At 43.5% G+C, this 109,643-nt stretch carries 92 protein-coding genes, 2 tRNA genes, 3 pseudogenes and 1 riboswitch; of the genes and pseudogenes, 45 read left to right on the plus strand and 52 right to left on the minus strand.

Annotated elements, in window-relative coordinates:
- The 7 genes from NFR61_RS03945 to NFR61_RS03975 form a co-directional block, all read left to right on the plus strand.
- Positions 1 to 3,039, plus strand: a 3,039-nt coding sequence (locus tag NFR61_RS03945; protein WP_277613051.1) for a SusC/RagA family TonB-linked outer membrane protein, incomplete at its 5' end; no start/stop codon positions are given.
- Between the two features lie 26 nt (positions 3,040 to 3,065).
- Entirely contained in the window at positions 3,066 to 4,676 is a 1,611-nt protein-coding gene (locus NFR61_RS03950; RefSeq protein ID WP_251620834.1) for a RagB/SusD family nutrient uptake outer membrane protein, read from the plus strand.
- 152 nt (positions 4,677 to 4,828) lie between these two features.
- On the plus strand, positions 4,829 to 6,061 hold the full coding sequence (locus tag NFR61_RS03955) for an ROK family transcriptional regulator (RefSeq protein WP_251620835.1): 1,233 nt from the start codon (positions 4,829 to 4,831) through the stop codon (positions 6,059 to 6,061).
- Positions 6,062 to 6,099: 38 nt separating this feature from the next.
- On the plus strand, positions 6,100 to 8,040 hold the full coding sequence (gene nagB / locus NFR61_RS03960; protein ID WP_251620836.1) for a glucosamine-6-phosphate deaminase: 1,941 nt from the start codon (positions 6,100 to 6,102) through the stop codon (positions 8,038 to 8,040).
- A gap of 11 nt (positions 8,041 to 8,051) precedes the next feature.
- Positions 8,052 to 8,942, plus strand: coding sequence for a sugar phosphate nucleotidyltransferase (locus NFR61_RS03965; protein ID WP_251620837.1), 891 nt, complete (start codon positions 8,052 to 8,054; stop codon positions 8,940 to 8,942).
- An 82-nt stretch (positions 8,943 to 9,024) separates the two neighbouring features.
- A complete protein-coding gene (locus tag NFR61_RS03970) occupies positions 9,025 to 9,639 on the plus strand; it encodes an outer membrane beta-barrel protein (protein ID WP_251620838.1) in 615 nt (204 codons plus the stop codon).
- Positions 9,640 to 9,711: 72 nt separating this feature from the next.
- On the plus strand, positions 9,712 to 10,029 hold the full coding sequence (locus NFR61_RS03975) for a hypothetical protein (protein WP_251620839.1): 318 nt from the start codon (positions 9,712 to 9,714) through the stop codon (positions 10,027 to 10,029).
- 142 nt (positions 10,030 to 10,171) lie between these two features.
- Here the strand turns inward: NFR61_RS03975 and NFR61_RS03980 are convergent, their stop codons facing one another.
- The 6 genes from NFR61_RS03980 to NFR61_RS04005 all read right to left on the minus strand — a co-directional run bounded on the left by NFR61_RS03980 (position 10,172) and on the right by NFR61_RS04005 (position 16,253).
- The gene (locus NFR61_RS03980; protein WP_251620840.1) at positions 10,172 to 10,570 is read right to left on the minus strand and encodes a hypothetical protein; all 399 of its coding nucleotides are present in this window, start codon (positions 10,568 to 10,570) and stop codon (positions 10,172 to 10,174) included.
- A gap of 13 nt (positions 10,571 to 10,583) precedes the next feature.
- Positions 10,584 to 11,183, minus strand: coding sequence for a porin family protein (locus tag NFR61_RS03985; RefSeq protein WP_251620841.1), 600 nt, complete (start codon positions 11,181 to 11,183; stop codon positions 10,584 to 10,586).
- A gap of 32 nt (positions 11,184 to 11,215) precedes the next feature.
- Positions 11,216 to 12,715 (minus strand): caspase family protein, encoded by a 1,500-nt coding sequence (locus NFR61_RS03990; protein ID WP_251620842.1) that lies wholly within the window; start codon positions 12,713 to 12,715, stop codon positions 11,216 to 11,218.
- A gap of 2 nt (positions 12,716 to 12,717) precedes the next feature.
- Complete coding sequence (locus tag NFR61_RS03995) at positions 12,718 to 13,584, minus strand: DUF4384 domain-containing protein (protein WP_251620843.1); 867 nt, start codon at positions 13,582 to 13,584, stop codon at positions 12,718 to 12,720.
- A 4-nt stretch (positions 13,585 to 13,588) separates the two neighbouring features.
- Positions 13,589 to 14,263 (minus strand): hypothetical protein, encoded by a 675-nt coding sequence (locus NFR61_RS04000; protein WP_251620844.1) that lies wholly within the window; start codon positions 14,261 to 14,263, stop codon positions 13,589 to 13,591.
- A 568-nt stretch (positions 14,264 to 14,831) separates the two neighbouring features.
- Positions 14,832 to 16,253, minus strand: coding sequence for an alkaline phosphatase (locus NFR61_RS04005; RefSeq protein WP_251620845.1), 1,422 nt, complete (start codon positions 16,251 to 16,253; stop codon positions 14,832 to 14,834).
- A gap of 191 nt (positions 16,254 to 16,444) precedes the next feature.
- Here NFR61_RS04005 and NFR61_RS04010 point away from each other — a divergent pair, with 191 nt between their 5' ends.
- The 3 genes from NFR61_RS04010 to NFR61_RS04020 all read left to right on the plus strand — a co-directional run bounded on the left by NFR61_RS04010 (position 16,445) and on the right by NFR61_RS04020 (position 19,359).
- Positions 16,445 to 17,137 carry an iron-sulfur cluster assembly scaffold protein gene (locus NFR61_RS04010; RefSeq protein WP_251620846.1) on the plus strand — a complete coding sequence of 231 codons (693 nt, stop codon included), beginning with the start codon at positions 16,445 to 16,447 and terminating at the stop codon, positions 17,135 to 17,137.
- A gap of 17 nt (positions 17,138 to 17,154) precedes the next feature.
- Positions 17,155 to 18,153 carry a GGGtGRT protein gene (locus NFR61_RS04015; RefSeq protein WP_251620847.1) on the plus strand — a complete coding sequence of 333 codons (999 nt, stop codon included), beginning with the start codon at positions 17,155 to 17,157 and terminating at the stop codon, positions 18,151 to 18,153.
- A 171-nt stretch (positions 18,154 to 18,324) separates the two neighbouring features.
- Complete coding sequence (locus NFR61_RS04020; protein WP_251620849.1) at positions 18,325 to 19,359, plus strand: Fic family protein; 1,035 nt, start codon at positions 18,325 to 18,327, stop codon at positions 19,357 to 19,359.
- A 465-nt stretch (positions 19,360 to 19,824) separates the two neighbouring features.
- Here NFR61_RS04020 and NFR61_RS04025 read toward each other — a convergent pair whose 3' ends face one another.
- The 5 genes and pseudogenes from NFR61_RS04025 to NFR61_RS04045 all read right to left on the minus strand — a co-directional run bounded on the left by NFR61_RS04025 (position 19,825) and on the right by NFR61_RS04045 (position 26,901).
- A complete protein-coding gene (locus tag NFR61_RS04025) occupies positions 19,825 to 22,734 on the minus strand; it encodes a glycine-rich protein (protein WP_251620850.1) in 2,910 nt (969 codons plus the stop codon).
- A 434-nt stretch (positions 22,735 to 23,168) separates the two neighbouring features.
- Positions 23,169 to 23,423, minus strand: coding sequence for a GlsB/YeaQ/YmgE family stress response membrane protein (locus tag NFR61_RS04030; RefSeq protein WP_251620851.1), 255 nt, complete (start codon positions 23,421 to 23,423; stop codon positions 23,169 to 23,171).
- Between the two features lie 89 nt (positions 23,424 to 23,512).
- Positions 23,513 to 25,279, minus strand: a complete 1,767-nt coding sequence (ispG, locus tag NFR61_RS04035; RefSeq protein WP_251620852.1) for a (E)-4-hydroxy-3-methylbut-2-enyl-diphosphate synthase — start codon at positions 25,277 to 25,279, stop codon at positions 23,513 to 23,515.
- Between the two features lie 81 nt (positions 25,280 to 25,360).
- Positions 25,361 to 26,471 (minus strand): annotated as a pseudogene (locus NFR61_RS04040) (ATP-binding protein).
- Between the two features lie 208 nt (positions 26,472 to 26,679).
- Entirely contained in the window at positions 26,680 to 26,901 is a 222-nt protein-coding gene (locus NFR61_RS04045) for a hypothetical protein (RefSeq protein ID WP_251620854.1), read from the minus strand.
- Between the two features lie 28 nt (positions 26,902 to 26,929).
- Here NFR61_RS04045 and ybaK point away from each other — a divergent pair, with 28 nt between their 5' ends.
- Positions 26,930 to 27,409 (plus strand): Cys-tRNA(Pro) deacylase, encoded by a 480-nt coding sequence (ybaK, locus tag NFR61_RS04050; protein ID WP_251620856.1) that lies wholly within the window; start codon positions 26,930 to 26,932, stop codon positions 27,407 to 27,409.
- Between the two features lie 46 nt (positions 27,410 to 27,455).
- Here ybaK and NFR61_RS04055 read toward each other — a convergent pair.
- The 3 genes and pseudogenes from NFR61_RS04055 to NFR61_RS04065 form a co-directional block, all read right to left on the minus strand.
- Positions 27,456 to 28,123, minus strand: a pseudogene (locus tag NFR61_RS04055) (BRO-N domain-containing protein).
- 131 nt (positions 28,124 to 28,254) lie between these two features.
- Positions 28,255 to 28,866, minus strand: coding sequence for a hypothetical protein (locus NFR61_RS04060; protein WP_251620859.1), 612 nt, complete (start codon positions 28,864 to 28,866; stop codon positions 28,255 to 28,257).
- A gap of 30 nt (positions 28,867 to 28,896) precedes the next feature.
- The gene (locus NFR61_RS04065) at positions 28,897 to 32,532 is read right to left on the minus strand and encodes a BACON domain-containing protein (protein WP_251620861.1); all 3,636 of its coding nucleotides are present in this window, start codon (positions 32,530 to 32,532) and stop codon (positions 28,897 to 28,899) included.
- 437 nt (positions 32,533 to 32,969) lie between these two features.
- Between NFR61_RS04065 and cysS the strand changes: the two genes are divergently transcribed.
- From cysS to NFR61_RS04085, 4 genes are all read left to right on the plus strand, one after another.
- The gene (gene cysS / locus NFR61_RS04070; protein WP_251620863.1) at positions 32,970 to 34,442 is read left to right on the plus strand and encodes a cysteine--tRNA ligase; all 1,473 of its coding nucleotides are present in this window, start codon (positions 32,970 to 32,972) and stop codon (positions 34,440 to 34,442) included.
- A 13-nt stretch (positions 34,443 to 34,455) separates the two neighbouring features.
- Positions 34,456 to 35,580 (plus strand): glutaminyl-peptide cyclotransferase, encoded by a 1,125-nt coding sequence (locus tag NFR61_RS04075; protein ID WP_251620865.1) that lies wholly within the window; start codon positions 34,456 to 34,458, stop codon positions 35,578 to 35,580.
- On the plus strand, positions 35,576 to 36,241 hold the full coding sequence (ung, locus tag NFR61_RS04080) for a uracil-DNA glycosylase (protein WP_251621005.1): 666 nt from the start codon (positions 35,576 to 35,578) through the stop codon (positions 36,239 to 36,241). The genes NFR61_RS04075 and ung overlap by 5 nt, the downstream gene beginning before the upstream one ends.
- A 65-nt stretch (positions 36,242 to 36,306) precedes the next feature.
- Positions 36,307 to 37,302, plus strand: coding sequence for a class II fructose-bisphosphate aldolase (locus NFR61_RS04085; RefSeq protein ID WP_251620867.1), 996 nt, complete (start codon positions 36,307 to 36,309; stop codon positions 37,300 to 37,302).
- A 42-nt stretch (positions 37,303 to 37,344) separates the two neighbouring features.
- Here NFR61_RS04085 and NFR61_RS04090 read toward each other — a convergent pair whose 3' ends face one another.
- A complete protein-coding gene (locus NFR61_RS04090; RefSeq protein ID WP_251620869.1) occupies positions 37,345 to 38,793 on the minus strand; it encodes an arylsulfatase in 1,449 nt (482 codons plus the stop codon).
- 431 nt (positions 38,794 to 39,224) lie between these two features.
- Between NFR61_RS04090 and typA the strand changes: the two genes are divergently transcribed.
- Complete coding sequence (typA, locus tag NFR61_RS04095; RefSeq protein ID WP_251620871.1) at positions 39,225 to 41,048, plus strand: translational GTPase TypA; 1,824 nt, start codon at positions 39,225 to 39,227, stop codon at positions 41,046 to 41,048.
- Positions 41,049 to 41,116: 68 nt separating this feature from the next.
- Positions 41,117 to 41,312, plus strand: a riboswitch (cobalamin riboswitch).
- Positions 41,313 to 41,445: 133 nt separating this feature from the next.
- Here typA and NFR61_RS04100 read toward each other — a convergent pair.
- Positions 41,446 to 41,994 carry a YtfJ family protein gene (locus NFR61_RS04100; RefSeq protein ID WP_251620873.1) on the minus strand — a complete coding sequence of 183 codons (549 nt, stop codon included), beginning with the start codon at positions 41,992 to 41,994 and terminating at the stop codon, positions 41,446 to 41,448.
- A 60-nt stretch (positions 41,995 to 42,054) separates the two neighbouring features.
- On the opposite strand from NFR61_RS04100, the gene NFR61_RS04105 reads away from it, so the two are divergent.
- Genes NFR61_RS04105 through NFR61_RS04115 form a run of 3 tightly spaced genes read left to right on the plus strand, consistent with a single transcriptional unit; the run spans position 42,055 to position 45,623 of the window.
- Positions 42,055 to 43,263 carry a BamA/TamA family outer membrane protein gene (locus NFR61_RS04105; RefSeq protein WP_420910099.1) on the plus strand — a complete coding sequence of 403 codons (1,209 nt, stop codon included), beginning with the start codon at positions 42,055 to 42,057 and terminating at the stop codon, positions 43,261 to 43,263.
- Positions 43,250 to 44,953 (plus strand): phosphoethanolamine transferase family protein, encoded by a 1,704-nt coding sequence (locus tag NFR61_RS04110; protein WP_251620877.1) that lies wholly within the window; start codon positions 43,250 to 43,252, stop codon positions 44,951 to 44,953. Before NFR61_RS04105 ends, NFR61_RS04110 begins: the two co-directional genes overlap by 14 nt.
- A 10-nt stretch (positions 44,954 to 44,963) precedes the next feature.
- Complete coding sequence (locus tag NFR61_RS04115; RefSeq protein WP_251620879.1) at positions 44,964 to 45,623, plus strand: 4'-phosphopantetheinyl transferase family protein; 660 nt, start codon at positions 44,964 to 44,966, stop codon at positions 45,621 to 45,623.
- Here NFR61_RS04115 and NFR61_RS04120 read toward each other — a convergent pair.
- Entirely contained in the window at positions 45,602 to 46,609 is a 1,008-nt protein-coding gene (locus NFR61_RS04120; RefSeq protein ID WP_251620881.1) for an aspartate-semialdehyde dehydrogenase, read from the minus strand. The genes NFR61_RS04115 and NFR61_RS04120 overlap by 22 nt on opposite strands.
- A gap of 141 nt (positions 46,610 to 46,750) precedes the next feature.
- On the opposite strand from NFR61_RS04120, the gene NFR61_RS04125 reads away from it, so the two are divergent.
- Together NFR61_RS04125 and hflX are read left to right on the plus strand one after the other, a co-directional pair.
- Positions 46,751 to 47,434 carry an energy transducer TonB gene (locus NFR61_RS04125; protein ID WP_251620883.1) on the plus strand — a complete coding sequence of 228 codons (684 nt, stop codon included), beginning with the start codon at positions 46,751 to 46,753 and terminating at the stop codon, positions 47,432 to 47,434.
- A gap of 96 nt (positions 47,435 to 47,530) precedes the next feature.
- On the plus strand, positions 47,531 to 48,748 hold the full coding sequence (gene hflX, locus NFR61_RS04130) for a GTPase HflX (RefSeq protein WP_251620885.1): 1,218 nt from the start codon (positions 47,531 to 47,533) through the stop codon (positions 48,746 to 48,748).
- Positions 48,749 to 48,760: 12 nt separating this feature from the next.
- Here the strand turns inward: hflX and tyrS are convergent, their stop codons facing one another.
- Positions 48,761 to 50,050 (minus strand): tyrosine--tRNA ligase, encoded by a 1,290-nt coding sequence (gene tyrS / locus NFR61_RS04135; protein WP_251620887.1) that lies wholly within the window; start codon positions 50,048 to 50,050, stop codon positions 48,761 to 48,763.
- Between the two features lie 4 nt (positions 50,051 to 50,054).
- Positions 50,055 to 50,534, minus strand: a complete 480-nt coding sequence (locus NFR61_RS04140; protein ID WP_251620889.1) for a CvpA family protein — start codon at positions 50,532 to 50,534, stop codon at positions 50,055 to 50,057.
- Positions 50,535 to 50,663: 129 nt separating this feature from the next.
- Between NFR61_RS04140 and aspS the strand changes: the two genes are divergently transcribed.
- The 11 genes from aspS (at position 50,664) to NFR61_RS04195 (ending at position 61,947) form a co-directional block, all read left to right on the plus strand.
- Positions 50,664 to 52,406, plus strand: a complete 1,743-nt coding sequence (aspS, locus tag NFR61_RS04145) for an aspartate--tRNA ligase (RefSeq protein WP_251620892.1) — start codon at positions 50,664 to 50,666, stop codon at positions 52,404 to 52,406.
- 10 nt (positions 52,407 to 52,416) lie between these two features.
- A complete protein-coding gene (locus NFR61_RS04150; protein WP_251620893.1) occupies positions 52,417 to 53,535 on the plus strand; it encodes a DNA polymerase III subunit in 1,119 nt (372 codons plus the stop codon).
- Between the two features lie 28 nt (positions 53,536 to 53,563).
- Positions 53,564 to 54,733, plus strand: a complete 1,170-nt coding sequence (locus tag NFR61_RS04155; protein ID WP_251620894.1) for a PSP1 domain-containing protein — start codon at positions 53,564 to 53,566, stop codon at positions 54,731 to 54,733.
- A gap of 24 nt (positions 54,734 to 54,757) precedes the next feature.
- Entirely contained in the window at positions 54,758 to 55,576 is an 819-nt protein-coding gene (locus tag NFR61_RS04160) for a rhomboid family intramembrane serine protease (protein ID WP_251620895.1), read from the plus strand.
- Between the two features lie 19 nt (positions 55,577 to 55,595).
- Positions 55,596 to 56,516 (plus strand): rhomboid family intramembrane serine protease, encoded by a 921-nt coding sequence (locus NFR61_RS04165; RefSeq protein ID WP_251620896.1) that lies wholly within the window; start codon positions 55,596 to 55,598, stop codon positions 56,514 to 56,516.
- A gap of 9 nt (positions 56,517 to 56,525) precedes the next feature.
- Positions 56,526 to 57,587, plus strand: a complete 1,062-nt coding sequence (locus NFR61_RS04170; RefSeq protein WP_251620897.1) for an endonuclease/exonuclease/phosphatase family protein — start codon at positions 56,526 to 56,528, stop codon at positions 57,585 to 57,587.
- A 50-nt stretch (positions 57,588 to 57,637) separates the two neighbouring features.
- Positions 57,638 to 57,714: transfer RNA gene (locus NFR61_RS04175), tRNA-Ala, on the plus strand.
- A 71-nt stretch (positions 57,715 to 57,785) separates the two neighbouring features.
- Positions 57,786 to 58,847, plus strand: coding sequence for a lysylphosphatidylglycerol synthase transmembrane domain-containing protein (locus tag NFR61_RS04180; protein ID WP_277613052.1), 1,062 nt, complete (start codon positions 57,786 to 57,788; stop codon positions 58,845 to 58,847).
- 11 nt (positions 58,848 to 58,858) lie between these two features.
- Positions 58,859 to 59,179 (plus strand): hypothetical protein, encoded by a 321-nt coding sequence (locus tag NFR61_RS04185; protein WP_251620900.1) that lies wholly within the window; start codon positions 58,859 to 58,861, stop codon positions 59,177 to 59,179.
- Positions 59,180 to 59,195: 16 nt separating this feature from the next.
- A complete protein-coding gene (gene mutL / locus NFR61_RS04190; RefSeq protein ID WP_251620902.1) occupies positions 59,196 to 61,025 on the plus strand; it encodes a DNA mismatch repair endonuclease MutL in 1,830 nt (609 codons plus the stop codon).
- Between the two features lie 16 nt (positions 61,026 to 61,041).
- Positions 61,042 to 61,947, plus strand: coding sequence for an ATP-binding cassette domain-containing protein (locus NFR61_RS04195; protein WP_251620905.1), 906 nt, complete (start codon positions 61,042 to 61,044; stop codon positions 61,945 to 61,947).
- Here the strand turns inward: NFR61_RS04195 and NFR61_RS04200 are convergent.
- From NFR61_RS04200 to NFR61_RS04230, 7 genes are all read right to left on the minus strand, one after another.
- Positions 61,944 to 62,525 carry a hypothetical protein gene (locus NFR61_RS04200; protein ID WP_251620907.1) on the minus strand — a complete coding sequence of 194 codons (582 nt, stop codon included), beginning with the start codon at positions 62,523 to 62,525 and terminating at the stop codon, positions 61,944 to 61,946. The two genes, NFR61_RS04195 and NFR61_RS04200, sit on opposite strands and share 4 nt — an antisense overlap.
- 25 nt (positions 62,526 to 62,550) lie before the next feature.
- Entirely contained in the window at positions 62,551 to 62,985 is a 435-nt protein-coding gene (rpiB, locus tag NFR61_RS04205) for a ribose 5-phosphate isomerase B (RefSeq protein WP_251620909.1), read from the minus strand.
- 88 nt (positions 62,986 to 63,073) lie between these two features.
- Positions 63,074 to 63,763: a response regulator transcription factor RprY gene (gene rprY, locus NFR61_RS04210; RefSeq protein ID WP_251620911.1), complete on the minus strand. Its 690-nt coding sequence runs from the start codon at positions 63,761 to 63,763 to the stop codon at positions 63,074 to 63,076.
- 42 nt (positions 63,764 to 63,805) lie between these two features.
- The gene (locus tag NFR61_RS04215; protein ID WP_251620913.1) at positions 63,806 to 65,317 is read right to left on the minus strand and encodes a sensor histidine kinase; all 1,512 of its coding nucleotides are present in this window, start codon (positions 65,315 to 65,317) and stop codon (positions 63,806 to 63,808) included.
- A 59-nt stretch (positions 65,318 to 65,376) separates the two neighbouring features.
- Positions 65,377 to 66,405 carry a Holliday junction branch migration DNA helicase RuvB gene (ruvB, locus tag NFR61_RS04220; protein ID WP_251620916.1) on the minus strand — a complete coding sequence of 343 codons (1,029 nt, stop codon included), beginning with the start codon at positions 66,403 to 66,405 and terminating at the stop codon, positions 65,377 to 65,379.
- A gap of 104 nt (positions 66,406 to 66,509) precedes the next feature.
- Positions 66,510 to 67,472, minus strand: coding sequence for a DUF4435 domain-containing protein (locus NFR61_RS04225; RefSeq protein ID WP_251620918.1), 963 nt, complete (start codon positions 67,470 to 67,472; stop codon positions 66,510 to 66,512).
- A 22-nt stretch (positions 67,473 to 67,494) separates the two neighbouring features.
- Positions 67,495 to 68,337, minus strand: a complete 843-nt coding sequence (locus NFR61_RS04230) for an AAA family ATPase (protein ID WP_251620920.1) — start codon at positions 68,335 to 68,337, stop codon at positions 67,495 to 67,497.
- A gap of 95 nt (positions 68,338 to 68,432) precedes the next feature.
- Between NFR61_RS04230 and NFR61_RS04235 the strand changes: the two genes are divergently transcribed.
- Complete coding sequence (locus tag NFR61_RS04235) at positions 68,433 to 68,801, plus strand: DMT family protein (protein WP_251620922.1); 369 nt, start codon at positions 68,433 to 68,435, stop codon at positions 68,799 to 68,801.
- Between the two features lie 59 nt (positions 68,802 to 68,860).
- Here the strand turns inward: NFR61_RS04235 and NFR61_RS04240 are convergent, their stop codons facing one another.
- The 11 genes and pseudogenes from NFR61_RS04240 to bla form a co-directional block, all read right to left on the minus strand.
- Positions 68,861 to 69,823: a hypothetical protein gene (locus NFR61_RS04240; RefSeq protein WP_251620924.1), complete on the minus strand. Its 963-nt coding sequence runs from the start codon at positions 69,821 to 69,823 to the stop codon at positions 68,861 to 68,863.
- 2 nt (positions 69,824 to 69,825) lie between these two features.
- Positions 69,826 to 70,236: a hypothetical protein gene (locus NFR61_RS04245; protein WP_251620926.1), complete on the minus strand. Its 411-nt coding sequence runs from the start codon at positions 70,234 to 70,236 to the stop codon at positions 69,826 to 69,828.
- Between the two features lie 514 nt (positions 70,237 to 70,750).
- On the minus strand, positions 70,751 to 72,007 hold the full coding sequence (locus NFR61_RS04250; protein WP_251620928.1) for a phosphoglycerate kinase: 1,257 nt from the start codon (positions 72,005 to 72,007) through the stop codon (positions 70,751 to 70,753).
- 135 nt (positions 72,008 to 72,142) lie between these two features.
- Positions 72,143 to 72,466 (minus strand): DUF2149 domain-containing protein, encoded by a 324-nt coding sequence (locus NFR61_RS04255; RefSeq protein WP_251620930.1) that lies wholly within the window; start codon positions 72,464 to 72,466, stop codon positions 72,143 to 72,145.
- Entirely contained in the window at positions 72,463 to 73,065 is a 603-nt protein-coding gene (locus NFR61_RS04260; RefSeq protein ID WP_251620932.1) for a MotA/TolQ/ExbB proton channel family protein, read from the minus strand. The genes NFR61_RS04255 and NFR61_RS04260 overlap by 4 nt, the downstream gene beginning before the upstream one ends.
- A gap of 24 nt (positions 73,066 to 73,089) precedes the next feature.
- Positions 73,090 to 73,773, minus strand: a complete 684-nt coding sequence (locus tag NFR61_RS04265; protein ID WP_251620934.1) for a hypothetical protein — start codon at positions 73,771 to 73,773, stop codon at positions 73,090 to 73,092.
- A gap of 16 nt (positions 73,774 to 73,789) precedes the next feature.
- Entirely contained in the window at positions 73,790 to 78,112 is a 4,323-nt protein-coding gene (locus NFR61_RS04270; protein WP_251620936.1) for a cobaltochelatase subunit CobN, read from the minus strand.
- A 10-nt stretch (positions 78,113 to 78,122) separates the two neighbouring features.
- Entirely contained in the window at positions 78,123 to 79,700 is a 1,578-nt protein-coding gene (locus NFR61_RS04275) for a TonB-dependent receptor plug domain-containing protein (protein ID WP_251620938.1), read from the minus strand.
- A gap of 21 nt (positions 79,701 to 79,721) precedes the next feature.
- A pseudogene (locus tag NFR61_RS11220) lies at positions 79,722 to 80,357 on the minus strand (carboxypeptidase-like regulatory domain-containing protein); the annotation flags it as partial.
- The gene (locus NFR61_RS04285) at positions 80,354 to 80,974 is read right to left on the minus strand and encodes an HmuY family protein (protein WP_251620942.1); all 621 of its coding nucleotides are present in this window, start codon (positions 80,972 to 80,974) and stop codon (positions 80,354 to 80,356) included. The pseudogene NFR61_RS11220 and the gene NFR61_RS04285, both read right to left, overlap by 4 nt.
- Before the next feature lie 292 nt (positions 80,975 to 81,266).
- Positions 81,267 to 82,175 carry a class A beta-lactamase gene (gene bla / locus NFR61_RS04290; RefSeq protein ID WP_251620944.1) on the minus strand — a complete coding sequence of 303 codons (909 nt, stop codon included), beginning with the start codon at positions 82,173 to 82,175 and terminating at the stop codon, positions 81,267 to 81,269.
- Between the two features lie 224 nt (positions 82,176 to 82,399).
- Here bla and NFR61_RS04295 point away from each other — a divergent pair, with 224 nt between their 5' ends.
- Together NFR61_RS04295 and NFR61_RS04300 are read left to right on the plus strand one after the other, a co-directional pair.
- On the plus strand, positions 82,400 to 83,047 hold the full coding sequence (locus NFR61_RS04295) for a hypothetical protein (protein ID WP_251620946.1): 648 nt from the start codon (positions 82,400 to 82,402) through the stop codon (positions 83,045 to 83,047).
- Positions 83,048 to 83,058: 11 nt separating this feature from the next.
- Positions 83,059 to 83,493, plus strand: a complete 435-nt coding sequence (locus NFR61_RS04300) for a nucleoside deaminase (protein ID WP_251620948.1) — start codon at positions 83,059 to 83,061, stop codon at positions 83,491 to 83,493.
- Here NFR61_RS04300 and NFR61_RS04305 read toward each other — a convergent pair.
- On the minus strand, positions 83,477 to 84,703 hold the full coding sequence (locus NFR61_RS04305) for a 3-phosphoshikimate 1-carboxyvinyltransferase (RefSeq protein WP_251620952.1): 1,227 nt from the start codon (positions 84,701 to 84,703) through the stop codon (positions 83,477 to 83,479). The genes NFR61_RS04300 and NFR61_RS04305 overlap by 17 nt on opposite strands.
- 4 nt (positions 84,704 to 84,707) lie before the next feature.
- The gene (gene aroB / locus NFR61_RS04310; RefSeq protein ID WP_251620953.1) at positions 84,708 to 85,751 is read right to left on the minus strand and encodes a 3-dehydroquinate synthase; all 1,044 of its coding nucleotides are present in this window, start codon (positions 85,749 to 85,751) and stop codon (positions 84,708 to 84,710) included.
- A gap of 101 nt (positions 85,752 to 85,852) precedes the next feature.
- Here aroB and dprA point away from each other — a divergent pair, with 101 nt between their 5' ends.
- From dprA to NFR61_RS04360, 10 genes are all read left to right on the plus strand, one after another.
- Positions 85,853 to 86,968 (plus strand): DNA-processing protein DprA, encoded by a 1,116-nt coding sequence (gene dprA, locus NFR61_RS04315; RefSeq protein ID WP_251620955.1) that lies wholly within the window; start codon positions 85,853 to 85,855, stop codon positions 86,966 to 86,968.
- Positions 86,969 to 87,093: 125 nt separating this feature from the next.
- Entirely contained in the window at positions 87,094 to 88,428 is a 1,335-nt protein-coding gene (gene gdhA, locus NFR61_RS04320) for an NADP-specific glutamate dehydrogenase (RefSeq protein ID WP_251620957.1), read from the plus strand.
- An 80-nt stretch (positions 88,429 to 88,508) separates the two neighbouring features.
- The gene (locus NFR61_RS04325; RefSeq protein ID WP_251621006.1) at positions 88,509 to 89,267 is read left to right on the plus strand and encodes a TatD family hydrolase; all 759 of its coding nucleotides are present in this window, start codon (positions 88,509 to 88,511) and stop codon (positions 89,265 to 89,267) included.
- A gap of 18 nt (positions 89,268 to 89,285) precedes the next feature.
- On the plus strand, positions 89,286 to 90,326 hold the full coding sequence (locus tag NFR61_RS04330; RefSeq protein WP_251620959.1) for an asparaginase: 1,041 nt from the start codon (positions 89,286 to 89,288) through the stop codon (positions 90,324 to 90,326).
- Between the two features lie 127 nt (positions 90,327 to 90,453).
- The gene (locus NFR61_RS04335) at positions 90,454 to 91,251 is read left to right on the plus strand and encodes a MotA/TolQ/ExbB proton channel family protein (RefSeq protein ID WP_251620961.1); all 798 of its coding nucleotides are present in this window, start codon (positions 90,454 to 90,456) and stop codon (positions 91,249 to 91,251) included.
- A gap of 5 nt (positions 91,252 to 91,256) precedes the next feature.
- On the plus strand, positions 91,257 to 91,697 hold the full coding sequence (locus NFR61_RS04340; protein WP_251620963.1) for a hypothetical protein: 441 nt from the start codon (positions 91,257 to 91,259) through the stop codon (positions 91,695 to 91,697).
- A gap of 37 nt (positions 91,698 to 91,734) precedes the next feature.
- Positions 91,735 to 92,310, plus strand: a complete 576-nt coding sequence (locus NFR61_RS04345) for an ExbD/TolR family protein (RefSeq protein ID WP_251620965.1) — start codon at positions 91,735 to 91,737, stop codon at positions 92,308 to 92,310.
- Positions 92,310 to 92,780: an ExbD/TolR family protein gene (locus tag NFR61_RS04350; RefSeq protein WP_251620967.1), complete on the plus strand. Its 471-nt coding sequence runs from the start codon at positions 92,310 to 92,312 to the stop codon at positions 92,778 to 92,780. Before NFR61_RS04345 ends, NFR61_RS04350 begins: the two co-directional genes overlap by 1 nt.
- 75 nt (positions 92,781 to 92,855) lie before the next feature.
- Positions 92,856 to 92,927 (plus strand) — tRNA-Arg (locus tag NFR61_RS04355).
- Between the two features lie 257 nt (positions 92,928 to 93,184).
- Positions 93,185 to 94,435 carry a site-specific integrase gene (locus tag NFR61_RS04360; RefSeq protein WP_251620968.1) on the plus strand — a complete coding sequence of 417 codons (1,251 nt, stop codon included), beginning with the start codon at positions 93,185 to 93,187 and terminating at the stop codon, positions 94,433 to 94,435.
- Between the two features lie 184 nt (positions 94,436 to 94,619).
- Here the strand turns inward: NFR61_RS04360 and NFR61_RS04365 are convergent, their stop codons facing one another.
- The 13 genes from NFR61_RS04365 to NFR61_RS04425 all read right to left on the minus strand — a co-directional run bounded on the left by NFR61_RS04365 (position 94,620) and on the right by NFR61_RS04425 (position 109,057).
- Entirely contained in the window at positions 94,620 to 94,820 is a 201-nt protein-coding gene (locus tag NFR61_RS04365) for a Fic family protein (RefSeq protein WP_251620970.1), read from the minus strand.
- Positions 94,813 to 95,169 carry an ATP-binding protein gene (locus NFR61_RS04370; protein ID WP_251620972.1) on the minus strand — a complete coding sequence of 119 codons (357 nt, stop codon included), beginning with the start codon at positions 95,167 to 95,169 and terminating at the stop codon, positions 94,813 to 94,815. The genes NFR61_RS04365 and NFR61_RS04370 overlap by 8 nt, the downstream gene beginning before the upstream one ends.
- Positions 95,170 to 95,945: 776 nt before the next feature.
- On the minus strand, positions 95,946 to 96,815 hold the full coding sequence (fic, locus tag NFR61_RS04375; protein ID WP_251620974.1) for a protein adenylyltransferase Fic: 870 nt from the start codon (positions 96,813 to 96,815) through the stop codon (positions 95,946 to 95,948).
- Between the two features lie 163 nt (positions 96,816 to 96,978).
- Positions 96,979 to 98,064 (minus strand): hypothetical protein, encoded by a 1,086-nt coding sequence (locus tag NFR61_RS04380; RefSeq protein ID WP_251620976.1) that lies wholly within the window; start codon positions 98,062 to 98,064, stop codon positions 96,979 to 96,981.
- A 42-nt stretch (positions 98,065 to 98,106) separates the two neighbouring features.
- The gene (locus NFR61_RS04385; RefSeq protein ID WP_251620986.1) at positions 98,107 to 99,816 is read right to left on the minus strand and encodes a hypothetical protein; all 1,710 of its coding nucleotides are present in this window, start codon (positions 99,814 to 99,816) and stop codon (positions 98,107 to 98,109) included.
- Positions 99,809 to 100,780, minus strand: a complete 972-nt coding sequence (locus NFR61_RS04390; RefSeq protein ID WP_251620988.1) for a hypothetical protein — start codon at positions 100,778 to 100,780, stop codon at positions 99,809 to 99,811. The genes NFR61_RS04385 and NFR61_RS04390 overlap by 8 nt, the downstream gene beginning before the upstream one ends.
- Before the next feature lie 11 nt (positions 100,781 to 100,791).
- Complete coding sequence (locus NFR61_RS04395) at positions 100,792 to 101,430, minus strand: hypothetical protein (RefSeq protein ID WP_251620990.1); 639 nt, start codon at positions 101,428 to 101,430, stop codon at positions 100,792 to 100,794.
- Positions 101,423 to 104,506: an Eco57I restriction-modification methylase domain-containing protein gene (locus NFR61_RS04400; protein ID WP_251620992.1), complete on the minus strand. Its 3,084-nt coding sequence runs from the start codon at positions 104,504 to 104,506 to the stop codon at positions 101,423 to 101,425. The genes NFR61_RS04395 and NFR61_RS04400 overlap by 8 nt, the downstream gene beginning before the upstream one ends.
- Positions 104,507 to 104,520: 14 nt before the next feature.
- The gene (locus NFR61_RS04405; RefSeq protein ID WP_251620994.1) at positions 104,521 to 107,904 is read right to left on the minus strand and encodes a helicase-related protein; all 3,384 of its coding nucleotides are present in this window, start codon (positions 107,902 to 107,904) and stop codon (positions 104,521 to 104,523) included.
- A 13-nt stretch (positions 107,905 to 107,917) separates the two neighbouring features.
- A complete protein-coding gene (locus NFR61_RS04410) occupies positions 107,918 to 108,139 on the minus strand; it encodes a hypothetical protein (RefSeq protein WP_251620996.1) in 222 nt (73 codons plus the stop codon).
- Positions 108,136 to 108,624, minus strand: a complete 489-nt coding sequence (locus tag NFR61_RS04415) for a DUF3990 domain-containing protein (RefSeq protein ID WP_251620998.1) — start codon at positions 108,622 to 108,624, stop codon at positions 108,136 to 108,138. Before NFR61_RS04415 ends, NFR61_RS04410 begins: the two co-directional genes overlap by 4 nt.
- A complete protein-coding gene (locus NFR61_RS04420; RefSeq protein WP_251621000.1) occupies positions 108,621 to 108,845 on the minus strand; it encodes a DUF3791 domain-containing protein in 225 nt (74 codons plus the stop codon). Before NFR61_RS04420 ends, NFR61_RS04415 begins: the two co-directional genes overlap by 4 nt.
- Positions 108,846 to 108,847: 2 nt before the next feature.
- On the minus strand, positions 108,848 to 109,057 hold the full coding sequence (locus tag NFR61_RS04425; protein ID WP_251621002.1) for a helix-turn-helix transcriptional regulator: 210 nt from the start codon (positions 109,055 to 109,057) through the stop codon (positions 108,848 to 108,850).
- Positions 109,058 to 109,643 lie beyond the last annotated feature (586 nt).

Raw genomic sequence — 109,643 nt, forward strand, 5'->3', positions numbered from 1 at the left:
GGAGTGGCTACGGATGTCAACGGTAAATTCGCCCTTCGTGTGAATGACGATGATGTGCTGGTATTCAGCTTTATCGGTATGAAACCGTTGGAAGTAGCTGTAAAAGGCCAGACGAATCTTAACGTAGAACTGGAGTCTGCCAGCGAAGCGTTGGATGAAGTTGTGGTTGTTGCTTACGGCACGGCAAAGAAAGAATCTTTGACAGGTTCTATTTCCGTTGTTGACAGCAAAGAGATTGAAAAACGTTTGACGACGAGTGTAACAGGAGCATTGGAAGGTTCCGCACCGGGTGTACAGGTAAACAACACTTACGGAGAGCCGGGTTCTGCACCTTCAATTCGTATCCGTGGTTTCGGTACGTTGGTTTCCGGAGCTTCCGATCCGTTGTATGTAGTAGACGGTGTTCCTTTTGACGGCAATATCGCCGAATTGAATTCCAATGATATTGAGAGCATGTCTATTTTGAAAGATGCTGCTTCTTCTGCATTGTACGGTAACCGTGCCGCTAACGGTGTTGTTCTTATCACAACCAAGAGCGGTCGCGGAGCAAGCAAGCCTTCCGTTACTTTACAGATTAATCAAGGTATCTATAACAGAGGTATCCCCGAATATGACCGTTTGGGCGCCAATGAATGGATGGAAGAGGCTTGGAGAGCTATGCGCAACTATGCTTCAAGCAATTTAAATTTAGATGCTTCCCAAGCCGCAGCCTATGCAACTCAGAATGTTATCAAATCTTATGCCCGTCGGAATATCTATGACCGCGCAGACAACGATTTGTTCGATGCTAACGGTAATCTGATTGCCAGCATATTGCCGGGCTATACGGATTTGGACTGGAACGACGATATCGAACGCAACGGTTACCGTCAGGAATACAACTTGTCCGCCAGTTCATCCGGAGAGAAATTAAACGTTTATTCTTCTATCGGTTATCTGGATGAAAAAGGATATGTCAAATCAACAGGCTACAACCGTTTTTCTGGTCGTATCAACACCACGTATACTCCCAACAAATGGTTGAAGGCAGGATTGAATTTAAGCGGGTCTACAACCAAACGTAATTACAATAGTAATGCTTCTGGTAATATGTATGCCAATCCGTTCTATGTTACCCGTTACATGGCCCCGATTTATCCGTTGTTCATGCACAACGCTGACGGTTCTTACGATTTGGACGAATTCGGAAACAAACAATATGACGTGACTTCTGCCTATCTGGATAACCGTAACATCGCTTACGAATTGCGCAACGACAAACAGGAAAGCCGCCGGAATGTATTGAACGGACAAGCTTTCGTAACGTTGTCATTGCCTTACGGATTCGGAGTTACTGTAAAGGGAGACATGAGCAACAGCACATCCAACAACAAGAATTTCAACAATCCGAACATCGGTGACGGTGCTACCAACAACGGACGTCTGACCAGCTATGCTTACCAATATACCAACTATACCATGCAGGAGTTGATTAACTGGAATCACAGTTACGGCGTGCATAACATTGATGTGATGTTGGGACATGAAAACTACAGCTGGGAACGTAAATACACCTACGGAATGAATACAGGTATGGCTATTGAGGGAATCCTGACCATGGGTAACTTCCTGACGAACTCTTATTATTCCGGATATGATGACGAATACAAAACGGAATCTTTCCTGACCCGTCTCCGTTACAACTACGATGAACGCTACTTCCTCGAAGGTTCTTACCGTCGGGACGGTTCTTCCCGTTTCCACAAAGACAACCGCTGGGGTAATTTCTTCTCTGTAGGAGCCAGCTGGAACATCAGCAAAGAATCTTTCATGAGCGATGTGCATTGGGTAAATAATCTGAAATTCCGTGCCGCTTACGGAGAAGTAGGTAATGATGCCGGTGTAGGCATGTACGGTCACATGGCATTGTATGAAATTGATAAAAACGGAGGGAATGCAAGTTTGATAAAAGCTTCTTTGGCTGCTCCCGATATCAGATGGGAAACGACTCAAACCCTGGATTTCGCTTTGGAAGGCAGATTGTTCGACCGGTTGAATGTTCAAATCGGTTATTTCGACAAACGTTCCAAAGACCTGTTGTTTGAAGTTCGGTTGCCACTGTCCGCAGGTTCATATCCGTGGCAAACTAGTACCAACAATATGACCCAATACAAAAACATTGGTACTATTTCCAATAAAGGTGTAGAAATCGCCTTGGATGTAGATGCTATCCGTAACAATGATTGGCGTTGGAACATCGGTTTGGACGCTACCATCATGAAAAATGAAATCATAAAATTACCGGACGGACAAGATATTTTGCACGGTATGCAAAACTATTCCGAAGGTCATTCCATTTATGAATTCTATACCTATCACTTTGAAGGGGTAGACCAGCTGACGGGACGTTCCCTTTACACGGTTGATGAGGAGAAAGCAGCAAGTGCTGCGGCAGCCGGCGAACTTGTAACCATCAACGGTAAAGATTACACAACCATTACCTCTTATGCCAAACGTGACTGGGCCGGTTCCGCTCTGCCGGATGTATACGGTTCTTTCCATACGTCATTATCCTGGAAAGATTTAAGCTTGAATATGTTGTTCACCTATTCTTTGGGTGGCAAAGTATATGACGGCAGCTACAAAACATTGATGGGTAATACGGCTATGTCCAGCGGAGAGGCTTGGCACAAGGATATATTGAAATCATGGAACGGTGCTCCGGAAGGCATGACGGAAACTTCTTCCAACCGTATCAAAAAGAACGGTACCCCGTCACATGACTTTAGTCTTATGGCTGACAACAATGCTGTCAGTGACCGTTGGCTGACCGATGCTTCTTACTTGGTATTCAAGAATTTGAATCTGTCTTACAGTTTGCCGAAACATATAACAAGCCGCTGGGGCATCGATGGATTGATGGTAAGCGCAGGTGTTGAAAACCTCTTTACGAAGACCGCCCGCAAGGGATTGAATCCGCAGTATTCATTCAGCGGAGGTTCGGATGATACCTATGTAACAGCCCGGGTTTACAACTTAGGACTTACGCTGAAATTCTAAATAGTTGAATATTAAAACGAAAAAACATGAGAAAATATATCAGTAAATTGTTTATCTGTAGTTTGGTTGCCGGCGCGTCATTTTTGACGCTTTCATGCAGCAACGACTATTTAGATACGAAACCTACTTCTTCCGTCGGAGCGACGGATGCTGTCGGGACCACAGATAATGCGTGGAAAACATTAAACGGAGTAGCTCAGCTCATGATTACCCAACATTCTTATTACGGTCAGGGTTTTAATGGAGAAGGCTACATCATGATAAGAATGGAAAGTTATCCAAGCCAAAACTATAACTACAACTATTACGCCAATGGCTGGATGCCTCTTTTCAATCAGACATTCCACAATCGGACAACTTCCCAATACAACTCTTACGCATGGTATTACTATTATTCTATCATCGGTAATTCCAATTCCATCATTTGCAACATTGACGCAGCAGAAGGAAGCGATAGTGAAAAGAAATTCCTCAAGGCTTCGGCATTGACATTCCGTGCCTATGCTTTCGAGAAATTGTTGCACTACTATAGCTGGCGGTGGAAAGATTCCAACAACGGAGCTTCACAAGGTGTTATCCTTCGCTTGGATGAATCCACTGACGGTATGCCTTTTTCTACGATGGCAGAATGCTATACCCAGATTTACAAAGACCTGGATGAAGCTATCGCTTTGTTTAATGAGAGCGGCATTGACCGTCCTTCCGGAGAAGTTTGGTTGCCGAATGTAAACGTAGCACACGCCGTTTATGCCCGTGCCGCATTATACAAAGAAGATTATGCCAAAGCCCTTTCCGAAGCCAAATTGGCCCGTCAAGGCTATCCGCTGATGAGCAATGCTGAATACCATGCCGGATTCTGCAACCCGACCAGCGAATGGATTTTCGGTAGTTTCGGCGGTTCGCAAGAAAATATATGGTATTATAGCCATGGTACCCAATATGCTTGTAACGGATATTACGCTTCAGTACAACCAACGGGAGCCGGTGCTATCGGCCGCGAACTGATCAACCGCATTCCCGACAACGATGCCCGTAAAGCGTTGTTCTTGACAGAAGACAAATTCCCCGGTTATGATTGGAATGATGAAGATGTTTTAGATCCGGATTATGCTATTTTCTGGGACGATGATTTAATTGCAGAGACAGAAGCCTATATCGACCAAGTTGCCGCTCCCGGTTTGGAAACTCCTTACCAGGCAGGTTACTACTATCTGGGCGCACAGTTGAAATTTTATGTATTCGACTTGCCGGGCGTAAGCTATCTGCCGTTTATCCGTTCTTCCGAGATGGTATTGGTTGAAGCGGAAGCCAACTACTTCCTGAACAACACTGCTGATGCACAGGCTGCTTTGGTTGAATTGAATGCCACCTCCGGCCGTAACCCGCAATATACTTGCTCTAAAACCGGCGATGATCTTTGGAATGAAATCATGGATTACCGCGAAGTAGAACTTTGGGGTGAAGGTTTTGCCTGGAGTGATTACAAACGCTGGAAACGTCCGATCGTTCGTAATACCGTAGCAAACGGCGGTAACGCTTATCCTACCGTTGCCATCACGATTCCTGTAGACGGAGTAAACAACTGGACGTGGGATGTACCGTTGAATGAAATAGATTACAACGACAAGTTAGATTAAAAACATCCTGTAGGATATAATATTTATTGAGCATCCCGAAAGTCTTGATGACATTCGGGATGCTTTTTATATGATTTTAAAAATAATTTTATCTTAAATAATTTTTTTAGTAAGTTTTGCTACTTTTGTAATGATGTAATACAGAAGAATAGATGCAAGCGACTAAAAATTCGTTACCCGGCTTAAAAGAAAAGCGATACCAGCAAAAAAAGGATATTATCGGTTTTCTGTATAAAATGGGGGAACTTTCCAAACCCGAAATTTGCCGGTTAACTAATATGACGACTCCAACCATCAGCCGGATGATTGATGAACTTATCACGGAAGGATGGGTCGCTGACCAGGGACAAGGAGCATCTATCGGCGGAAAAAGACCGCATATATTTTCAATAAATCCCGATGCCGCTTATATTATGGGCGTGGAGGTCGGACGAATCCATCTGAAGATAGCTATTTTCAATCTGCGGAAAGAAATCATCGGTGAAATCAAGGTTTATCCTTCCATTCTGGAAGAAAATACAAGCAACGAAGAGAATATCCTATATATCCGGAGAAAAATCAATCAGACTTTATCGGAATTAAATATTCCCTATTCAAAAATCAAAGTCGCAGGTTTCGCGATACCGGGATTGATTGACATTGACGGAACTTCATACACTTATTTCACGTATGAAGATACCAATATTAAAAAGGTATTGGAAAAAGAATTAAATATTCCTGTATTTATCGACAACGATTCTAAAATCATGGCTATGGCGGAACACACATTCGGTGTTGCCAAAGGCGTCCCTCATGTTTTATGTATCAGTGTCAATGAGTGCATAGGATTAGGAATGATTCTTAATTCCCAGCCGTACACGGGATATAAAGGTATGGCAGGAGAATTCGGCCATATCCGCATATCCGGATTAAACGAACAGTGTTACTGCGGAAAGATAGGCTGCCTGGAAACCGTCGCTTCCGGAAGAAGTATTATCAAGACAGCCCGGGAAGCGATTAAGAACCATACCCAAACAGCGATACAGACTCTGGCGGGAAAGGGTGAAATCACATTAACAACTATTATAAAAGCGGCCAAACAGGATGATATTTTCGCCATAGATTTGCTTCAACAAGCAGGTGAAAAAATCGGAGAGGGTATATCCACGTTAATCCACCTTTTTAACCCCCAAGTATTGGTAATCGGAGGCGAAATTGCGGAAGCGGAAGAATTAATTACCATGCCTATCCAGCAAATACTGAATAAGTATACGCTCACACGCCTCAAGAACCAGTGCGAAATCAAGCTGAGCAATTTGAATTCACATTCCACCATTATGGGAACTCTCATGGTGGTCATGAAAAATTTATATTACGATTCCGACAGTAAATTCTCTTTGTATTAAAACAATTCAATCTATCAATAAACAAAAACTTTATAGCTATGATGACAACTTACATCGCCCGCGGAGAAGGAGCTGACCGATATGAAAAGATTCCGGTCGAAATAACAGAGTCTCCGGAAACAGCCGTAAAAGCCGTTGCCAAAGAAATTGCAGAACTTATTCGCTCCAAAGCTGCAAAAAACGAAACATGCGTATTGGGACTGGCTACCGGTTCTTCCCCTATCAAGTTATATAAGGAACTGGTACGGATGCACAAAGAAGAAGGATTATCATTCAAGAATGTAATCACGTTCAATTTGGATGAATATTTCCCGATGGCAAAGGAGTCCGAACACAGCTATCACTATTTCATGCACCATCATCTGTTCGACCACATTGATATTGATCCGAAAAACATTCATATTCCGGACGGGACTTTGAAAGCGGACGAGGTGGAAAAATTCTGCAAAAGCTATGAACAGCAAATCGAAAATGCCGGCGGCATCGACCTTCAGATTTTAGGTATCGGACGCACGGGCCACATCGGATTCAACGAACCGGGTTCGCCTATTTCTTCCAAAACCAGAATGGTTTATTTAGACCGTCTGACCATGAAAGATGCAGCAGACGAATTCGATGGCATCGACAATGTGCCCACCCGGGCAATTACCATGGGCGTAGGAACTATCATGAAAGCCCAAAGAGTCATATTGCTGGCATGGGGAGAACCGAAAGCTCCTATCATTAAAGCAACGGTAGAGGGAGAAGTAACAGACAAGGTACCTGCTACCTTCCTGCAAATTCACCCCAATGTACAATTCTTCATTGACGAGAAAGCAGCGGAAGAACTGACCAGAGCCAACCTCCCGTGGTTGGTGAGCAAAGTGGAATGGAACGACAAACTTATCCGCAAAGCCGTTATCTGGTTGTGCCAGAAGGTCAATAAACCGATTTTGAAAGTAGAAGACAAAGACTATGCCGACTATGGCATGAGCGATTTGGTAAAAACTTTCGGTTCTTCCAACAAAGTGAATATTCAGGTGTTCAATGACCTGCAACACACTATTACCGGCTGGCCGGGCGGCAAACCCAATGCCGATGACAGCACCCGTCCGGAAAGAGCGAATCCGTATCCGAAAAGGGTTATCATTTTCAGCCCGCATCCGGATGATGACGTTATCTCTATGGGAGGTACGTTCGCCCGTCTGGTGGAACAAGGACACGATGTACATGTCGCCTATGAAACGTCCGGTAATATCGCCGTTTTGGACGACTATATCTACCAGCAAATGGATATCGCAGCATCTTTCACCCGTTTGGTAGGAGGCGATACCAAAGCTATGGATGCCGCTTTCGAGAAGGTAAAACAGCTGATAGCGAACCGCAAACCGGGAGACAGCGAGCCGAACGAACTGCTGCCGTTCAAAGGCGCCCTTCGCCGTGCCGAAGCACGCGGTGCCGACCGTTATCTGGGCGTTCCGGAGGACCATGTACACTTCCTGAACCTTCCGTTCTATGAAACCGGTACGGTTAAAAAGAACCCGTTGGGACAGGCCGATGTGGATATTATCGTAAAACTGTTGCGGGAAATCAAACCTCATCAGATCTATGCAGCCGGGGATTTGGCAGACCCGCACGGAACGCACGGCGTATGCCTGGATGCCATCCTGCGCGCTTACGATGTGGTATGCGACGACGAATGGTTCAAAGACTGCTATACTTGGTGGTACAGAGGTGCCTGGATGGAATGGGAAATCGAAAAGGTGGACATGGCAGTGCCCATCAGTCCGTCGGAATTGTCAATCAAACGGAAAGCCATCTACAAACACGGCTCGCAAAACAACGGTCCGGCCTTCCCGGGTGATGACCCCCGCGAATTCTGGCAAAGGGCCGAAGACCGCAACCGCAACACGGCAGACATTTATAATAAATTAGGTATGGCGGAATATGAAGCCATGGAAGTGTTCGCCCGCTATATTCACAAGAAGAAACAACACTAAAAACCAACATTATGAAGAATAAGACCACCCTTCTAATCATGGCCGCAGGCATGGGTTCCCGTTTCGGCAGTCTGAAACAGATTACCCCGCTCGGCCCTCACAAAAAGGCATTGTTGCACTATACCATTTACGACGCGGTTCATGCCGGTTTCGATAAAATCGTGTTCGTTATCCGGGAGAGCTTTGCCGAAGAATTTAAAAATTTCGTCGGAAAATATGCGGAAAGCCTGGTGGAAACCGCATACTGCTATCAAGATATGAACAAATTGCCGGGAGGCATGCCCCCGATTGAAAGAGAAAAACCCTGGGGAACCGCTCACGCTATCTGGTGTGCCAAAGACGCTATCCACGAACCGTTCGCCGCACTGAACGCCGACGATTTTTACGGAAGCGACGCTTTTGTCAAGGCTCACGATTTTCTGGCCAATAACCAAGATGAAAAAGAGTTCTGTCTGATCGGTTACCGTCTGGCAGCAACCCTTTCTGAAAACGGTACCGTTTCCAGAGGTATCTGCGAAGTGGATGCCAAGAATTACCTGACCGCTGTTACCGAATGCACCAAAATCGGCACGCAGGCAGACGGGAGCATCAAGGACGAGGAGCTGAACAAACCGTTAAGTCCCAACGATGTCGTATCCATGAATTTCTGGGGCTTTACCCCCGCTGTTTTCTCCGAAATAGAAAAACAGTTCGTTGAATTCTACCCCAAGAATAAGGATAACCTGAAATCGGAATTCTATATTCCCAAGGTAGTGGACCAGATGCTGAAAGACAAAGTCGCACAGGTGAAAGTCATCCCGACGGAAGCCAAATGGTTCGGAGTCACCTACAAAGAGGATACTCCGGGCGTAAATGCCGCTTTGGCCGCTTTCGACAAAGAAAGAAAGTACCTCGATTTATAAGAATCGGTTTTCTATCGGCCGGGGACGGGATAAGTTGCTTTCCGTTCCTGGCATTTTTTTTAAATGCTTAGTTCAATTCGATATGTTACGACGTATTATTGCCTTTGTGTTTTTCATTTCCACCGTGACAGCCGGCTATGCCCAGCTCGTCACCAAAAAGGACTATAAAGCGGCTATCGGCGTGCAGGCAGGTGCGGAATGCGGGATTTTTCCCTCGGCTGCCATTTCGCAAGTCAAGATTACCCCGACTGCCGGGCTGAAAATGACGTTCCCTTTCAACCGGAAGTGGTTCGTCGGAAGTGAAATCAATTACAGCCGTCTCCATACCCGTAACAAATACTCGGACGCACAAGGAGAAAACCGGATAGAACTCGACCTGCACCAGCTTATGGTACCCGTGTATGCCAAATACATGCTGAATTCCAACCGGGCGACCCTGCTGTTCGGCGGACACCTGACCTATCAGTTCGACAACAAATCCGATGTCTCCTCCCCAGTCGAGATTAAAAAATGGAACGGCGGAATCACCGCCGGTTACGAACAACTGATCACTTCCCGACTGCACCTCACATTCAAAATCGATTACGGTCTGTTATCCCAAATCGAATCCTCCGCGGACAAAAAGTTCACGCCATTGAAAGCCAGCCTCTCGCTAAGCTACGACCTGTTGCGCATCGGCGACTGCGGCTGCCATTAATGATTAAAAAAGGCTACAACTATTTTTTATATCTCAGATAATCCTTATCTTCGTCAAAATAGCTTAAAAACAATGTCAAAGGATGATATAAAATCCGATTTATTGAAAAAACTAAAACAAGAACATTGTTTTTGGTCTTTTCATGAAGATTCGATAAAAGATGTACCGGATAACATTCTAATCGAAAAAACATTGCTATACCTTGATATGGAGGAAATAAAACAACTTTTTGTTATTTATCCCTTCAAAAAAATCAAACGAGTTTGGTTAGAATTCCTTGTTCCGCAAGGAGTTTATTTATACACATTAAATCGCTTCTTAGCTTGGAAAAAACCAGACACTTATTTGAAAACCATGGAAACCCGTCATTTTAACACATTAGTACGATGAACGGTTTAGCGCCACATACGGGTGAAATCTTTGAAGCGATTCGCAATTATCTCAAATACTTCAATGCAGACTTCCCCGGAAGAGGATAAAAAAGAGGGAAAGCTATTGCCTTCCCTCTGTAGCTAAAAGATAAGATGTTCTATTATTTTTTATTATAAGTATAAGTTTCTTCCTCATCCTCAGAATACAATACAAGCTTAGAAGAAGAAATAGATTTAACCATATAAACCTCCTTTTCACCATCATCATACTCTTCATCCTCATCAAATATTAATGTTAATTTCGGATCTTTATAAATATAAGTCCCCATATTTCTAGTAGTTCCATACTTTTCTTCATACCAAGTCCAAGTAAATGAGCCATCCTTTTTAAAAGTCAATTCATCCCACTCGTCATCATAGGTATCATCCCGCCAAGTTCCAATAAGCAACGACTCTTTTTTGTCATCTTTATCGTCATCATCATCATCTTTACTACAGGAAGTAGCAACCATACTCATAGCAGCGACTAATAACATCGCTAATAACTTTAGAATTTTCATATACCAACAAAAATTAGAATTTATAACCTACCGTAACATAAAATGCACCATTCTTTATATCACTCTGCTCCTCTATACTCATAAAACCCAACTCGTATTCTGCACCAAATACAAAACGCTGATATTCAAAATCTACTCCAAAGTCAAGTCCAGCATCAAATCTTTTACCATACCCGTCTTTGCTAAAAACATTAAAACTTTCATCACCCTCTTTAATTTTTCCCGCAAAGGCATAAGCTAAATAAGGACCTGCTTTAAGCGTAAGATTCCATTTACTGGCAATATTGATTCTATAAGCAGCTACAACCGGAACTTGAAGATAATAGTAATCTACCGTAAAGCCCTTGTATACAGACGCACCATTTAGGCGTACGTCTATATCATATTTAGCCCCTTTCATCGCCAATTCCAAAGAAGGCATTAATGACCAATTAGAGGTAAAGGGCTTTTCAATACCAGCCCCAATCTTACCAACAAAATGGGAAGACAAATGCCCTGCATCTCCTCCATAGCAATTAGCCATACCAAATCCAGCTTTCATGTTCCATGTAATTTGTGCAGACACAGTAGTAGCAAATAAAGCCACACACACCAAAATAAATAGTTTTTTCATAGTAAAAAAATTTAAAGTGAATATTAAGTTATTTAAAATTGAAGTTCTTTCCATTTGTTTTTCAAGTTATCAGAGACGTTCACCGAAGGAGTCTGCAACTTATCATTCTCAAGCATCGAATTCTTTTTCACTTCCGAAGAGAGAGTTGTAAATAAATCACCGAAAGTAATTTTACCTTTCGTCTTCTTTAATTGATCTAACAAAAAATAAGTAAACATTCCATGCCGTTTTTCTTTATATGAAAGTGCCGTTTCATCATCTGATGCAGCTGTAAAAACAACCATATTACCACCAAGTACTTCATTCTTAGGTTTAATTGCAATACCACGTGCAGCAACTAAAGCCTGGCCATTTCCTCGCTTTACACCACTGAAACAAGCATCCAGTAATACAGTTATACTCTGAGTCTGCATTTTTGCTAAACGCCCATACAACTCACTCAATTTGAAACAAGTACTAATATCTTTAGGGAATCCATCTGTAGGTATGAGGTATGCCGTTTTATCTTTCTCATCCGGCATTCCGTGCCCCGCATAATAGAAAATTATTTTAGCTTTGCCTTCTGTCACATTCGCCATTGTTTCTGCCCAATTTAATGCCCGTTTTATATCCGTATATGAAGCATCCGGAAACATACGTATCTGTTTTTCCGGAATCCCAAAAGTTTTTACACAATATTCTTTAAATATTTCTCCATCACGCAAAGCATAATCTACTTCTGGTACATCTTTATAATTTTCATTCGCGATTATAACACAATATGTATCTCTGTTCTTGTCAGAAACAATTGTTGGAATATCCACATCCACGTCTACCGGAGGCAATACTGGTTTTTGAGCTGCAAGCTCTACTACCTCCTGTTGTGTTTTTGATTTTTTCTGTATTGTCTGGTTAGTATTATCATCAGATTTATCTGTTTTCCCTTTCGCCCAACCTAATAATCGATCCGTAAATCCGCCTTTGGATGAATTATCTTTTGCAACCTTCTCTGTCTGTTCTTTTTCCTTTTTATCTATTTCAATTTTTTTCACCTGTACTTGCCGAGGATCCTTAGCTGATGCAAATATTATTTCCCCTTGTCCAGTCGGCCAAATCTCCTTGCCTTGACGCAAAGAATTTTCATCTACACTTGCAGACATTGTAAAACCAAGTCCCGGATTATTTCTAAAGGCATTTTTTCCTACATGCCTAACAGACATCGGAAGTTGTACAGATATTAATCTTCGAAATTCATTAAAAGAAAATTTGTCAATATCTTCTATTCCCTCTTCCAATATCAAATTAACAGTAAGATAACTTGCACCATTCACAAACGTACTTATTTGCTTTACAGGGAAACTATTACCTTTATAAACAACTGTCGCTGGAATTATGACATCAGCAACACTCGAGTTGAAAGCTGTAATACACACCCCTCCATCAATCATTTTACATTTAAATTCAACACCTTTATAAGCATAATCAAAACGCTGAGCCATTATCTTCGACACAGAGATGATTAGTAAAAAAATTAATACTATTTTTTTCATCATACTTATTTTTTTCTAATTATTATTGATTTCCTCATCAATTGCATTTCAGTATCATGTTTACGACAATTTGCCAACCATTTTTGGAAATCATCATAAGACAAATCTCTCGGTAAGGCTATGTCTGTATTATTATCACTAGCTTTAATGAATGACCGAGGAGAAAAAATAATATAAAGAAGATTCTGTTCCAATTTCTCCGAACAAGTCATCACATATTCATCTACCAATGAACGTTCAAAAATTGGAGCTTCATCAATATGAAAAAAGAGATAACGTTGATTTGCCCTTATTTTATATATTCCTTCTGTTTGCTCCCGATAAGGCAAAAGACAATAAGCCCGCTTTTCCATATCCAACAAATAAACCGCAAGATAACCACTGACAGGTGATACAAAAGAAAGGTACATATCATCTCCATCATAAAATGTATCATCTTCATATTTATCATCGGTCGCATTGCGCAATATGCGCGCTTTAATGTTTATTTTTGCAGAAAGTACTTCACGAGCACGCCCTTTAACCTCAACCTTGATTATTAACATTCCTTGCTCATAATGAACATCATACACAGGACTACCGATAGTTTCTATCCACTCTCCTTTTACTTCACTACCACCTATCGAAAAGAAATCAATACCTGATTCGCCATTGCGATTTTCAACAAGGGTTGTATTAGTTTGCGAAACAATTGTACCAAAAGCATCTGCCAATGCCTGTATTTTCGCACGGTCAAGTGCTATCTGTTTGGCTTCTTCAAGTGTTATATTCTCAGGCGCATGATAAATATACTCAGCCGATAGTGTTTGTATCTTTTGCGCAAAAAGAGAAATAGCAAAAAAATTTAAAAGAATAAATAGAAATATTCTCATCCTCTTACCAACCTAAAATATTATCAAGTTTCTGATGTAAATCTTCAGATTTATCCTTCAACTGTTCACGTACAGCCTTTTTGGCTGCAGATTTTGCCATCGCTCCATTGTAAGCAATACGCACTAATACTTCTTTGTTTCTATTACGAAGAACTCTATAAACTTCCATTACAGTTATTACCCGACCTATACTTTGTGATATAAGATTTTTCGAAGCCATTACACTTTGAGTAACCGATTCTGCCTGTTCAGCCTCAAGTTGTTCATTGGCAACTGAATTTTCTACCAAAGCAGTAATTTCTGTCTGTATTTGTCCCGCAAGATTTTGTTTCGCTAATTCAATCGCTTGCATTTTAGCCGCATCATAATTGGTGCCTACACTCATAGCTTCCGCCATAAGATATTTTGGATACAGATCTTCGTCGTATTCCATTTGCATGAGATAAGACTTGTCAAGCTGTTTTTCCAAAGGAAGTGCACCTGGAGCAGCTTGCCATCCTTCACCAATTAATTTTTTACTTTCCCTGCGTGCTATTTTGGTCGCTTTCTCCTGAAGTTGAACTTTAGAGGCTTTGGTTATTTCCTTACGTTCTTTTAATTGTTCCTTAGTGATTTGAGCTGACACGGTAGAAACAAGCCCCATCAGCATGATAGACAATACGATTCTTACTGCTTTCATAATGATACTACTTATGTCCGCAGATCCCGAATCGGACGAATTTCTTATTTTCACAAAGTTATATTATAAAAAACGCGGGATTCTGTACTTGCCGCTCATCCCGCATACTAGGCCTTCGCATTGCCTTCGGTCAAGGATAAGCAACGCAGAAGCCCACGCTAATATGTTATACGTCTCTTGTAAGATACAAGATATTATAAACATACTCATGAACATCTACTATTGCTTTACCGTGTGACCTATATTGAAGTTGCGAAGTTCAGTATGCCACTGATAAAACGTTAAGTAAACGCCTTTATAATATAACGCATCCCCTTACCACCAGTCTACTAAAAGACTTTAGCGTGGGTTTGCATCCGCAAATATATATCAGAAAAATTTAAAAATATTGATTGGGGTAAATATTTTTTATAATTCTCCTCTCCGAAGAACAAATTACTATTGTAAATAGCAATCCCAATCAATTTTACGAAAAAAGAAAGATATATCTAAAAATATAAACGTGTAAAATAATTTAAAGAAGATACGAATTACTCGTTCATACAATTATTTTACACGTCTTTGCTATTTAATACCCAGCAGCCTCGGCTATTTTTCTCGGAATGTCAGTATTGTCCAGTTTGCCGCTGAACAAGTGGGAACCGGCACCAATGGCATATACCGGAACGACTCCGGCAGAGTGGCCTCCGCTCGTCCAACCCACTAAAGCAACAGCATCCAGAATCCTTATGGCTTCGGCAGCAAGCTGTTCATTTTCCGCATAAAGGTCTTTTTCTATTTTCGCACCACCTTTACCGAATGATTTAGCATAAATATCTTTCAAGCGGGCTTCCTGCTTTTCGCTTAATTTCACCTCTTTCCAAAAGCCCAAGTTTTCACTCAACAAGTTACGCACGTCGTCCCAGCTCACTTTGTTTCCCTTCGCCGTACGGAGTTCCTGTATCTTGTGGGTCAGTTCCTCTTTGGACAACGCCTGATGCTGCAATGCCTGCAAATTCAGCGCATATCTTCCCGTACCCAGTCCGATACCTCCCGTTTCGTGGTCCGCCGTAATCACGATAAGCGTTTCATCCGGATGCTGATTATAAAAATCCAATGCTTTCTGAACGGCTTCCGCCATGTCCACCACTTCCTCAAAAACTGTCGCCGCATCGTTTCCGTGACACGCCCAGTCGATTTTGCCGCCTTCCACCATCAGGAAAAATCCGTCATTCGGTTCTTTCATCAAAAAGCGGATGGCATTTTCCGTAATCTGCGCCAATGTCAAATCCCCTTCTTTCCGGTCAATGGCATAGGGCAGGCAGCTTTTTTCCGCCCCCTCTTTCTGGATAAACACCGCTTTTACGGCGTCCGCATATTCTTCTTCAAACGCTTCGCTTCCACGAATAATCTTATACCCCGCCCCTTCGATAAGACCGTACAGTTCCGGTGCAGCGGTATCTTTTTTACTCTTCGGTTGCAGGAATCCGGAACCGGCATAAAAATCAAATCCGGTTTTCGGTAAATCCGTACCTATCTCATAATACATCGAGCGACTCGGCTGATGTGCATAAAAAGCCGCCGGTGTCGCATGGTCCACGCTCACGCTGGTCGTAATGCCCACTCTTTTCCCGGCCTCTTTTGCCTTCACGGCAACACTATATAAAGGTGCCTCGTGCAAACTGTCCATGCCGATGGTACCGTTTTTCGTCTTCGTACCCGTAGCCAGCGCCGTACCTGCGGCAGCGGAACAAGTCACCGAATTGTACCTGGAATAGGTCGTGGCGAAATTCACTACCGGAAACTGCGTGAAGTTCAATGCTTCGATACCGATTCTGCCCTGCTTTTCCGCCAGATACATCTCGGTACCATTCACCTGATTCACACCCATACCGTCTCCGATGAAATAAAAGACGTATTTCGCTTTTTTCTCTCTGGAGACTTGCTGACACTGCGGCAACAACATCACAGCCACAGCAATAAAAATCATAAAAGATACTATCCGTTTCATGTATTTCATTTTTATTATAGACTTCAAAACTAATTATTCTCTTTTATATTTCTTCCATTCCTTTTAAGAAAAATTACAAACCGATTAAAATACTTCACTTCTTTTTTTATATCAAACAAACCTTTATCTTTGTACAAATTGTGCACGCGAAAGCGAGATGTAACAATATATTAATCAATAAAATTAATACTATGATTTATTCACAGGAAGTACAACACATGTGCGTTGTAAAAAAAGGACCGAACCACGGTCCGGCACCCATTCCCGAAGAAGGCAAATGGGTACGTTCTAAAGAAATCAAAGATATTTCAGGTCTGACCCACGGTATCGGCTGGTGCGCACCGCAACAGGGAGCCTGCAAGCTGACGCTTAACATCAAGGACGGTATCATCGAAGAAGCTTTGGTTGAAACCATCGGTTGCTCCGGTATGACCCACTCCGCCGCTATGGCCTCTGAAATCCTTCCGGGAAAAACCTTGTTGGAAGCCTTAAATACCGACTTGGTGTGTGACGCTATCAACACCGCCATGCGCGAGCTTTTCCTGCAAATCGTGTACGGTCGTACGCAAAGTGCTTTCTCCGAAGGCGGTCTGCCTATCGGCGCCAGCCTAGAAGACCTCGGTAAAGGTCTCCGCAGCCAGGTAGGAACGATGTTCGGTACCAAAGAAAAAGGAACCCGCTACCTGGAAATGGCAGAAGGTTACGTAACCCGCATGGGTCTGGATGCCGACGGCGAAGTTATCGGCTACGAATTCATCCACCTGGGTAAATTCACCGATTTCCTGAAAAAAGGCATCGAACCGAAAGAGGCTTTGGAAAAAGCAAAAGGAAACTATGGTCGTTTCGCAGAAGCAGTTAAATATATCGACCCTCGTCACGAATAAATTAAATTGAAAGAACTATGGCATTATTTGAAAGTTACGACCGTCGTATTAATCAGATTAACGCGACTCTGAATAAATATGGTATCAAAGACATCGACGAAGCAAAAGCTATCTGCGATGCAAAAGGCATCAATCCTTACGACATCTGTGAAAAAACACAGCCGATTTGTTTTGAAAATGCAAAATGGGCTTATGTGGTAGGTGCTGCGATCGCCATTAAAAAAGGATGTACCAAAGCTGCCGATGCGGCAGAAGCTATCGGTGAAGGCCTGCAGGCATTCTGTATCGCCGGCTCCGTTGCTGCCGACCGAAAAGTAGGTCTGGGACACGGAAATCTGGCAGCCATGCTGCTCCGCGAAGAAACCAAATGCTTCGCATTCCTGGCAGGACACGAATCTTTCGCCGCTGCCGAAGGAGCCATTGGTATTGCAAAATCAGCCAACAAAGTACGCAAAGAGCCGCTGCAGGTTATCCTGAACGGACTGGGTAAAGACGCTGCGATGATTATTTCCCGCATCAACGGATTCACCTATGTACAAACACAGTTCGACTACTACACCGGAGAATTGAAAATCGTAAAAGAAAAAGCATACTCCAACGGAGAACGCTCTAAAGTACGCTGCTACGGAGCTGACGACGTGCGTGAAGGCGTGGCTATCATGCGCCACGAGGGAGTGGACGTTTCCATCACCGGAAACTCAACCAACCCCACCCGCTTCCAGCACCCGGTAGCCGGAACCTACAAAAAAGAGTGCATGGAAACCGGTAAAAAATACTTCTCCGTAGCTTCCGGCGGCGGTACGGGACGTACCCTTCACCCGGACAACATGGCGGCAGGCCCCGCTTCCTACGGTTTCACCGACACGCTCGGCCGTATGCACGGAGATGCCCAGTTCGCCGGCTCTTCTTCTGTTCCCGCTCACGTAGAAATGATGGGATTCTTAGGTATGGGTAACAACCCGATGGTAGGTGCTACCGTTGCCGTTGCCGTTGCCGTAGAAGAAGCAAGCAAATAAAAACAGCAAGTCCCCGGACTTCATATAAATCCTGCAAGCGAAAACTTGCAGGATTTTTTGTAACCGAGTGTATCGGCTCAAAACAATGAATAATACACCCAAAATCGGCTCAACATGAGCCGATAAATCATTATTTTTCGTTATTTTTGAGCCGATAAAGCTGATTTAGTTATGACAAACGAGACCGAGATACTCCAATTCCTACATTACAATCCCCTTTCATCACGTACTGAAATTAACAGTGGTATCTCAAATACCCTCAGTCCGGCAACAATGAAAAGATTACTTGCAGACGCGATAAAAAAAGGAAACATTGAAGTTATCGGGAAAGGCCCATCTACCAAATACCGTCTTACACCACAGGCACAGGTAACTATGCCGCTAAATCTTGATACCTACTTTGACAAGGATATTGACCAACGTCAAGTGCACGAAAGTTTTAACTTTGAATTAATACGGGAGATTCTACCCGAAGTTCAACTCTTCACCTCCGTGGAAGCCAAAGAATTGGAAGATGCACAAAAACTGTTTCAGCAGCATATTGCGGAAATGTCCGAATTTGAATACCGTAAAGAAATGGAACGCCTCGGTATCGACCTGTCATGGAAATCATCCCAAATCGAAGGCAACACATATTCTCTGCTTGAAACTGAAAAACTACTTAAAGAAAAACAAACGGCAAACGGGAAAACCAAAGAAGAAGCTACAATGCTTCTAAACCACAAAAAAGCACTTGACTTCATACTCGACGCACCGGATTATATGAAAAACCTTTCAGTAAAGCGGATTGAAGACATCCATACCTTACTGACTCAAGAATTAGGGGTAGACCGGAACATCCGCCACCGTCGTATAGGCATTACCGGAACTAACTATATTCCACTTGACAATGAATTTCAAATACGAGAAGCATTGGAAGATTCTTGCCGGCTCATAAACAGCAAAAACAATGTATTTGAAAAAGCCCTCCTTGCATTAGTTTTATTATCATATATTCAAGCATTCACAGACGGGAATAAACGCACAGCACGCATTACCAGCAATGCAATATTGATAGCATACGGCTACTGCCCCATATCTTTCCGTACAGTAGATTCCATCGACTACAAAAAAGCAATGTTGATATTTTACGAACAAAACAACATAGCCTCTTTCAAAAAGATATTTATCGAACAGTTCTTATTTGCAGTAAAAACATATTTCTAACAAAAACTTATAATCTTATTCTCATTACCAGATTAACACATTCCCCTATTGCCCGGGTATTCCTTGAAGCAACTCCGTTCCAATTGGCTACCCCCTGCGTAGCAACCGTATTCGGGAGTAAAGTTGATACGCTTCTGCGTCGCCATTGCTACACGTTTGCCCCAGTGAATTTACAACGAATTCATCTTTTTATCTCTTTGATGTTTCATCATGAAATCATGTGTCTTTTTGGCTATAAATACCCCCTTTTCAGAAAACCTATCGTTTTCGTATAAAAAACCTATCGTTTTTGAGTAGAAAACCTATCGTTTTTTTTGAGTAAAAAAATCGGTAAAAACAAAGCAGTGGAAAAAACATTTTTCCACTGCTCCATTATCCCATTTCTCCACTTTTAGTTCAACGGAATCATCCGTATTTGACCGTTTCTTGAGTACACTCCGTTTTTCCCGCCGACAGTGGCTTAAATCAAGGAACAACCGGACTGATTTGTACTTGTCCGTCTCCGGAGTTTCCTGTCATTGTTCCAGTACCTGCTAAATTCGGCATACCGACATAACTGCCTTGTACTGTTGTCCATCGATAACCGGTACCGTCAATCATTGTCGTATTCGTGAAATATAAACCGGAATAATGAACAGACTGACCTGTAGGACTGCCAGAACTATTAATTGCATTACAACCGGTATGTCCGGAAACAAAGGAAGAACCTCCGAATGCTCCACGACCGACATTATACTGTCCTGTATAATATGATCCGTTTCTACTACCTCCATAATAGCCACCTCCACCACCTCCTCCGGCGGATTGGTTATTTACCCCATTCGTACCAATTCCCAAAGTTGTGTTGAATGTTCCACGACCACCGGCACCACCGGCACACCCATTCCATCCTCCGGCACCGCCACCACCACCGGCAACAATCAATCGGGAATATAAAGATGTCGTACCATCCCATGAACCTCCCGTCAAACGCACATCCGAAGCTCCCCCTCCGGCACCTCCATTTTCAACTCCGCCATAAGTATCTTTTCCACCTATCGCACCACCATTCCAGCTTGCTCGCCGTGAGTTATTATCGTTACCGATTTGTCCGACATAAACATATAAAGCGGTACTTTGGGCTAATGCTATTGTACCCCTCGCATAAGCTCCGTATCCTCCCTTTGAACGACCAGCAGCATTTCCTCCTCTTGCTCCCCAACATTCCATAACATACTCTCCCGGCACCAACGTAATATTCTGTTGGGAACCAGTGTAACCAAACCGTCTTTGTATTTTCAGCCTTTGGGTCCACGACTGTCCCGGACATTTATCCGATGAAACCGTCACATCTACCCAAAATACGGAATTGGAGGTCAAGCCGGACACCACGCCTTTGTCGGCTGCAATAGATATTCCTGCGGGAGCATTATCCAGTTTCCAGTGAGCCTGCGGCATGTTTCCCCAGGTTGAATTTACGGTAAAAGAGGGGTAAACATTGGTATACGTGTCCAATGAATTTGTCCACGGAAGAGGTGCCACATACACATTCGTCACTGTTTCCGCCATGCCGACGGCACAGATTCCCACACGTTTAAACTGATACCTTACAAAAGTGGTGCCGGTATTGACAAAATTATTGTACACCAATGACTCCCCGGTGGCATCGGGAATTATATCGAATTTCACTTCTCCCGGTTTCTTTACATACCAATTGTATTGAAAACGTACATCCGGAAAATCAGGACAGGAAGGCAATTGTATATTGACAATATGCAATTCATTCCCGGGACAGGTCGTATCGCCCTGAATTTCCCCGCCGTCTATTTCAATCCCTGAAAGATTATAAACGCCCCGGAATCCCACCGTGCTGTCCCGCTGGGTAACAGACGTGAAATAGTTCATCGCTTCCGTTCTGTCCGAAGTCCGCAACAATTCATCTGCACTATTAAAACCTCCGCCTCGCACTCCGTACCTGCTGGCTGTTTTATCCCACAGACTGGCATTATACACGCCCGTTCCGCAACTACCACCGTTTAGATTGGTATAATTTACATTGGCACATAACTCCTTTAAATTCCCGCTCATTTCCATCACTGCCCAATACGTGGCACCCGCCTGGGTTTGGTTGGTAGCCGACGTAGCAAACAAGCCGCACCGCACGGGGCCGTTAATACTGTTAGCAGTTCCACTGTTCACGTTCTTTAAGTAACTCAATGCCTGTTCCCGTTGTTCTCCCCGATAGTTTAAATCGCTAAGGAAGGAAATACGGTTGATGCCGTTATTCGTATTCCACGCATACTCTCCTTCATCGGGCTCTTGGGGATAAAACCGCCGGCAGGCCTTTTCATACTCCAATTCACTCATCGGGCGTAATCCACTCCAACTGCAATACGCTATCATATCCTCTATACTCATGTAATTGCACGCGAGTGTCTGTCCGTCGTCCGTACTAAAGAGGTCGTTACTTGGGTTCAGATTATTACCGAATACGGCGGGCGTATTTGGCTGCCGCTGTTCGATAAACACAATGCCGTTCCGGCAACTCGGTGTGTGGAGGTCTCCAAACACATAATCTCCTCGCTTCATATTGGCAAAATCATTATTCTCAACTCTCGCCTTTTGCTGTGCCAACGTCAAAGAGTTCAAAAACTCCGCGTACTGCTCTTGGCTTATCTCGTATTTCATGATATAGAAGCCCGCGTAGCCTTTTGGATAAGAAGCCGAAAGAGAAACGTTCGACATGCCGTCTTTGGCTGAAAGCGTCATTGCTGCCTCGGTATCTATCACCACGGCCTCCGTACCGCCTACCACAAAACTCTTGTTGGAATACGCATCCCCTAAGTAATACGCACCGTATGGAACATACACCATCTCTATGGCGTGAACGGCAACGTAGATTTCATTCAACGCTTCGCCAAAATCCGAGCGGGTCAATCCCGTGCCCTCTAATGGCCATTTCGCTTGCAGCCGCACACTTACATTCCCCTCTGAAATTCCCTCACGCATCACGTACAGACCGTTTACCTTGCTACTGTTCGTGCCGACCATGTACGCGTAACCGCCGTCCTCGTTGCCGGCAGCCCTACTTAATACATGTCCCGAAGAACCTAAATACGCATGCTGCCACGGATTCTCTAAGCCCCGCTTCTTGTACTTAAAGAACACCCACGCAGCATCCCAGTTGAAATCATCCCGCCACGAATTATCCCAGCGGAGATACACCTCAATAACCGCCGTATCGCCCGAAAAGTCGATAACGCGCGTTTTACCGTCTACCCGGATATTGTTACCGAACACGGGTGGAGAAAACAATCCGGAAAGAGTCACGACAAACAGCAACCCCAACGACATCCGAAGACGCCGCATTCCGGCACACTTGATTAATTTTTTCATACCAAGAAATACTTTACACCTTGAAAGTCCCCGGAAAGGTGGGTTTATAACAAAAGAAAAGCGTGGGAACTTTAGTTTTACCGAAACTGAGGATCTGGACTTCCCACTACACGATAAAACGACACCCCACGCTTAACCTATATATAACGTAAAGTGTATATATACGGCAAGCGAACGTTTGTACATTTTGCCTCGTGTAGTTGAAATTGTCCAGATTTCAGTTTCAAGGCAAAGCTAAACGCTTTAAAACAAAATATGTTGATCACGGCAGTTCTCTCTGCCACAACGGGACAAATATAAAGAAAAAAGATAGAAAAGTAAAAAGCGAAAAGAATCTAAATCAAGGAATTAAAATAAAGAATACCCTTATTCTCCGTCCCTGGATAGGCAGGAAAACGAAGAATAAAAGTATTTTCAGAAACAAGAACAGAATATTACTTTTTACCGGCAGGACTGACCAAGCCCACAAACCAAAGCAGGACAATGGCACCGAGTACCGAAGTAATAAGGCTTCCGATGATACCACCGGTGGAATAGAATCCGATAAGATTAAACAACCAACCGCCCAATACACCGCCGATGATACCGATAATAAGGTTAATCAAAATGCCGTAACCGCGTCCCCGCATAATTCTGCTTGCCACCCAACCGGCAATCAGTCCGATAAGTATGTACCAAATAAACATCATAACTGTAAAAATTTAATTCAACATAACTCCTGTTTAACTTATTTCCCCGGGAAATGGTTACAGTCAAACAGGCTATATACAATTTGCGTTTATTCCGGTTCTTTCCAGTCGCCACATTCCGCAATAAGGGATTTCAAAGCATCGATTGCCTCCTCTTCGGGCACAGCGGTCTTTACTCTCTGCTTGCCTTTGTACAGATTCACTTTCCCGTTGCCGGCACCTACATACCCATAGTCGGCATCCCCCATTTCACCCGGTCCATTGACTATACACCCCATTATCGCTATTTTCAATCGGGTCAAATGGGCAAAAGCCCGCTTCACTTTCGCCACGGCGTCTTCCAGATTATACAACGTGCGCCCGCAACCTGGACAACTGACAAACTCCGTTTTATACCGACGGACTCCCGCCGATTGCAAAATGTTCCGGCTTAATTCCAACGCCTGCTTCGCCTCTCCGATAAGTGTAATCCACAAGCCGTCCGCCCATTTATCCATAAAAATCCCCCCGACATGGGCGGCGATTTTCAGATGCACATTTTCTCTCACTGGTTCCTTGACCCGAATAATTACAGGACAAGCATATCCAAGCAGACGTATCATGCGGCGGTACGCATGATAATCCGTTTCTTGCGGCGAGAGCACAAAAGTAACCTCCCGCCCTTCCGAAGCCGCAAGCAAATCGGCATCTATCTGTTCTTCCCGGTTTACCTCCACAAAAATCCGTCCCTTCTCTCCGCATCCGGCACCCTTTTTAAATCCATCCGCAGGAATCAAAGGACAAACGGCAGCCCGATAGCGTCGGGCTTCCTCCCATTGCTCCCACGGCACAATAACCGTTACCCCGTCGGGCAGTACCCGCCATTTCGCATCGCCTGCCTCCGCAAAAATCATTTCGGGAGCAGCCTCTCCCACAAAGCAATCAGCTTCTCCCAACACATCACTATCCGCCACAATAAAAGGCTTTCCCGCCTTCCCCTCCTGCCAAGCGACACCCGCCTCAAAATCCGGACGACATAAAGCGACCAACTCTCTGGCTACAGGTATCTCCGCTTCCGGCGCCTCTGTCAGCGACACCCGTATCGTATCTCCGACACCTTCATTCAACAAACATCCGATACCCACCGCCGAGCGTATACGTCCGTCCTCCCCCTCGCCCGCCTCGGTAACCCCCAAATGCAACGGGTAATTCATTCCCTCCTTCTGCATCTGTTCCACCAACAAACGGACGGCCGTTATCATAATCCGGCAATCGCTGGATTTCAGAGAAATAACCACATCATTGAAATCCGTATCCCGGCACACCCGCAGGTATTCCATCGTCGCCTCCACCATACCGGCCGGCGTATTCCCGTAACGGCTCATTATCCGGTCAGAAAGAGAACCATGATTCGTACCGATGCGAACTGCCGTATGATATTGCCGGCAAATAGTCAGAAAATCGGTAAACTTACTTCTTAAATAAGCCAGCTCGGCCCGATACTCCTCTTCCGTATAAGTTAAATTTTGGAACGTAGCCCGCTTATCCACAAAATTCCCCGGATTAATCCGTACCTTTTCCACATACCGGGCAGCCACCGACGCCGCTTCGGGATTAAAGTGTATATCTGCGGAAAGCGGCGTTTCATAGCCCCGGCGGCGTAACTCTTCCCGTATATTCTTCAGATTCTCGGCCTCTTTCACCCCCTGGGCAGTTATCCGCACCAACTGTCCTCCCGCCTCAATAATCCGTATCGCTTGGTTCACACAAACCTCCGTATCCATTGTCGATGTATTCAGCATAGATTGCACAACCACGGGTTGTCCGGAAGAGATAACCGTATTTCCGACCCGTACCGATAAAGTTTTCCGGCGCATAATATTCCTTTTTAACAGTTTTCCCTCTTCTGCACATCTTTCCCCACTGTGCTGACAAAATTACAAAAAACTTGCGTTTGATTACAAGAACATCGTCATATACACGGGAATATAGTCTACCCCCTGTTCCCGTTTCAGGTCTTTGGTATAAATGACATATCTATTCTGCACCCGGTCGGAAAATTTCTCGCAAAAGGCATCCAACGATGTATGCGATTTGTAGCCGGAGGACTTCACCTCAATCGGCGACACCTTATGCCCATCCGATACCAAAAAATCTATTTCATAATATTTTTTCCCGTCCGCAAACGGAATCGTATGATAAAACAACTGTTTGCCTGCTGCCCGCAACATCTGGGCGACGACATTTTCATAAACATACCCCAAATTAGTGCTAAGTTTGTCATTCAGCAGTTTTTCATAAATGATGTTATCCGTGAAATCCTTGTCTTTGAAGGCCAGCGTAACAAACACTCCGGTATCGGATGTGTATATCTTAAAGCGCTCATTATCCATCGTAAGAGCCAGCCCGACATTCGGATCATTGGAATGATATGCCACATTAGCAGCCATACAATCATTCATCATTTTGACTACGCTTACAACCCGCTCTGCTCTTTCGCCGGGTATCGCCGCCGATATCTGATACCGCGAGGCATTCTTACTCAATTGTGCAGGTATGGCATCGTACAATGCGGCAGCCCTGCCCGTATTATCCAACTTCCCAAAATCCTCCCCGTACAACGAAACAATATCCCGTTTTATTAAATCAACCGCTCCGAGATTGTTCGTCTTTATATACTCTGCAACGGCTTGCGGCATACCTCCAACCAACATATACAAGCGAAAATCGCGCATCATTCTGCGATGAACGGTATCGCCTAACGGTACGCGTTTCTCAAATGCCGTACGCAACAACGGTATCGTGGCTGTATCACCCAAAGCCCAACGAAATTCCTCATAATCCATCGGGAACATATCGACTCGGGTCTCTTCACTTGGCAATAATAACGGCAAAGTCGATCAGAATGTAAGACTCATATTCATTCCGGGCGAACTCCTCCGCAAGCGTGGACTTGCCGATTCGTCTTGCCCCCTGTATAAGAATAGCCGATTCGCCGTTCCGCTCGTGCTTCCATTTGAGCAATCGGTCGTACATCTTGCGCTTAAACAACATTGCGTTCTTCCCCATATTCATTGACTTATAGTGCAAATATAATGCCTTTTACATTTTCCACCAATTTATTTTCGCTCATTTTGTCAATTTCCACTTATTTTATCATTATCAAAATGTCAATATCCACCAAATATTTTAATATTTACACGTCCATTTGATGATTACATATAGAGGTCGTTCTGAAACTTTCACCGCGGCGTTTACGTAAAATCCGGCTCACTATTTAATATTCGAGGCGATAAGACTGGTTATTGCGGGCATATGGACTCTTCTTATCCTGATTATGACTCCGGAAGAGAATCGTCCTGTCAGGGTCTGCGGTTTTGCGAAGGCAACGGATATTCTCCTGAAAATTTTTCCCGAAGAATTGTATCCCTGGCTCCACTTCCACGAACAGGTGAACATTCCGCTGCTCGGGAAATAACCTGCGTCTTTGTTTTTTCATTACATTTGAGGCCGCAATATTTTTCGGCATGACGACAAAAATAAACAAGACCAACGCGGCGCGCCTTTTGGACAAAGCGGCGATTCCGTACGAACTCATTCCTTACGAAGTGGACGAAAACGACCTGGCTGCCACCCATGTCGCTGAACAACTGGGAGAAGACATCCGCTGCGTATTCAAAACGTTGGTATTGCATGGAGACAAAACCGGGTATTTTATCTGCGTCATTCCCGGCGACCGGGAAGTGGACCTGAAACTGGCGGCCAAAGTCTCCGGCAATAAAAAGGCGGACCTAATCCCCATGAAAGAATTGCTCCCCGTCACCGGTTACATCCGGGGCGGCTGCTCACCGATCGGCATGAAAAAGAACTTCCCGACCTTCATTCACGAAACCTGCGCTGATTTCCCGCATATTTTCATCAGCGCCGGCATCCGGGGCCTGCAAATCAAAATCGCCCCCGACGCCCTCATCCGCTACACCTCCGCCCGTCCCTGCCGGCTGTTTTAGATTACCTCCACATTCGGTTACATAGGCAGACATCCTCGTTTACCCATCAATCGTCATTCTCCTGTTTGAGCTGAGCGGCCTTCTTCTCGGCCAGTATCTGCTGGGCATTTATCGGCGAGATAACCGAGTGTCCCAACTGGTTTTCCAATTGCTTGCGAGCTACCTTTGCCACACTGCCACCGCTCCTGGCAACACGCTTGCTTTGATCCAGTCCACGCGGTTGCTGCTGCCTGGATATTTCCGTAGTGGCAGCTCTTTGCGCACCTCGATGCTTTTCAGACGCTGGTTAATCCACTGCTCCGAATAGCCTAACCGTTTGTAGTCGGTCATTGCCTGCTGAATCGAGAGTTCAGGGTCTTGCATCTGGTCAATACGGTCGCTTGCCACCTGTGCCATCCACAGCTTGAACGGCTCGGCTTTGGGCGAGGGAATCGACTGAATCAGGCGGAACAACTGCTCAGTGTCAGCCACATCGGTCATACGCATCTTGCCGTCGGCAGCCTGCATCTTGAAAGCGTGACAATTTGTCACGGTTTCATTTCCTTCGGCTTTGAGGCGTTGTTTCAGTTTACGCCAATAGGCTGGGGCATCTACGCTGTCGGTCAGAACTCCGACAACATCAATCACTGAGAAATACCACTTCTCAGCCTCGTCATCCCACACGGTACGCACCTTGCGTTGCTCGAATATCTGTATGGACTGTTTCTGCGTCATCTTATATACTTTTATACAAAGATAAGAATTATAGACTCTTTATCCAAGCATACTTTAGGTGTGAATCGGCGAAATGGCAAAACAAATCAGGGGGAGTTGCACTCCCCCTGTCCCTTTCAATCACACAAACTCTACAAACCGGTCAGAAATTCATCAATCACCGGATGCCAGTTATCCCATGAAAAACCGATTGACGGATGCTGTATGGGCAATATATCCACTTTCTTGCCGTCACTCAACACATAGGTAATCGTTTCTATGTCCTCCCATTCGGCGTGTATCGTCCGACCTTTCTGCCCATGAGAGCGGAGAGCGTCGCGCAACAGATTGCCCCAGGCAATCACGCCGTCCGGACGATACGTCTCCAATAAGTTCAGGAAAGAGGGGTAAGACGCGATATACTGTCCCACTGTAGCCTGCTGACGAGGTTGCTCAAGGGGTTCCTGTATATAATTGCAGAAGAGGATGGAATTCCAGAATTCCACTCTCTCCTCCTGCGAAAGCTCACGTCCCGCCACCGCACGCTCGAATTTGGTGTACGTATTCATCCATCCTTCCCGCTCCGCCTCCGGATTCAGGAAAGCGTTTACCACATCGATGGTGATATTCTCCGTATAATCCTCCGGACGGGCAACATAATGACTATCCCCCAACGCTATGATTTTCTTGCCGCGGAATCCCTGCTCATACTGCTTGCCAACCCAGGGTTTCGCCATAATTTGTTCCATTCCTTCTGTTTTCATTTCATTTAAAATTTTAATTGTTAGATATAGTTATTTAGAACACTCTCCATTTAATATTTGCTCTTGGGTAGGGTTATATTTATTGCCGCTGACCTCATAAGTACCGTTAAAAGTTTGTAACGCATTTTTCAAAGCACAATAATTAGATAAACCCAGGCAATCTTCTATATTTACACCACCCAATATACTACCACCATTATTTATCTCTTTTAAATTGTCTAAGCCTACCAACGAGGTTAAGGCTGCACAACCGCGGATGGACAAACCTATTCCGACACTACTCAAATTGTCTAAGCTGCTCAACGAACTTAAGGCTACACAATTTTTGATCTCCAAAAAATTTCCGACACTACTCAAATTGTCTAAGCCGCTCAACGAACTTAAGGATGCACAATTGTAGATGAGCAAATTTCCGCTGACACTACTCAAATTGTCTAAGCCGCTCAACGAGCTTAAGGCTCCACAATCACCGATGGTCAAACTGTTGAGACTACTCAAATTTTCTAAGCCGCTCAACGAACTTAAGGCCATACAATTTTTGATGGATAAACCTCCGACACTATTCAAATTTTCTAAGCCGCTCAACGAGCTTAAGGCTCCACAATCGCTGATGGATAACCCTCCTCTACTCAAATTTTCTAAGCCGCTCAACGAGCTTAAGGATGCACAATTGTTGATGTACAAAGTCAGTCTAACATTACTCAATTTTTCTAAGCCGCTTAACGAGGTTAAGGCTGCACAATTGTTAATGTACAAACACCCTCCGACAATACTCAAATTTTCTAAGCCGCTCAACGAGCTTAAGGCTCCACAATAGCTGATGGTCAAATTTCCGACACTACTCAAATTGTCTAAGCCGCTCAACGAGGTTAATGCACTACAATAGGAGATAGACAATTCTCTGACACTACTCAAATTGTCTAAGCCACTCAACGAGGTTAAGGCTCCACAATAGCTGATGGTCAAAGTTCCGACACTACTCAAATTGTCTAAGCCGCTCAACGAGGTTAATGCACTACAATAGGAGATAGACAATTCTCTGACACTACTCAATTTTTCTAAACCTTTCAAAGTAGTCAAACTGGAACAATCAAGTCTCAGTGAACCGTCTATCTCAACAAGGTTGTTATTCAATTCCTGCAAAGTCTTTAATTCCTGTCCTGTTACGCTCACATTTCCGATAATTTTGGTATATTTGGAAAAATCTGCCAGGTCTTGCTTTGCTGACAACACAACATCACCGACATAGACACATCCCTCTTGCGTGATATAAACGGTAACTGTCTGCTCGCTATTTTTGTCCCGCACGATGATTTCCCCTCTACGGGCATCCACACCGTCGTATCTCGAAATGCGGAATCCTATTGTACTCGTGACCAAACCTCTGGTTGAGGGTATCTGCTGTATCCAACTCTGATCTTCCTGCGAAATAACAACCTCGTAATCCACATTGCTTTTTACCTCCACAGAAATATCTCCCCCTTCCATAGGTATTGTAAATTGTCTTTCAGATAAAAGAAGCACGCTTCCCGAATTCTGGATAACATGCAATGTGTCACTTAACTCTTTGCCCCGTGCCTTCACCACCACTTTCGCTTCGCGACTTTCGTAGTTACCATTTGCACCGATGTTAAAACGAATTTCATTCTCTCCGCCATTTACCCGGCTAATCCAGGTTGTTGCTTCTGCGGGAATAATCACGTCGTACTCCACATTCGCACTAACCGCGACACCAATCGTTCCTCCGGCAGCCGCCACCTCCACTTTCCGGAGGGTTAAAGTTAGATAAGGAACTTCCGGATTTTGTCCCTCTGAAGTACCTTTTTGAATCTGTAGAGTAATCAGTTTATTATTATATGTCCATTCTTTTGATTGATATTGAGGCATATTATTTTCATCAAACCAAGCCGTAAGCAGGAAAATCTCCCCATTGCCAGGATTGCTCCAACACTTCAATTCTGCTAATTCGGTGTTCTTGCTGACATTCAAGGTCGTTAATTGATTATCTGTACAAGCCAACGCCTTTAGTTTCGTGTTTTCCTCCACATTTAAAGTCGTTAATTGATTGCTACTGCAACACAACTTCGTCAACTCTGTATTTTTAGTCACATCCAAAGTCTGGAGTTTATTAACGTCGCAATTCAGTTCCACCAACGCCACATTCTTGCTTACATCCAAATTTGCAAGTTTGTTACTCCAGCAAATCAAGTGTGTCAATTTCATATTTTTACTCACATCCAAAACCGAGATTTCATTTTGAATACACTCTAATTTTGTCAATGCAGTAAAATATTCTATTCCCATCAGAGATGTTAATTGAGCTCCATTGACATTAACCTCCGTTATTTTATTTACTTCCCCACTTGTAATGTGCTTGGCATCCTCGACATACCCTTTTTCTTGCAACACCTGGGCAAATTTCGGATCGAACTTGTCCGTGATGTCCGTATTTTCATCGATACCCTGCATCACAGTCAGGCGCTGCTTTTTGTCGCCAAAATCGATATCTATGAATGCCTGCCGCAATGTTGATGTCGCATTTTGTGTCGCGGTTATGGTCAATCTCACCACACCTGCCTCTCCACTCTTCGCAGAGAGCGACAACCATCCGGAAATATCTCCATCATAACTTACGGAAGCCTGCCAAGCATCAGGAACAGCAAATTCTATGGTTTCAGAATCAGCCTCGCAATCCAGTAAATATTCGGTCTTCGGGAAGTTGCCGGTGGAAGCTATCGACTCTTGTTTCGCCTGCCGGACATGCAGCGTATCGGTCAGTTCGCCGTCCTGCTCCTTGATGATGACCACGGCGGAGCGGGCTGCGTCGCCCTCGTTTCCGTCAATGGAGAAATAGAGTTTGTCCGTGCGGAGAGCACGGGTGGAAAGATGGGATACCCACGTATTCACGCTGTCGGGAACGATGACTTCGTAGTCGATGTTGGTTTTCAGTTCCACAGTGATTTCCTGTGCCGCAGCAGAAAGGTTATACGTATCTTCGGAAAGAATCAGGTAACTTTCCCCCGCATTTCCGGACTGGTAAACATAAGCCGTGTCTTTCTTCGAACCGCCGGAGAAGACGATGTAGCCCTCGCGTTTTTGGCTGTCCTCGTTGGGCGAAACGGTGTAACGGAAAGACTGCGAGGTCATCGTTCTGGTGTCGGGAGCCTTTTTTATCCACGCCTGGAAAGCGGACGGAATCATGGAAGTGCATTCGACACTCGCCTGCAACGTCACGGTAAGGTCGCCTCCCTCGGCAGCCACCTCGAACTTGTCTTTGGCCAGCGTGAGGGCATTGACGCCTTTCTGGGTGACGGCAAGCACCTTGCTCTGCGAACCGCAGCGGACAGTGAGGTTCACATTGCGGTCGGACGTGAGCGTGGAGGCTTCCACCGTCACTCTCACCGGCAGCTGTCCCGATCCGGTGGTCACACTCGGCTGACACCACTCATTGCCGCCCGTCAGTGTCCATACACCGGAACCATTGACGGTAAACTCTTTCCAGCCGCCCGAGGCATCAAAAACAAGGTCTTCGGTCGAAAGGCTCAACGTCGTGCCTGCCGGATTATCCGGATTGTTCGGGTCATAAGGTTTATCAATATCCTCATGTTTACTGCAACTCAACAGGGCACACACCAGTGCCGCCAGAATAAAAAACGATTTTCTCATAGCTATTACTTTTAAAATCAAACAATTCTTGATTTAGCTACCTGAAATTCCCCAAAGGCAAGTCTATAACATACGAAAAGCGTGGGAATTTTTCCGTTCTATCGAACTTGAGGGTCTAGACTCCCTTATACTCAGATAAAACGACACCCCACGCTAACCCGCATATAGCTTAGAAAAGTATATATGGAAAGCATGAGCGTTTGTACCGCAATCCTTTGAGTATATGAAATTGTCTAGATTTCAAGTTCAGGATAAAGCAGAAACGCTTTCAAATAAAAAAAATATGTCCGTCCGTGCGGATACACCGCACAAGACTTGACAAATATAGTTTTTTTTTGTTTTTTATACAAACTGCCGGCCTGAACACCGTCTGTTTGTATATTGTCAGATGAAAATAAAAACTATATCTTTACGCATCCAATACAAAACGCAAAAACATGGAAAACAAACTGACGATATATAACACCATGAGCCGCCGGAAAGAAGAGTTTCAACCCCTGAATCCTCCTTTCGTAGGCCTCTATGTCTGCGGACCGACCGTTTACGGAGACGCCCACCTGGGACACGCGCGTCCGGCCATCACATTCGACGTACTTTTCAGATATCTGCAATACCTGGGATACAAAGTCAGATACATCCGCAATATCACGGACGTCGGGCATCTGACCAACGACAGCGATGACGGGGAAGACAAAATCGAAAAAAAGGCGAAGCTGGACCGGCTGGAACCGATGGAAATCGTTCAGTTCTACACCAACCGCTACCATAAAAACATGGAGCAGCTCAACACGCTTAGCCCAAGCATCGAGCCCCACGCGTCCGGTCATATCATCGAACAGCAGGAACTCATCAAAAAGATATTGGAAAACGGTTTCGCTTACGAAAGCGACGGAAGCGTCTACTTCGACGTAGAAGCCTACAACAAGAAATACCCGTACGGCAAACTCTCCGGCCGCAAGATCGAGGAACTGTTTGCCAACACCCGCCAGCTGGACGGACAGAGTGAAAAAAAGAATCCTTTCGACTTCGCCCTCTGGAAAAAAGCTTCGCCGGAACACATCATGCGCTGGCCGTCTCCGTGGAGCGACGGATTCCCCGGCTGGCATCTGGAATGCTCCTGCATGAGCCAGAAATATTTAGGCGACGTCTTCGACATCCACGGTGGCGGGCTGGATTTACAGTTCCCGCACCACGAATGCGAAATCGCCCAGAGCACGGCGGCTTACGGCCACGAAGCCGTACGCTACTGGATGCATAACAACATGATTACCATCAACGGACAGAAGATGGGCAAATCATTGGGCAATTTCATCACCCTCGACCAACTATTCTCCGGTGAAAACGACGTATTGGAACAACCTTACTCCCCGATGACCGTCAGATTCTTCATTCTCCAGGCTCATTACCGCAGTCCGCTCGACTTCTCAAACGAAGCCCTGCAAGCCGCCGAAAAAGGTTACGAACGTCTGATGGCAGCCATAGACGTATTGCAACACCTGAAACCAAGCGACAAAAACTCAGTGAACGTAGACGAACTAACCGCCAAATGTTTTCAGGCTCTAAACGACGACTTGAACACACCGATTCTCATCTCACACCTCTTCGACGGAGTACGCACAATTAATTCCATCGCTGCGGGGAACGCACAGATAGATACCGCCAATTTAGAAAAACTGCGAAAATTGTATAACGACTTCGTCTTCACCATTCTCGGTTTGAAAAAAGAAGGCGAATCGGCAGGAAAAGAACATGAAGTATTAGGCAAAGTCCTCGACATGGTCATGAGTATCCGGACAGAAGCCAAACAAAAGAAAGACTGGGCGACCTCCGACAAAATACGGGACGAACTGAAAAACGCAGGAGTAAACGTAAAAGACACGAAAGACGGTTATGAATGGTCAGTTGAATAAAAAAAACACATTCATGTTTCGTATGACATCTTATCTCTGTTATTTATTAGGTAGCCTGTTACTTCTTTCATGCAACAGCCACCCGGGAGCTTCGCAAAAAGAAACGGCAACCGTGACTCCCGCACCCTCCCCGAAAACCGATACGAAATACGTAAACGGCATACAACTTACATCCCCTGCACGGGATGCCATACTCAAATACAACGACCTTTTAAAAATCACATTCGATACGAAAAAAGGGCTCCCTGTAGACTCCGTTGAAATCTTCTGGAACAACCGGAAAATAACAACCATCCGGAACGGAAAAGAATACCAGATCCGTGTTCCGTCCACCCAAATAGGAAGAAACAACTTGAAACTAATGGCATTTCATCCGGGAGAAAAACGCAGCCTAAGCAGTGTGACAGTTACGGTCAAACCGGACAAAGCACCCGAAAAATTGCAATATAAAATCGTCAAAACCTATCCCCACGACACCAAAGCATACACACAGGGACTGGTTTATCAAGACGGAATACTATACGAAAGCACCGGACAATACGGAGAATCGGGAATCCGCAAACAAGAAATGAACAGCGGAAAAATACTTTCCGCCTTAAGCATCGACAACAAACTCTTCGGAGAAGGCATCGCCCTGTGCAACGGTAAAATATACCAATTGACGTGGACCTCCGGCAAAGGCTTCATCTACGACCTCCGGACATTCGCCCTGGAATCGACATTCACCTACAACACGCAAGGCTGGGGGCTTACAACCAAAGAAAACACGCTCATAATGAGCGACGGAAGCAACAAACTGTACCACATCGCCCCCTCCTCCTTCAACGTCATAAAAGAAATAGAAGTATACGACCACAACGGCCCCGTAAAAAACCTCAACGAACTGGAATACATCAACGGACTAATCTGGGCCAACGTATGGATGCAAGACCGCATCGTCATAATTGACCCCGAATCGGGCGAAGTAAAACAGGAATTAAACCTAAGCGGTATATTATCCCCGGCGGAACGACGCCAACTGAACGACAGCGACGACGTACTAAACGGTATCGCCTGGAATCCGGAAAAAGGAACAGTATACGTTACCGGCAAAAGATGGCCTAAATTATTTGAAATACAAACTTACACGCATGATTGACGTTAAAATTGAAGAATCGTGGAAAGAACTGCTGAAAGAAGAATTTGAAAAGCCTTACTTTGCAGAACTAATCTCCTTCGTAAAAAACGAATACAAAAGCAACCGCATATTTCCTCCCGGCAAACTCATTTTCAACGCCTTCGACCGCTGTCCGGTCAGCAAAACCAAAGTCGTCATACTCGGGCAAGACCCGTATCACGGACTCGGACAAGCGCATGGATTGTGTTTTTCAGTACCGGCAGGCATCGAACAACCGCCCTCCTTACAAAACATCTTCAAAGAAATCCATGACGACTTGGGAAAACCGATTCCTGCATCCGGCAACCTGGAACGCTGGGCAGACCAAGGAGTACTGCTTCTCAACGCAACCCTAACGGTAAGGGCCCATTGCGCCGGCTCCCATCAAAACAAAGGCTGGGAAACATTCACCGATGCCGTCATCCAACGGCTCACCCAAACAAAACACAACCTCGTCTTCCTGTTATGGGGTTCCTACGCCCAACGCAAAGGCGCCTTCATAGACACCAATTGCAACCTGGTCTTAAAATGCGTACATCCCTCACCCCTTTCCGCCAACCGGGGAGGATGGTTCGGCAACCACCAGTTCAGCCGGGCAAATCAATACTTAAAAGAACACGGAATAGAGGAAATCGACTGGTAAGTTTCCTATTTTATATTTTTATTTCTACTTTTGAGGCAGATTCTGTAAATTTTAAAAAATATACTATGGTAAATTACAAAGATTTAGGGCTGGTAAACAGCCGTGACATGTTCAAAAAAGCAATGGAAGGCAAATATGCCATCGCCGCTTTTAACTTCAACAACATGGAACAAATGCAGGCAATCATTCAGGCTGCCGTAGAATGCAAATCACCGGTAATCCTTCAGGTATCCAGCGGTGCCCGCAAGTATGCCAACCAAACCCTTTTGCGCTACATGGCTCAAGGAGCTGTCGAATACGCAAAAGAATTGGGATTGAACATTCCTATCGTACTCCACTTGGACCACGGTGATTCGTTTGAACTCTGCAAGAGCTGTATCGACATGGGCTTCTCTTCAGTTATGATTGACGGTTCCCATCTGCCTTACGACGAAAACGTAGCTCTCACCAAAAAAGTTGTGGAATACGCTCACAAATTCGACGTAACCGTAGAAGGTGAATTAGGCGTACTGGCCGGAGTAGAAGACGAAGTATCCGCAGAACACCACACATACACCCGTCCGGAAGAAGTAGAAGACTTCGTAAGCAAAACGGGCGTAGACTCACTGGCAATTTCCATCGGAACTTCTCACGGAGCCAACAAATTCAAACCGGAACAATGTACCCGCAACGCTGACGGCATCTTAGTTCCTCCCCCCTTGCGTTTCGACATCCTGAAAGAAGTAGAAAAACGCATCCCGGGCTTCCCGATTGTACTGCACGGTTCTTCTTCCGTACCCCAGGACAAAGTTGCCATCATCAACAAATACGGCGGTGCATTGAAAGATGCCATCGGAATTCCGGAAGACCAATTGCGTGAAGCAGCCAAATCCGCTGTTTGTAAAATCAACATCGACTCTGACGGTCGTTTGGCCATGACCGCAGCCGTAAGAGAAATCTTTGCCACCAAACCGGCAGAATTCGACCCGAGAAAGTATCTGGGACCGGCTCGCGACTCCTTGAAAGAACTTTACAAACACAAATTAGTGAATGTATTAGGAAGTGCAAACACGGTAAAATAACAAATCCGTATAAAAAAAACACCGGCGCTTGCCGGTGTTTTTTTATTTTGCCATCTTTCGTTCACTCTCCAACAAAGGCCAATTCGGGTCATACACATGCGCCCTCTCCATAATCGCCTTCAACTCTTCCACCCTTTTCGGTTCGGAAGCCAACAAATCAGTCGTTTCGGAAGGATCTGCCACCAAATTATACAACTCATACACCGACTTATCTCCCCGGGAAACATTCAGACGAATCAACTTCCAATCCCCTTTTCTCACAGCCTGGCGACCTCCCGCCTCCTGAAACTCAAAATAAAAATACTCATGCTCCTTCTGTTTCCCCTTGCCGGTCAATAAAGGCATCAGACTTATTCCATCAACAGAAGCCTGCGCCTTATTGCCTGTCATCTGTGCAAACGTCGGCAACATATCCCAGAAAGAACACATAAAATCAGTCCTCCCCTGCTTTACCACTCCCGGCCAGACAGCAATAAACGGCACCCGGATTCCGCCCTCGTACACATCCCTCTTATACCCGCGGAAAATACCATTGCTGTTAAAAAAATCGGGGTCTGCACCCCCTTCCAGATGCGGCCCGTTATCACTGGTAAAAATAACAATCGTATTCTCATCCAAACCCAACTCCTTCAATTTTGCCACCACTTGCCCCACATACACATCCAACCGGTAAATCATCGCGGCAAACGTCGCGTGAGGTTCGGGCTGCGAGCAATATCCCCCCTTCCGGAAATACTCACAATTCTCATCACACCCTTTAAAAGGCGTTTCCGGATACATCCCCCGGAACTTCTGTATAATACTGTCCTCCGGCACAATCAACTCGGCATGAGGAATCACATAAGGAAGAAACAGAAAGAAAGGCTTATCCTTATTATTATCCAAAAATCTCAACGCCATTTGCTGAATCGTATCCTGGGTATAAACTCCATATCCGCCGTTGTGATTTCCCGTCAATTCCACCCTCTTGTCATTGTGCCACAAATGGTCGGCATAATAATTGTGTGCCAGCAACTGGCAATTATAACCGAAAAACTCATCCACCCCCTGCTGGTTGGGGTCACCTACCGTCCCCGGAGCACCCAATCCCCACTTACCGAAAGCACCCGTTGTATATCCGGCACGCTTAAACACCTGGAATATCGATTCCATATTCTGCGGCAGAGACATCTGCCCTTCCGGCTGTACCTCTTTATTTCCCCGAATAGGAGCATGGCCTGAATGCAAGCCCGAAAGCAGGCAAGCCCGCGACGGAGCACTCACCGTCGTACCCGAATAACACTGTGTAAAGAGCAATCCCTGTTCCGCCAGCCGGTCGATATTGGGGGTCTGGAACTTCTGCTGTCCGTAGCAACTCACATCGCCATATCCCAAGTCATCGGCGATAATAAAAACGACATTCGGCACTTTCTTCGTCGGTTTAGTAGCATCAGCCTGCCCGTAAAAACATAATCCGGAAGCCAATCCGGAAAGTAACAAACCTTTATTCATAATTTATTTTCTAAATTTTATACAAGGATAGCAAAAACATTCACAAATACCAAATACGCAAATAAACTATAAAAATTACGGATAAAATCTGATATAAATACGAATTAACTACGTATAAAAGCTTATTAAAACCCTATTAAAAGCTTATTAAAAGCTTATTTAAAATAAGCTTTTAATAATATCTTAACTATGCTTATACAGTTTAGTTATATTAGTTGTATCAGATATACATCTTAATTGTAACTTTGTTGTATATAAGAAAAATACTTTCAACAACCGTTATGGACTATACAACGGATTATTATAAACCGGTATATGAATTCCCTTCATGAATTACATCATATAAATTTCCAAAATCATAATTTCACTTTCCGATGTTCTTTTTCTATTGTTTTTATTGTACCTTTGGGCGCTAATTTTATCAATACAACATGCAGAATTTAAGGAATATTGCCATTATTGCCCATGTGGACCATGGCAAAACGACCCTTGTAGATAAAATGATTTTACAGGGGAAACTATTCAGAGAGAACGAAAAACAGGGAGGCGACTTAATTCTTGACAACAATGACCTTGAACGCGAAAGAGGTATTACTATTCTTTCCAAAAATGTTTCCGTAAAATATAAGGACTACAAAATTAACATTATTGATACTCCGGGACACTCCGATTTCGGAGGAGAGGTGGAACGCGTGCTGAATATGGCCGACGGCGTACTGTTGCTGGTGGATGCTTTTGAAGGCACGATGCCTCAAACCCGTTTTGTTTTGCAAAAAGCCCTCGGATTAGGCAAGAAAGCCATTGTCGTGGTAAACAAAGTGGATAAGCCCAATTGTCGCCCGGACGAAGTGCAGGAAGAAGTATTCGACCTGATGTTTTCATTGGGCGCTTCGGAAGAACAATTGGATTTCGTGACTGTATACGGAAGTGCCAAACAGGGCTGGATGTCTACGGACTGGCGCAAGCCGACTTCCGACATTACCCCCCTGCTGGATGCCATTATCGAAAATATTCCTGCCCCACAAGCCGCTGAAGGTACCCCACAGATGCTGATTACTTCTTTGGAGTATTCCTCTTATATCGGACGAATTGCCGTTGGTAAGCTGACCCGCGGAATTTTAAAAGCAGGACAGGCGGTGACTCTCTGCAAACGCGACGGCGTGACGCTGGAGAAGACAAGAATCAAGGAACTCATGCTTTTCGAGGGATTGGAAAAGCAGAAAGCGGAAGAGGTGCAAGCCGGGGAAATCTGTGCTATTGTCGGTATCGAAGGATTTGAAATCGGAGATACGATTGCCGATTATGAAAATCCGGAAGCGCTGCCGCCAATTGCCATCGACGAACCGACCATGAGCATGTTGTTCACTATCAATAACTCGCCGTTTTTCGGAAAGGACGGGAAATACGTTACCTCCCGCCATATCAAAGAGCGTCTCGACAAAGAGCTGGAAAAGAATTTGGCTTTACGGGTTGAACCGGGCGCCAGTGCCGATTCTTTTGTCGTATTCGGACGCGGTGTACTCCATTTGAGCGTATTGATTGAGACCATGCGCCGGGAAGGCTATGAGTTGCAAGTAGGACAGCCGAAAGTTATTATTAAAGAAATCGACGGCAAAAAATGCGAGCCTATCGAAGAGCTTACTATTGATATTCCCGAAGAGTTCTCCGGGAAAGCCATTGAAATGGTGACCAAAAGGAAGGGGACGTTGAGCAATATGGAGACCCGCGGAGACCGCGTACATCTGGATTTTGAAATTCCCTCCAGGGGTATTATCGGTTTGCGCAGCAATTTGCTGACCGCCTCTGCCGGAGAAGCCATTATCGCTCACCGTCTGAAAGGATTTGAACCGTATAAAGGGGAAATCGAAATGCGTATCAACGGTTCGCTGATTGCCATGGAAACGGGCGATTCGTTCGCGTATGCCATCAATAAGTTGCAGGACCGCGGTAAGTTTTTTATCGAACCGGGCGAAACTGTATACGCCGGGCAGGTTATCGGTGAAAGTACCCGTCCCGACGATATTGTCATCAACGTCTGCAAGTCCAAGAAACTGACCAATATGCGCGCCAGCGGTTCCGATGATAAAGTTAATATCGCACCGCCCGTCAAATTCAGTCTGGAAGAAGCCTTGGAATATATACAGGAAGATGAATATGTTGAGGTTACGCCGCACTCTATGCGTCTTCGGAAAATCATTCTGGATGAAACCGAGCGCAAACGGCATGAAAAGTCCAAGAGCAGCGTTAGCGAATAAACAGCCCCAAAATTTATAACAGTTTTATTTTTTAGCAAGAATCGGACTGTTATCAGAAGAAATTTTATATATTTGTTCCTGTCTTTGGTGCCTTTTACCGATTACCGGGAAGGGTGAAAAGGGAATCGGGTGAGAATCCCGAACAGTACCCGCTGCTGTGAACTTCTTTATGGAAAAGCAACTTTGCCACTGTCGCATAGATCGATGGGAAGGCGCTTCACTCCGGAAGTAAGTCAGAAGACCTGCCAAATGATAATTTGCCAGCTTTCGGGATAAAAGCAAAGGAGCATATCTGACCTGCCATTCGGATATTTCCGATTTTCCCCGAAATTTTAATGAAGACCAAAGAAAAGATAAACTGTAACTGTTAGTATCTGTCTTTCTCTTTGGTCTTTTTTTAAGGTGTGTGTTTGTATTTCTTAATCAATGCGTATATCTCTTTTATCTCTTCCGGGGTTAATTGCCCGGCTTTATAGAATTCAATAACGCATTCCTTATTTATCCAGATAACGACAAATTTGTTATTGACGTTTCCCAGATTCCATGCCCTGCTCAATGTCCGGTCGGGGTCGTTGTATACGTACGCCTGCGTACCGGCTATTTCGTTCCGAATCATATACCGCAACAGGGAGTTTGCCAGCAACGGGGCGTCTTTCAGATTAACGATACCATAGGATTCTATATTTTCATCCGTAAAAGGATGTTTTTTCAATTCATTCCGGAATGCTTTATTCTGGCTGGGATGGTCCGGGTCTACATAAAAGAGGAGCAAATGTTTCTTGCCCAAAGAAGGCAATAGCAGAGGTTTGTTACGGGCATCATAAATGACAATGGGGCAGACTTTTTCCCCCACTTGCGCATACAATATCGCCTCTCCGGAGTATAAGACGAAGAACAGAAAAAAGAAGTATCTTTTTTTAATTTTTTTTCTGACAAATTCAAACATTGGCATCATTATTGCCGTAACTATTGCGATTGTATTATCAATGCTTGATTTTACAGCAAAATACGTGCTAAACACCAGTTAAAGGATTGTATTTTCATGGGTATCCGCTTTTTTTTCATATTATGCCTGCTTTGGAGTTTTTCTCCGACTGCTCAAGGGCGGTGTCATACGGAATTTCAGGATTCCCTGCCTGCAATTGCTCCCGATTCGGCGGTGAAAATAAATATTTTTCAACGTATTTATAAGTATTTCCAAGATTCAAATGAGCCGAAAGATTATAAGAAGTTTGATTTTTCGATTATAGGAGGCCCCCATTATTCAAGCGATACGAAATTTGGCCTGGGGGTGGTAGCTTCCGGTTTGTACCGAATTGATAAGGAGGATATGACGTTGTCGCCATCGAATATATCTCTTTACGGAGATGTTACTACTACCGGTTTTTATCTGCTGGGGATTAAGGGGAATACGATTTTCCCTCATGACCGTTACCGGCTGGATGTGAATCTTTATTTCTTTTCATTTCCCAGCAAGTACTGGGGAATAGGTTACGATAACGGCAGGCGGGATGATGATTATACGGACTATAAGAGGAAGGAAACGCAGATTAAAATAGATTTTCTTCGAAAGATTGCACCCAATACTTTTTTGGGTATTACGGGCATGTACCGGCATGTGAACGGAAAAGATTTCAAGAATCCGGCTTTCCTCTACGGGGAGAAGAAGAATATAAGCACTCTGGGGGGCGGAGTGATTGTTACGTATGATTCGAGAGATTTTATTCCTAATCCCTATAAGGGGATATATGCCAAGCTGGAACAAAAGTTTTTCCCCGGATTTTTAGGCAATTCGTATTCTTTTACCCGAACAGAAGCGTTGTTCAGGCATTATACCCGCTTGTGGAAAGGTGCTGTGCTGGCTTCTGATGTCGATGCGATATTCAATTACGGCGATACTCCCTGGAGTATGGTCGCCCTGCTCGGTAGTTCGCATCAAATGCGGGGGTATTACGAGGGACAGTACCGCGACAATGATTTGCTGGAGGCACAAATCGAGTTGCGGCAAAAGGTATATAACCGTCACGGTATTGCCGTCTGGGCGGGAGCCGGGAATGTATTTCCCAAGATTGATAAATTCCAATGGCGCGAAACGCTTCCCTCGTATGGTATCGGTTACCGCTGGGAGTTTAAGAATCGGGTGAATATCCGGCTGGATTATGGTATCGGCAAAGGCCAAAGTTCTTTTTATTTCAATATCAATGAAGCTTTTTGACACAAAATTTCTTTCCCAACCTAAGCGATTATTCTGGTTTTATGTGATGATGAATCTGATTCCCAGCATTTGTCTGGTGTTTACAGAGCCGTTTACTTTTACGGGGAAACTTGTTTTATTGATGTTCCCATTGGGATTGTATCTTATTTTGTTGTCTCTACTGAAGAATACGGGACGCTTACAGTTGTTTCTGTTTCCTCTTTTTATTCTGCATGCTTTTCAATTGGTTTTGTTTTACCTGTTCGGAGAAGCCGTCATTGCGGTGGATATGTTTCTGAATGTCGCCACCACGAATGTGAGTGAAGCCGGTGAATTGCTTGACAATATATGGCCTGCGATTATAGCTGTATGCGTGTTGTATCTTCCGACGACCGTTATTGCCTGCATTACCTGCCGACGCAAAATTTATCTGCCTGCATCGTTCCGGAAAAAGACTATCGTGGCAGGAATTGTCCTGCTGGCTGTTTCTTACGGCTTGACGTTTGTTGCCCGCAATAAGAATACGGAACGTTTCACGCTCCATGAAGATGTTTATCCCGCCAATGTGGTGTATAATCTGGGATTTGCCATTAATAAATGGCACAATAGCCGTCTTTATCCCGTTACTTCCCAGGATTTTAAATTTCATGCCGGCAAAAGCGCCTTTGCTCCTTCCCGGGAAGTTTATGTCCTTGTTGTAGGGGAAGCAAGCCGGGCTGAAAATTGGCAATTGTACGGTTATACCCGTCCGACAAATCCGCAGCTTTCCCAAGAAGCAGGGCTTATCTGGTTTGAAGATGCCATTACCCAGTCGAATACTACACACAAGAGTGTTCCGCTGATTTTGTCCGCCGCTTCGGCAGAGGATTACAGTGTTATCTATACGCACAAAAGTATTTTAAGCGCTTTTAAAGAGGCCGGATTTACCAGTGTATTTTTATCGAATCAGATTCCCAACCGGTCATTTACGGATTTTTACGCCGATGAGGCAGACTTTCACAGAAATATCCGTACGGCCGACGAGGGGGGATTGATTACTACCAATACTTTCGATGATGCGATGCTTCCTCTTTTGCAACATTATATCGATTCTATTCCCGGCAATCTTTTTATCGTGTTGCATACGTATGGCTCCCATTTTAATTATAAGGAAAGGTATCCGGAGAGTTTTTCCGTATTCCAACCCGATAATGCGACCAGCGTGAAGACAGAAAATAAGGAGCAATTAATTAATGCGTATGATAATAGTGTTTTATATACGGATGATTTCCTGCACCGGGTTATCGGTGTTTTAAATGATGCACAGGCGACTTCCGCTTTGTTTTATACTTCCGACCATGGGGAGGATTTGTTGGATGATGCAAGGAAGCGATTTTTACACGCTTCACCCAACCCGACGTTTTATCAACTCAAGATTCCCGTCTTTATGTGGTTTTCGGATAATTATCGCACGATTTTTCCCGATAAGGTGCAATATGCCTTAAACAACCGCACGAAACCTGTTGCCACGAATGCGGCATTTCATACGATGCTGGACGCGGCGTTTATTCAATCTCCTTATCTGCAAACGGATTTATCTTTAGTCAGTCCGGATTTTAAGGTTGCCCGCCGGATGTATTTAAATGACCATGATAAACCTGTCTTTTTTTATAAAGCAGGTCTTAAAAAGGAGGATAAGGAGATGATTGACAAAAGGGGTATGAATCATTAAAAGCGGATTCATGCTGGCGTTGTACTATATACGACTGTCTGAGTTTCCGGAGGATATGCCCGATTCTTCTACCTGCCCGAAGGTCCGCAGGGAAAAACGGGTCGGGAGACTGTTGCTCCGTTTTGTCTTGAAACGGTATTTTCATTTGGATTCGGAATGTGTGTCTTTGTATACCAATGAGCACGGGAAACCTTATTTAAAGGGATTTCCGCTTTTTTTCAATCTGTCCCATTCAGGGGATTGGCTGGTTTGCGCTTTTTCCGATACGGAAGTCGGAGCGGATATTGAGAAAATCGGAGTACCCCGCCTTGCCGTGGCAAAACGCTTTTTTCATCCACGAGAGTTTTTGGCGGTGTCGAATGCTCCGGAAGCGGAATGCGCGGAGTTGTTTTTTCGCTACTGGAGCGGTAAGGAAAGCGTACTAAAGTACACAGGAAGCGGTCTGGCAGGGTCTTTGAGTTCGTTTTACATCGAATGGGATGATAAGCCGGGTGTTGCCGTGTATAAAGAATCCGGCAAACTGCCGCTCTTTCTTCACAAGTGTGAAGTAGATGAAAATTACCAATGTTTTATCTGTTCACAACAAAATACAGTTCCGGAATTACATCTACTGACCCGCCGGGAGCTAGAAGAATTATTTCCGGCGAATCAAAGCAATTTGTTGTTATAAAGGTATTCGGCTATCTGAACGGCGTTTAATGCCGCTCCTTTTTTGATTTGGTCTCCCACAGTCCAAAAGGTTAATCCATTTTCAAAAGCGATGTCTTTTCTAATTCTTCCTACATATACCGGATCTTTACCCGATACGAACAAGGGCATGGGATATTCTTTCCGTTCGGGATTATCCTGAAGAACGATACCGTCAGCCTTTCGGAATGCCTCTTTGGCTTCCTCCACGGACAGAGGACGTTCGGTTTCCACCCATATACTTTCCGAGTGCGCCCGAAGTGCCGGCACACGTACGCACGTGGCGCTGACCCGAATATCGGAATGCATGATTTTACGGGTTTCATGAAACATTTTCATTTCCTCTTTGGTATAGCCGTTTTCGGTAAAAACATCAATATGGGGAATTAAGTTGTATGCCAATTGGTAAGCAAATTTTTCCACAACAGGTGTTTCCCCTGATGCAATTTGCGTATATTGGTTGCAAAGTTCCTGCATTGCAGCGGCACCCGCTCCGCTCGCCGCCTGGTATGTGGCGACTCTCACCCGCTTGATATGACTGATTTTTTCTATGGCTTGCAAGGCAACCACCATTTGTATGGTTGTACAGTTGGGATTGGCAATTATATTGCGGGGACGCCGTCCGGCATCTTGCGCATTGACTTCGGGTACAACCAAAGGTACATCCTCTTCCATACGGAATGCACTGGAGTTGTCTATCATCACGGCTCCGTATTTTGTGATAGTGTCCGCAAATTCCCTGGAGGTCCCGGCTCCCGCAGACACAAAAGCGATGTCCACCCCTTTGAAATCGTCATTGTGTTGCAAAAGCCTGACCTGGTATTTTTTCCCCCGGCAGGTATAGTAAGTTCCCGCACTTCGGGAAGACCCGAACAGTATTAATTCATCAAACGGGAAATTCCGTTCTTCCAGTACCCGTAAAAATTCCTGCCCGACGGCACCACTTGCACCAACAATCGCTATTTTCATGTTTTATTCTATTTTCCCGACAAAAGTAAAATAAGAAATGGCGGTATAACAAAAAAAACGTTTGAAATTTGTTTTTTTATATGAATTATTCTACTTTTACCCCGAAGAAAGCGAGTTGTAATAACTTATTAAAACGATATCATGGAAATAAAAAAGGCACCGAAAGTAGATCTGGAAGGAAAGAAAGGAATTTTCTTCGAGATTGGTCTTTTACTTGCTTTAGGAATCCTACTGTATGCTTTTGAATGGAAAACGGAAACCAAGAAAACGCAAGATATGCAGGGTGGTGAAGTTGAGCAAGTAGAAGAGGAAATTATTCCTGTTACAACACAGAATACGCCTCCCCCTCCTCCTCCTCCCCCCGCGCCCAAATTGACGGACTTGATTAATATCGTGGAGAATGACCAAGATATTGATGAGGATTTGGAGATTACAGACGCAGAAGATGAAACGGAAAATACTGTTGTTGATGTAACCCAGTTTAATGAATTGGAAGAAGAGGATACAGGTGAAGCTGAAATTTTCCGGGTTGTGGAAGAGCAACCGGGCTTTAACGGAAATATGAACAAGTGGTTAAAGGATAATTTGAAGTATCCGGTGATTGCACAGGAGAACGGAGTTTCCGGTAAAGTATATGTTGAATTTGTTGTGGAGAAAGACGGTAGCATCACGGACGTAAAAGTAGTTCGTTCTGTTGACCCTTCTTTGGATAAAGAAGCTGTTCGCGTGGTAAAATCCATGCCGAAATGGAAACCGGGAAAACAGAGAGGCAAACCGGTACGTGTAGCTTACACGATTCCCATTAATTTCACATTATCCAATTGATTTTTTTCATTTTTTAAATTTTAAGAGTTGATAAGAGGGTGTCCAAGTAAAATTGGCACCCTTAATTTATTCTTACTCTTTTTATTCTAAATTTTCATGGGTTATTATTATACTAAAAAAGAGGCGGAAAAGGCGATATTAGTAGGAGTTGCTCTCCAGGCAGAAGGCATTAGTTATGAACAAATGACCGAATATCTGGATGAATTGGCTTTTCTTGCCGAGACGGCAGGCGCCCAAACGGTAAAAATATTCACTCAAAATTTGGATAAAGCCGTACACAGTACGTTCATAGGAAAAGGGAAATTGGAAGAAATCAAACAATATATCGAAGAAAATGAAACCGATATGGTTATTTTCGACGATGAACTGACTCCTACACAACTCCGTAATATCGAAAATGAATTAAAGGGCGTAAAAGTACTCGACCGCACGAATCTGATTCTGGATATTTTCGCCAGCCGGGCACGTACTGCCCATGCCAAGACTCAAGTGGAACTGGCACAGTATCAATACCTGCTTCCCCGACTGACCGGTATGTGGACTCACCTTGAACGACAGAAGGGCGGTATCGGACTGCGAGGTCCCGGAGAGACGGAAATTGAAACCGACAGACGGGTTATCCGGGATAAAATTTCCCGTTTGAAGGAGCAATTAGAAAAAATAGACAAACAAAAAATTACGCAACGCAAGAACAGAGGCAAGCTGGTTCGTGTCGCTTTGGTGGGATATACGAATGTCGGCAAGTCCACGTTGATGAATCTGTTAAGCAAATCGGATGTTTTCGCCGAGAACAAATTATTTGCAACTCTGGATACAACCGTACGAAAAATCGCGATTAAGAATGTGCCTTTCCTGCTTGCCGATACTGTCGGATTTATCCGGAAATTACCGACGCATCTTATCGAATCTTTTAAGTCTACTCTGGATGAAGTGAGGGAAGCCGATGTGATTTTGCATGTAGTGGATATTTCTCATCCCCAATTTGAAGACCAGATGAAAACGGTTAATGAAACGTTAGCCGATTTAATCAAAGAGCCCAAACCGACGATTATCGTTTTCAATAAAATTGATGCTTTCACGTATGTAAAGAAGGAAGAGGATGATTTAACGCCTATACAGCGCTGCAATTATAGCCTGAACGATTTAAAACAAATGTGGATGTCGAAACAGGAGGTTGAAACGGTATATATTTCCGCCGCCCAAAAGGAAAATATCGAAGAGTTGAAAGATAAGCTCTACGCTATTGTGAGGGAGATTCATTCCGCCCGTTTCCCTTACAATGATTTCCTCTATGAAGAGACGCTTCCGGAATGAATCTCCTTTTGTTTATTTTACGATAACTAAAAAGTAGTTTTTCTTTCCGCTTTGAGCCAAGATGTATTTTCCATCTATCAAATCGGACGTTCTCACAACTGTGTCTTCTCCTACTTTTTCTTTATTAATACTAATGGAATTGGCTTTTAATGCCCGCCGCGCTTCTCCTTTGGAGGGCATAACGGCTGTTTGCGTTGCCAAAAAGTCCACTATCTGTATTCCCGCTTCCAAATCGGTTTTGCTTATCTCAAATTGCGGTACTCCTTCAAAGACGGCTAAAAATGTGGCTTCGTCTATTTTCCGCAATGTATCGGATGTGGCGTTGCCAAATAGTATTTGTGAGGCTTCCAGTGCCGAATCAAAGGCTTCCTGTCCATGAATGAGGCACGTTATTTCTTTTGCCAGTGTTTTTTGCAATTTCCGCAAATGAGGCGCTTCCGCATGTTCGGCTATCAAAGCGTTAATCTCTGCCGGAGGCAATATGGTGAAAATTTTGATATAGCGTGCAGCGTCCTCATCGGAAGTATTTAACCAGAATTGATAAAATTTGTATGGAGAGGTTCGTTGCGGGTCGAGCCAGATGTTACCGGATTCCGTTTTACCGAATTTTTTTCCGTCACTTTTGGTCATCAGCGGCCATGTCAGAGCATAAGCATCCAATCCTTCTTTCCGGCGAATCAGTTCCACTCCGGTGGTAATGTTTCCCCATTGGTCGGAGCCTCCCATCTGCAACATGCAGTCATGATTTTTACGCAAATGCAAAAAGTCATATCCCTGTACCAATTGGTAGGTAAATTCCGTGAATGACATTCCTTGTGCAGCTTCAGCTCCAAGACGTTTTTTCACAGAGTCTTTCGCCATCATGTAATTGACAGTGATGTGTTTTCCTATGTCCCGAATAAATCCCAAAAATGAAAACTCTTTCATCCAGTCGTAGTTATTAAGCATAACCGCTGCATTGGATGCCGAAGAATTGAAGTCAATAAAACGTGAAAGTTGTTTTTTTATGGCTTCCATGTTTTTATGTATCGTCTCTTCATCCAACAGATTTCGTTCCTGTGATTTACCGCTCGGGTCTCCAATCATGCCGGTTGCCCCGCCAATAATAAAAATCGGCTTGTGTCCCGCCAGTTGGAAATGTTTCATCATCATGACGGATACCAAATGTCCCACGTGCAATGAATCAGCAGTCGGGTCTATTCCGACATAAGCGGTTGTCTGTCCTTTTGCTAATTGTTCTTCGGTTCCGGGCATGATGTCATGAATCATACCTCTCCACTTTAACTCTTCTACAAAATTCATCGTTTTAAGATTTTATCATATCATACATTTGCCGGGCAAAGGTAAGAAAAGGATGATACAAAAGGCTATTCTCTTTTGTCTCATTTTTCATAAAATGAAATTTATCATCCAACGCATCTACCAGCAGCAATAATACACACAGAATAAGAAAATATTTCGCTATTCCCAGGATAGTACCCAAAAGTTTGTTTACCAATCCCAATGAGACCATGTCTATAATTTTCGTGAGCATTTTCCCCAATACGAAAATGAGGACCATTACGACCAAAAATGTTATACTCAAAGCAATATAAGAAAGATAGCCGGAGGTGATATTCAAGAAATCACGTAACAGTACTTCTGTCACGTCCGAATAATGAATGGCAATATAAACTCCCAGTATTACACCTACCAATGTCGCGATTTCCACTATCAGACCTTTGGAAAATCCTTTGTATGCACCATACACCAGAGGGAGCAAGAGTATAATATCTATGAGGTTCACGTCTATTTTTTAATTTTGGGAACCAAAGATAAGGTGAATTCTTTATTTTTCCCACAGATTTCAAGGTTTCTTCCGATATTGTTCGTATTTTCGTGGTTTGTTAAAATAATTATAAATTTTATCAAGAATATGTACAGAACACATACCTGCGGCCAACTCCGGTTAGAAAACAAAAATGAAGATGTATGCCTGAGCGGCTGGGTACAAAGAATCAGGAATCTCGGAGCGATGACGTTTATTGATTTACGTGACCGTTACGGTATTACGCAATTGACGATAGAGGAATCTGCCCCCGAAGATATAAAGAAACAAGTAGCATTATTGGGAAGGGAATTTGTTATTCAGGTGAAAGGGAAAGTGGTGGAAAGAAGCAGTAAAAACAATAAGATTCCTACGGGAGATATTGAAATTCTAATTTCGGAATTAACTATTCTCAGCCAGTCGGAAATTCCGCCATTCACGATTGAAGACAATACGGACGGAGGGGATGAGATACGCATGAAGTATCGTTATTTAGACTTGCGCCGTACTATGGTCAGAAAGAATCTGGAGTTGCGTCACAAGATGGCTCATCTAGTAAGAAATTATCTTGACGGACAACATTTCATGGAGGTTGAAACTCCGGTACTAATTAAAAGTACACCGGAAGGCGCCAGGGATTTTATAGTTCCTTCCCGCATGAATCAAGGACAGTTTTACGCTTTGCCCCAAAGTCCTCAAACCTTCAAACAGTTATTGATGGTAGCCGGCTTCGACCGATATTACCAAATTGTAAAATGTTTCCGAGATGAAGACTTACGTGCCGACCGCCAACCCGAATTTACCCAAATAGATTGTGAAATGTCTTTTGTGGAAAGGGACGATGTGCTGAATATTTTTGAAGGCATGATTCGCCATCTGTTTAAAGAACTCAAAGGTATTGATTTGCCTGCTTTACCCCGTATGAGCTGGCATGATGCAATGGAGCATTATGGTTGTGACAAACCGGATATCCGTTTTGGAATGGAGTTTGTGGATTTAAGCGAAGTAGCCAGAAATAAAGATTTTTCTGTTTTCAATACGGCCGAATACATCGGTGCTATTTGCGCTTCCGGATGTGCTTCTTATACCCGCAAACAATTGGATGAACTGACTGATTTTGTTAAACGTCCTCAGATCGGTGCCAAAGGGTTAGTTTATGTAAAATATAATGAAGACGGTAGTCTGAAATCTTCCGTCGATAAATTTTACAGCGAAGAAGATTTAAAAACCTGGAGTGCTATTTGCGGTGCCAAACCGGGAGATTTAATACTGATTCTTTGCGGTCCCAAGAATAAGACCCTGCCTCAATTATGCGAGTTACGTCTGGAGATGGGTGACCGGCTCGGTCTGCGCGACAAGAATGTCTTTAAACCGCTGTGGGTGGTTGATTTTCCCTTGTTGGAATGGGATGAAGAAACCCAACGTTTCTATGCTATGCACCATCCGTTTACATCCCCCAATACGGAGGATATCGAATTAATGGAAAGTAATCCGGGCGCCGTCCGAGCAAATGCTTACGATATGGTTATCAACGGTGTGGAAGTCGGCGGTGGTTCTATACGTATCCACAATACAGAGTTACAACAACGTATGTTCCGTTGCCTCGGCTTTACTCCTGAACAAGCAGACAAACAATTCGGATTTCTTCTAAATGCTTTCAAATACGGAGCCCCCCCTCACGGAGGTATTGCTTTCGGTTTCGACCGGTTGGTTTCTATGTTTGCAGGCCTCGACAGTATCCGCGATACGATTGCTTTCCCGAAAAACAATTCGGGACGTGATGTCATGATTGATTCTCCATCAGAAGTCAGTGAAGAACAGTTTAAGGAATTAGGAATAAAGTTAGTTTAATTCCCACCCTATGTTTAAAGACGTTATCGGTCATCGGGAGATTAAGCAACGATTGATTGCTTCCCTACAAACGGGACGGGTCAGTCATGCCCAACTCTTTACCGGTGATACCGGTTACGGTTCTTTAGCTTTAGCATTGGCTTTCGCCCAATATGTTCTGTGTACAGGTGCCAAGAAAGAAGATGCTTGCGGGGAATGTCCGGCCTGCAAGCAAATGCGAAAGTTTATTCATCCCGACCTTCATTTTGTGTTCCCGGTTGTGCGCAAGACAAAGTCTCCCGTCAGCGACGAATATATGAATGAATGGCGACATCTTCTGTCTCAAAGCGTTTATTTCAATTTGGAGGAATGGTATGCAGAGATGGGAGTGGAAGACAATGCCCAGGCAGCCATTTATACAGAGGAGAGCGGCAATATTCTCCGAAAACTCAATTTAAAGGCGTTTGAGTCGGATTATAAAATCATGATTGTATGGCTACCGGAAAAAATGAATCAGGAGTGTTCCAACAAACTTCTGAAAATTATCGAAGAGCCTTACGACAAGACGCTTTTTCTAATGGTATCGGAACATCCGGAACAAATTATTAATACCATTCAGTCACGTACGCAACGTATCCATATTCCCCCATTGGAGAAAGAAGAGATTAAACAACATTTGATTGCCGAACAGCATATTGCCCCGGAGAAGGCAGAGGAGTACGCCCACATTGCCGCCGGCAACTGGCATCGGGCATTATGCCTGTTACATGAATCGGAGGAACAAGTATATCATCAGGAAAAATTTGTCAGTCTGATGCGTTTATGCTGGGAAAGAAAAATGATTCCGGTCAATGAATGGGTAACGGAAATTACCGGAGCAGGACGGGAAAAGCAAAAAAATTTCTTAGCCCACGCCCTCCGGATGCTTCGGGAGAATTTTATAAAGAATTTCGGTATTAATAATTTAAATTATATGACCGAACGAGAAAAAAATTTTTCCGTAAAATTTTCTCCATACGTACACGAAGGTAATCTCATTGCCCTATTCGAGGAATTTGAGAGGGCATACAATGATATAAGCCGCAACGGCAATGCCAAAATTGTCTTTACGGACCTCTGCATTAAAGTCATGCAAAATATCCGTCCTTAAAGACAAAAACAAGTAAAAACAATGCATTATGAATGAAAACAATGATAATATAAATATACCGGTTATTGACCATCGTTTGCTGGCAGGTAAATTGTCTGTCTATAACTGGCTAAAAAAAATACCGACAAACAGTTGTATCTCTGAAATTGTAGAAGTCAGATTCAAAAATACCCGAAAGGCTTTTTTCTGTAATCCTTTAGGCCTTCACCTTGAAGAAGGTGATATTGTTGCCGTGGAAGCCGCTTTAGGACATGACATCGGAATTGTATCCCTCGCAGGAGAGTTGGTGAAGGAACAATTGCGTATGAAAAAAATAGATTTAGAAAAGAATCCGCTTAAAAAAGTATACCGGAAGGCTAAACCGCATGATATAGAGAAATGGCAACAGGCTATCGCACTCGAATATGAGACAATGATTCGCTCCCGAAAGATTGCAGCAGATCTGAAACTCAATATGAAAATCGGTGATGTCGAATATCAAGGAGATAAGACAAAAGCCATTTTTTATTATATTGCAGAGGATCGTGTTGATTTCCGCGCTTTGATTAAAGTATTAGCGGAAACATTTCATATCCGAATTGAGATGAAACAAATCGGAGCACGACAAGAAGCTGGAAGAATCGGAGGCATCGGGCCATGTGGTTTGCAATTATGTTGTTCGACTTATATCACCAATTTTATTTCCGTTTCTACTTCCGCCGCCCGCTATCAGGATATATCTTTGAATCCCCAAAAGCTTGCCGGACAATGTGGGAAACTGAAGTGTTGTCTGAATTATGAAGTTGATGCTTATATTGATGAACAGAAAGATTTTCCTGCCACCAATCTTACATTAAATACAGGCGAAGGGTTGCTTTATCACCAAAAGACTGACATTTTCGGCAGAACCATGTATTACGCTTTTGATAAGGAAGGAAAAGGAACTTTAATAAAATTATCCGTAAAACGGATTAAGGAAATCATTGCCATGAATCGTAAAGGCATTATTCCTCCCAAAGCCAATGATGTAGAAGAAGAGACGGAAGAAATTAAATACACTGACGGAGTGGGAGAAGAGAGTTTAAGCCGTTTTGATGAAAAGAAACAGAAAAAACGCCGTTCAAAAAACCGGAATAATAATAACCGTTCCCAAAACAATAATCCCCGGAATAATAAATCTCCCCGGCGCCAAGAATCAGAAAATACGCCCAAAGAGTAATGGATTTACCGATAGATTTGATTTATGAATAATTATCGTCCATATTCCGGTATTACACCCGCTGTCAAAGTACTTATCCTCATCAATGCGATAATGTATTTCCTGACTTTATTCATCGAACAAAAGACTCATATTCGATTATCAAATGTATTAGGGCTTCATTTACCTCAATCTGAATTTTGGACTCCTTATCAATACGTTACGCATCTATTTATGCACGGAGATTTAGGACATTTGTTTTTCAATATGTTCGCTCTTTTTATGTTTGGACGCGTACTGGAATCAATATGGGGTACGAAACGTTTTATTATCTATTACTTTGTTACCGGATTAGGTGCTGCTGCTTTACACAGCCTTGTCGGCTGGTGGGAATATCATCAAATGTATGAGCAGTTTTCAGCTTTTCAAAATACTCCGCAGCCGGAACTTCTTGCCGAATTTATCCGAGCCCATATATCCCAACCCGCACCTTGGGTATGGGAACTTGTCGATGATTGGACAAATAACCCCGATTCCATTCAATATATTCAAGCCGGAGAAGGACTTTTCAAAAGAGTCATTACCGAGGTTGTCAATATTCCCACCATCGGAGCCTCCGGGGCTATTTTCGGCATTTTGTTAGCTTTCGGTATGTTATTCCCGAATACGGAACTATTTATTATGTTTCTTCCCATCCCTATCAAAGCCAAGTATTTTGTAATAGGCTACGGTATTATAGAGTTTTTCCTCGGTATTCAAAACAGCGTAGGAGACAACGTCGCTCATTTCGCCCATTTGGGAGGAATGCTGTTCGGATTTTTCCTTATCAGACATTGGAACAAGAACCGCCGACAATTTTATTAAATTTAAGCCAAGATTATTCATGAATTACGGAACTAACGGATATTCTTTTTCAGACAATCTTTGGAACGGCATTAAACACTCATTCCGTCAAGGTTCTTCTTTAACCAAACTAATTTATATTAATATCGGTTTATTCCTGTTTATCAAAGTTGTTCATATGTTATTTATCCTGACCGGGGGAGCTCCAACTCTTTCTTACGGTATTTTTCTTGATAATTTAGGCTTACCCGCCTATTGGAATTTTTTTCTACACAAGCCGTGGACTATTGTCACCTATATGTTTACGCATTTCAGCTTTCTCCATCTCCTTTTTAATATGTTATGGCTCTATTGGTTTGGTAGTTTTTTCTTACAACACTTTACTCAATATGAGCTTACTGGGATGTATATTTTAGGAGGACTTTCCGGAGGATTATTTTACTTACTCTGTTATAATTTTCTACCGCTATTTGAAGCATCTTTATACAATACGTCTGCTATCGGAGCTTCCGCATCGGTTATGGCTATCGTATTTGCCGTATGCTGTTACTTACCTCATCGATATATCCATGTTTTTGTTATCGGTTCAGTCAAATTGATTTATATCGCTATTTTTATTGCTGCTATAGATATACTTAGCATCCCTTCGGCCAATGCCGGCGGACATATAGCCCATCTAGGCGGGGCTTTATTCGGTTATTTCTTTATTGTAGGCATCCGGCATAATATAAACTTAACAAGAGGTATTGTCTTCATTTTCTTTCAAATAAATAAATTATTTTCGGTATCTCCCCGTCCCCACTATAAGAAACACGTTGCCGAAATGAATGAGCGGGAATACAATGAATACAAAAAACGGAAAGAAGAACAAATTAATAAGATTTTAGATAAGATATCCAAATCCGGTTACGAAAGCCTGACCCGAAAAGAAAAAGAGATTCTATTCAAATCAGGTAAATAATTCCTACACATGGGCAGATTATTAGATAAAATCATATTCCTTATCAGTATTCCGTTTTGGATTGGCTTATTAGGAGCTTATACTGCCCGATATATCAATCCTAATTTATTCATTATTCCGTCTTTACTCGGTTTAGCTTATCCTTATTTATTGGTTGCCAATATTTTATTATTACTTTATTGGATTGCCCGATTGAAAAAAATGGTGATAGTCAGCTTAATCGTCCTCTGTTCAGGAATTCCCTTTTTTACCAGTTATTACGGTACAAATTCTTCCGATACAGAGGAGCATTCTTACGATATTTCGGTTTTATCCTATAATGTCCGTTTTTTCGATAAATACAAGTGGAGTCAAGATAAACGTACTTATAATAAACTGATTGATTACCTAAACCAATTTAAAGGTGATCTCATCTGCTTACAAGAATTCCCTATAACGAATCAAGATGCAAATACCCAACATATCATAAAACAACTATCCACGTATCCATTCCACTGCCATTATAGGGATATGGCTATTTTCTCCCGACTTCCCATACTCCACTCTGGGCAAATTCCAGCCGACAATACGAAGAACTGCGTTCCCGCCTTGTTTTGCAACATCCAGAAAGGAAAAGACACCCTCCGAATTTACAACGTACATCTGGAATCTTACAAACTCGGACAAGAGGAAAGAAAATTTGTAAAAAATATCACGTCCAGCAATACGGAAAAACTCTCAGATGGTATTAAAAATATTCTTTCCCATATTATCAAAGCCAATAAATTCAGAGCCAAACAAGCCATTTTAATACAAAAACATATCCAACAATCACCCTATAAAATAATCCTTTGCGGAGATTTCAACGACACTCCACTTTCCTATATTTACAAGACTATTAATACAGGATTAACCGATAGCTTCTTACAAAAGGGAAAAGGCTTAGGCAATACTTACATTGGCGAATTTCCCTCTTTTCGCATAGACTACATTCTTCATTCCTCCGATTTTATTACGCTTAGTTATACCCGTCAAAGTGTAAATCTATCAGACCATTACCCAATCAGTTGCAAACTAAAAATCAGACCATAGATTTGTCTTCTTACAAAATAAATCTTATTTTTGTCGTATAAATTCAGTAAGGGGAATTAGCTCAGTTGGCTAGAGCGCTTGCATGGCATGCAAGAGGTCGTCGGTTCGACTCCGATATTCTCCACCAACGGACAATCAAAAAATTGTCCGTTTTCTTTATTTTTGCTAATTTAGCATGTTCATCGAAACAAAATAATTATGGAGGGCGAACAACAAACCCTAACGAAAAAAATCAGTCCTTATAAAATTATTTATCCGATTTTTATCGGGCTAATCGTTGTGTCGTACATGCTCTATAAAGAATTTAATATAGAAGCTTTCGACGCTATCACCTTTACCTGGATTTCTGTTTTTTGGCTTTTTATTGCCCTTCTTTGCATGGCTATACGAGACATTGGCTATGCTATTAGAGTTCGAATCCTTTCCGGTCAGCGCTTAACCTGGAAACAAGCTTTCCGTATCATTTTCCTCTGGGAGTTTACCTCTGCCGTTACCCCTTCTGCCATTGGCGGTACAAGTATTGCCATTCTATTTGTAAACAAAGAAGGCGTAAAAGTTGGGCGAAGTTCTGCCATTGTTATGGCAACCTCTTTTTTGGATGAGCTCTATTTTATCATTATGTTTCCCATCATACTTCTCTGTGTCAATCATAATGCATTATGGAACATGCCGGGAAATAATGAGGCTGTTGTCAAAAGTCTGTATTGGTTTGCCATCGGAGGATATACAATTAAATTACTCTATCTTCTAGTCCTTAGTTACGGACTTTTCAGAAATCCACGCAGTTTAAAATATCTCATCCTAAAATGTTTTAAATTACGTATTTTACGTAAATGGCGACACAGTGCAAATGAAGCAGGATATGATATTATCCGTAATTCTAAGGAATTAAAACAGATGCCGTTCTCCTTTTGGCTTAAAACCTTCGGCGCCACTTTTTTTTCATGGACCGCCCGCTATTGGGTTGTAAATGCTATTCTTATGGCATTTTGGGCAGGGAAATACAATCTAATGGAACATTTTCTGATTTTTGCCCGCCAATTAATTATGTGGATTATGATGTTAATTAGTCCAACTCCTGGCGGAAGCGGTTTTGCAGAATACGTATTTTCCAAATACCTCGGAGAATTTTTACCGGGAGCAAGTGTTGCGGTCGCCATGGCTTTATTATGGAGACTTATTAGTTATTATCCCTATCTATTCATCGGCGCATTTTTAGTACCCAAATGGATAAATAAACACTTCGGACAGAAAAAATAAAAGTAAGCTATATGGGACGAATGTTTGAAAGAAAAGATACCCGAAAATTTGATTTAAAACCCCGCTACTGGGATCCAGAGAAAGAAGAGCGAGACGAAAGAGAGAAACGGGTAAAAGCTGAATTAGGCATACAAGAAGATGGAAAAGATGTTTATATACCCCATTTAGACGGGAAATTCAGAAGTCTGTACCAAGAAAGAAAAGCTAATCGAAAAGGATACAATGGCCAATATGCCGTACGCATGTTTTTAATTCTTATCGGAGTCTTTTTAATCGCTCTTTATTTAATTATGCGCCATTCCGAAAGTCTGTTCCATTTTTTCGGAATGTAATATTTAAGTTATAAAAATGGCTGACATTATTCAATTATTACCCGATTCGGTGGCCAATCAAATTGCAGCTGGTGAAGTTGTTCAACGACCTGCATCTGTTGTAAAAGAATTAATGGAGAATGCCGTCGACGCCGGAGCGACTCATATTCAAGTTATACTAAAAAACGTAGGAAAAGCAAGTATACAAGTTATTGACAATGGAAAAGGAATGTCCACCATAGATGCCCGTATGGCTTTTGAAAGACATGCCACATCCAAAATTTCTTCTGCTCAAGATTTATTTAACATTCACACTCTCGGCTTCCGTGGTGAAGCTCTTCCTTCCATTGCTTCCGTTGCGGAAGTGGAATTAAAAACCCGACGAGAAGAAGATGAGTTGGGAAATTTCTTATTCATTGCTGCTTCTGAAGTAAAACAACAGGAATCCGTAAATACCCCTAAAGGTACCAACATATGTGTCAAAAACCTTTTTTTTAACATACCAGCCCGAAGGAAATTTTTAAAATCCGATTCCACAGAACTTCGCAATATTATCAATGAATTCCTTCGAGTTGCCCTCACTCACACCGATATTGCCTTTAATCTTTGCAATAATGGAAATGATATTTATAATCTCCCCAGTTCCGGTATCAGACAACGAGTAGTTAACGTTTTTGGTAAAAATCTAAATAGTAAACTTATTCCTATTGAATGCACTACCGAATTAGTCTCTATAAAAGGATTTGTGTGTCACCCTCAACATGCCAAAAAAACATATGGTGAACAATACTTCTTTGTCAATAACCGGTTTATGAAGCACAATTTCTTTCATAAAGCCGTTATGGAAGCTTATTCCGGACTATTAGACAATGATTGTATTCCATCCTATTTTATCTATTTTTCTATAAATCCAGCTTTAATTGATGTCAATATACACCCAACCAAAACAGAAATCAAATTCCAAAATGAAACGGATTTCTTCCAGATTCTCATGGCTGGAATTAAAGAAGCACTAGGAAAATTCAATGTCACACCACCTTTAGATTTTGATACGGAAGGAAGTATTGAATACGAACCTTCTCAAACCTCTTCTATTCCTTATCTTCCAAAAATCAATTATAACCCGAATTACAATCCGTTTAATTATCGTTCGGCAGGTATCAGTAAGGCTGATTCCGATTTTGAAAAGAAAACAGAAAAAGTGCCGGCCAATTGGGAAGTTTTATTTAATGATTTAAAAGAAAAAAAACAACCGGAACAAACAGGATTTCCCGAAATTGAAGAATCTGTAAAAAATCAAGAACCTCACGCCCATTTTCTTCAAATGAAAGGGCGATATATTGTAACTCCCGTACATTCCGGTTTAATGTTTATTGACCAAAAAAGAGCACACGAGAGAATACTTTTTGAACAATATACACATACACTTTCTACACAAAAAATAATCGGTCAAAAAAGTCTATTCCCCGAAACACTGGAACTCTCCGCTTCCGATTTCATGTTAATAAAACAAATCCAACCAGATTTAGAGTTTTTAGGATTCGAACTCCAAGAATCAGGAAAGAACTGTTTTACTATCCAAACAACTCCTCCTGATTTATCTCAATCCCACGCTCAACAGATATTTATCCAACTCATTGAACACTATAAAAATACAGAAGGAGATATTAAAAGAAAAATGACAGAAAAAGTTGCTCTAGCCCTTGCTAAAGCAGCTGCGGTTAATTATAATACCCCTCTTGATGAACAAGAAATGAACGACTTAATAGATAATCTTTTTGCTTGTCAGCATCATAACTATACCGCAGACGGCAAAACGATTATCCATATATTAAACTTTGAAGAAGCAAACAATTGGTTTAAATAAATTAAATCCACCAATTATGTCTATTATAGTCGAAAATATCAGTAAATTTTACGGAAAACAAAAAGCGCTGAATAATATTAGTTTCTCATTGAAAAAAGGAGAAATATGCGGATTTTTGGGTCCCAATGGAGCAGGCAAATCGACTATGATGAAAATCATTACAGGTTATCTTACTGATTTTACAGGGACAGCTATCATTGAAAATTTCGATATAAAAAAAGCTCCTTTAGAAGCTAAAAAAAGAATTGGTTATCTACCCGAACACAATCCATTATATCCAGATATGTACATTCAAGAATATTTAATGTATGTTGCTCGTCTATACCATACCCTATATCCAGAAAATCGTACGAAAGAAATAATGGAACTAACAGGATTGTTACCAGAAACAGGTAAAAAAATAGGACAACTTTCTAAAGGTTATAAACAAAGGGTCGGATTAGCCCAAGCCTTAATACATAATCCCGATATATTAATATTAGATGAGCCAATGACAGGCTTAGACCCCAATCAATTGGAAGAGGTACGCCATTTAATCACCTACATTAGCAAAGAAAAAACAGTCATGTTATCGACACATGTCATGCAGGAAGTAAAAGCTATTTGTGACCGTATTATAATTATAAACAAAGGAAACTTAGTTGCAGACTACTACAAAAATCAATTAAATTTAAATAAACAAGAAAGTTTGTGTATCGAAATACGTTTTGCTCCGAATTGTAATACTCAATGGTTGGCCGATTTAGAAAACATGATTATACAACAAACCGAAATGAACACTTTCCGTATAGAAACAAGTTCAAATTACGATCCCCGCATTCTTCTATTTAATTTGGCAGCAGAACACCATTGCCCCATTATCGAATTAAAAATCAAAGAAAAAAATTTAGAAGAATTATTTCATTCCCTTACTTCTTCTTAATCTTTCACACTCTCATTTGCCTTATTAGTATGCCTTTCCGAATAACTAGAAACCTCTTTTAATAACAATTCTTCCAATCTCTCTTGAATCTTTGCCTTAAATAACGAATCATTCTGCTCCCCAAAATCCATGCAAGTCTTTAATTGTAAACGTTTTTGTCCTACAAATCTCCCAAAAGCAATTTCTTCAAGTCTAAAAACAGAATCCGGAAAAGGAGAAAAAAGTTCACTATTCCATATTTCATTTTTTAATGCACCTTCCCCATTAAACTCCGCTCCAAAATCATTAGAATCCAAATTTATAAACACCTCAAAACTCTGATTAGGTTCAAAAAATAAAGGCAATTCATACCGACCATGCCTCAACACACCTTCTGAAACCTCCGTTAGAAAAAACAAATCTATTTCAGCTTCCCCAATAGAATCCAAAACTAAAGAAAACGATCGTTCTCCCACCCGTAAAACTGTGGAAACCTGTTCTTCTCCTCCCACAATACGAACATATACTTTGGTGTTCTCTTCTTGACGACAAGTGCATAAAAACAAAGCACACAAAATACAAAAGACAATTCTATACATAGAATAATAGCTTTCGAAATAAAGACTAAATACTCACTGGTATTTTTTCCACCCTTCTTTGGTGCCTTCCTCCTTCAAATTCTGTTGTTAAAAAACGTGATACAATTTCCTCCGCTTCTTCATAAGCAATAAAACGGGCAGGTATCGCACAAACATTCGCATCATTATGCAAACGAGCTAACCAAGCAATCTCTACATTCCAACATAAAGCACAACGTATCCCCTGATGTTTATTAGCTGTCATCGAAACTCCATTTCCACTACCGCAAAGTACTATTCCTTTTTCAAATTCCCCTTTTTCTACCTCACCTGCCAAAGGATGCACCGTATCCGGATAATCCATACTTTCTGATGTATAAGTTCCGAAATCTTTCACTTCATTTCCAGAGTTTTCCAAATAACCTACCAGTTTTTCTTTATATTCAAATCCGGCATGGTCACAAGCTATTGCAATCTTCATAGTAATATATGTTATGATAAAACCGGAAGCTGTCAACAAGCAACACGCTTCCGATTTCTAATTAAAATATTGACAACCTTTTACTATATCAAAGTATCAATTTATACCCTTTTCCATGTACATTAATAATTTCCACCGAAGGATCTTTCTTCAAATGTTTACGCAATTTGGTTATATAAACATCCATGCTTCGTGCATTAAAATAATTATCGTCTGCCCAAATATTTTTTAATGCATAATTCCTTTCCAACACTTTGTTTACGTTCAAGCATAATAATCTTAATAATTCCGATTCTTTTGTTGTTAATTTCTGCTCATCCTCTCCATCAAACAAAGTTTGTTTTTTAGAATTAAATGTCAACTTTCCAATTTTAAAAACTTCTTGTTCATCCTCTGGCTTTAATCCTGCAGAACGACGCAAAACGGCCTCTATCCTTAACAACAATTCCTCCATACTAAAAGGCTTACTCATATAATCATCTGCTCCCAATTTAAAACCTTCCAAAACATCTTCCTTCATATTTTTCGCCGTAAGGAAAATAATCGGAATTTCGCTATTAATCTGCCGAACATCTTTCGCCAATGTAAAGCCATCTTTTTTAGGCATCATCACGTCGAAAATACATAAATCAAACGGCTGATTCAAAAAAGACTCATAAGCCACCTCCCCGTCTTCACAAAGAAAGGTATCAAATCCTTTCGCTCTCAAATACTCTTTCAAAAGCATGCCCAAATTTGTATCGTCTTCGGCTAATAAAATTTTAATTTTCTCATTCATAGCTATATAGTTTTAAATAATTTCTTTGAAAAAGATACGATTTTAAAAAAATAAAGTTCTCTTCACTTTTTGTTTTTTTGAAATCAATGGTAAAATAATATCAAAACGGCTTCCTTTATCCAATGCACTATCTACTTCTATACGCCCGCCATGAGCCTCGACAATCTTCTTTACATACGATAATCCCAAACCAAAACCTTTAACATCATGCAAATTACCTGTTGAAATACGATAAAATCGTTCAAAAATCAATTTCTGTTCTTTCGTTGCAATTCCTATGCCATTATCAATTACACTAACAATCATTTCATCCCCTTTATTTCGGGTATATACACTGATTTCCGGTATTTTTACACAATACTTAATCGCGTTATCCAATAAATTAGAAAATACATTTGTAATATGTACCTCATCCGCAAAGATTTCATCTCGCTCCGCATCCAAATGCCCCAACAATTTTCCCCCTTTATCCTGAATTCGCAAACTGAATTTCATTAATAAACCTTCGATAATCTCATTTAAATTAACATTCTTCAATTTCAACTTCATTCTGGTTTCTGTAAACAAAGCCGTCTGTAATACTTTTTCTACTTGAAATGTCAATCGTTTACTCTCATCGCGAATAATACCAGCAATATGCTCTATCGTATCAGGTGTCTGTTGTACAGCACCATCTTTCAGCATTTGCGCTGCTAAAGAAATCGTTGCAATAGGAGTTTTAAATTCATGAGTCATATTATTGATAAAATCATTCTTTATCGCTGATAATTTTTTCTGACGAATAATCACCACCAAACAGAAAACAAAACAAAGTACCAGCAACAACGTAATAATCAAACTAGGCAATAATAACAATATCGACGAAAAAGTATCATACATCCTATCTGCAAAAATTAAATAGAGAGTTGCCTGCCCTTGAGTACCACCAAAATACATTTTTCGGGTAAAAGTATAATCCGAATGTCTATTAAAAAAACATTGGGACATTACTATAAAATGGTCTTTCTCTTTAATGGCAAACTCAAAATCTATTTTTATTCCATTATTCCGCAAATGTTCTGAAAGTATATTCTTCAAATTCATCCCTTTAATACGTTCCTCCACCGTCCGTTCAGAATCTTGAAATTTCTTTGCCACCACCAAATCAAAATCAGTACCCAATTGCTCTTTTATCGCTTGCCGAAACTTTAATAAAGAAGTTTGGAAGCCTGTATTACTTTGTTTTCCCAAATAATCTCCCCCATCTATACTTCCCTCTTCATAATCAATTAAACTTAAAACTCGCCCTACAATAATTTCATTTCCCGTCCCTATTTGTTTATAACTCTCTTCTGCATTTATTTCATTTTCTTGAAACTCCTCCTCCTTCTCACTCATCTTATCTTTTTCCTCTATATAAGCAATGGCCTCTGTCAAAGAACGATTCACAGTATAATCAAACTGAGCTTTCCTTAGTCTAAATGCCGTCTGAAAATAATGTGCCTGCATAAATATCAATCCCAACAAAGACAAACCCAACACAATACCCAATACGATAATCTGCTTTTTTCTCATACCCCACAAATATTATCCGTTTTAATTCATAAACCACACAGTCTCACACCACCGATACCTCAGAATAAAGTCGGCTGTTCCCAGTCCGTCCGCCGGACATCTTTTCCCAGATGTTTGAATGCCAATTCCGTCACTTCCCGTCCCCGGGGCGTGCGTTTTATAAATCCTTCCTTGATTAAGAAAGGTTCATAAACTTCTTCCAGGGTACCGGCATCCTCTCCCACTGCTGTCGCAATGGTCGTCAATCCGACAGGTCCCCCTTTGAATTTCTCAATAATGGTCAGAAGAATCTTGTTGTCCATCTCATCCAGACCGTATTTATCGATATTCAAAGCCTCCAACGCGTAACGGGTAATATCCCTGTCGATCTGCCCCGACCCCTTCACCATCGCGAAATCACGCACTCTTCTCAATAATGCATTGGCAATACGCGGAGTGCCACGGCTCCGAGAGGCAATCTCCAACGCAGCCTGACTGGTTATCCCGATATTCAAAATAGCGGCCGAACGGTTGATGATTCCCGACAGCACATCCGTGTCATAATACTCTAGGTGGCAATTAATCCCGAAACGCGCACGCAAAGGAGCCGTCAGCAACCCACTCCGGGTCGTGGCACCGATCAAGGTAAAAGGATTAATCTGTATCTGGACGGAACGAGCCGCCGGTCCCTTGTCCAGCATTATATCTATCCGGTAATCCTCCATTGCAGAGTACAAATACTCCTCCACAATCGGACTCAGCCGGTGAATTTCATCTATAAAAAGGACATCGTTCTCCTCCAAGTTCGTCAACAGTCCCGCCAAATCCCCCGGCTTATCCAATACCGGCCCCGAGGTGATCTTTATACCGACCCCCAGCTCATTCGCGATAATAGCCGACAAGGTCGTCTTCCCCAATCCTGGAGGTCCGTGCAGAATCACATGATCCAGCGACTCCCCCCGCATCTTGGCAGCACTCACGAATATCCGCAAATTCTCCACAATCTTTTTCTGACCCTGAAAATCTTCGAAACTCAAAGGACGCAACGCACGCTCGAACTCCTTATCCGTCTCTTTCAGGCTGTTGTCTCTTATATCAAAATCACCCATATTTTATACATCTGCGTTCAAAAATATAAAAACAATGCCTCTCCTCAAAGTGTTAAAATCGAAAAGTAGCGGAATAATAAACAAATTAAGAGAAGATTAACATTTTACAATAGCTTCCGGATATCTTCCTCTATTTTCCGGATGGCCGCATATTCCCCGTAAGCGATGTTCTTTTTCAGTTGCGAATCCACATTGCGCCGGTTTTTATACAGCGCGGCGATGGCACTCCGGGTACGCCGGCTGCGCTTTTCCCCTTTCAGCAGCATCTTGCACACCTCCTGACACAGGCAGCTGACCATATCATACACATTATGCCCCCGCAGGAACAGATACGCCGTTTCCGGCACGACCCCCAGCTGCGCATATTTCTCCCGGACATGCTGCAGGTCTGCATTCGGATATTTCCGCTCAAAATACACCACCCTCCTCCTCACTTTCATCTCCAGCTCATCGAGTATCCGCTGTCCGTTATCCCCTACGGAAAGCAGCGACTTCCGGGAAGTCATGTTTATATACTGGTTGAAATCGTATTTATTAAAACGGGCCGGATCCGATTTCAGGAAATAAAGATGCCAAATGAAAAGTTCATAGACAATGCAGGAAAAACGGGTCAAAAACCTCCTGAAATCGAACACCCGGTTTGGCACACGGGCGATCCGGCTGCACACCTCGTTCAAACCGGCCGCATAGCAATGGTGGTTTTCAAAAGAATACGTGTATGTCTGCAAGATAAAATGTTCCACATCGATACCCCTTTCATGAAGCAGATAACGGTAATCGCTGTCGATGCAAATAAAAAACTCCCTGCTCAGCGCATGACGGTATTTCAGACACTGCGTCACGCCGCTCGTTTCATGCCCGAACTCATTACGTGATCCCGCCAAAAAATGGAAACGGTCATCGGGACGGAAATGCTTGAGCACCGTACTCCAAAAAATGATGTCGTCCTTATTTTCGACATGCACGGCCGCCCGGCACCGGAACATCTTCGCATCCGAAACAAAACGCCTTGCCAAGCCGGCAAAATACGCCTCTCTGTTTTCACTACCCGCACGTACACCAAACATACTTCAAAAGCTATAACACCTTCTATTTTCTGATTTTCACCAGATCCTCCACGAAAAACAGCTTGTCCCCCCATCCATCACCGAAAAGGCTGGGGGAATGCGTAGAGGTAATAATCTGGCAATACGGATTCAGCTTCCGGATTTCCTCGAACAAACGGTACTGCCATTCTATATGCAACGAAATCTCCGGTTCATCCATCAAAAGAATGTAGGGCTGCTCCTCCATCAGAAACACCCACAACAAGATAATCAACAATTGTTTCTCTCCGGAAGAGAGCTTGTACAGAGGAATAGACTCCTCCCCGTCTTTAAATATCAGGTGATTCGTATGAGGATCGATTTCAATGGTTTTCTGCGTTTTGGCGAACAGACGGTTAACGGTCTCATAAAACATTTTTATCCGTCCGTTGATTTTTCCCGCCTGCTCCGGGAAGTTCGTCGCCTTGAGGCGGTAATCCGAGAAAGAAGGCCGATCGCCGCCGATATTATAGACTATATCGTGAAGTTCATTGTAAAGCTGGCTGTACTCTTTGCCTGCCTTCGGCTTGTCCTTTATAGGAACGTCAAACGTACTGATTTTCAAATAGTGCAACGAAGACAGGCATTTTTTCAAATCAGCGGCCGTCGTTCCGGAGCCGTATTCCATCACAAAATCGTTTATCCCAACTTTCACATTCACCCCGTATGTCTTCAGACGTTTCACGTCTGCCGTAAAAATGGAATCAATGATATTGAAAAGCGTCGTTTTACCGCTGCCATTAATCCCGATCAGGATATTCACGTCCGGATTCAAATTCTCCCAACAAAAATCGTATCTCTTCCAGACATTGCAAATCTCTATGCTATGAATCAAATTCGTTTTCATACACAAGGTCTTTTTACAAAGATATAAAACTAAAAACGAAAAACAGAACGATAAAAACTATATTTTTGTAGTGATTTATCTTAAACACAACGTCTATGAAAGCGCTATACACGATCATATTGCTAATTTTCTCCAATATCTTCATGACCTTCGCTTGGTATGGCCACCTGAAGCTGCAAGAAATGAAGATTACCAACAACTGGCCGCTTATCGGTGTCATCCTGCTCTCGTGGTCCATGGCATTTTTTGAATATTCGCTCCAAATACCAGCCAATCGCATCGGATTTCAAAACAACGGAGGCCCTTTCTCCCTCGTCCAGCTAAAAGTCATACAGGAAGTCATCACCCTGATTATTTTTGCCGTCTTTACCATGATTTTCTTCCAAGGAGAAACCCTAAAATGGAATCACATTGCAGCGGCCATCTGTCTGATTCTCGCCGTATACTTCGTTTTTATGAAATAAAAATGCCCTGTTTCTACGTATGCGGAAACAGGACATTACATCACAAACCAAATAAAAGATTATTCTTCTTTTATCAAATTAAATTTCGTTGAAATCTCTTTTTGTTCAATAACTTGACGAAGATTAAAGCGCCGACGCTGTGTCACATATCCTGCCTTCTCACAAATAACCTCTATCTGAACATTACCCGAGTTATTAAAAGTCAACCCCTTGATATCAAACGTCTCCGTAGATTCATAAGGCGTAGAACCGATAAAATTCTGATTCGTATTTTTCACTTCCGGCGTAGACGACACGACACGAGTGTACACGTCTGCTCCCCGGGGTGTAGATTCCACGAACCAGCGGATAACCGTCGATTCTAATGCGGTATTGCCCTCTCCGGTCACTTGTTTATTCTTTTCAAGTTTCGGGGAAGAAGCCTTTTTCAGGAAAAAGGCAATCCTATCCCAATCCACGTCACGTAAAGCATTGGCATAAGCCGCATTCAATGTCTGTGCCGCCAATGTAAAATCACTGGCACTGCCGTTACGATTAGCTCGTCCGGCTACCAACACATTCGGATATACCAAGGTACGGTTATGGTCTTGAACCTCAACATTAAACTGAACGGTTGCCGACCACCCGATACCGGACAGATAGCTTACATTAAACTCTTTCAAAAGCATCGTCAGCATATAATCCGTTGAAACATCGGCATCCAGATTGAATCCCATAGTCCGCATATAGCGACGGACACTTTCCGGAATAAATGACATTACTTCCGGATTCACAGTCACCTGCGGCAGATAAATCGCACTGGCATCGTATTTCTGCAACACTTTCGTATTGGAACGACCATCTTTTACATAGAGACGAACGCCATAATCCAAATCGACATACTTGTTTGCATCAGCATCCGCCACCAAAGCCAAATTAATTACTTTAGGCGTTGGGCTGACTATTTTACTTGCACCACATGCCATTAAAGCTAACACAACACAGCACATGGTAACATATTTAATACAAAAAGATCGTTTCATAATTAATTATTTGTTTTGAGTTTAACAAGCTTTGCCGTAACCGTTGATTTATAAACGACAACTTTTTTATTAGTTTGTTCTACATTCGTAGTAATCGTAGGCGCTATAACAGCATCAGCCCCCTCTTGTTTTGCAGTATTGATAACCCGATAAATTGCCAATCCTCTAGCAACTTCCTCCGGAGAAAGCGCTGTTGAAACAAAAGGCGCATCCCCAGAAAGATAACCAGCCCTAAAAATTCCACTAAACTTACAATCCCAACCCATTTTGCCATAAGTATATGTTACAGAGAAATCGTCATCTGGACAACTTATTGTATAACTATTGGATTTTTGATAATACATAATAACCGCTTCTGCTGTAATCGTATTCAAAATCTCATAATCGTTCCTCTCAAGATTTAATACCTCCAATGAAGCTGTATTTATTGTATTTACAGCACGAGGAATCAATTTTTTCGTGGTCCACAAGAAGTCAAACATACGGCTGCAAGAATCGAAATAAAAATAATTTTTTTCATATCAATAATTTAAACTGTTATTAGATTAATTTAATTGTCCCAAAAAGTAATGTGCGGATATAAAAAAAGCGTGGACAAAACTTTGCTATCCGTTCTTGAGGTCTTCGACTACCTAGACAACTGAATAAAAAGTAAAGCCCACGCCTGTTGGCGTGAGCGCCTTGCTTTACTCTCAGTTGTCATTTGAAATTGTCGAAGTTTCAAGAACAAGAATACAAGCTAAACGCTTTTTCCAATATTTTAAAATATACGCACTCTCATGCTTTTATTATCCCATAGGCATATAGAATTTGATTTGTCTACAAAAATATAAATCTTAATTAAATTCAACAAACATCATATTTTATAAATACAAAACAAAAAAAGCAACCAGACAACTGATTGCTTTTTCTAACGGAAAATATTGCTTATCCTCGAATAGCTTCGATTCCCGGCAATTCTTTGCCTTCGATATATTCGAGCAAAGCGCCACCGCCGGTGGATACATAGCTTACTTTGTCGGCCAGATGGAACTGGTTGATAGCAGCCACCGAGTCACCGCCGCCGATTAATGAGAAAGCTCCCTTTTCCGTCGCTTTTACGATAGCTTCGGCTATGGCTTTCGTACCTTCGGCGAACTTCGGCATTTCGAACACGCCCACGGGACCGTTCCAGAGAATCGTTTTTGAATTTTCGATGACTTTGGCAAAACGCTCACGAGTTTCCGGACCGACATCCAGACCTTCCCAACCATCGGGAATATTCATCGGATCGCAAACCTGCACATTGGCATCGTTACTGAACGAGTCTCCGATGACAGCCTGGTTAGACAATACCAGATTCACACCTTTTTCCTTGGCAATCCGCAGAATATCCAGAGCCAGGTCGAATTTGTCGGTTTCGCAGATAGAACTGCCGACGTGTCCTCCCAATGCGGCTTTGAAAGTGTACGTCATACCTCCTCCCAAAATCAGATTGTCCACTTTGTCCATCAGGTTCATGATAATATCGATTTTGGAAGAAACCTTGGAACCTCCCATAATAGCCGTAAACGGACGTTTCGGATTCTTCATCACGCTGTCCACCGCTTTCAGTTCACCTTCCATCACATATCCGAACAGCTTGTCGTTCGGGAAATATTTTCCAATCAAGGCCGTAGAAGCATGAGCCCGATGCGCCGTACCGAAAGCATCATTAATCCAGCAATCACCCAAAGAAGCCAGCGTCTCTACAAACTTTTTCTGTGATTCTTTCACAGCAGCCTTCGCAGCTTTTTTCTCTTCATCCGAAGCATCTTCCTTCAATCCGCGCGGTTTGCCTTCTTCCTCCGCATAAAAACGAAGATTCTCCAACAACAACACTTCACCAGGTTTCAATTCGGCAGCTTGTTTCTTTGCGCTTTCGCCAACGCAATCATCGGCAAACTTCACCGGACATCCCAACAATTCTTCCAAATGTTTCAATATGTGTTTCAACGAAAATTTCACATCCACACCTTTGGGGCGTCCCAGGTGTGACATCAGAATCACAGCACCGCCTCCTGCCAAAACCTTTTTAATCGTCGGGACAGCGGCTCTCATACGAGTATCATCCGTAATCTCAAATTTGTCATTCAAAGGCACATTAAAATCTACGCGAATCAATGCTCTTTTACCTTTAAAATCATAAGTGTCAATTGTCTGCATAAAATTATTATTAATAGTAAATGAACTTCCAGAAACTCCTTTCATTCCAAATTTCACACAATAATAAAATATTCTGACGAAAGAGACAAATCCCGCTACGGATATTTTACGTTCAATCGGTAAAAGAGACCACCGTTATTCCGGCACATAAATAATCTCCCCGTTCTCCAGTTCGTAGGCGATGCCGACTTTTTTGCCCCGCTTGCTGGAAGTCTGCTGGTCTTCGGAAGGAGTGTAGCGGTTGATTTTCTCGCCTTCCTTGGTGATGATTTCCATATTTTCCTTGCCGGGGTTTTTCACCATTGTGAAGTCCTCTTTGGAAAACATTTCGGTCATATTGTAGCGGGTGACCAACGCCACCATTAACGCTACGGCAAAGACCATTGCCACGTCGAAGAGGTTGGACACGACGCTAATCGGGTCGCTGTCCTCCTCTTTTTTCAACAGATTACGTCTCATTCCCGGGTGTGTTTTTCGTTCAACAATGCAGCGAGGAACTCCAGGTTGGTCATATCCTGCAGGTACCAGCGCTGTTTTACCTGCTGGGTGAGGAAACCGATTGCCCCGGCAAACAGACCGATGACGGTGGTAGCAAATGCCACCTGCATATTGTAAGCCATTGAGGCAATGTCGCCGGTGGAAAGTCCCACAAGGGCAGGTCCCATAGGTATCAGCGTACCCATTAAGCCTAAAATAGGTCCCAGTTTGGTCAGCGTCTTGGAGGTCGCCAAGTCTTTGTCAGCGGCTATCTCGAAGTTGGCAAGCAAGCGTTGCACCTGTGCGCTACTGTGCCGTGCCTCCAATATGCGACGCATATAAACCACGACCAAAGACGTAGTCTTCGCAGGCAGTTTTTCTGCCAGTTCGTCAACCTTGTCAGGCGTCAGTCCTTCCATTTGCTCCCGGATGATTTTATCCGTCTTCCGAATCGCCATATATTGCCCGAAGAAGCTCCCGACCAGAAGCAGTGCCCGGAAGAAAAGGGCTATCAACAATACCACAACGGGAACGAGCAATCCCGTTGAAATCCAAAACATAATGTCAGAAATCGTATTCATATCGCATAATTGTTTAAAATATTCTTATATCCGTTTTCCTCTCCATTTGCGCCACAGCAGCCCGATAACCGCCCCTGCGGCAAAGATGCCCGCACAGCCGGCGAGCGCCGTCCAGTCCACCGTTGCCGTGCCCTCGATGGCAGTACGGCCGTTCACCGTCGCAATGACGCCCAATATCGCCACCAATGCGTTGGTCAGGAACAGCAGTTCCAGGCGCAGGTCTTCCTCCGGCACCAGCCATTTCACCAGCCATCGGCCTGCCGGCACCACCACCAGCACCACGCCTCCGAATCCCCACGCCACTTGCTGAAAGGAAATGCCCGGCAAGGCGAATATCAGTTGCGTCAGACTGAAAAACAGTACCGGGAATATCAGTATGCCGGGGAACCAGTAGAGCACCTTCCACGCCCACCATACCCGCTTCCCAAGAGGGGAGACGTTCATCGTGTGCACGGTCAGCAGGCAGAACGCCATTTGCAACGCCACTTCGACCGTCAGCACCACGGCGATGTCCAGCATCAGCGCGGAATCGGACAGCCAGTCGGCAATCTGCGTCTTGGACTGCTCGATGGCATACGGCCACGTCAGCACGACAAATACCGCTCCCGCCACCGCCGCCAGCCATACGCCTTTCGTCGGCCAGAAGGTCTGTTTCAACAGAAAGTTGAAAGCCGTCAACAAAATCAATATCCAGATAATCGTATCCATAGGCTTGCATTCGGTTTTATTCCCGGTTTCTCCGTCTTCTCCGCATCAGCAGCACCAGTCCCACCAGCGCAATCACCACTCCGGCGCCAATCCACGGTGCGCCTACCTGCGTCTTGTGCGCTTCCGGCGCCCGGTTCAGTTCCTCTTTTTTCATTACCACGCCTTTGTCGTTCACGGCAGACTCGCGGATTTTGGCAATGCTTTCCTTGTATTGCGCCGCGGTGGCCGGGTCGGTTTTCGAAGCGATGAAGTCGCGCAGTTTCGCATTGTCGCACACGAAGCCCGAGCAGGAGGGGCGGTATTTGTTCAGCAACTCGGTATGCAGGCGTACCAGTTCGGCAATCTGCTGTTCGCTGGCATTCCACATTCCTTTGCGGACGGTTTCAAGCATCACCGCCGTCATTTCCTCCAAGGCGGCAGGGTTCTTCTGCTCGAAGTATTTCTGCACACCCAAATTGAATTTGTCTTTGACATATACGTCATATATGTCGTCCCACAACTCCTTGTCGACCACTTGCGGCTTCATCACGTTCCACCCGTAGGTGTTGCGGACGGTTTCTGCAAATGTTCCCGCGGAAGATGCCTCGCCTTTCATCTTCTCGCGAATGTAGGCGGGGTTCAATATCGTGGTGCGCGATTCCACGCCGATGGATTCCTTCAGTTCCTGCATCCGGTTGTTGTTGCGGTTGCGGTAGTCGCTGAAATAGGCGTCGGGGTCCTTGCCGGTCACGTTGCGCACGGCAAGGTTCATACCGCCCATAAACTCGTACACGTGGTCGAGGCTCAGGGCGCCCCAGGTGTTGCTCTGCCGGGGCTGTACCACCACGTCCGTGCGGGTGAGCGCCGCCTCGAAGGCATATTTCCGGAAGGCTTCCCAGTTCTTCTCGCTGCCGTAGAAAGCCCCCATATTGTTCAGGTAGACCGAGGCGATTTCCGATTCGTCCTCCCAGCGGTCGCCGGCTTCCACCATCCCCTGGATGCCTGTTCCATAGCCGCCGTTCGCTCCGCCGAATACGCGGAAGGAAGCCATTTCGCGTGCCTCTTTCGGCGACAGTCCTTTCTCGGTCAGCGCCTTTTCCGCTTCGACCACGCCTGCTGCCACCTGATTTTCAAAGCGGTCGTCCTTTGCCGCAGCCGCCATTTCAACGGCACGGTTGACCAGAAACAGACGGGAAGCCGCCAAGTCGCGCAACTGGCCGGAGGTCTGCACCACCACGTCGATGCGCGGACGTCCCAATTCCGCCGACGGTATCAGCTTCAAGTCGCTCACCCGCCCGAAGGCATCGCGCACGGGTTCCACGCCCAGCATATAAAGCACCTGGGCTATCGTCGCTCCGCCCGTTTCGATGAATTCGCCGGACCAAAGGGTGTAGCTCACTTTCTTCGGGTATTCGCCATTGTGGCGTTTGCGATACATATCTATCGTGCTCTTCGCCAATTGCACGCCTTTTTCCCACGCCGCCTCAGTGGGCGTTTCCTCGGCATTGATGGCAAACATATTGCGTCCCGTGGGCAGCGTGTTCGGATTCACAATCGGATCACCGCCGGGCGAAGGTGCCGTGTAGCCGCCGTTCAGGGCGTTCAGCATCGAGGCCAGTTCGTTTTCGGGACTCGTCAGCAATTGTTTCCGGTAATTGCCGATGTTCCGCACGGTTCTTTCCACTTCGGATACAGCGAGGGCAAAATCGATTTCCTCTTTCGTATATTCTTTTTTATGTCCTGCCATAGCGGACATCATCGCAGACATACCTCCGCCACGTTGGTTTTCCGGTTGGCGGGCTTCCGGTTTTTTACCTTTCATCGCCGCTTCCATTCGCTTCAATGCCTCCGGATTGGCACCCATTTTCTTCGCCATTGCCAATGCCACCGACGGGTTCGTTTCGCCGTCCTTTTCTTTTGTCTTCGCTTGCATAGCGGCAGGCATTTTCGGTTGTTCCTTTCGAGGTGCGTTGTCCTCCTGCATTGCCAGCATCATCGCCAACATTCCTTTGGGGGCGTTGCGTTCGGCAACGATTTCCCGCGCCTTTGCCAGTTCCGTGGCGGTAATGCCGGCAATCCGGCAAATTTGTGCGTCCGTAACAGGCGCAGACTGCTTCAACTGCTGTCCCACCAACTCACGGGCAGGATTCAGGTAGCGCTGTGCGAACAACGATTTGTGTTTCAGCAAGCGTTCGTCTGCCTTGCCTCGCTGTTTGTCAAGCGTCAACAGACTGTAAGCTATCGGTTCCGTCGCCATAGAGTAAACGGACGAGGTAATTCGCTCCGGTTCGTAGGGCACGCCCATTGTGTACAACTGTCCGGTAATCTTTTCCGCCGCCAGTTCCTCCGCAAAGTTCTCGATGCGCAGGATGTCCTCCTCCGTATAAGGCACGGTCAGCACGCTGTCCAGTCCCAGTTCGCGGTGGATGCCCAGCTTCACCGTCGCCTCCTTGACCGCCAGCGACGCCTTTTCCAAGGCAGTGGCATTCACGCCTTCTTCCGCGCCCAAGCGGGTGTTGTAGACTTTCACCTTTTCCATAAGGTCGCGGTAAACGCCCCGCACACTACTCTCCAAGAAAGGTGGCGTCAAGTAGGACTGCAGACCAGCATAGGAGCGACGTTTGGCAATCATACCTTCTCCCACGTTGCCAATGGAGTAGATGTAGAAATGAGGCACAGCGCCCACCAGACGGTCAGACCAGTCGTTACTGCTCAGCGCCACCTGTTTCCGGGGCGTGAACTCCAGACTTCCGTGCGTTCCGAAATGAATCAGGGCATCCGCCTTGAAGCCGTGCTGCATCCACAGGTAGGAGGCGATGTAGGTGTGCGGGGGAGCCATATTCGTGCCGTGCACCACCTGGAAAGAGTTATCGCCTGCTCCGGCGGCATTCTGCGGCATCAACACCACGTTCCCGAATTGCAGGCGCGCCACGCCCAACCGTCCGTCAGGCGTCACCATATAGCTACCGGGGAACTCCCCGTTGGCAGCCACCACTTCCGCGTATTTCTCCGGCCGTAACGATACCTTCACCCAGCCCTCGTACTGCTCTTTCGTAATCAGTTCCGGATGACCGCTTTTCATAAATTCGTCGAAAGCCCCTTCGGCATAGGTGCCGAAAACGGCGCCCTGCGACATAATCATCTTTTCCAGTCCCTTGTAGTCGGCAGGCAGTCCGTCCACGCGGTAGCCCTCCGCCTTCATCCTGCGCAACAGGTTGTAGAGCGAGGGAGCCACTTCCATACCGCCCGCCGTCATCGCGTTCTGACCGGGACCCTTGTAGTAATAGATTGCCACCCGCTTTTCGCTATTGGGTTTCTTTTTCAGGTTCAGGTAATTGTTCACGTTCCGCACGAAAGTTTCCAGCCGTTCCGGCACGGCAAACGAGTGTCGCAACCCCTCTTTGTCCTTGTATTGCGCAAAGAGGGCAAACGTGCGGACGGCACCGTCGATTTCGGGCGTCACCACGCTTTGCGACAGGAATCCGCCCGACATTCCCATAGGATCCGCCTCCCATTCCTCCACGAGACTGTTGACCGTCAGCGGCGAGAAGAGCAGGATGTTTTTCCTTTTCAGAAATTCCACCATTCGGTCGCCCATACGTCCGTGCGCCATATTGATGACGGCATCGGGATTGATTTCTTCCAGAAAGCCCATAATTTTCCGCAGGGAGGAGACCGGATAAACGTTGTAACCCTCCGCCTCCAATGCCGCAATCAGTCCGGTGGCATCCGCCATTTGTCCGGTCACCGCGATGCGACGCGCGCCTTCCTTGTATAGTCCGTTTTCTTTCAAAAACCGCTCGTATTCCGCTACCGTCGTGAACTCTGCTTCTTCATCAGGGCGTTGCACGTCCACGTGATACAGGATGTCGGAAGCCCGCTCCACCGGTTCGCCGACTTCGGGCGTGTGCCCTATCTTGCCGTCTATCTCCTTGCGGATATAATTCAGCAGGTTCCGGTAATTCTTCCGTCCTCCTCCGCCGAGATAAGCTGCCAGCCGGGCGACGTGCAGGGAATCCGTGCTACAGATGTTATTAGCGGGATTCGTCGCCATAGTGGTATAGACCGGCACGCCGCGTTCGGCGGCACGCTGTATCTGCTCGCGCTGTTCGGCAACGATGCTCAGTCCCATACCGTTCACGAACACCATATCATACCCCGTCAGTTTGTCCAGTTCGTCCGTCCCCACCTCGTACACCTTCACCTTGGGGTTGTCGTTCGCCTTGGCGATGCTTCCCATAGAAATGGTCTGGAAGTTCACGAATGCCACCCGCGTCACGCCGAACCAGGTGTTGTATATCCATACGCCCAACAACACCGCCACGAGCACGACCGCAATCAATAGTCTCTCCTTTTTCATATTTATTCGTTTAAAGTTTCAACAAATCCGCCAGGTTGATGCCCAGCGTGCCCACCACCTCGATGCCCCGTTGCGGGATGACCGAGGAATCGGTAGCGGCGTTCTTCGCCTTGAAATTCATCAGGTTGTTCAATCCCAGCGCCAACCGGAATCCGCGGGGGAAGCGCGCCCCCAGGTTGAGGTCGACGGAAGTATAAGCGTAGTAGGGCGTCAGCACGTAATTGCCGTCGTCGTCCTTGTTCCATACGTCCACTTTCGACAGCCATCGGCCGTTCAGCGCCGCCGAAGTTCTCACCTTGCCCACCTGTCGCGCATAATTCGCCGTAAAGGTCAGGCTGTGGGGACGGAACACGGAAGTGTTATACCCTTCCCTGTCGGCGTGGGTGTTCACGTAGGAGTAGGAGGCGTTCAGTGTAAATCCGCCGTCCAGTCGCACCTGTCCCATAACGTCCACGCCGGTTTTCCGGCTGCTCTCGTGGTTATAATACTTTTGCGCCAGCGTGCCGTCTTCCTCCTCGTATGTTCCCAGGTAAATCTCGTTCCGGTATTTCGTGTAATAGCCCGATACCGAGCCGTTGAACACGCCTTTCGTGTATTCCACGGAGAGCGTCCCCTGGTGGCTCTCCTCGGGTTTCAAATCCTCGTTGCCGTAAATCATAAAGCCGAAGCCACCCATTGGGTAAGCGGAATGCAATTCTTTCAGCGTCGGCAGGCGGAAGCCCATACCGTAGCCACCACGCAACGACAGTCCCGCCCAACGGTACATCAGCGAAATGTTGGGGCTGGGGTGGAAGCCGTAATGGGAATGGCAGTCGGAACGCACGCCTGCCACCAGACTGAACGCCTCGTTCGCTTTCCACTCTTCCTGCACGTACAGCACGTAGTTTTGTTGCGTATAGTCCAATAATGAATTATCATCAAACCAATAATGGTGCATTTTTTGCGTATTCACCTCCACGCCCGCCGTCAGCGTATGGCGCTCCGCCAGTTTGCCGGAATAATTCAAACGTGCCGTATTCGTAAGGTCTTGCATTGTTTTCCGGTCGGGAAAGCCGTCCGAATAGACCTCTTTTTTCACGTAATTGTCCAGCATATAGGAAAATGTCAGCAAATGATTTTCATCCAATAAATAGTTCAATTTTGGATTAATTGTCAGCGTGGAAAAACGGTCCTGTATCCCGTCCAGCTCGTAAGGGTTCTGCAAGTTGTTGCGGTAATACCCCACGGACATTTCCGCTTTCAGCGCATCCGTGAACGAGTAACCGAGACGCTCGTTGAGCGACCACACGTCGTAGCCCAGCACCACGGACGAACCCCGCGCGGAGGTGTCCCGCCAGACGGAATCCCGTCCGTGTACCTCCTGCACCTGCCCCTCTTGGTCTTCTACCTCGTAAGGGTCGCTCTTGCGGTACGAAAAGGTCGTATAGGAAGAAAAACGGTTCAGTTTCGTCCCCACGGAAGCGGAATACTTCATCTCGTCCCTGCTGCCGACACGGGCGCTGAGGTCTGCCGTGAAAGGCCGGTCGGCGTTCTTCGTGATGATGTTCACCACGCCGCCCATCGCCTGCGCCCCATAGAGCGCGGACATTGCCCCCTTCACCACCTCGATGCGGGCAATGTTGTCCACGTCGATGCGCTCGAAGTCAATGTTGCCATTCGCCCCTTCTCCGCCAATCCGCTCCCCATCCACGAGGAACAGCACATAGCCGCCTTCCGCCCCCTGAAATTTCAGTGTCGGGAGGTTCGAGCCATGCGCCTTACCAAATTGCAGCCCTGGCAAGGCAAACTCCAGCAGGTTCCGAAAATCCAGCGGATTAATCTGCTTGATTTCCCGCTCGGAAACCACCCGTGTCAGCACGGGCACCTCCTTCAGCGGTTTCGGTGTCCGCGTGCCGGTAATCACCACCTCGTCCAGCGAATTGCGCGCCGGCTCCAGGCGAATCGTCAGGTCGGCATCCTCTTTCCCCTCCCACACGTATTCCTGCGGCTTGTAGCCCGTAAAGCTGAAACACAGTATCTGCTGTCCGCTTTTGCGCAACGCCAGCACGAATTCGCCCTTCGCATTCGTTCCTGCCCCGACGGTCGTTCCCTTCAACCAGACGGAAGCACCCGGCAAAGGTGCTCCCGTTTCGTCCAATACCACTCCCCGGACGGTGGCGACCGTCGCCGGAGCAATCTCTTCCTCCGCCCGGACGGACAACGTCGCCAAAGAAAATATGAACCACAACAGTCCGCGCATCGTCATTTCAATTCACCGTAAACAAATCTGGCAGCCGTCTTGCCTCCGTAGGTGTAGGCGGAGAACTGCATTTTCCACGTTTTGCCGTTCACCTTTACAACAAATACGTTGTCGTTCAATTCATAGGTATAGGGAGGCATCGTACCCGTAGGGGTGGCAATCACCCAACGCCCCAGTTCCTCGTTCAGCTTCACGTCCTGATACCCCACGAAACCGCTCATCATCTGGCTCATATCCGCCATAACGGAACCTTCCGCATCCGCCACCATTCCCCCGTCCGCCGGTACATCGGCAAGCGTAACGGCATCGAAATTCTTCGTGCTCAATTCTTTCACCAGACCGCCGTTTGTCCGCATATCGTATTTGTGCACGGCAATGTCCCACTTCAGCACCTTTTCCGCCTCGGCATCCACTTCGTAAACGTAGCCGTCGCCCTCCGCTTTCTTCTGTATCGTCAACACGACCGTATCTTCGGTGCTAAAATTGAAATAGGTCCATTCATTGTATTCATTCGCCATAACCGTCGCTTCTCCTTCGATTTTCTTGTCGTCGTCATCGCTACACCCTGTAAACGCCAGACCACCCAACAGCAGTCCGCACACTAAAACATTCAGCTTTTTCATTTTATCATTGATTTTAATAATTAATATTTCCTCGTTATTTAGAACGTGTCAAAAGTATATCGTCACCTAACCGCAAACAATCCCTAAAAATTGTGAATTCACATTCGGAGAGATACCAAAATATAATGAGATCAATAAAAAAGCTGTCCGGCACAGGAAAGCATATTTCTCTCCTACACCGGACAGCCTTTATTTTAAACAAGCCTTTGGGGCTATGTCTATTATTTACTTGTCAGTACTTTTATAAAATTAGTTGCATACAATAACGAATTATTCCGATGAAAGAGATAATTTACATGGGCAAAGAAGGCAGGGCATTGACAAAATGATACACCCGTTCGGAAATGCCGGCGACAATGGCTGCCGTGGCCTCAGGCGATTCGGAGGAGTCTTTGACAAAGACGGCGATGCTGTAAGAATGAAAGTTGGGAAGCCGCCATACATACCCTATGTCATTCACTGCAATAAGTAATCCCTGCGCATTACGGTCACCGGTTCCGGTTTTATGCCCGAATACCACCTGCGTATGAAGCAAAGGTGCTGCCAAGCGGTCACGCCCTGTTGCGCATGTTTCCATCAAACTGAAAATATATTCCAGATATTCCTGTTCCGGTAACTCATGAGTACGCACGTATTCAATGAGACCAACGGCATCAAGCGGCGACGTGCAATTGGCATAACAACGCATGATATTCCGATGCATCTGTTCTTCATTATAACGAATGACGACATCATTTATCCCCAGACTACGTATGTAACGTTCCGTTGCCCGTACTCCCCCGAAACGACGGAATAAAACATCGCAGGCATTGTTATCGCTCTGTTGCATCGTGTAACGCAACAATTCCCGTACGGGAAGCGTCACATCTCCTTCAGGAAAGCTATCGCGCAACGGGCTGTACGTATCCGGCAACAGCTCTTTCCGGCGAATATGAATCCGTTCATCAAGTGATATTCCCTTACGATGCAAGCGATTTATTACGGCAAGTGCCTGATGAAATTTAAAAACGCTCAACAACGGATAATCCGCCCGATTGTTTACGAGTACCGTATCCATGTGGTCTATAATAACCGCTATACCGATTTGCGCCCGATAATTTCCGGCAAATGCAGCCAATTCCTCCTGCAATTGGTCCGCTTGTGCCTCCACTGTCAAGGGAAGCAATAAAAGCAAGAAAACCGGTAAAAACAATTGTCTCATATCTATCAAATTAACGGAGACAAAGATAATCTATTCCTAGGATATTCCGCATGTTCAAAAGCATTTCCATCCTTGTTTTGTAGTAATCACTCCCTATTCATTTCCTGTTTATCTCGTGATTATTTCGTGTATTTACAGGTAATAATTATGATTTTATTAAAATAATAGTTAGTTTTGTCTGCCATAGATTAACTACAGAACAGCTATCGAATAAAAAGATTTATATGAAAGTACGCGATTTAAATGCAGGACTGGTCAGCGGCAAAATGGGGAATCTGATATATTATGTGATGGATGGCAAGCAGTATGTGCGCCGAGCGGCTCTTCCGGGTAAGAAACGGAAATCCGAGAAGGAAGGGTTTCATCCGGTACATCAGGAACAGATGAACCGTTTTTCTATTGTGCAGGCCTTTTATTCTTTTTTCAGGGAAAGGGTATGCGAAAGTATTTGGAAGACGGCGGCACGAAGTGCCCATTGCCGGGCAAATAATCTTTTTCACCGACTAAACAGTCCCTGTTTCAATGGTGCCGGAGAGCTGGTGGACTTTACAACATTCCGGTTTTCATATGGTGAGTTGCTGTTACCGAGGAATGTAAATATTACACAAGAAGGCGATGTCTATCGGGTGACATGGGAGGATGAACGAAGCGGTACGCTGACGGCAGCGGATGACAAATTGTGTGTCGGGGTCATTTATGAATCTTTAGCTTTAGGACCCAAATGGGTAAAAGAAGTCTGTGGACAGCGGGGTGATATGCAAGGGACGTTCCGGTTAGACAATCCGGCAGAAGGGGCAAAGCATATTTATTGTTTTTTCGGCAGAGAAGATGAAACGGCGTATTCCGAAAGTCTGCATTTTAAACTGGAGTGATATTTTTATATATGAATACCCACGAACAATATATGCACAAGGCGTTGGATGAGGCGGCTGCGGCCGCCGAAGAGGGAGAGATTCCGGTGGGGGCGGTGATGGTATGCAAGGGGAAAATCATTGCCCGCGCCCACAATGAGACGGAGAAACTGAATGATGTAACGGCTCATGCGGAAATGCTCGCCATTACGATGGCGACATCGGCATTAGGGGGCAAATATCTGAACGAATGTACGCTTTACGTGACACTGGAACCTTGCGTTATGTGTGCCGGCGCCCTGGCATGGGCGCAGCTCGGAGAACTTGTTTACGGTGCTTCCGACCCCAAACGCGGTTTCAGTCGGATCACGCCTTCTTTGCTGCATCCAAAGACAAAGGTTACGGCCGGTATTTTGGAAAAAAAGTGCAGCGAGCCTCTTTTGACATTTTTCAAAGAGAAACGATGATGGCTCCCGCTTTTTCAAGTTGTTCCCAATAACCGGGAAAAGATTTGGCTACCACTTCTTTGTCACGAATAATCAATCCGGGCATGTGCCATGCTGCCGGAGCAAATGCCATCGCCATCCGGTGGTCTTGATAAGTATTGATTTCTCTTTGCTTTACCTCTCCACAAGCACCATCCCATCTCAAGTTGTTGTCTCCTTCCGCTTGCAAATGATACCCCAATTTTTCCAGTTCCGTCGTTAATGCGGCTATCCGGTCGGTTTCTTTTATCCGCAAGGTACGAAGTCCGGTAAATTGAAATGGTATCTTTTTTAAACAACACGCTACCGTAAAGGACTGAACTAAGTCCGGCATATCAGTAAAATCATGCTCTAATGCGGGAGCTGCCGTTTCCCGGGCCTTCAGCCGAACGGCTTCTGTTCCAAAAAAAGTCTCCACGCCCAATTTATCCCACAGTCTGGTTTGTTGCGCATCCCCTTGCAGGCTGTCTGCCGTCAATCCGGGCAAGCGGAATTCGCCTTTACCTGCCACAGCGAGCAATTCGTAGAAGTAGGAAGCACTGCTCCAATCCGCTTCAACGGCAAAGGGATGCGGTGTATAAGAACAGGGAGGGATGATGATTGTATTTTCCCGAAGTTGCACGTCCGCTCCGAATTGCCGCATTATTGCAGCTGTCATCGTAATGTAAGCACGGGATACAACCTGCCCTTTCAATTGCAAGACCAATCCTTTTTCCATGTAAGGGGCTACCATCATCAGCGCCGATATGTATTGACTGCTTACCGATGCCGGGATTTCCATTTCTCCTCCTTGTAAATAAGAGCCTTGAATAATCAACGGGGGGAAACCTTCTTTTTCTTTGTATTCTATTCTTGCTCCCAAGCGGTTTAAGGCATCGACCAATACGGCAATAGGACGTTCTTTCATTCTTGCCGACCCGGTTATTTCCCATATCCCGACAATTCGTGCCAGATATGCCGTGAGAAAGCGCATTGCCGTACCCGCATGCCCGACATCAAAGCAGGAAGTATCCGAATTTAATATTTTCAACATGACCGCCGTATCATCGCAATCGGAGAGATTATGTACCGGTATCACACTATCGGCCAACGCATTAATTATCAACACCCGATTGGAGATACTTTTGGATGCGGGAAGTGTGATTGTTGTTCCGGCTGTATCCGCTGTGGCAAAAGAAAGCGTTATATCCATTTCTTCAATCCGTTTTCGGTAATACGCTTAACGCTGTCATTATTTCTTCCCGGGAGCAATAATTATCTATCACCGGTTTACCAATGTCTTCCAATAGAGTGAAATTAACTCCTTTGCCCTGGTTCTTTTTGTCATGAAGCATCCGTTCGTAGAGGAGTTCTGAAGAGAGCGAGAAGGTGTATTCCGGATATAAATCCAATATAAACTGTCTGACCCGATTATAAATATCGCGACTGAATCCCATTTTCAAGACCGAAAGATATAGTTCTGCGATTATTCCGTAAGCCACTGCATCTCCGTGATAAAATTCCGCCTGTTCCCGCATGGCAATACTTTCCAAAGCATGCCCTACCGTATGTCCGAAGTTCAGTATTTTACGCAATCCCCGCTCGGTCGGATCCGTCTTGACAACTCTTTCTTTAAAGTTTACGGATTCTTCCACCAGGCATAAAAATTCTCTGTCGGATGTATCTATTTCCCGGGATGTAAGAAGTTTTCTTAAATGCCGTCCGCCGGAAAGTAATCCGTGTTTTAACATTTCGGCAAAACCGGAAAGGAGTTGCCGGCGGGGCAATGTTTTCAAGAAACAAGGGGCAATGATAACTGCTTCCGGCAAGGAGAATGTGCCTATTTCATTTTTCAAGCCATTGAAGTCTATGCCGGTTTTCCCTCCAACGGATGCGTCAATCTGGGCTAATAAAGTGGTAGGTATGTTGATGAATTTTATCCCCCTTTTAAAGCAGGAGGCGGCAAATCCTCCCATGTCCGTAACCATTCCTCCACCAAGGTTTATCAACAGGGCGTCTCTCCGCGCTCCCTGCTCGGAAAGCCGCCGCCATATCATTTCCACACTTGCCAGTGATTTATGGTTTTCGCCCGCCGGAACGACGATAAGATGCTCCGGAGTTATTTTGTCATTATTTAGCACCGGCAAGCAATCATGGCTGGTATTTTCATCCATCAGGATGAAAATCTGTCCGGCTTCGCATTTTTCCAGCAGTCGAATTAATTCCGCCCGAATATCCGATGTGAATAAGACCAAACTCATTTTTCTAAATTTGAAACAAAGATAAAAGCGCCGTTCTTTTTTTCATCGATTTTCAGATATTTTTCCGTAAATTTGTTATATAACCTTAATTTTTCCGAACAATGAGCCATGAAAGTTCCCTCCATACGCAAGTAGGCGTTACATTTTTACCCAAACTGAATTCACGGGTGTACATTCCTTTATTCGAGGCTTGCGGAGGTTTTGAAGGATTCTTTCTGGAAAGTGATGCCGCCCTGAATGCGCTTTATCCGAAATTTCATCTTAAAAAGGATTGTTTTAACCGGAAGCAGGCTTTAGAAAGGGCGAAAAGAGAACTCGAATATATTGACCGTCTGGCCATTCGGGTTTGCAGTACAGAACATTACCAGTATCCTTTTTTATTAGGCCAATGCGAGGATGCCCCTTTGGTATTTTATTACAAAGGGGAATTATATACGGATGACAGGCAGTATATCGCAATAGTAGGTACCCGTAAAGCATCCGTACATTGCCGTTGCCGCGTGGAACGGATTATTGAAGAATTACATACCTTTTGTCCGTCTCTGGTTACGGTAAGCGGGCTGGCTTTCGGCATTGATATTACGGCTCACCAAGCGAGCCTGAAATACGATGTTCCCACGTATGCGGTTTTAGGGCACGGTTTGCACACCATCTACCCTGCCTCTCATAAAAATCTTGCGGAAAAGATTGTTGCCCAAAAGGGTGCGTTGATTACGGAGTTTCCTTGTCTCAGTTCTATTTTCCCTGCCAATTTTTTACAACGCAACCGGATTATTGCCGGACTTTGCCAAGCGACTTTTATCGCGGAGTCCGCCGTAAAAGGAGGTGCCATGGCTACCGCCCGGATTGCCCAATCGTATGCCCGGGAGGTTATGGCACTACCCGGCCGCCCGGAAGATAGCATGTCTGCCGGATGTAATTGGCTTATCAAGCAGAATATTGCCGCTTTAGTAGAGAACGGGAAGGATATTGCTCAAATCATGGGAATCAACACAGAACTCCCCGCTCTTTCACAAGATGAAAAACCGACGTTGTTTCCCGACGATTCTCCGGAAGCTATTGTCCTCCGTATCCTGACGGAACATCAAGGACTGGATATTGACCGGTTGAGTATATATAGTCAAATACCCATGGGTAAATTGTCCGCCCTTTTGACAAAGCTGGAACTGGAAGAACATATTCTTGCCCTGCCCGGGAAAAATTATATTATAAAGTAAATTAAAAAAATAGATGTAAATATTTTGGGATATTAAATAAATAGGTAATTTTGAAGCGCTGAAAACGTTTGTGTTTTCAATCCAAAAGTTAGTCGTTTATTACGCAAAGATTAAAGTTATACCACATGAGAGCAGAAATTAAAGAATTCATGGATGCCTTAAAGGCAAAGACTGTAGGTGAGACCGAATTTCACCAAGCTGTAGAAGAAGTTATTGAGACGGTATGGGATACCTATCAGGCTAATCCGAAATACAAGGCCAATAAGATTCTGGAAAAGATGGTTGAACCTGAAAGAGTAATCATGTTCAGAGTTCCATGGATTGACGATAAAGGTGAAGTACAAATCAACCGGGGCTATCGTGTACAATTCAACAGTGCTATCGGCCCGTACAAGGGAGGTTTACGTTTCCACCCGTCTGTAACGCTTGGTGGATTAAAATTCTTAGGTTTTGAACAAACTTTCAAAAATTCTTTGACTACTTTGCCGATGGGCGGTGGTAAAGGTGGTTCTGACTTCAATCCGAAAGGAAAATCAGACAATGAAGTAATGCGTTTCTGCCAAAGTTTTATGACGGAACTTTGCAAACATATCGGCGCCGATACGGATGTACCTGCCGGAGATATCGGGGTAGGTGGACGTGAAATCGGCTATTTGTTCGGCCAATACAAGAGAATCCGCAATGAGTTTGTCGGCGTATTGACAGGCAAGAACAGAGAGTTCGGCGGTTCCCGTGTTCGTCCGGAGGCTACGGGTTACGGTACGGTGTATTTCGCTCAACATATGTTGAAAGAAAAAGGACAGGAAATCAAAGGCAAGACGGTGGCTATCTCCGGTTTCGGTAATGTGGCTTGGGGTGCTGCACAGAAACTTGTTCAATTGGGAGCTAAATTAGTTACCATTTCCGGTCCGGACGGATATATTTATGACGAGAAAGGCATCACACAGGAAGGTGTTGATTATATGCTTGAATTACGTGCCAGCAACAATGATGTTGTTGAACCGTATGCAAAGAAATTCGGTGCCAAGTTCTTCGCTAAGAAGAAACCGTGGGAAGTAAAATGCGACATCGCTTTCCCATGCGCAATCCAGAACGAATTGAATGAAGAAGACGCAAAACAATTGGTTGCCAACGGTTGCCAAATGGTTGTAGAAACTTCCAATATGGGTTGCACGGCAGAAGCTGTAAAATACTTGAATTCCCACATCTCTTTTGCACCGGGTAAGGCTGCCAATGCGGGAGGTGTTGCCGTGTCCGGTTTGGAAATGAGCCAAAACTCCATGCGTTATAGTTGGACAGCAGAAGAAGTAGATCAAAAACTGTCCCAAATCATGAAAGACATTCATGATACTTGTGTTAAATTCGGCAAGACCGGAGATAAGATTGACTATGTAAAAGGAGCAAACATCGGCGGCTTTATCAAAGTTGCAGAAGCGATGTGCGCCCAAGGACATGTATAATAAACCATGTAAATTCCCATTAGATGGTAGAGACCTGTCTGACCGCGAGGTTGGGCGGGTCTCGTTTTTTTATTTCAGCTATGTTTATTGATACACATTCGCACATTTACGGCGAGGAATTCAAAGATGAGCGCAAAGAGGTAGTCGAACGGGCAAAAGCTGCCGGAGTAGAAAGGATTATCCTGCCCGATATTGACGAGACAACCCGTTCCGCGATGCTGGAGTTGTCGGAAGAATATCCGGGGATGATGTTTCCCACTATAGGACTACATCCCACATCAGTCAATGAAGATTATAAAACCGAATTAAAGAAAGTGGAGAAAGCATTAGGGGAACATCGATTTTACGGCATAGGAGAATGCGGTATTGATTTGTATTGGGATAAGACTTATTATAAAGAACAGTTTCATGCATTTTCTTATCAATTGGGCCTGGCAAAAGAGACCAATCTGCCTGTAATTATCCATTCCCGGGATTCCTTGAACGAGATCTTTAAAGCGTTAAAGCCGTATCCTTATATAAAAGGTGTTTTTCATTGCTTCCCAGGTAATGCAGAAGAGGCACGACGAGTTATCGGCGACGGTTTTATGCTGGGTATCGGAGGGGTAGTGACATTTAAAAACAGTCCTATGGCACAAGTTGTACAAGAAGTCGGTATCGGCTCTCTGCTTTTGGAAACCGATTCGCCTTATCTGACACCTGTACCTCATCGAGGAAAGAGAAATGAAAGTGCCTATATTCCCATTATCGCGCAAAAAATAGCCGAATTAACTCAAACCGATTTGAAAAAAGTTCAGGAGGTTACGAGTCAAAATGCGATGAATTTATTTACTTTGTGATACCAACAATAAGAATAAATGGAAAAATCAGTCCTTATCATATATACCGGCGGTACTATCGGAATGATTAATAATCCGGAGACGGGCGCATTGTCACCATTCAATTTTGAACAGATTGTTCAAGAGGTGCCGGAGATTAAAGAGTTCGGCTTTACTATAGACAGTTATACGTTACCGGAAATTATAGATTCTTCGGATGTCAGAACTTGTCTGTGGAAAGAGCTCTGCCAGATTATTATAAAACATTACGATGATTATTGCGGATTTGTTATTCTGCACGGTACGGACACAATGGCCTATTCCGCCTCGGCACTTAGTTTCATGCTATCCAACCTGACAAAACCTGTTGTTTTTACAGGTTCCCAATTACCTATCGGCACAATCCGGACAGATGGCCGGGAGAATTTGATTGCCGCTCTGGAGATTGCAGCCGCTTACAATAATGACAAGGCTATTGTTCCGGAAGTATGTATTCTTTTCGGTGATAAATTATTCCGAGGGAATCGCACGACTAAAATTAACTCGGAGAGTTTTGACGCTTTCCAATCAACCAATTATCCGCCGTTGGCAGAAATCGGCATTCACATCCATTACAATTACGACGCAATAGATTATTCGCCCCGGATGGCACCTGTTTCGGCTTTTTGCGAAATGGATACTCATATTGTCATCTTAAAATTGTTTCCGGGTATCCGTCCGGAGGTCATGGAGGCTATCCTCCGCATTCCCAATTTAAAAGGTGTAGTCTTAGAGAGTTACGGTGCCGGGAATGCTCCTTCCAATGCTCAATTTCTGACATTTATCCAAGAAGCTATTCAGAAAGGTATTATTATTTACAATGTGACCCAATGCCAGGGAGGAGCAGTTGAAATGGGACGCTATGAAACGAGCAGAAATTTATTAAACATCGGAGTTTCAAGCGGATATGACATTACCACAGAAGCTGCTGTCTGTAAAATGATGTATTTATTAGGACAAGGAAAAGACGCTAATGAAATTAAAAAAAGATTAAATTCTCCCCTGAAAGGAGAAATTACGATAAATCGTGTTGGGTTTTAACATTTTTTTTGTACCTTGCCCCCATTATTTGAAGTCTCCTGTATAGGAAACGTTGTAAATTTCAAAAGAGAGAATATATAGAGTTAAATTTTAATTTTTTATAAACTAAAAATCAGTTAAATTGATCATGAGAAAATTATTCGCACTCATAGCAGTTTTAGGAATGCTTACATTCGGAGCATCATCTATGCTTAAAGCACAAGAAGCAACAGAAGCTACGGAAACCGAACAGGTTGAAACAACAACCACGGTTATTAGTTCAAGCGACGAAGATGTTGTAGAAAGTACGAGTTTGCACGCAGCAATCAAACAGAAATTCATCGAAGGTGGTGCCGGATTTATGGCAGCCGTTATTCTTTGCTTGATTTTCGGTTTGGCTATTGCTATTGAAAGAGTTATTTATTTGAACTTGTCTGATACCAACACCAAGAAATTAGTTGCCGGTGTTGAAGACGCTTTGAACAATGGCGGTGTTGAAGCAGCAAAAGATTATTGCCGTAATCAAAGAGGTCCTGTTGCCAGCATTTTCTATCAAGGTTTGATGCGCTATGACCAAGGTGTAGACATGGTTGAAAAATCAGTTGTATCTTACGGTTCTGTACAGATGGGTCTTTTGGAAAAAGGTTTGACCTGGATTTCTTTGTTCATCGCTATCGCTCCGATGATGGGATTCTTGGGAACTGTAATCGGTATGATCGAAGCCTTCGATAATATTCAGGCAGCAGGTGATATGAGCCCGGCATTGGTTGCAGGAGGTATCAAGGTTGCTTTGATTACAACCGTAGGTGGTTTGATCGTAGCTATGATTCTTCAGGTATTCTTCAACTACTGTAATTCAAAAATCGAAGGCATTGTAAACAATATGGAAGATGCTTCCGTTAGTTTGTTGGATATCTTAGTAAAATACAATCAAAAAAATAAATAATAACCATGACTGAGAAAATTTTAAAAATCGTCACAATCGCAATGTTTGCCATTACGGTGGTTATTTTGGGTTTCTTTATCTTCGGAGGAGAGGTGCCCGATCAAATTTACACCACCCCCGTATATACGGCACCATTACTGAATTGGGCATATACTTTGTTTATCATTGCAGTTATTTCAGCATTGATATTCCCGATTGTACGTCTATTCACCCGCCCCAAACAGGCTGTAAGAAGCTTTATGGGATTGGCTGTTTTAGTCGTAGTGGTATTGATTGCTTATGCAATGGCTGACGGCACTCCGATGAATATTATCGGTTATACCGGTCCGGATAATGTACCTTCCCGTTTAATATTCTCGGATACGATTATTTATACAATGTATATTCTCTTCGGAGGTGCAATTATCTCAATTATTGCCACCGAATTTTTGAGAAAAATAAGATAATCATTCCCCTTCGGGGGATTAGATAAAAAATAATAATATGGCAAAAAAAACACCGGAAGTCAATGCGACTTCGACTGCAGACATCGCCTTCTTGTTGCTTGTATTCTTTTTGGCTACAACAACAATGAATGTAGACTCTGGTATGTTCCGAAGACTACCGCCATATCAGCCGGATAATACTGAAGCACCCAAAATTGCAAAGAGAAATATTTTGCAGATTTTGGTAAATAAAGATAATTTGCTTTCGGTGAATGGGGAGATTTTGGACGTAACCCGTCTGAAAAAAGAAGCTCTCGATTTTATCCTAAATCCGGCCAATGACGAGAATCTTCCGGAAAAATCAGTAAAAGAAATCGAAGGTTTGGGCAATGTTGAAGTTTCCAAAGGAGTAATTTCCCTGCAAAGTGACAAGGGTACTTCTTACGAAATGTATATTGCCGTACAAGACCAACTGGCAGCTGCATTTAATGAGGCAAGAGACCGCAAATCTGTATCTAAATGGGGTAAAAAATACAATGACTTGAACAGCGACCAACAGGAAGCAATTAAGAAATGGGTCCCCATGTCTATATCTGAAGCAGAACCTAAAAATATAGGAGGAAAGAAAAAGTAATGGCAAAGTTTAAAAAAGACAGTAAAAAGGAGACTCCGGCTATTTCTACCGCGTCACTACCTGATATTGTATTCATGCTGTTGTTCTTCTTCATGGTAAGTACTACTATGCGTGAAGTGACCCTCATGGTTCAAAACAATATGCCCCAGGCAACACAGATAGCAAAGCTAGAGAAGAAATCGTTGGTCAGCAATATCTATGTTGGAAAGCCGACACAGCAATACCAGAAGGCCTACGGAACGGAACCTCGTATTCAATTGAACGACCGTTTTGCTACTCTTCAGGAGTTGGGTTCGTTCATTGCAGCCGAGCGTGAAGCGCGTAAGGAAGAGGATAGAAATAGTATTACGAACAACCTGAAAATACAATCTCAAACAACGATGGGTATTGTGACTGATATTAAACAGGAATTACGTAAGGCTAATTCTTTAAGAATCAATTACGGTTCAAGACAAAAAGTCCAGAATTGATTTATATTTGAAATAAAAAAGAGGGGGATTTATCCCCCTTTTTTTATTTTAATTTATTATTTTTGCAACACATTTGGTTCCGTAGTTCAATGGATAGAATGAAGGATTCCGGTTCCTTTGATTGGGGTTCGAGTCCCCACGGGATCACAGAAAAAAACGCCAAACGGCGACCAAGTTAAGCCAAACCTTTCTAAACGAACGTTTTAGAAAGGTTTTTTCTTTTCAGATGTACCTTTTCGGAGACAAGAAAAAGCCACTTTAAGACAAAAAATCGTTACTGAATCGTTACGGTAAAAATCGTAACGATTTTAACACTAATTCATTGATTTGGCGTCGTTTGTCTCTTGTCTGTCTGCTTTTGTTTCACGGAATTACCATAGTTTTGTCAACCAAAAGTAGAGGCCATGAAAAGTACATTTAAGGTGTTGTTCTACCTCAAAAAGAACGAACCCAAGAAAAACGGTTGTGTCAGTATAATGATACGGGTGACGGTAAACGGCTCCAATACCCAATTCAGCAGCAAGCTCGACATACTCCCCGATGACTGGGATGCCTCCAGGAATCGGGCGAAAACGGGCAAGGGGTACAGCAGCGAAAACACAGCCCTGAACCGTCTTCTGGACAACATAAAATCGGAGCTGACGGTTCATTACAATCGCCTGCATGCCTTGAATGGCTATGTCTTTCCGGAACAGATCCGAAACGCTTTTCTGGGTTTGGAGGAAAAGGAGAAAACACTCATGACCTGTTTTGCTCAATTCAATGAACAATACGAGCGGAAAGTTGGAACCATTACAACCCATACGAGTTATACCCGGTACGAGCTAACGAGACAACGCCTGCTTGATTTTATGAAGGAGCATTATCATATATCCGATATGCCTCTCCGGAAGCTAAATGCCGCCTTTATAGAAAACTTTTACCTTTATTTACGCAAAACTTGTGGAATTGCCCATAATACCGCCCTGAAATTTTTACAGCGTTTTCATAGCATTCTGACTTATGCGAAAAATAGCGGTCTTGACTTCATAGACCCCTTTGTCCACTATAAATTCACCTTTGAGCGGGTGGACCGGGGTTATCTGGAGCAGTTTGAGATAGATAAGATTTACGACAAGGACCTAAGCTCCGAACGCTTGCGGAGAGTTAGGGACGTATTTATCTTCAGTTGTTATACGGGTCTGTCTTATATAGATATCCGCAATCTGAGGCAAGAACATATCAAGACCGGATTTGATGGTAAATTGTGGATTATGACCAAGAGGCAAAAGACGGGGACGGATTCCCGCATTCCTTTGCTTGAGATTCCCCGCCAAATTCTTCAGCGGTATGCGGGAGAAGCAAAAAACGGCAAACTTCTTCCGGTAATCAGCAATCAGAAGATGAATGATTATCTGAATGAGATAGCTGCGCTCTGTGGAATAGACAAGCACATAACCGTCCACCTTGCCAGACATAGCTATGCAACGACGATCTGTCTTGCCAACGGCGTCCCAATAGAAAGCGTATCGAAAATGCTGGGGCATACCAACATAAAAACGACGCAGATATATGCCCGCGTGATAGACCGCAAGGTCAGTCACGACATGACCGAATTGGAGCATAAACTTGATGCTCGCAGGAAATGCCTGGAATCCTATCCGATAAGCAAATAATAAAATCGTTGCATAAAGGCTTAGGAATATTCACAAAAATAGAGTTGCTCGAAATGAATCCCCTCAAGTTTTTAAGGTAGCAAGTTTGTGTTTCGGGTGCACCGAAACTTGGGGGGTACTTAGGGTATTATTACCCCCTAAGTTCGGCGGACGGCAAGAAGAACGTCAAACGTAACGACCTATGTTATCTATGCCCTGATTTCCACTCTTTTGCTACTTCGGCTAGCCGGTATTGCTGTTTAGGGTGGTTGGGTTGATCTGGATACAAGAGTTCTATTGCACCATCTGCCAATGCAGGAATAAAATAATTCTCTCGGAATGATGTGCGATGTTTCAGTCCGACATTTGCCATAATCTCATTCATAGTCATATATCCATCATTCATAGAGAGAATTACCTTTTGAACTTGGACGATAGTTGAGCGGTGTATCTTCAGATATTGCTTCAGATGCTTTTTTGTTAGGACGTTCGAATGTGACTGTCACAAAGCCCCCGTCCCATCTCCATGACGGTTCTTCTACGCCCTGCTCACGGCAGGCGTCCATAATGCGTTTAGCTCCTGAACCCCAGCTTTCCAGATATGTGGATTTGTAGAGAGCTTCTGCAATCTTCAAATTGTATGGATAGGACTCATGAGGCTCTTTTATGGATTCGGGTGTAATCTGAGAAGGGAATATTCCCGGATTGGCAATCTCTATGCGGTCATCATAAATTGCAATGCTGTTGGTCCACAAATTCCCCTCAAGGAAAAAGCTGCGCTTTATTCAGCGTGGAATAAACCGCAAAAATCACAGATTTTATGCGTCAGCAAGCTGTGAAAGTAGGAAGATTTTATGCCAACACGATCTGAAACGGACAAATAAGATATGAATTTATTCTCAAAAATACGACGCACCAACCACACGAAGTACCAATATACCATCACACAATTGTTCTTTTTGTTGGGCTGTTCACGCCATAAATACTAGTATATGCGACACCGAAAAGCTATCTGGACAATGCGGAATAGATTGCTTTTCTACAGGCAATAAGCGCTTGAATTAAAATATTTTATGAAACAAATACCGGGATAAATTTGTTAGATTCATGTAGAATTAGTAACTTCGTACCATAAAACAGTTCATCAACCACGCAGTTGAAGGAGTTACGGAGGCGGCTGTTAAGGTTAGCCTCTTGTTTTTTAATGGACTCCTGAATCATTGCAGTAAGCTCGTCGGGAACATTGATGTCAATGCCTTCTCCTTGTTACCGCGCCTCAAACTCCTTGAGTTCCTTTTGTGATTGGTGTCGAAATTCTGATAGAAATGCTGTCCAAAGCAGAACGTTTGTTTCCCTGTTCAAGAATAACAAAGTAATTTTCCTCATCGGTTTCAAAGGCTATACATGCGCGATTGCTCGACCGTTGATGTGATTGTCACCAGAATTTCAAGTGCCTTTCATCAACATTTTCAATCACAAGTCGTGCCCATGGCATACATTCACATCGGCGTAAATACACAAGTTCGAATAGCTATTCTTCGTAATAATAGGAGTAGTCGATGCCTTTCATGAACATCTCGCGGTCGTCAATCTTGTCGGTCAGCGCACCTTTCAGCAGAGACTTGATATGCGTTGAATCCACTACGCTTTCACGCATTGCCGTCAGATATTCATTCTTATCAATCTGGCTCCAGTCAACGCAAAGTTTCAATGAACTACGGAGCATAAGGTCAAGCCAGATTCGGGTGCTTCGTCCATTTCCTTCCATAAAAGGATGCACCACGTTCATCTCAACATACTTGTCTGCTATCTCGTCAAGTGTTGTTTCGGGCATTCGCTCAATGGTCGGTATGATCGTGGGGAAATGAAGACAGTTGGCAAATGTGAATCCACCCTTCGAGATATTCTTGTTTCTTATCTGTCCGGCAAATTCATATAAGCCTCCAAACAGGTAGGCATGTATCTGTTGCAGACATTTCATGCTGCCAGGTTCTAGAGAGTTGAGCAATCCGCTTTCAAATAAAGTGTATGCTTTCTTTCGGCTCTGACCGTCAATAGTATTATCGCTGTAAGTGAACCAGTCAAGGAACTTGCTCGCACGATTGTTGGGATAATGCTTGGCAAGAATGATAATGTCGTCTGCTGAAAGAGCGTCGCTATTATATTGCTTGCCATCGGCAGCGACAATTTTCAGTTTGTGAGTGGCACTCACAAACTGAACGCCATCCTGTTTTAACTTTCGCTTAAGCCAACGCCAATAGTTACCGGCTTTCGTATAGTCAGGCTCATCGTTGATAGCTCTCACGACGTCAGTCGCCGAGAACCACCAACAGTTGTTCTCGTCATCCCAGACCGCCCTCACCTCACGATCATTGAAAAACCGTATCGACTTCTTACTCATCTGTATGATGCTATATTATACAATTTGTTTATAGGTAATTTGAGACAACTCAGCCATCTGGTCGGCAGTAAGCCACACGGATTCATTAGTAAGCCGAATCTCAACTTCGTTTCGCATCCCTGCGTCTGAAATAATATTATCTGTCCGCTATCCATATTATATATTACTTATCTAACTTTATGGATGCAATCGTATCGATAGCTTTACTATATTCGTCCATAAGCTGCTCTAGGTTTAGTTGTATATATTTTTTTTCATTTCGAAGTCCCTGGATGATATCTAACATTGATTGTAGACAATTACGCAATTCTATGCGAGATAGTCTGTCACCTTTAGAATCAGCAAGTATATCAATGGATGGACGTACAAAGGAGTCTTCCAATTCTAATATATTGACATTTGGCATTTGCTTATTAATCTTTTCACTATAAAGATCTTGTAGTTTAGTCCCTGCGAGAGGTAATAGATTATCATCCAAACAAACAGTCAGTTTCCGATTATACTCTTGGGTGTATTCATTAAACTGATTAATCAGTTTGTTTGATTCAGACTTCATTTCAGAAATGACATCACTTAAATTATTTTGGCATGATTTAATTACAGATATTACCTGTATAACTTTATGGTATTCCTGAGTAGCAATATTATCGTTTTTGTGCAGTGATTGTACGTATTTATACAAATCCTCCTTATTTAGGGAATCAAAGATTTCACATTTCAATAACACCTGCGAGTCTATATACGGAATATCAAACCTATTTTTGACATTACAGTATTCATTAATGAAATTCCTAAATGTTTCTCCTTGTCGTTTTAATGGATCTAATAAACTATCCATCTCTGATTTCCATCGCAGCCCTTCTCTTTCTACACGTTTTTTTTCTGTATACCTCAACAATAGACGATCGATAACAACGCCAAGCAACAACATTATTATTGGGAATGCGTAATCTAAAAATAAGTTCAAATTAGTCTTATGTTCAGTATATATTATTTGTCCTATTGGAATAGGCTTGGATATGTTTATGGTGTCATTAAAAAACTCGGATTTTATTGTGTCCGGAGTATTCAGAATTTCTACAACTTTTATTGCTTTAGCCGTATCGGCCTTTAAGGTAGAATCAGACACTAAGGTGGCTGAAACCACAAAGGACGAGATGCCTAGGTATATAGCGAATAGAACGAGCCCGATCTTTCCTAATTTCATTATTTTTTGTAATTTACGTGAATGGTGAGTTTTTTTATTCATAAAACCTTATGTTTATATGTAGCATACAGAATGTTACACAAGTTATTTTTCAGTTTTGCTCCTATTTTTGTTCTTTTCGGAGGACACAAATCCGAAATCTGCGAAATCAGGGAACCAATCAGTTTGATAATGTATATGCGTTAGGTATTTAAGAAAATGATATGGTGTCCTATCCGTTTTAAGCTTAATTGGGGTATAATCCTTCTTTAAATATTGGGGAAGTTCTTTTAACTCTTTAGGTAACGAAATACTTGTCTCTACAGCCATCTCATTATATAGGCGCTTAGAAAATAAAAGTATCTCAAGATCAGGCAATTCGATAGGGTATGATACTTGTAAATTAGTGTCCTCTTTAATCACAAGTTCATAAAGTTTCTTATATAACTCATCAGCATTAATCCAATGTAATAATTCTGCCAAAATGGTTAAAAGCAGAGATGACTCATCGTGATAATTAGGGGATTTAACAAATACACTCTTCGCAAGTTCTCGTCTACTACCATATAATTCCGGGAACATATTGCTGTCTTGTTTACGAATTAAGACATTAACTACCATCCGAATAATCCATTCACCTATTTTTGTGTGCAGTTCTTCAGTAGGTTGTTGTATAGTCATTACATATTTTATTACAAGTAAGATAGGAATAGAGTGAGTATCTAATAATGGAATGTCAAAGCCTGAATTACAGCTTATGATTCGTAAAACTAATTCAATCCCAGATTGATCAAATTTTTGCTGTTTTTCGCAAGGCAAATATTCTCTAAATGCAAAATGATAATAGACTAGGTCGCTTATAAAATCAAAGCATCTAAGGGGATAAAGGACGTTCTCGGAATGAAGTCCATCAACCATATATAGTCCCTTGTATTGTGTTGCAAGTGGAATTAATTTATCTAAATATTCCGCATAAATATGTAGGTGCAGATTGACAAGTTTCCCGAATAAGCTCAAGATTTTTTGATTTGAAGTTTTATTGTTTTTAAGAATCCACGCCCATACTTTAAGCACCGCAATATCCGAGGCTCTTTTAGCTGGCATAAAATTATTAATCCGTTGACCTTCCTTTAATAAAATAGCCAACATGAGACTTATCGAGGAAAAGCATTTACTCAAGAGTCTTGGTTGAGACCGATTACTTGGACAATATGAAAGCTGAATATCAACCAGCTTTTCAAACTCACTGACATCCCAACCCGGAGCATCATACATGACTAAAATGCGTTTAACTAAACGATACGATTGTTCGTCACGATATAGGCACTCATCAAATAAATGCTTGGAGAAAAGATCAGTAAGCTTTTCTATTCCCCAACGTTCAAAGTTGTTATTAGGAAATTCTCTTTTGATTAACGCATGAAATTGGACGCGAGTATTCTCTTGTAGAATACCATTATGAACAAATACGACCTTAGTAGGTAAAGACCCCAAATCCGGGATTGAGGAGTCTTTAAACTCTACATCTTTTGCTGCTAATATAGATTCCCGCACTCCATCATGACAATTGAATGTATGGTCATTTATATCCTTAGCTGCATTTCCCTTTAACTCAAAATACCATTTGCATTTTCGCCCACTCTCATCTTTTCCAATTGCTATGACATCTTTCCCATATTGAGATTGTCCTTTAGAATTCTTAGGGGTAGATACTATTTGGAAGCCCATACTTTCTAAAAGAATGGGAAATATATAATCGAGTTCATCATCCTCTTTTAGAGATTCGAGGTACTCACTTATTACTCTATTATTCATTTTTACTTTTGTTTATTTCCCAATCTTTTAAGAGCATTTGAGAATATTCTCTTTGTTCTAAAGGAGTTTTGGATGCAAGCATCATTGGTGCTAACATAGAACTTGATATTTTAGCTAGAGGAGTAACTCGCCCTTCTCTTCTAAATCCACCTCCTCGTCCGAGGGCAAGGGGCTTGAATAATTCAAGCATATAGGATTTATGCGTTGATTCGTACTTTCGTAACTGTTCCTGAATGAACTCTTGCTCGCTTCGGCGAACAATTTCAAAAATATCCGGAAAAAAATTTTCTGATGAAAACTCGACACATTGATTAGCTAAATCAAATCGTTCACTAAACGTAGAAAGCAATTTCTTATACAAATTCAATTCATCACTTTCATTAAAATGCCCTTCTTCAATAATTGTCTTGAAAAAACCAAAATAATTTAAAGTATAGTCAATTATAACTTTGACAAGATACGCTCTAACGGCTGCAGAATCTGAATTAAAGACATGACACAAATGTCTTCCTCGATGTTCCGCTTCACCATAGTCTTGAGTAAGTGATACGACAAATCTGACTTGACTATCTTCGTCCAAACTCAAAATACGCATATCCTCGACTGAAGGTTTAAGAGTATCAAACAGCTTTCTGCCTAATAATCTTTTACCTCCACAATCGGATATAACTAATTCAATTATTAAACCGTTTATTGAATCTTGTATTTGTTCAAATATATTTGGAACTAGGGATACTATAGCATCTACTAATGCTATTAATTTATGCTGTTCATATAAATTGTTGATTAAATCATTAAGGAGATTAATGTCAAACAAATCACAAACTTCGTATCTAGACAGAATTAACGAAATTTCGTCTGGGGTGGTATCGACACTGAACAGAGCCTTTTTCGCAACGGTCGTAAATTCTTCCCTAGTGACAATTTTGTCTATGATATTTGTAAAATTATCAAAATCTCGCATCACTCATATAGTTATATTATATCGACGTTAATGTTTATTCCTATATGGGAGGCGATTGCGAGGATTTGTTTGCGTTTGGTAGCGGTGTCGGAGCATGTCATCAGAAGCCAGCCATTGCCGAGTGGCTTTTGAGCTGTCTGATATTTCTTATCTACAGTGTTGCTGACGAGGGGAATTTTGTTGGCTATTAAACCTACGGCTCGCACCTTGTCAACTCCGACCTTAAGCACAAATTTGTGCAATGATTCCCATGCAGTAGATTCTTCGATGATTGAGCCATCCGGCATAGTTATCTTTAAGCGAGTGCGTGGATTTGTAACAACTTTCTTGCCTCCTTTTTTCTTCTCTGTGTGCTCCACTTCGGGGTCGGGTTTAATCTCCACCACATCTTCGAGGGCATGGAATAGATTGCGCTTACGCGATAGACTGATTTTCAGGGGTGAGCCGGGCACATAGTCCACTACGAGCACAAGTTCACGCTCAACCTGAGACAAGGCCGGTTCGATACTTTTGGTAACAACAGGTAGCACCTCGTTTTTAATGAGATGTTCTTCCTCGGATTCAAGCTGACGTTCCTGTTTCTCAGTCCACTCCATACCGAACTCTTGTGAGAGGCGACGAAGTTCGTATAATTTGCTCAGTTTACTCATAAACTTCGTATTCTTCTCGTGTTATAGAAGTGCAAGGATTGATGACTTTAGTTTGCTCAAATGTGAAATGGAATGATTTAAGAATAATCATATCAATCTCATTAATAATATCTTCTATGTCGCAGGAGGGATCTGATTTTCTTCTTATAGAAGCCACCTTAGAAAGAACGATTAGTTTTTCTTTGTGGCTATCAGATAATTCAGGAACAGGCAGCGCATTTATCATTTCTTTGGTGAAGGTAATGCCTCCACAATAGCTACTTGATGAATATTTTGTTCTAACATAAAAAGAGGCGTAGGATGAATTAATCAAGGCTGATAAGAAAAATAAAATATTCTCATCAGATGAATTAATTACTAAAGTTGATTTCCCAGGGAGATAAAAGCCTTTTTCATCAACGAATGCATCTAACAAATTGAGCCCCTTTAAGATGATTTTGGGACCTTTAGCTTTGTTTTTATATGCATTGCCAAAAGAAGCTTCAAAATCCTCAACTGGTACCATTGGCTTCAGCGGGCAATAACCTAAATCTTTTTTTAGATAGACTATCTCTTTAATTCCCCATCTACAACCAAATTTATCAAGTGTACCTGTATTTACAAGGCGATACGACTTTTTAGCATCTGATTCAGAAATGAATGGCACTAATTTGTAAGCATCACTTGTAGAACATGCAGACTCACAGGTAGCATAGTCCCCAATATGAGTACTTATATGAGATTCAATATAAGATATTATTGACGCATTGGGCGAGAAAAGCGAGTCAATAAGAAACGGATTAACAAGCTTACTACCTTCAATTGAGCCTCTTAATTCAATTGTTTTCGCTTTATTGAATACTGCCGCCTGAATTAAATCAGATTTTTGAGCAAACAATGTTATAATAGCATCTACTGTTGCATTTTCAAATATTGAACTGCCACAGTGCACAATTGAGACTAATTGTTTGGTCATGCATTCTTTTCGGAATTTTTTTCCAAATGGCTTGGAAAGCCATTTGTCTGGCGTGATATAACACATAACGCCCTTACATATACTTAGACCTTTCTCCATAAAGGCCATGTATATATCCCAGTTACCTGAGATATATCTGAAATTTTGTGAGATATACTCTCGCAAATCTTCCTGACCTAATTGAGTCATTGTTTCAGAATCAATGTAGGGGGGATTTGCAATTACAATGTCGAAACCACCGTTTTTAAATACATCCGCAAACCAAGTATGCCAAAGGAAGAATTTGTCGGTTGAGGATGGATCAAGGCCAACAAGCTTTTCTTCTGCTATGCCGGCATTGAGCAGTTGACGCATAACACTATCGTGAATCTCACGAGCGATACGGTCGCGGTCGTGATGGTCGGTAGTGCCATAGTAGGCGGCAAGTCGATCTTGAAGCATTTGGGCTTCTGCCTCACTCCATATAAAATCAAGTCGATCGCCCGCAGGCTCAACAAGGGATGTCAAGTCAAAGCCTTCGTATGTTTCGAGCAGAGAATTGCCCTGCATTATTTTGAAATGAAGATTAGGCAGTGGTTCCGGCTCTTTTGCATCCACGATCATGGCTAACCAAAAACGCAGCCGAGCGATATCAACAGCACCTTTTTCGATGTCAACACCATAGATATTCTCCTCCATAATGTGTCGTTTCATTTTTGAACGGTCACGCACAAGTCCAAGAGCAAGATATATTTTTGATAGGATGTTTACAATTCCCATTGGGAAAGCACCGGAACCAATAGCCGGATCGCAGATTTTCACGTCAACAAGTTTTTTAGCAAGATATTTGCGTTGTTCATTGTTGAGTGAATCTGCGTCGAGTGTTTCAACGAAATTACGAATTAAGTTATGTGAGCGCTCCGGTATGCCGTTGAGAAGATATGCTATGATAGATTCACGGCACATGTATTCAACAATCTCTTTGGGCGTATAGAAAGCACCCTTGTCTTTGTTGTCTTCAAGAAGATTTTCAAAGATACGGCCCAACATTTCGGGGTCTATACCGACCTCTGCATCTTCGGGGTCGTTCTCGTCGATAGTGAAGTTATATTGATCGAAGAAGTCAAATAGACGTTTGAAATATTCAGCGGGGAGGATGCAGGTACGTTCGTCAATTTCGTCCTGCTGAAACAGGCCACCGTTAAGATATGGGATTTTATCCGAGTCCGGCAAGGAGGTGACATCTGCTAAACGATGTTCGGGACGAGTGTTCAAAACACCGAAAAAGAGTGGTTCGAGCACACTGTCAAGGAAATTGTCTTGCAATTCGGAGCTATAAAACAAGTGGTGCATGTATTGTCTGTTTCCTGCCAGCCAACCTTTGCGCTGAAGAAAGTACAGGAATACAATACGGCCAAACATCTTCTTTATATAATCTCGCACGAGTTTATCGTTTCCCTCAAAAGAAGTTTCAAGTTGCGGATTAGCATCATGGATTTTCTTTTCAACCCATTTGCCTGAGTCTTTGACATAGCGTTTGCCGGTAATGTATTGCACAAAATCTGCATAAAGCTCTCGGTATCTGTCAAAGAACTCATCGCTGAGTGTTTCGACGGAGAAGGCTTTGGCAAAATCTTCGTCGGTCTTAGGGCTTCGAGCAAGCTCAATAAAGCGCTCAACGGCGGTACGGCAACGATAGTCTTTACCAAAAACGTAGGTGTAGCGCTTTGCCACGGCGCGGGTGGCGGAAGTGGTACGCTCCTTGTAGACGTAAGAGAAACGCCAAGGACGTTCCGGCTCGTTGTCGTAATGGAACAGGATAAATGCGTGGGTAAAAGTCATTACCTCTGAGGCGATAAATTGCTTTATCGCCACACGTGAGTGTGCAATATTACTACCTGGACTTAGAGTTACATCGTATAAGGCTATCGGGTCGGAGTCAACACGATCAATGTCGGTGACGTGGATAGCAGAAAGGATATTGGCATTGTCAGCTCGCCGACGCTTTTCAGGAGAGTCAATGATGTCAATGTCAATATTTGTAATGACATCGTCAGAAAGCATTGGCTTTAGGATTTTTTCAATAAAGACATTTGAACCGGGGTAACCGTTTTGAAAAATATGTTGGAGTTGTTCTTTCATGAGATACAATGTTATTATTTAATGATTGCGATAGCTACACTTGACTGGCCACGGCGTTCCTGTGCTTGCGCGGCGATATGAGCGAACGTGGTCTGTAGCCAAGAGTTGATCTCAAAATCCGCACCAAACAAAGAAAGTTGACCGGAGGCGTCGCGTTTTTTCTGTTTTAAGAGAGTCTTGATAACAAAATTATTTTTGTTGCGCACAAGAGAGTTTACTTGTGCCAAAAGTTGCTTGGTTTCATCGGTAATGTCTTGACGCCCGCGAATCTCTCGAACATATTCTTGAGCGTCCTTGATTCGTTCATTGCTGTCGCGACCACCCAAACGATGGGTTACATGGTTTTGATATGCACGAAGCGCGTCTTTGAAATCAGCACCATCTTTATCGATTACATAGCTCGTAAAGCGAGCTTCGGGCGAGCAATGAAGGTATTGCATGGTAAGCAATGGCGAAATAACAGATGCTTTCGGAGTGGAATCATCAGTTATGAGTACTGAGACAAGTCCCTCGCTTTGGTCAGTAAAGACATAAAGACTGTCGGAGCATCCCTCTGTCGAATAGTAGCCACCGAGACTGTCGAGTGCGAGAGATTTGATGTAGTCAAATCTCTCCGGATGCTCAGAAGCAAAGTCTTTTAACTCGCGAATGTAGATGCCAAAAGGAGATTCATCGCCATCGACTGCATGAGAGAGGTCATTCTCTCGAACTTCCTCACGTTCGGAGAATACCTTGCTGTCTTCGCCAAACATTTCATGGAAAGATTGGAGTTTGGCGTAGGCTTTCTCGACAAGACGAATTTCTTTATTGCCCTCATCGGAGGGAAAGAAATTATAGACGTGTACAAAGTCCTCGACTGATCCGATGCGATTAACACGGCCAATACGTTGCATCAAACGAGTGGCATTCCATGGAGCATCGTAATTGAGAATTACATTAGCGCGGTGAAGATTGACACCCTCGGCAAGTACCTCAGTAGTTACGATTGCATCGTAATCATCGCGGCGTTTGTCGGGTGCGATGTTGGCATCGAAGTTTTCTGAAATGCGACGTGCCATCTCATCACGGTTCTCGGCGGTTATTGCCAAGGGGCGGTGCCCGGCATTCTTCAGAGCGCGCTCAATGGATTTGAGGGTATCAATAGCCTCGGAGAAGATAACTACGCGAGGTTTATTTTGGCCGCTCGAGTTATTGATTTTAGGATTGAAGAGTTCCGGAATGGCTTGTTTGAAACGTTCAAATTTAGGGTCGAAGTCATTTCGATTCCAACGGTCGAGTAAACGGCTAATGATTTTCCTGTCAGCGAGAAGTGAATCTCGGTAAGCAGCTCTAAAATCGGATGCACGGAAAAGCCTGTTATTTCCCGGCTTACCCTGGATTTTGCGTTCCATCGTGTTTTGGAATAAACCAAAATCTCCATCGACATCAAGAAAAGCCTTATTTACATCTACATCTGGGCAAATATAAACGGCATCGTGGTCAAGCATCGAAATCATTATGTCGAGATACTTCAACTGATTGTCAAGCGAAGACTTGAAGGCGACGATAGAACTTTCAAGACGCTTGACAAGCATTATCTTCATGATTTTCTGCAAACGTCTTGTGATAGACTCAACTGTCAAATTGCGTTTCTCGTAAAGCCTTTCGTTTTTCTTATCCTTAAAAAATGTAATGGCTGCATAGCGCGAGAACTGGATAGCATCAGGATGTGTGTCTGAGTCGGGATAAATAGCATTGATTGTGTCAAAGAACAGTTGTTGCAGTTCTTCGTCCATTTGGTATTCGAGTTTATGCGGACCTTTAATTGTTGGAAATTTGAGACTTGCGCTATCTTCGGGATAGAGCTTCTTAATATCAGTGCGAGTACGACGCACGACAAGTTCATTAAGGACTCGTTCACGAATTTCCTTTGAAACTTCTGCGATGATGGCTGCCGCTTCGGCACGTTGTTCGGGCGTATCTGCTGGCATATTACGAGCGTCCTTAAACCGGCACTTCATTGCATTGAAGAATGAATCAAGCTTACCACCCGGCACATTAGGAAGGTTGCAGTTATTAGCATCGCGCAAGAATAGGGAAATTTGATTGTAAAGATCTTCAGGGGTATTATTCTGCGGAGTCGCAGACAGCAAACAAAGATATGGCGTTGGATTGGACATGCCAATAAGCTCATCCAAAGCTTCGTATTTCTGAGTGCCGCGATTACGGAAATTGTGGCTCTCGTCAACCATGATTAACCCGTACTGGACTTTGTCGAGTTCCCCATCAAAATCTTCTCCACCGTCAGGTTCATCTTCACCATCGGTAAGATTACCGATTGAGCCGGTTGTGATAAAGTCGATGCACGGTTCAATCTTTGTAGTATGTTCGCGGTCAAAGTCGCGGATGGTATCTTCCCAGCCCCGACGAATAGACGGAGGAACAACAACAAGCACCTTGCGTGGTCGATTAAGAGCTTCTGCCTGATCAAGGAACATACGAATTAGCAAAAGCCCGACAACAGTCTTACCAAGTCCAACGACATCACCGAGCAAGAAACCGCCATAGCGTTTCATGATAGAGAATCCTTGCTTTACCGCGTCAAGCTGATAATCAAGCGGCTTGTAAGAGATAGGGAGATAGGTTTTGAGAATATTGGTAGTCTCTGCGTCAATTATATCCCCAAACTGAGTTTGAAGATATTTGATATAGATATCATAAGGAGTCAACAGCTTTGAAACCTCATCTTCTTCAATTTTCTTGCCAATGGGAGACGGTTTGAGAATGTTCTTAATAAACTTGCCAGACCACAATTCACTGTTCTGCCAAAGTTCCTCAAACCAAGCTTTGTGAGATTTCGAAGTTGAAAACTCAGTAAACTGCGCAGCAACGCTATTGCCATTCTCTTCAAGATAATTTAACTCAGCATTACCCTGTAGCCCTTTTAATGTGAAATTAGAGCTACCTACAATTCCTGTAGCAAGTGTATGGTTATTGCCAAGGAAGATATAGCACTTAGCATGAAGGAACTCCTTATGTTGGCCTTGACCGTACACGCGAATCTCAAACTTGCCATTGGGATTCTCTTCTGTCAAGGCATTATCAATAATCAACTTGCCGATAGGCTTATACTCATCAGTAAGAGATTCGACATCTCTTTGAATATAGAAATCCGGAAATTGATGCGCCTCACTGGACGCCTGATAATATTGCAATTGCGGTTCTTGACCTATAAGTAGATCTAGTTTACCCCCTCGCGCGAAAAAGTCTTTAAGTTCTTCATAGACCAAAGCCATGCCGGGCAAATCCCAATACCCAGTCGCAATCATAATGTGATTGCACTCAGGGCGTGAGACTAAGTCTTTTATATATTTGACGAGCTTAAATTGCTCGGAGTTATCAATTAGGGCATTTGCCATGGTTATTAATGTTTTATGCAACCTTACCGGTCTCGATTTCTGATTTGAGGAATTGGAAGATATAGACTACGCCCTGATAGTAAAGGCCGCATTCGGGGTCGTTGAGCTTAGCGAAGGTGGTTGATGAATAAAGCTCATCAAGGGCTCGGTGTATATCCCAGCCATATTCTGCCATAAGCATTTCAGCGAGTTCTGCCGCAAGGCATTCTATTTGAAACTGTATGTCTTGTGTCATAATTCGATGCGTTTTAAGAAGTTTACGGCTTTTGGTGTGCCGAAGAAGTATTGGACAGCATGGTCGCCCTTAAAGCTTAGTTCCTCAACCAATGCTGATGCCGACAGATAACCCATTATGAAACGGCGAATCTGAACGCCAACCGTATCATCGGCAATAGGTCCTATAACAATATCGTAGGGATGAGCCGGAACATCGGAATCATTTTTACGATTCATAACGACAAATTCTGCCCATTCCTCAGAGTAGTCAGGAAAAATCTTTATGTTTAGCCCATTCTTTGTAGCTTCGTCTTCATCAAACTCAAAGCAGGATAAAGTGGGAGTTCCTGCGTTTAGAAATCGAGTTGTTCGAGCTGCCATCTCCATAGCTTGGTCAGGATTTGCATTGAGATAGAAGCCCTGTCCGAAATCCTTCCCACGCTTACTGCGTGAAAGGTCAATTTGCTCAATAGCTACGTTTGATCCGTGATATAGTCGTATCATATCTTACCTCCTTCCCGTTGGCAAATGACTTGGAGGTCAGAAACCGCATCGTCAATGGATAGGGTATGCTCGGCAGCATAGCAGTCAAGAAGGAAATCTATGCCTGTGAAACGGCGTAAATATGCGTAGGCCTGCATGTTGGAGAGGTTATATCGCTGTGCGAAAGCCCCGACACACGCCACTACATATTCAATTCTGTCAAATATTTCTTTCTTGTCCATGACTATGCTTTATTGCTGACAATTAAGTCTTTAACATCAACATCAAGTAATTCTGAAATCCTCACAAGCGTATCAAGGGAGGGTTGCATCTTGTTGGAACACCATCGTGAAACCGTGGCTTCATTTTTACCGACCTGTTCGGCAAGCCATTTACCGGTTTTGCCGTTCTCAACTAACGCAACTTTTATCCTGTTTATCTTCTGTGATTCCATTTCACTTACTTTGCTTACTTATTACAATACTTTGATGCTTGATGCAAACTTACTAATAAAAATCTGAAAACTGTTTCTTTTTACATAATTATTTGGCATTAAATACCTCACTAGGAATCTCATAAATCATTTCCTTCTTATTTTTATATCTCTTTCTGTCACATCGGTCATTTCCGTTTCGGGTGCTAAAACAAGGTAGGGATTAGGGAATGCAAGGTTTTTCGGGAAAAATACTTACCTGCATAGGTGGAGATTTTTACCGGAAACAGGAGGCTTGACCTTGCGTTTCCGTATCATCCCGGAATTACTTTTGCGCCCAGAACGGGAATGACCGCCTGATGACCAAATACCCGAACCATTGAATTCCCATTTTTTCAATGATACACTGATTCACAGATTTCATGATGCAATGCCGTCATCCATTACATTTATGCAAAAGCCATTGGCGGTTACCATAGTGCCTCAACAAAACTTCTTGTATAAATGAGAAAAAACGATACTAGTCTTGGTTTCGTGAATAAATTGTGACCACCGGGAGCGAGCTCCTCTGCCTTTTGAAGAGCAAGTGGTTGGCGAATGTAATACG

Origin of the sequence: Odoribacter lunatus (assembly GCF_943193135.1) — a bacterium.
GTDB classification, from domain to species: domain Bacteria; phylum Bacteroidota; class Bacteroidia; order Bacteroidales; family Marinifilaceae; genus Culturomica; species Culturomica lunata.

What these genes read in the sequence shown, in the direction of transcription:
- NFR61_RS03950 (WP_251620834.1), top strand. Translation starts at nt 3,066, where the DNA reads ATGAGAAAATATATCAGTAAATTGTTTATCTGTAGTTTGGTTGCCGGC.
- NFR61_RS03955 (WP_251620835.1), top strand. Translation starts at nt 4,829, where the DNA reads ATGCAAGCGACTAAAAATTCGTTACCCGGCTTAAAAGAAAAGCGATAC.
- nagB (WP_251620836.1), top strand. Translation starts at nt 6,100, where the DNA reads ATGATGACAACTTACATCGCCCGCGGAGAAGGAGCTGACCGATATGAA.
- NFR61_RS03965 (WP_251620837.1), top strand. Translation starts at nt 8,052, where the DNA reads ATGAAGAATAAGACCACCCTTCTAATCATGGCCGCAGGCATGGGTTCC.
- NFR61_RS03970 (WP_251620838.1), top strand. Translation starts at nt 9,025, where the DNA reads ATGTTACGACGTATTATTGCCTTTGTGTTTTTCATTTCCACCGTGACA.
- NFR61_RS03975 (WP_251620839.1), top strand. Translation starts at nt 9,712, where the DNA reads ATGTCAAAGGATGATATAAAATCCGATTTATTGAAAAAACTAAAACAA.
- NFR61_RS03980 (WP_251620840.1), bottom strand. Translation starts at nt 10,570, where the DNA reads ATGAAAATTCTAAAGTTATTAGCGATGTTATTAGTCGCTGCTATGAGT.
- NFR61_RS03985 (WP_251620841.1), bottom strand. Translation starts at nt 11,183, where the DNA reads ATGAAAAAACTATTTATTTTGGTGTGTGTGGCTTTATTTGCTACTACT.
- NFR61_RS03990 (WP_251620842.1), bottom strand. Translation starts at nt 12,715, where the DNA reads ATGATGAAAAAAATAGTATTAATTTTTTTACTAATCATCTCTGTGTCG.
- NFR61_RS03995 (WP_251620843.1), bottom strand. Translation starts at nt 13,584, where the DNA reads ATGAGAATATTTCTATTTATTCTTTTAAATTTTTTTGCTATTTCTCTT.
- NFR61_RS04000 (WP_251620844.1), bottom strand. Translation starts at nt 14,263, where the DNA reads ATGAAAGCAGTAAGAATCGTATTGTCTATCATGCTGATGGGGCTTGTT.
- NFR61_RS04005 (WP_251620845.1), bottom strand. Translation starts at nt 16,253, where the DNA reads ATGAAACGGATAGTATCTTTTATGATTTTTATTGCTGTGGCTGTGATG.
- NFR61_RS04010 (WP_251620846.1), top strand. Translation starts at nt 16,445, where the DNA reads ATGATTTATTCACAGGAAGTACAACACATGTGCGTTGTAAAAAAAGGA.
- NFR61_RS04015 (WP_251620847.1), top strand. Translation starts at nt 17,155, where the DNA reads ATGGCATTATTTGAAAGTTACGACCGTCGTATTAATCAGATTAACGCG.
- NFR61_RS04020 (WP_251620849.1), top strand. Translation starts at nt 18,325, where the DNA reads ATGACAAACGAGACCGAGATACTCCAATTCCTACATTACAATCCCCTT.
- NFR61_RS04025 (WP_251620850.1), bottom strand. Translation starts at nt 22,734, where the DNA reads ATGAAAAAATTAATCAAGTGTGCCGGAATGCGGCGTCTTCGGATGTCG.
- NFR61_RS04030 (WP_251620851.1), bottom strand. Translation starts at nt 23,423, where the DNA reads ATGATGTTTATTTGGTACATACTTATCGGACTGATTGCCGGTTGGGTG.
- ispG (WP_251620852.1), bottom strand. Translation starts at nt 25,279, where the DNA reads ATGCGCCGGAAAACTTTATCGGTACGGGTCGGAAATACGGTTATCTCT.
- NFR61_RS04045 (WP_251620854.1), bottom strand. Translation starts at nt 26,901, where the DNA reads ATGAAAAAACAAAGACGCAGGTTATTTCCCGAGCAGCGGAATGTTCAC.
- ybaK (WP_251620856.1), top strand. Translation starts at nt 26,930, where the DNA reads ATGACGACAAAAATAAACAAGACCAACGCGGCGCGCCTTTTGGACAAA.
- NFR61_RS04060 (WP_251620859.1), bottom strand. Translation starts at nt 28,866, where the DNA reads ATGAAAACAGAAGGAATGGAACAAATTATGGCGAAACCCTGGGTTGGC.
- NFR61_RS04065 (WP_251620861.1), bottom strand. Translation starts at nt 32,532, where the DNA reads ATGAGAAAATCGTTTTTTATTCTGGCGGCACTGGTGTGTGCCCTGTTG.
- cysS (WP_251620863.1), top strand. Translation starts at nt 32,970, where the DNA reads ATGGAAAACAAACTGACGATATATAACACCATGAGCCGCCGGAAAGAA.
- NFR61_RS04075 (WP_251620865.1), top strand. Translation starts at nt 34,456, where the DNA reads ATGTTTCGTATGACATCTTATCTCTGTTATTTATTAGGTAGCCTGTTA.
- NFR61_RS04085 (WP_251620867.1), top strand. Translation starts at nt 36,307, where the DNA reads ATGGTAAATTACAAAGATTTAGGGCTGGTAAACAGCCGTGACATGTTC.
- NFR61_RS04090 (WP_251620869.1), bottom strand. Translation starts at nt 38,793, where the DNA reads ATGAATAAAGGTTTGTTACTTTCCGGATTGGCTTCCGGATTATGTTTT.
- typA (WP_251620871.1), top strand. Translation starts at nt 39,225, where the DNA reads ATGCAGAATTTAAGGAATATTGCCATTATTGCCCATGTGGACCATGGC.
- NFR61_RS04100 (WP_251620873.1), bottom strand. Translation starts at nt 41,994, where the DNA reads ATGTTTGAATTTGTCAGAAAAAAAATTAAAAAAAGATACTTCTTTTTT.
- NFR61_RS04110 (WP_251620877.1), top strand. Translation starts at nt 43,250, where the DNA reads ATGAAGCTTTTTGACACAAAATTTCTTTCCCAACCTAAGCGATTATTC.
- NFR61_RS04115 (WP_251620879.1), top strand. Translation starts at nt 44,964, where the DNA reads ATGCTGGCGTTGTACTATATACGACTGTCTGAGTTTCCGGAGGATATG.
- NFR61_RS04120 (WP_251620881.1), bottom strand. Translation starts at nt 46,609, where the DNA reads ATGAAAATAGCGATTGTTGGTGCAAGTGGTGCCGTCGGGCAGGAATTT.
- NFR61_RS04125 (WP_251620883.1), top strand. Translation starts at nt 46,751, where the DNA reads ATGGAAATAAAAAAGGCACCGAAAGTAGATCTGGAAGGAAAGAAAGGA.
- hflX (WP_251620885.1), top strand. Translation starts at nt 47,531, where the DNA reads ATGGGTTATTATTATACTAAAAAAGAGGCGGAAAAGGCGATATTAGTA.
- tyrS (WP_251620887.1), bottom strand. Translation starts at nt 50,050, where the DNA reads ATGAATTTTGTAGAAGAGTTAAAGTGGAGAGGTATGATTCATGACATC.
- aspS (WP_251620892.1), top strand. Translation starts at nt 50,664, where the DNA reads ATGTACAGAACACATACCTGCGGCCAACTCCGGTTAGAAAACAAAAAT.
- NFR61_RS04150 (WP_251620893.1), top strand. Translation starts at nt 52,417, where the DNA reads ATGTTTAAAGACGTTATCGGTCATCGGGAGATTAAGCAACGATTGATT.
- NFR61_RS04155 (WP_251620894.1), top strand. Translation starts at nt 53,564, where the DNA reads ATGAATGAAAACAATGATAATATAAATATACCGGTTATTGACCATCGT.
- NFR61_RS04160 (WP_251620895.1), top strand. Translation starts at nt 54,758, where the DNA reads ATGAATAATTATCGTCCATATTCCGGTATTACACCCGCTGTCAAAGTA.
- NFR61_RS04165 (WP_251620896.1), top strand. Translation starts at nt 55,596, where the DNA reads ATGAATTACGGAACTAACGGATATTCTTTTTCAGACAATCTTTGGAAC.
- NFR61_RS04170 (WP_251620897.1), top strand. Translation starts at nt 56,526, where the DNA reads ATGGGCAGATTATTAGATAAAATCATATTCCTTATCAGTATTCCGTTT.
- NFR61_RS04180 (WP_277613052.1), top strand. Translation starts at nt 57,786, where the DNA reads ATGGAGGGCGAACAACAAACCCTAACGAAAAAAATCAGTCCTTATAAA.
- NFR61_RS04185 (WP_251620900.1), top strand. Translation starts at nt 58,859, where the DNA reads ATGGGACGAATGTTTGAAAGAAAAGATACCCGAAAATTTGATTTAAAA.
- mutL (WP_251620902.1), top strand. Translation starts at nt 59,196, where the DNA reads ATGGCTGACATTATTCAATTATTACCCGATTCGGTGGCCAATCAAATT.
- NFR61_RS04195 (WP_251620905.1), top strand. Translation starts at nt 61,042, where the DNA reads ATGTCTATTATAGTCGAAAATATCAGTAAATTTTACGGAAAACAAAAA.
- NFR61_RS04200 (WP_251620907.1), bottom strand. Translation starts at nt 62,525, where the DNA reads ATGTATAGAATTGTCTTTTGTATTTTGTGTGCTTTGTTTTTATGCACT.
- rpiB (WP_251620909.1), bottom strand. Translation starts at nt 62,985, where the DNA reads ATGAAGATTGCAATAGCTTGTGACCATGCCGGATTTGAATATAAAGAA.
- rprY (WP_251620911.1), bottom strand. Translation starts at nt 63,763, where the DNA reads ATGAATGAGAAAATTAAAATTTTATTAGCCGAAGACGATACAAATTTG.
- NFR61_RS04215 (WP_251620913.1), bottom strand. Translation starts at nt 65,317, where the DNA reads ATGAGAAAAAAGCAGATTATCGTATTGGGTATTGTGTTGGGTTTGTCT.
- ruvB (WP_251620916.1), bottom strand. Translation starts at nt 66,405, where the DNA reads ATGGGTGATTTTGATATAAGAGACAACAGCCTGAAAGAGACGGATAAG.
- NFR61_RS04225 (WP_251620918.1), bottom strand. Translation starts at nt 67,472, where the DNA reads ATGTTTGGTGTACGTGCGGGTAGTGAAAACAGAGAGGCGTATTTTGCC.
- NFR61_RS04230 (WP_251620920.1), bottom strand. Translation starts at nt 68,337, where the DNA reads ATGAAAACGAATTTGATTCATAGCATAGAGATTTGCAATGTCTGGAAG.
- NFR61_RS04235 (WP_251620922.1), top strand. Translation starts at nt 68,433, where the DNA reads ATGAAAGCGCTATACACGATCATATTGCTAATTTTCTCCAATATCTTC.
- NFR61_RS04240 (WP_251620924.1), bottom strand. Translation starts at nt 69,823, where the DNA reads ATGAAACGATCTTTTTGTATTAAATATGTTACCATGTGCTGTGTTGTG.
- NFR61_RS04250 (WP_251620928.1), bottom strand. Translation starts at nt 72,007, where the DNA reads ATGCAGACAATTGACACTTATGATTTTAAAGGTAAAAGAGCATTGATT.
- NFR61_RS04255 (WP_251620930.1), bottom strand. Translation starts at nt 72,466, where the DNA reads ATGAGACGTAATCTGTTGAAAAAAGAGGAGGACAGCGACCCGATTAGC.
- NFR61_RS04260 (WP_251620932.1), bottom strand. Translation starts at nt 73,065, where the DNA reads ATGAATACGATTTCTGACATTATGTTTTGGATTTCAACGGGATTGCTC.
- NFR61_RS04265 (WP_251620934.1), bottom strand. Translation starts at nt 73,773, where the DNA reads ATGGATACGATTATCTGGATATTGATTTTGTTGACGGCTTTCAACTTT.
- NFR61_RS04270 (WP_251620936.1), bottom strand. Translation starts at nt 78,112, where the DNA reads ATGAAAAAGGAGAGACTATTGATTGCGGTCGTGCTCGTGGCGGTGTTG.
- NFR61_RS04275 (WP_251620938.1), bottom strand. Translation starts at nt 79,700, where the DNA reads ATGTCCGCGCTCTATGGGGCGCAGGCGATGGGCGGCGTGGTGAACATC.
- NFR61_RS04285 (WP_251620942.1), bottom strand. Translation starts at nt 80,974, where the DNA reads ATGAAAAAGCTGAATGTTTTAGTGTGCGGACTGCTGTTGGGTGGTCTG.
- bla (WP_251620944.1), bottom strand. Translation starts at nt 82,175, where the DNA reads ATGAGACAATTGTTTTTACCGGTTTTCTTGCTTTTATTGCTTCCCTTG.
- NFR61_RS04295 (WP_251620946.1), top strand. Translation starts at nt 82,400, where the DNA reads ATGAAAGTACGCGATTTAAATGCAGGACTGGTCAGCGGCAAAATGGGG.
- NFR61_RS04300 (WP_251620948.1), top strand. Translation starts at nt 83,059, where the DNA reads ATGAATACCCACGAACAATATATGCACAAGGCGTTGGATGAGGCGGCT.
- NFR61_RS04305 (WP_251620952.1), bottom strand. Translation starts at nt 84,703, where the DNA reads ATGGATATAACGCTTTCTTTTGCCACAGCGGATACAGCCGGAACAACA.
- aroB (WP_251620953.1), bottom strand. Translation starts at nt 85,751, where the DNA reads ATGAGTTTGGTCTTATTCACATCGGATATTCGGGCGGAATTAATTCGA.
- dprA (WP_251620955.1), top strand. Translation starts at nt 85,853, where the DNA reads ATGAGCCATGAAAGTTCCCTCCATACGCAAGTAGGCGTTACATTTTTA.
- gdhA (WP_251620957.1), top strand. Translation starts at nt 87,094, where the DNA reads ATGAGAGCAGAAATTAAAGAATTCATGGATGCCTTAAAGGCAAAGACT.
- NFR61_RS04325 (WP_251621006.1), top strand. Translation starts at nt 88,509, where the DNA reads ATGTTTATTGATACACATTCGCACATTTACGGCGAGGAATTCAAAGAT.
- NFR61_RS04330 (WP_251620959.1), top strand. Translation starts at nt 89,286, where the DNA reads ATGGAAAAATCAGTCCTTATCATATATACCGGCGGTACTATCGGAATG.
- NFR61_RS04335 (WP_251620961.1), top strand. Translation starts at nt 90,454, where the DNA reads ATGAGAAAATTATTCGCACTCATAGCAGTTTTAGGAATGCTTACATTC.
- NFR61_RS04340 (WP_251620963.1), top strand. Translation starts at nt 91,257, where the DNA reads ATGACTGAGAAAATTTTAAAAATCGTCACAATCGCAATGTTTGCCATT.
- NFR61_RS04345 (WP_251620965.1), top strand. Translation starts at nt 91,735, where the DNA reads ATGGCAAAAAAAACACCGGAAGTCAATGCGACTTCGACTGCAGACATC.
- NFR61_RS04350 (WP_251620967.1), top strand. Translation starts at nt 92,310, where the DNA reads ATGGCAAAGTTTAAAAAAGACAGTAAAAAGGAGACTCCGGCTATTTCT.
- NFR61_RS04360 (WP_251620968.1), top strand. Translation starts at nt 93,185, where the DNA reads ATGAAAAGTACATTTAAGGTGTTGTTCTACCTCAAAAAGAACGAACCC.
- NFR61_RS04365 (WP_251620970.1), bottom strand. Translation starts at nt 94,820, where the DNA reads ATGAATGATGGATATATGACTATGAATGAGATTATGGCAAATGTCGGA.
- fic (WP_251620974.1), bottom strand. Translation starts at nt 96,815, where the DNA reads ATGAGTAAGAAGTCGATACGGTTTTTCAATGATCGTGAGGTGAGGGCG.
- NFR61_RS04380 (WP_251620976.1), bottom strand. Translation starts at nt 98,064, where the DNA reads ATGAATAAAAAAACTCACCATTCACGTAAATTACAAAAAATAATGAAA.
- NFR61_RS04385 (WP_251620986.1), bottom strand. Translation starts at nt 99,816, where the DNA reads ATGAATAATAGAGTAATAAGTGAGTACCTCGAATCTCTAAAAGAGGAT.
- NFR61_RS04390 (WP_251620988.1), bottom strand. Translation starts at nt 100,780, where the DNA reads ATGCGAGATTTTGATAATTTTACAAATATCATAGACAAAATTGTCACT.
- NFR61_RS04395 (WP_251620990.1), bottom strand. Translation starts at nt 101,430, where the DNA reads ATGAGTAAACTGAGCAAATTATACGAACTTCGTCGCCTCTCACAAGAG.
- NFR61_RS04400 (WP_251620992.1), bottom strand. Translation starts at nt 104,506, where the DNA reads ATGAAAGAACAACTCCAACATATTTTTCAAAACGGTTACCCCGGTTCA.
- NFR61_RS04405 (WP_251620994.1), bottom strand. Translation starts at nt 107,904, where the DNA reads ATGGCAAATGCCCTAATTGATAACTCCGAGCAATTTAAGCTCGTCAAA.
- NFR61_RS04410 (WP_251620996.1), bottom strand. Translation starts at nt 108,139, where the DNA reads ATGACACAAGACATACAGTTTCAAATAGAATGCCTTGCGGCAGAACTC.
- NFR61_RS04415 (WP_251620998.1), bottom strand. Translation starts at nt 108,624, where the DNA reads ATGATACGACTATATCACGGATCAAACGTAGCTATTGAGCAAATTGAC.
- NFR61_RS04420 (WP_251621000.1), bottom strand. Translation starts at nt 108,845, where the DNA reads ATGGACAAGAAAGAAATATTTGACAGAATTGAATATGTAGTGGCGTGT.
- NFR61_RS04425 (WP_251621002.1), bottom strand. Translation starts at nt 109,057, where the DNA reads ATGGAATCACAGAAGATAAACAGGATAAAAGTTGCGTTAGTTGAGAAC.